General features: G+C 61.3%; 86 protein-coding genes and 7 pseudogenes (2 of these 93 only partly in view). 41 read left to right on the top strand and 52 right to left on the bottom strand.

The genetic code is table 11. From position 1 onward, the window contains the following. The 3 genes from AB5975_23215 to AB5975_23205 all read right to left on the bottom strand — a co-directional run. Positions 1 to 1,161 carry the 5' portion of an aldehyde dehydrogenase gene (locus tag AB5975_23215; GenBank protein ID XDR23017.1) on the bottom strand. The gene continues 330 nt to the left of window position 1, outside the view, so the window shows 1,161 of its 1,491 coding nt (coding positions 1-1,161); the start codon lies at positions 1,159 to 1,161; the stop codon falls past the left edge of the window. 50 nt (positions 1,162 to 1,211) lie between these two features. Beyond that, positions 1,212 to 2,183, bottom strand: a complete 972-nt coding sequence (locus AB5975_23210; GenBank protein ID XDR19406.1) for a flavin reductase family protein — start codon at positions 2,181 to 2,183, stop codon at positions 1,212 to 1,214. A gap of 159 nt (positions 2,184 to 2,342) precedes the next feature. Next, positions 2,343 to 4,136: a helix-turn-helix domain-containing protein gene (locus AB5975_23205; GenBank protein ID XDR19405.1), complete on the bottom strand. Its 1,794-nt coding sequence runs from the start codon at positions 4,134 to 4,136 to the stop codon at positions 2,343 to 2,345. Between the two features lie 142 nt (positions 4,137 to 4,278). Here AB5975_23205 and AB5975_23200 point away from each other — a divergent pair, with 142 nt between their 5' ends. The 3 genes from AB5975_23200 to AB5975_23190 are packed head-to-tail and all read left to right on the top strand — an operon-like array spanning position 4,279 to position 7,774. Next, on the top strand, positions 4,279 to 4,887 hold the full coding sequence (locus tag AB5975_23200) for an amino acid synthesis family protein (protein ID XDR19404.1): 609 nt from the start codon (positions 4,279 to 4,281) through the stop codon (positions 4,885 to 4,887). A 2-nt stretch (positions 4,888 to 4,889) separates the two neighbouring features. Beyond that, on the top strand, positions 4,890 to 6,362 hold the full coding sequence (locus AB5975_23195; protein XDR19403.1) for an NAD-dependent succinate-semialdehyde dehydrogenase: 1,473 nt from the start codon (positions 4,890 to 4,892) through the stop codon (positions 6,360 to 6,362). Between the two features lie 20 nt (positions 6,363 to 6,382). Next, on the top strand, positions 6,383 to 7,774 hold the full coding sequence (locus AB5975_23190) for an aspartate aminotransferase family protein (protein XDR19402.1): 1,392 nt from the start codon (positions 6,383 to 6,385) through the stop codon (positions 7,772 to 7,774). Between the two features lie 202 nt (positions 7,775 to 7,976). Here AB5975_23190 and AB5975_23185 read toward each other — a convergent pair whose 3' ends face one another. The 8 genes from AB5975_23185 to AB5975_23150 form a co-directional block, all read right to left on the bottom strand. Next, positions 7,977 to 8,990 carry a hypothetical protein gene (locus AB5975_23185; protein ID XDR19401.1) on the bottom strand — a complete coding sequence of 338 codons (1,014 nt, stop codon included), beginning with the start codon at positions 8,988 to 8,990 and terminating at the stop codon, positions 7,977 to 7,979. 103 nt (positions 8,991 to 9,093) lie between these two features. Continuing rightward, on the bottom strand, positions 9,094 to 9,420 hold the full coding sequence (locus AB5975_23180; GenBank protein ID XDR19400.1) for a hypothetical protein: 327 nt from the start codon (positions 9,418 to 9,420) through the stop codon (positions 9,094 to 9,096). A 2-nt stretch (positions 9,421 to 9,422) separates the two neighbouring features. Then, positions 9,423 to 10,046: a hypothetical protein gene (locus AB5975_23175; GenBank protein ID XDR19399.1), complete on the bottom strand. Its 624-nt coding sequence runs from the start codon at positions 10,044 to 10,046 to the stop codon at positions 9,423 to 9,425. Positions 10,047 to 10,197: 151 nt separating this feature from the next. Further along, positions 10,198 to 10,839, bottom strand: coding sequence for a TolC family protein (locus tag AB5975_23170; protein ID XDR19398.1), 642 nt, complete (start codon positions 10,837 to 10,839; stop codon positions 10,198 to 10,200). Between the two features lie 137 nt (positions 10,840 to 10,976). Further along, a complete protein-coding gene (locus AB5975_23165; GenBank protein ID XDR19397.1) occupies positions 10,977 to 14,156 on the bottom strand; it encodes an efflux RND transporter permease subunit in 3,180 nt (1,059 codons plus the stop codon). A gap of 18 nt (positions 14,157 to 14,174) precedes the next feature. Further along, positions 14,175 to 15,383 carry an efflux RND transporter periplasmic adaptor subunit gene (locus AB5975_23160; GenBank protein ID XDR19396.1) on the bottom strand — a complete coding sequence of 403 codons (1,209 nt, stop codon included), beginning with the start codon at positions 15,381 to 15,383 and terminating at the stop codon, positions 14,175 to 14,177. Further along, entirely contained in the window at positions 15,373 to 15,600 is a 228-nt protein-coding gene (locus tag AB5975_23155; protein ID XDR19395.1) for a hypothetical protein, read from the bottom strand. Before AB5975_23155 ends, AB5975_23160 begins: the two co-directional genes overlap by 11 nt. A gap of 132 nt (positions 15,601 to 15,732) precedes the next feature. Further along, positions 15,733 to 16,173, bottom strand: coding sequence for a carboxymuconolactone decarboxylase family protein (locus tag AB5975_23150; protein ID XDR19394.1), 441 nt, complete (start codon positions 16,171 to 16,173; stop codon positions 15,733 to 15,735). 111 nt (positions 16,174 to 16,284) lie between these two features. Here AB5975_23150 and AB5975_23145 point away from each other — a divergent pair, with 111 nt between their 5' ends. Next, positions 16,285 to 17,205: a LysR substrate-binding domain-containing protein gene (locus tag AB5975_23145; protein XDR19393.1), complete on the top strand. Its 921-nt coding sequence runs from the start codon at positions 16,285 to 16,287 to the stop codon at positions 17,203 to 17,205. Between the two features lie 40 nt (positions 17,206 to 17,245). Here AB5975_23145 and AB5975_23140 read toward each other — a convergent pair whose 3' ends face one another. From AB5975_23140 to AB5975_23110, 7 genes are all read right to left on the bottom strand, one after another. Next, complete coding sequence (locus tag AB5975_23140; protein XDR19392.1) at positions 17,246 to 22,069, bottom strand: hypothetical protein; 4,824 nt, start codon at positions 22,067 to 22,069, stop codon at positions 17,246 to 17,248. Then, positions 22,042 to 24,618, bottom strand: a complete 2,577-nt coding sequence (locus tag AB5975_23135; GenBank protein XDR19391.1) for a hypothetical protein — start codon at positions 24,616 to 24,618, stop codon at positions 22,042 to 22,044. Before AB5975_23135 ends, AB5975_23140 begins: the two co-directional genes overlap by 28 nt. After that, complete coding sequence (locus tag AB5975_23130) at positions 24,615 to 25,472, bottom strand: hypothetical protein (protein XDR19390.1); 858 nt, start codon at positions 25,470 to 25,472, stop codon at positions 24,615 to 24,617. The genes AB5975_23135 and AB5975_23130 overlap by 4 nt, the downstream gene beginning before the upstream one ends. A gap of 80 nt (positions 25,473 to 25,552) precedes the next feature. Beyond that, positions 25,553 to 29,992, bottom strand: a complete 4,440-nt coding sequence (locus AB5975_23125; GenBank protein XDR19389.1) for a hypothetical protein — start codon at positions 29,990 to 29,992, stop codon at positions 25,553 to 25,555. Between the two features lie 26 nt (positions 29,993 to 30,018). Beyond that, positions 30,019 to 36,345, bottom strand: a complete 6,327-nt coding sequence (locus tag AB5975_23120; protein ID XDR19388.1) for a hypothetical protein — start codon at positions 36,343 to 36,345, stop codon at positions 30,019 to 30,021. 420 nt (positions 36,346 to 36,765) lie between these two features. Further along, positions 36,766 to 37,032, bottom strand: a complete 267-nt coding sequence (locus tag AB5975_23115; protein ID XDR19387.1) for a hypothetical protein — start codon at positions 37,030 to 37,032, stop codon at positions 36,766 to 36,768. A 158-nt stretch (positions 37,033 to 37,190) separates the two neighbouring features. Continuing rightward, on the bottom strand, positions 37,191 to 38,444 hold the full coding sequence (locus tag AB5975_23110; protein ID XDR19386.1) for a DUF2235 domain-containing protein: 1,254 nt from the start codon (positions 38,442 to 38,444) through the stop codon (positions 37,191 to 37,193). Positions 38,445 to 39,765: 1,321 nt separating this feature from the next. Between AB5975_23110 and AB5975_23105 the strand changes: the two genes are divergently transcribed. From AB5975_23105 to AB5975_23085, 5 genes are all read left to right on the top strand, one after another. Next, the gene (locus AB5975_23105) at positions 39,766 to 40,701 is read left to right on the top strand and encodes a hypothetical protein (GenBank protein XDR19385.1); all 936 of its coding nucleotides are present in this window, start codon (positions 39,766 to 39,768) and stop codon (positions 40,699 to 40,701) included. A gap of 8 nt (positions 40,702 to 40,709) precedes the next feature. Further along, the gene (locus AB5975_23100) at positions 40,710 to 42,425 is read left to right on the top strand and encodes an AAA family ATPase (GenBank protein XDR19384.1); all 1,716 of its coding nucleotides are present in this window, start codon (positions 40,710 to 40,712) and stop codon (positions 42,423 to 42,425) included. 1,384 nt (positions 42,426 to 43,809) lie between these two features. Next, a complete protein-coding gene (locus AB5975_23095; GenBank protein ID XDR19383.1) occupies positions 43,810 to 44,655 on the top strand; it encodes a serine protease in 846 nt (281 codons plus the stop codon). A gap of 170 nt (positions 44,656 to 44,825) precedes the next feature. Further along, positions 44,826 to 45,812, top strand: coding sequence for a DNA/RNA non-specific endonuclease (locus AB5975_23090; protein ID XDR23016.1), 987 nt, complete (start codon positions 44,826 to 44,828; stop codon positions 45,810 to 45,812). 318 nt (positions 45,813 to 46,130) lie between these two features. Then, the gene (locus AB5975_23085) at positions 46,131 to 46,709 is read left to right on the top strand and encodes a hypothetical protein (protein ID XDR19382.1); all 579 of its coding nucleotides are present in this window, start codon (positions 46,131 to 46,133) and stop codon (positions 46,707 to 46,709) included. On the opposite strand, the gene AB5975_23080 is transcribed toward AB5975_23085, so the two are convergent. From AB5975_23080 to AB5975_23065, 4 genes are all read right to left on the bottom strand, one after another. Continuing rightward, positions 46,710 to 47,459: an amino acid ABC transporter ATP-binding protein gene (locus AB5975_23080; protein ID XDR23015.1), complete on the bottom strand. Its 750-nt coding sequence runs from the start codon at positions 47,457 to 47,459 to the stop codon at positions 46,710 to 46,712. Between the two features lie 11 nt (positions 47,460 to 47,470). Continuing rightward, positions 47,471 to 48,130 (bottom strand): amino acid ABC transporter permease, encoded by a 660-nt coding sequence (locus tag AB5975_23075; GenBank protein ID XDR19381.1) that lies wholly within the window; start codon positions 48,128 to 48,130, stop codon positions 47,471 to 47,473. 9 nt (positions 48,131 to 48,139) lie between these two features. Beyond that, positions 48,140 to 48,787 (bottom strand): amino acid ABC transporter permease, encoded by a 648-nt coding sequence (locus AB5975_23070; protein ID XDR19380.1) that lies wholly within the window; start codon positions 48,785 to 48,787, stop codon positions 48,140 to 48,142. A gap of 65 nt (positions 48,788 to 48,852) precedes the next feature. Next, the gene (locus AB5975_23065; GenBank protein XDR19379.1) at positions 48,853 to 49,641 is read right to left on the bottom strand and encodes an ABC transporter substrate-binding protein; all 789 of its coding nucleotides are present in this window, start codon (positions 49,639 to 49,641) and stop codon (positions 48,853 to 48,855) included. A gap of 287 nt (positions 49,642 to 49,928) precedes the next feature. On the opposite strand from AB5975_23065, the gene AB5975_23060 reads away from it, so the two are divergent. Continuing rightward, complete coding sequence (locus tag AB5975_23060; GenBank protein XDR19378.1) at positions 49,929 to 50,369, top strand: Lrp/AsnC family transcriptional regulator; 441 nt, start codon at positions 49,929 to 49,931, stop codon at positions 50,367 to 50,369. A 52-nt stretch (positions 50,370 to 50,421) separates the two neighbouring features. On the opposite strand, the gene AB5975_23055 is transcribed toward AB5975_23060, so the two are convergent. Beyond that, positions 50,422 to 53,469, bottom strand: coding sequence for an aminotransferase class III-fold pyridoxal phosphate-dependent enzyme (locus AB5975_23055; protein ID XDR19377.1), 3,048 nt, complete (start codon positions 53,467 to 53,469; stop codon positions 50,422 to 50,424). 143 nt (positions 53,470 to 53,612) lie between these two features. Here AB5975_23055 and AB5975_23050 point away from each other — a divergent pair, with 143 nt between their 5' ends. Next, entirely contained in the window at positions 53,613 to 54,053 is a 441-nt protein-coding gene (locus AB5975_23050) for an Lrp/AsnC family transcriptional regulator (GenBank protein ID XDR19376.1), read from the top strand. A gap of 15 nt (positions 54,054 to 54,068) precedes the next feature. Here AB5975_23050 and AB5975_23045 read toward each other — a convergent pair whose 3' ends face one another. The 5 genes and pseudogenes from AB5975_23045 to dksA all read right to left on the bottom strand — a co-directional run bounded on the left by AB5975_23045 (position 54,069) and on the right by dksA (position 57,818). Further along, positions 54,069 to 55,334 (bottom strand): HAMP domain-containing sensor histidine kinase, encoded by a 1,266-nt coding sequence (locus AB5975_23045; protein XDR19375.1) that lies wholly within the window; start codon positions 55,332 to 55,334, stop codon positions 54,069 to 54,071. A 62-nt stretch (positions 55,335 to 55,396) separates the two neighbouring features. Next, positions 55,397 to 56,062: a response regulator gene (locus AB5975_23040; protein ID XDR19374.1), complete on the bottom strand. Its 666-nt coding sequence runs from the start codon at positions 56,060 to 56,062 to the stop codon at positions 55,397 to 55,399. A gap of 67 nt (positions 56,063 to 56,129) precedes the next feature. Further along, complete coding sequence (locus AB5975_23035) at positions 56,130 to 56,555, bottom strand: hypothetical protein (GenBank protein XDR19373.1); 426 nt, start codon at positions 56,553 to 56,555, stop codon at positions 56,130 to 56,132. Positions 56,556 to 56,573: 18 nt separating this feature from the next. After that, complete coding sequence (locus AB5975_23030; protein XDR19372.1) at positions 56,574 to 57,338, bottom strand: hypothetical protein; 765 nt, start codon at positions 57,336 to 57,338, stop codon at positions 56,574 to 56,576. Between the two features lie 76 nt (positions 57,339 to 57,414). Further along, a pseudogene (gene dksA, locus AB5975_23025) lies at positions 57,415 to 57,818 on the bottom strand (RNA polymerase-binding protein DksA). A 390-nt stretch (positions 57,819 to 58,208) separates the two neighbouring features. Between dksA and AB5975_23020 the strand changes: the two are divergent. Further along, a complete protein-coding gene (locus tag AB5975_23020) occupies positions 58,209 to 58,646 on the top strand; it encodes a DUF4440 domain-containing protein (GenBank protein XDR19371.1) in 438 nt (145 codons plus the stop codon). Here the strand turns inward: AB5975_23020 and AB5975_23015 are convergent. The 3 genes from AB5975_23015 to AB5975_23005 form a co-directional block, all read right to left on the bottom strand. Beyond that, positions 58,625 to 59,266 carry a dTMP kinase gene (locus tag AB5975_23015; GenBank protein ID XDR19370.1) on the bottom strand — a complete coding sequence of 214 codons (642 nt, stop codon included), beginning with the start codon at positions 59,264 to 59,266 and terminating at the stop codon, positions 58,625 to 58,627. The genes AB5975_23020 and AB5975_23015 overlap by 22 nt on opposite strands. A gap of 115 nt (positions 59,267 to 59,381) precedes the next feature. Then, positions 59,382 to 60,485, bottom strand: a complete 1,104-nt coding sequence (locus tag AB5975_23010) for a P1 family peptidase (protein ID XDR23014.1) — start codon at positions 60,483 to 60,485, stop codon at positions 59,382 to 59,384. A gap of 12 nt (positions 60,486 to 60,497) precedes the next feature. After that, entirely contained in the window at positions 60,498 to 61,862 is a 1,365-nt protein-coding gene (locus AB5975_23005) for an APC family permease (protein XDR19369.1), read from the bottom strand. A 195-nt stretch (positions 61,863 to 62,057) separates the two neighbouring features. Here AB5975_23005 and AB5975_23000 point away from each other — a divergent pair, with 195 nt between their 5' ends. Further along, positions 62,058 to 62,849 carry a response regulator transcription factor gene (locus AB5975_23000; protein ID XDR19368.1) on the top strand — a complete coding sequence of 264 codons (792 nt, stop codon included), beginning with the start codon at positions 62,058 to 62,060 and terminating at the stop codon, positions 62,847 to 62,849. Between the two features lies 1 nt (position 62,850). On the opposite strand, the gene AB5975_22995 is transcribed toward AB5975_23000, so the two are convergent. Further along, the gene (locus AB5975_22995) at positions 62,851 to 63,639 is read right to left on the bottom strand and encodes a response regulator transcription factor (protein ID XDR19367.1); all 789 of its coding nucleotides are present in this window, start codon (positions 63,637 to 63,639) and stop codon (positions 62,851 to 62,853) included. Between the two features lie 161 nt (positions 63,640 to 63,800). Here AB5975_22995 and AB5975_22990 point away from each other — a divergent pair, with 161 nt between their 5' ends. The 3 genes from AB5975_22990 to AB5975_22980 all read left to right on the top strand — a co-directional run bounded on the left by AB5975_22990 (position 63,801) and on the right by AB5975_22980 (position 68,745). After that, positions 63,801 to 64,622 (top strand): carbon-nitrogen hydrolase family protein, encoded by an 822-nt coding sequence (locus AB5975_22990; protein ID XDR19366.1) that lies wholly within the window; start codon positions 63,801 to 63,803, stop codon positions 64,620 to 64,622. Positions 64,623 to 64,719: 97 nt separating this feature from the next. Beyond that, positions 64,720 to 66,042, top strand: a complete 1,323-nt coding sequence (locus AB5975_22985; GenBank protein ID XDR19365.1) for an APC family permease — start codon at positions 64,720 to 64,722, stop codon at positions 66,040 to 66,042. A 159-nt stretch (positions 66,043 to 66,201) separates the two neighbouring features. Continuing rightward, a complete protein-coding gene (locus AB5975_22980) occupies positions 66,202 to 68,745 on the top strand; it encodes an HWE histidine kinase domain-containing protein (protein ID XDR19364.1) in 2,544 nt (847 codons plus the stop codon). A 140-nt stretch (positions 68,746 to 68,885) separates the two neighbouring features. Here the strand turns inward: AB5975_22980 and AB5975_22975 are convergent, their stop codons facing one another. After that, complete coding sequence (locus tag AB5975_22975; GenBank protein XDR19363.1) at positions 68,886 to 70,529, bottom strand: acetolactate synthase large subunit; 1,644 nt, start codon at positions 70,527 to 70,529, stop codon at positions 68,886 to 68,888. 185 nt (positions 70,530 to 70,714) lie between these two features. Here AB5975_22975 and AB5975_22970 point away from each other — a divergent pair, with 185 nt between their 5' ends. Continuing rightward, complete coding sequence (locus tag AB5975_22970) at positions 70,715 to 71,596, top strand: LysR family transcriptional regulator (GenBank protein ID XDR19362.1); 882 nt, start codon at positions 70,715 to 70,717, stop codon at positions 71,594 to 71,596. On the opposite strand, the gene AB5975_22965 is transcribed toward AB5975_22970, so the two are convergent. Continuing rightward, entirely contained in the window at positions 71,581 to 72,240 is a 660-nt protein-coding gene (locus AB5975_22965) for an alpha/beta hydrolase (GenBank protein XDR19361.1), read from the bottom strand. The genes AB5975_22970 and AB5975_22965 overlap by 16 nt on opposite strands. Before the next feature lie 249 nt (positions 72,241 to 72,489). Between AB5975_22965 and AB5975_22960 the strand changes: the two genes are divergently transcribed. The 6 genes from AB5975_22960 (at position 72,490) to AB5975_22935 (ending at position 78,312) form a co-directional block, all read left to right on the top strand. Beyond that, positions 72,490 to 73,455 carry an amino acid ABC transporter permease gene (locus tag AB5975_22960; protein ID XDR19360.1) on the top strand — a complete coding sequence of 322 codons (966 nt, stop codon included), beginning with the start codon at positions 72,490 to 72,492 and terminating at the stop codon, positions 73,453 to 73,455. Positions 73,456 to 73,470: 15 nt separating this feature from the next. Then, a complete protein-coding gene (locus AB5975_22955) occupies positions 73,471 to 74,235 on the top strand; it encodes an amino acid ABC transporter ATP-binding protein (GenBank protein XDR19359.1) in 765 nt (254 codons plus the stop codon). A 61-nt stretch (positions 74,236 to 74,296) separates the two neighbouring features. Beyond that, positions 74,297 to 75,136, top strand: a complete 840-nt coding sequence (locus AB5975_22950; protein ID XDR19358.1) for an ABC transporter substrate-binding protein — start codon at positions 74,297 to 74,299, stop codon at positions 75,134 to 75,136. Between the two features lie 97 nt (positions 75,137 to 75,233). Continuing rightward, positions 75,234 to 76,529: an NAD(P)/FAD-dependent oxidoreductase gene (locus tag AB5975_22945; GenBank protein ID XDR19357.1), complete on the top strand. Its 1,296-nt coding sequence runs from the start codon at positions 75,234 to 75,236 to the stop codon at positions 76,527 to 76,529. Positions 76,530 to 76,550: 21 nt separating this feature from the next. Further along, positions 76,551 to 77,021 (top strand): Lrp/AsnC family transcriptional regulator, encoded by a 471-nt coding sequence (locus tag AB5975_22940; protein ID XDR19356.1) that lies wholly within the window; start codon positions 76,551 to 76,553, stop codon positions 77,019 to 77,021. 106 nt (positions 77,022 to 77,127) lie between these two features. Next, positions 77,128 to 78,312: an MFS transporter gene (locus AB5975_22935; protein XDR19355.1), complete on the top strand. Its 1,185-nt coding sequence runs from the start codon at positions 77,128 to 77,130 to the stop codon at positions 78,310 to 78,312. Between the two features lie 12 nt (positions 78,313 to 78,324). On the opposite strand, the gene AB5975_22930 is transcribed toward AB5975_22935, so the two are convergent. Further along, the gene (locus AB5975_22930; protein XDR19354.1) at positions 78,325 to 79,530 is read right to left on the bottom strand and encodes a diaminopropionate ammonia-lyase; all 1,206 of its coding nucleotides are present in this window, start codon (positions 79,528 to 79,530) and stop codon (positions 78,325 to 78,327) included. A gap of 78 nt (positions 79,531 to 79,608) precedes the next feature. Next, entirely contained in the window at positions 79,609 to 80,859 is a 1,251-nt protein-coding gene (locus AB5975_22925; protein XDR19353.1) for a Zn-dependent hydrolase, read from the bottom strand. A gap of 163 nt (positions 80,860 to 81,022) precedes the next feature. Here AB5975_22925 and AB5975_22920 point away from each other — a divergent pair, with 163 nt between their 5' ends. Beyond that, positions 81,023 to 81,490, top strand: a complete 468-nt coding sequence (locus AB5975_22920) for an Lrp/AsnC family transcriptional regulator (protein XDR19352.1) — start codon at positions 81,023 to 81,025, stop codon at positions 81,488 to 81,490. A gap of 31 nt (positions 81,491 to 81,521) precedes the next feature. Here AB5975_22920 and AB5975_22915 read toward each other — a convergent pair whose 3' ends face one another. Beyond that, on the bottom strand, positions 81,522 to 82,787 hold the full coding sequence (locus tag AB5975_22915) for an ATP-binding protein (GenBank protein ID XDR19351.1): 1,266 nt from the start codon (positions 82,785 to 82,787) through the stop codon (positions 81,522 to 81,524). Next, positions 82,784 to 83,475 (bottom strand): annotated as a pseudogene (locus tag AB5975_22910) (response regulator). The gene AB5975_22915 and the pseudogene AB5975_22910 overlap by 4 nt, the downstream one beginning before the upstream one ends. Positions 83,476 to 83,672: 197 nt before the next feature. Between AB5975_22910 and bamA the strand changes: the two are divergent. The 3 genes and pseudogenes from bamA (at position 83,673) to AB5975_22895 (ending at position 87,546) form a co-directional block, all read left to right on the top strand. Beyond that, positions 83,673 to 86,027: pseudogene (gene bamA / locus AB5975_22905) on the top strand (outer membrane protein assembly factor BamA). Positions 86,028 to 86,182: 155 nt separating this feature from the next. Further along, a complete protein-coding gene (locus tag AB5975_22900; protein ID XDR19350.1) occupies positions 86,183 to 86,566 on the top strand; it encodes a hypothetical protein in 384 nt (127 codons plus the stop codon). Positions 86,567 to 86,580: 14 nt separating this feature from the next. Continuing rightward, on the top strand, positions 86,581 to 87,546 hold the full coding sequence (locus tag AB5975_22895; protein ID XDR19349.1) for an endonuclease: 966 nt from the start codon (positions 86,581 to 86,583) through the stop codon (positions 87,544 to 87,546). Between the two features lie 58 nt (positions 87,547 to 87,604). On the opposite strand, the gene AB5975_22890 is transcribed toward AB5975_22895, so the two are convergent. The 8 genes and pseudogenes from AB5975_22890 to AB5975_22855 all read right to left on the bottom strand — a co-directional run bounded on the left by AB5975_22890 (position 87,605) and on the right by AB5975_22855 (position 96,752). Beyond that, positions 87,605 to 88,567 carry a 2-hydroxyacid dehydrogenase gene (locus AB5975_22890; protein XDR19348.1) on the bottom strand — a complete coding sequence of 321 codons (963 nt, stop codon included), beginning with the start codon at positions 88,565 to 88,567 and terminating at the stop codon, positions 87,605 to 87,607. Positions 88,568 to 88,577: 10 nt separating this feature from the next. Further along, positions 88,578 to 89,871: pseudogene (locus AB5975_22885) on the bottom strand (MFS transporter). Positions 89,872 to 89,930: 59 nt separating this feature from the next. Next, positions 89,931 to 90,881: a sugar kinase gene (locus AB5975_22880; protein XDR19347.1), complete on the bottom strand. Its 951-nt coding sequence runs from the start codon at positions 90,879 to 90,881 to the stop codon at positions 89,931 to 89,933. Continuing rightward, positions 90,874 to 91,653, bottom strand: a complete 780-nt coding sequence (locus AB5975_22875) for a sugar phosphate isomerase/epimerase family protein (GenBank protein XDR19346.1) — start codon at positions 91,651 to 91,653, stop codon at positions 90,874 to 90,876. The genes AB5975_22880 and AB5975_22875 overlap by 8 nt, the downstream gene beginning before the upstream one ends. Positions 91,654 to 91,719: 66 nt before the next feature. Beyond that, complete coding sequence (gene ptxS, locus AB5975_22870; GenBank protein ID XDR19345.1) at positions 91,720 to 92,739, bottom strand: transcriptional regulator PtxS; 1,020 nt, start codon at positions 92,737 to 92,739, stop codon at positions 91,720 to 91,722. 219 nt (positions 92,740 to 92,958) lie between these two features. Next, positions 92,959 to 94,205: pseudogene (locus AB5975_22865) on the bottom strand (c-type cytochrome). A gap of 12 nt (positions 94,206 to 94,217) precedes the next feature. After that, entirely contained in the window at positions 94,218 to 96,002 is a 1,785-nt protein-coding gene (locus AB5975_22860; GenBank protein ID XDR19344.1) for a GMC family oxidoreductase, read from the bottom strand. Between the two features lie 3 nt (positions 96,003 to 96,005). Then, the gene (locus AB5975_22855) at positions 96,006 to 96,752 is read right to left on the bottom strand and encodes a gluconate 2-dehydrogenase subunit 3 family protein (GenBank protein ID XDR19343.1); all 747 of its coding nucleotides are present in this window, start codon (positions 96,750 to 96,752) and stop codon (positions 96,006 to 96,008) included. Positions 96,753 to 97,025: 273 nt separating this feature from the next. Here AB5975_22855 and AB5975_22850 point away from each other — a divergent pair, with 273 nt between their 5' ends. From AB5975_22850 to AB5975_22810, 9 genes and pseudogenes are all read left to right on the top strand, one after another. After that, the gene (locus tag AB5975_22850) at positions 97,026 to 97,715 is read left to right on the top strand and encodes a histidine phosphatase family protein (protein XDR19342.1); all 690 of its coding nucleotides are present in this window, start codon (positions 97,026 to 97,028) and stop codon (positions 97,713 to 97,715) included. 2 nt (positions 97,716 to 97,717) lie between these two features. After that, positions 97,718 to 98,536 carry a phosphatase PAP2 family protein gene (locus AB5975_22845; protein ID XDR19341.1) on the top strand — a complete coding sequence of 273 codons (819 nt, stop codon included), beginning with the start codon at positions 97,718 to 97,720 and terminating at the stop codon, positions 98,534 to 98,536. A gap of 310 nt (positions 98,537 to 98,846) precedes the next feature. Continuing rightward, positions 98,847 to 100,175 carry a hypothetical protein gene (locus tag AB5975_22840; protein XDR19340.1) on the top strand — a complete coding sequence of 443 codons (1,329 nt, stop codon included), beginning with the start codon at positions 98,847 to 98,849 and terminating at the stop codon, positions 100,173 to 100,175. Positions 100,176 to 100,207: 32 nt separating this feature from the next. After that, positions 100,208 to 102,439, top strand: a complete 2,232-nt coding sequence (locus AB5975_22835; GenBank protein XDR19339.1) for an Ig-like domain-containing protein — start codon at positions 100,208 to 100,210, stop codon at positions 102,437 to 102,439. Positions 102,440 to 102,455: 16 nt separating this feature from the next. Continuing rightward, the gene (locus AB5975_22830; GenBank protein ID XDR19338.1) at positions 102,456 to 102,929 is read left to right on the top strand and encodes a curlin; all 474 of its coding nucleotides are present in this window, start codon (positions 102,456 to 102,458) and stop codon (positions 102,927 to 102,929) included. A 16-nt stretch (positions 102,930 to 102,945) separates the two neighbouring features. Next, complete coding sequence (locus tag AB5975_22825) at positions 102,946 to 104,391, top strand: curlin (GenBank protein ID XDR19337.1); 1,446 nt, start codon at positions 102,946 to 102,948, stop codon at positions 104,389 to 104,391. Between the two features lie 187 nt (positions 104,392 to 104,578). Continuing rightward, positions 104,579 to 105,225: pseudogene (gene alkB, locus AB5975_22820) on the top strand (DNA oxidative demethylase AlkB). Between the two features lie 167 nt (positions 105,226 to 105,392). Beyond that, on the top strand, positions 105,393 to 105,680 hold the full coding sequence (locus AB5975_22815) for a hypothetical protein (GenBank protein XDR19336.1): 288 nt from the start codon (positions 105,393 to 105,395) through the stop codon (positions 105,678 to 105,680). Positions 105,681 to 105,766: 86 nt separating this feature from the next. Continuing rightward, on the top strand, positions 105,767 to 106,381 hold the full coding sequence (locus AB5975_22810; GenBank protein XDR19335.1) for a Yip1 family protein: 615 nt from the start codon (positions 105,767 to 105,769) through the stop codon (positions 106,379 to 106,381). A 20-nt stretch (positions 106,382 to 106,401) separates the two neighbouring features. Here AB5975_22810 and AB5975_22805 read toward each other — a convergent pair whose 3' ends face one another. From AB5975_22805 to AB5975_22780, 6 genes are all read right to left on the bottom strand, one after another. Continuing rightward, entirely contained in the window at positions 106,402 to 106,662 is a 261-nt protein-coding gene (locus AB5975_22805; GenBank protein ID XDR19334.1) for a DUF1652 domain-containing protein, read from the bottom strand. A 184-nt stretch (positions 106,663 to 106,846) separates the two neighbouring features. Next, positions 106,847 to 107,776, bottom strand: coding sequence for a DNA-3-methyladenine glycosylase (locus AB5975_22800; GenBank protein XDR19333.1), 930 nt, complete (start codon positions 107,774 to 107,776; stop codon positions 106,847 to 106,849). Positions 107,777 to 107,864: 88 nt separating this feature from the next. After that, entirely contained in the window at positions 107,865 to 108,752 is an 888-nt protein-coding gene (locus tag AB5975_22795) for a pirin family protein (protein ID XDR19332.1), read from the bottom strand. Between the two features lie 105 nt (positions 108,753 to 108,857). Next, positions 108,858 to 109,832: a nucleotidyltransferase domain-containing protein gene (locus AB5975_22790; GenBank protein XDR19331.1), complete on the bottom strand. Its 975-nt coding sequence runs from the start codon at positions 109,830 to 109,832 to the stop codon at positions 108,858 to 108,860. Between the two features lie 62 nt (positions 109,833 to 109,894). Further along, entirely contained in the window at positions 109,895 to 110,779 is an 885-nt protein-coding gene (locus AB5975_22785; protein ID XDR19330.1) for an alpha/beta fold hydrolase, read from the bottom strand. 21 nt (positions 110,780 to 110,800) lie between these two features. Continuing rightward, positions 110,801 to 111,430 (bottom strand): LysE family translocator, encoded by a 630-nt coding sequence (locus tag AB5975_22780; GenBank protein XDR19329.1) that lies wholly within the window; start codon positions 111,428 to 111,430, stop codon positions 110,801 to 110,803. A 124-nt stretch (positions 111,431 to 111,554) separates the two neighbouring features. Here AB5975_22780 and AB5975_22775 point away from each other — a divergent pair. From AB5975_22775 to AB5975_22755, 5 genes and pseudogenes are all read left to right on the top strand, one after another. Beyond that, positions 111,555 to 112,033: pseudogene (locus AB5975_22775) on the top strand (N-acetyltransferase family protein). Positions 112,034 to 112,128: 95 nt separating this feature from the next. Further along, positions 112,129 to 113,019 carry a LysR family transcriptional regulator gene (locus tag AB5975_22770; protein XDR19328.1) on the top strand — a complete coding sequence of 297 codons (891 nt, stop codon included), beginning with the start codon at positions 112,129 to 112,131 and terminating at the stop codon, positions 113,017 to 113,019. A gap of 200 nt (positions 113,020 to 113,219) precedes the next feature. Beyond that, positions 113,220 to 114,365 carry an acyl-CoA dehydrogenase family protein gene (locus tag AB5975_22765; GenBank protein ID XDR19327.1) on the top strand — a complete coding sequence of 382 codons (1,146 nt, stop codon included), beginning with the start codon at positions 113,220 to 113,222 and terminating at the stop codon, positions 114,363 to 114,365. Continuing rightward, positions 114,362 to 115,306, top strand: a complete 945-nt coding sequence (locus AB5975_22760) for a D-isomer specific 2-hydroxyacid dehydrogenase family protein (protein XDR19326.1) — start codon at positions 114,362 to 114,364, stop codon at positions 115,304 to 115,306. Before AB5975_22765 ends, AB5975_22760 begins: the two co-directional genes overlap by 4 nt. A gap of 22 nt (positions 115,307 to 115,328) precedes the next feature. Continuing rightward, a protein-coding gene (locus AB5975_22755) for a class II aldolase/adducin family protein (GenBank protein XDR19325.1) crosses the window boundary here: on the top strand, positions 115,329 to 115,343 show its start. Its footprint extends 780 nt past the window's final position; the window shows 15 of its 795 coding nt (coding positions 1-15); it begins with the start codon at positions 115,329 to 115,331; the stop codon falls past the right edge of the window.

Below are 115,343 nucleotides of genomic sequence, written 5' to 3'. Positions count from 1 at the left end.
TTCATCGCGCATGAAGCGCATGTCGTTACGCGCCTCGACAATGACCGTCGGTTCGAAATACCAGCCACCGCCTTGCACCGCTTCAGTCGCGCGCCGACCGCCCACAGCCACGCGGGCCCCTTCTCGGATCGCCGAGTCGACGTAGTGCTCGACTTTTTCCAGCTGCGCGGACAGCGCCAGCGGGCCAATATCGGTGTCCTCCAGGGTGGGGTGGCCGACCTTGATCCGCCGTGTGCGCTCCACCAGCGCATCGATGAACGCAGGGTAGATCGAAGACTCGACGAAGCAGCGCGAGCCTGCCACGCAGGTTTGCCCAGCGGCAGCGAACACACCGGCGACCACGCCGTTGACCGCCTGCTCGATGTTGGCGTCGGCGAACACCACATGGGGCGATTTACCGCCCAGCTCCATTTGGCACGACACCAGGTTCTGTGCCGCATTGGCGGCAATTTTGCGGCCAGTGGCAGTGCTACCGGTAAACACCAGCTTGGCAACGCCGGGGTGGCGACTGAGCGCCTCGCCGGTCGTCGGGCCATCGCCCGTCACCACGTTGATTACGCCCGGCGGAATACCGGCCTGGATGGCCAGTTCCGCCAACGCCAAGGTCGATGCACTGGTGTGCTCGGACGGTTTGATGACGACGGTGTTGCCGATCGCCAGGCACGGCGCCAGGGTGCCGGTGAGCAACATCAACGGCGAGTTCCAAGGCGTGATCATGGCCACCACGCCAATCGGCTCGCGCACGTTGTAATTCAGCGCATCGAGCTTGTTGACCGGGATGGTGTCGCCCTGCAGCTTGTCGGCCATACCGGCGAAGTAGTAGAACGAGTCAGGCAGGCCGCGCATCTGCGCCACCATTTCCTTGAGCAGCTTGCCGTTGTCGCGGCACTCGATGCGCGCCAGCTCGTCGGCATGATCCGCCACCAACTCACCCAGCCGGCGTACCAGCTTGCCGCGCTCGGTCTGCGTCATGCGCCGCCAGGCAGCGCCCTTCAGCGCAACCTGTGCGCTGCGTACCGCTGCATCGACGTCCCGCGCATCGGCCTGGGAGAATTCGTACCAGGGATGCCCGGTGGTCGGATCGAAACTGGGCAGGAACTCGCCGCTCTGGGCGGCGGTGAACTGGCCGTCGATGAACAGTTGCTGCCGGGAGCCTTGCAGGTTTTGCAGTGTGGTTTGCATGTGTTACCAACTCCTGATTTTTTTCTGACTCAGTAGGCTTTGTCCCAGCTCTGCGCGCTGCCGACCATCGCGACACGCCCGCCCTCCTGGGAGTCCATGTAGATACCGAAGCTGCCGCGCTCGGTCTCACGCGCATAGCGCTGCAGCATGGTGCGTATCTCGTGGGAGGTAATGGTTTCGTAGGGCAGCTGATCGAGGGCGAAGAAGTGCAGCGAAGGCGGCAGCGCACCCTCCCCCAGCGACTCGCCCAGTTTGGCGCGATAAATCAGGTAACCCGGGTCGTTATCAGCGGTGTCGAACACCGAATAGAGAAAGGTGTCATCAGGCAACAGGGCCAACTCGCCGCCTGCGGACAGTGGCAGGCGCCCGTCCTTGAGCCGACGCGAGGCAGTCGGCAGTACCCAGCCGCCCTTGCCATCCTCGGCCAGGAGCAAGCGCCCTTCGGATTCGATCAGGTAGCCGGTGATCATGTCGCTGGCCGATAGCCAACCTGGTGGGAGTGGGTCCTTGACCTGGGCATAGCGACCGCGACAGAAGCCTAACGGTGCCTCGGGGCTGGTACCGAACGCCTGGACCTGGCCAAGCAGGAGGATGTGGTCACCTGCGTCGATGCATTGGTGCACCGTGCAGTCGAACCAGGTCAGGCAATCGGTCAGCACCGGTGCCCCCGTGTGCACTGCGACATGGCTAACCTGGTCGAATTTGTCGAGAGCTTTGGAGGCGAAGACGTTGGAAAGTACAACCTGCCCTTCATGCAGCAGATTGACGGCAAAGCTGTCGGCCTGTCGGAACACCGGAAAGCTCGCTGCCCCCTTGCCGATGCACACCAGCAGCAGTGCCGGATCAAGAGAAACGGAGGTGAACGAATTGGCCGTCATGCCTCTGGGGTTGCCCTGCTCATCACGGGTTGTGACCACGGTTACCCCGGTGACGAACGTACCGAAGGCACGGCGCAGGGCCATGGGGTCTATCGTCTTGTATGCGTGTTCAACGGTCTGCATGTCACTCACCTCAAGAATGCCGTTGCATTGATTGAGGTGAACTATAGGGACGGTGACAGGCCAGGGTCCTCCTAGGTATGGAGGAATAATCGGTGATTTATTCTCGGTTTAAGAGCAAAACGGACTACCCCTGTTTCTCACCCCAGGTAGCCCTGCTCTTCATCTTTTTCCCAGCTCTGCGCCGGTAGTCAGTTGGTGCAACTGCAGCGCCAGTTCCAGGGCAAATCGCCGCTCCGGTGTATCGAAGTCCAGACCGAACAGCTCTTGAATCCGTGCCAGCCGGTAGCGCAGCGTAGTCACGTGCAAGCCCATCGCATCAGCGGCCAACTGGCTGCGACACCCCGCACGCAGGTACGCCGCCACTGTCTCGAGGTAGGGTGCGGCGTTACGCTTGTCGTAGTCGATCAGCTTGCCCAGCGTGCCGCTGACGAAATGCCGCACATCAGTAGCGTCGGCGGCACCAATGAGCACTGGCAACGCGCCCAGGTCCGGCATTTCGAGCATGCCGCTGCGCCCGTAATCACGCGCCACGCGAATCATCCGCCAGCAGCGCTCCCACTCGACGGCCAAAGGCTCGAGCCCCTCGAACGTCTCCCCAAGCACCACGATCGGCTCATGGCCCAGCACACGCCCGAGGGCATCGGCGATACGCCGGCCAAACCGCGCTTGCACCGCAACCTGGTCGGCGTCTACCGGCAGCAGACAAACCAGGCCACTCCCCAGGGTGACCATGTGCATGGCAACCTGTAACTGCTTGGCAAGGCCGGAAACCTGCCGGCTGCATTCGAGCATCAAGTTGCTTCGATGGCTGCCATGGCCGGCAAAATCCACCACCAACATGCGCAGCGGCGCGGCCAATGGCAAGCCGAGGCGTCGGGCACGCGCAAGCACATCCTCTGAATCGCGGAAGCGTCGCTCGACGATCTCGGAAAACAACTCCGTCAGGGTGCGGGTCTCGAAGCGGTAGCGGATCACGCTGCGCATCAATTGCACACTCAAGGCGAAGCAGGCGTTTTCCAAGAGCAGCTTGCGCAGGGTGTCGGGTGGCGCATCACCCACGACCAACAGCGCACCGACCTGTTCATCATCCACCGTCAGCGCTTCGATGTGCGCCGCCAGCCGATGCTCCCCCTCGAGCGGCAGCATCACCTGACCGTCACGCTGATGCTGCAAGGTGTCGTGAATGTAGCCCAGCAGCTCGCGCCCGCCGCTGCCAGCCAGCCAGCGTGTCCATTGCGTGTCGTCGTACAGCGCGGGTAAGGCCGAAGCCGATCCGACCACGTGGCCGGCGGAAAAGTCCGCCACCAGTACCGCGCCGCCGAGCAACTCTCCCAGGGTGACGGCCAACGCTTGCAACGAGTCGCCCGCCAGCACGTTGCGCAACAGCGAACGCTGCGAACCGAGAATGCGTTGTAACTGCTCATTGGCTTCCAGTTGCGCACGGCGCCGATGGGCACGGTCCACCGCGATCGCACCCAGGTCGACCACTGCGGCCATGAAGGTCAGGTCCTCCTCGGCAACCTCCCGGACCGAGCGCGAGATGACGGTGAGCACCATCGGACGTCCTTCAGCATCGCTGCTGGGCATCGGTAAGGCCAGTACGGTGCGGTAATTACGTGCCAAGGCGTCACGCCGATAGCCTGGAAAGCGTGTCGTGTGCTGGGCATCGCGGATGTAGACCGGCTCCCCACTCTGCAACGCGATCAGCGAGGGACTGGTCGCCAGCTCCCAGCGGTCCTGCATCTTCTGCGGCAACCGGCTGCTCTCATAGCGCGCCAAGACCACACCGTAACCGTGAGCGAGGTCAATGCACATTACAGACCCAAGGTCCCAGCCGCCTTGCTGGCAGGCTGAGCGGGTCAACTCACCGAGCAACGATTCCAGATCTTCGTCGGAACTAATCTGGCTCGCCACCCGCCGTAACGCCGTGATTTTTTCTTGTTGTTCAGGCATCGGGTACCCCTTGCACCGATGAGAATTAATCGAATCAGAGGAAAAATAACAGAATCTTGCAATGGTTCGACGGAAGATTCACTGCGAATCAGTGACTAGCATGGCCTTCAATTCCACATGGCCCATTGTCCTGGAGGCTTTGATGCCCGCTGATATCCGCAAGATCGTGACGTTTATCGAAACTACCCATCAGGAAGGCGGCAAGGATGCACCCAGGCCGATTACCTCGGTGGTTGTCGCGGCCGTGTTGCGCAACCCTTGGGCCGGCCAAGGGTTCGTCGATGACCTCGGCCCCGAGATCGTTCGCCTGGCACCTGAGTTGGGCCGAATGATGTCTGCGGCGCTGGTGGCCCACCTGCCCAAAGAGCGCATACAGGCCTATGGGAAAGCCGCCGTGGTGGGCACCGGCGGCGAGATCGAGCATGCCGCCGCACTGATCCACACCTTGCGCTTTGGCGACGTGTACCGCGAGGCGGTGGATGGCACGGCGTTTCTCAGCTTCATCAACACTCGGGTTGGCGCGGGCGCATTGTTGAACGTACCGATGATCCACAAGTCCGAGACGGGCAAACGCTCGCACTTCATAACCTCCACCTTCCAGATCGCCGACGCACCTGGCCCCGACGAGATCGTCATCGCCATTGGTGCCAGTGATGGCGGGCGTGTCCACCCACGCATCGGGGATCGCTTCAAGGACCTGGAGGACATTGCCGCAGAACGCAAGCTTGCCGCACATTCGGGAGGGAAATAACAATGAAAAACCGCGCAACGGCAGCGTTACACCAGTTGAGTCGTCCAGACCTCCTGGAGCTGCGTGCCTACATCGCTGGGCAATGGATTCATGGCGAAGGGCGCTTGGCCGTCACCGACCCAGCTACCGATGAGGTTATCGCCCACGTCGCCCATTGCGACGAGCACTGGATCGACCGGGCCGTGGAGGCGGCCAGCGAAGCCTTCGTCAGCTGGCGTGCACTGCTGCCCGCTCAGCGCGGCAATCTGCTGCGCAAATGGGCAGCGCTGACCCGTGAGCATTGCCAGGACCTTGCGACCATCATGTCGGCCGAGCAAGGCAAGCCCTACGCCGAGGCCCTCAGTGAGATCGACTACGGCGCCAACTTCCTGGAGTGGTTCGCAGCAGAAGCCGAGCGCAGCTACGCAGAGTCGATCCCAAGCCATCTGCCGGGTAGCCAGCTCACCACTCGGCTGCAACCCATTGGTGTCACGGCAGCCGTAACGCCATGGAATTTCCCGAACGCCATGATCACCCGCAAAGCCGGCGCAGCCCTTGCCGCCGGTTGCCCGATGATCATCAAGCCGGCACCGGAAACGCCACTGTCAGCCCTTGCCTTGGCGAGGCTGGCCGAGGAAGCCGGCTTCCCGGCCGGGGTATTCCAAGTGGTCACCGGCGACGCGGCGAAACTGTCCAGGCAGTTGCTTCAGCGTACCGAGGTGAGAGCCTTCAGCTTCACGGGCTCCACCGAAGTCGGCCGGATTCTGCTGCGTCAGTCCGCCGACACGGTAAAAAAGGTTTCGCTTGAGTTGGGCGGGCACGCGCCTTTCATCGTCTTCGAAGACGCCGACGTGTATGAAGCGGCCAGCGCCTGTATTGGCGCCAAGTTCGCCACTTCTGGCCAGGACTGCCTGGCCGCCAACCGCATCTACGTGCAGCGCAGTCACTATGACGCCTTCGTGACCGAGTTCACTCGGTTGGCACAGTCACTGCGTGTCGGTCACGGCCTGGCAGAGGGTGTGGATATTGGCCCTATGACACGTGTCAGCGTTGCCAACAAATGCCGTGACCATATCGGCAATGCGATTTCGCTGGGCGCACGACTGATGTGCGGCGGCCTGGATCACAACCTGGGCAGCAGTTTCGTCCTGCCGACCGTGCTGGCGGATGTCACCGATGAGATGGACATCACGTTCGAAGAAACCTTCGGCCCGGTCGCGGCAATCCTGCCGTTCGACAGCGAGCATGAAGTGGTTCGGCGCGCCAATAAAACCGAGTACGGCCTGGCGGCTTATGTTTACACCAATGACCTGAAGCGCGCGGCGCGCGTATCCGAGCAGCTGGAGTACGGCATGGTCGCGCTCAACACGCCGAAATTTACCGGCGCACCGATCCCTTTCGGTGGCTGGAAACAGTCCGGCCTGGGCCGGGAAGGCTCAAAACATGGCCTGGCCGAGTACATGGAACTCAAATACGTCTGCGTCGGCGGCCTTTGACCAATAACAGGAGAACTACCATGGACAAGCAAAAGATCGACCTCATTTCGGCCCAGGATCGTGGCGCGGTACTGCATCCGTTCACCCACCTGAAGGACTTCGCATCCGGCAAACTGGGAGACCCGACAATCGTCGAGACCGGCAAAGGCATCACCATCACCGACGCGACCGGCCGTGAGTACATCGACGGCTTCGCCGGTTTGTATTGCATGAACGTCGGCTATGGCCGCAGCGAGGTAGCCGAGGCCATCTCGCGCCAGGCGCACAAGCTCGCGTATTACCACACCTATGCTGCGCATACCACCGACGAGTTGGCGCGGCTGTCCGATCGCCTGGTAAACATGGCGCCGGGCAAGATGAGCAAGGTGTTCTACGGCCTGTCGGGCTCCGACGCCAACGAAACCCAGGCCAAGCTGGTCTGGTACTACAACAACCTGCGTGGTCTGCCGAAGAAGAAAAAGATCATTTCCCGCGAGCGCGGTTACCACGGCTGTTCGGTCGTTTCGGGGTCCATGACTGGCATGTCGTTCTACCACGACTACATGGACCTGCCGGTCTCCGGCATCTTGCGAACCGGGGCTGCGCACCACTACTGGGGTGCCGAACCAGGTGAGACCGAACAGCAATTCTCCCGGCGTCGAGCCAACGAGTTGGAGGAACTGATCCTGCGCGAAGGCCCCGACACCATCGGTGCATTCATTGCCGAGCCGGTGCTGGGTACCGGCGGCATCACCCCACCACCCGCCGGATACTGGGCAGCCATTCAGCCAGTCCTGAAAAAGTACGACATCCTGCTGATTGCCGATGAAGTCATCACCGGCTTCGGCCGTACCGGCGCCATGTTCGGCTGCGACAAGTATGGTATCGAGCCTGACCTGATCACCGTAGCCAAGGGCCTGACCTCAGCCTATGCGCCGCTCTCCGCCTCGATCGTAGGTGAGAAGGTATACAAGGTCATGGAGGAAGGTGCGGACAAAGTGGGGGCGTTCTCCCACGGCTACACCTATTCCGGTCACCCCATCGGGGTCGCAGCGGCGAATGCGGTGCTGGACATCGTCGAGCAGGAGGACATTCCGGGCAACGCGGCAAGGGTCGGTGAGTACTTCCAGAAGTCCATGCAGGAAGCCTTCGGCGCGGTGCCGATCGTGGGTGAGGTGCGTGGCGTGGGCTTGATGGCGGCCATCGAGTTCGTCGCCGACCCGCTCACCAAGACACGCCTGGACCCGTCGCTGAAAGTTGGTGCACGTATTTCCAAGGCGGCCCGTGATCGCGGCCTGATCGCCCGTGCCATGCCGCATGGGGAAATTCTCGGCTTCGCACCACCACTGATCACCACCCGAGAAGAAGTCGACCGGATAATCGACATTGCTCACGGTGCCGTCTTGAGTGTCATGGGCGAGCTCAAGGTTTGAGCTTGATGGGATCTGCATATTCTGACCTGATATGAGAACTGGCTGACCCACGGATCTGATCGACTGGGCGACGAAGCAAGCACCGAATTTTTTCGTCGCCCTCAGCCGCGCAAACGCTTCGCCGAACCACGCGCCTCGAATGCAAGCGCAAGCCAGACGACGCCATCATTCTTCATCTTGTAAAGCAGCCTGGCTAAACCATTCAAATTAAGGTTCCCCGCCAAATCCGAGCGCTACTTCGTGTGTTCCGCAGCCACTGCTCTCGGTGCCGCAGCTTACGCTGCATCTGTTGCTCGGGTAGATCGTATGCCCTGAGGTGGGCAACCCGAGTTTCAATCCGGTTATCCAGTTCAATGCGAAGCGCGGGCACACCATAGCCGTTTTCGGCATCTCGGATGAAACATACCCGTGCCTCTTCAATTGAAACCACTGTGGTGCGTAACCTGGCAAACTCATAGGCCACGTCGTCCTGTTCACTTTTCAGGGCATTTAAGGTCTTACCGGACGCACTCAAGCCGAAAAACTCAGCCCGATCCTGTTTGGTATCAACGATACGTTGCTTGGTCTGCCCAAATTTCTCACCCATTTGCTCTAGCGCCTTATTCAAGGCGTAGATATCACTGTTGACCGTGTCGATCTCCTCTTTCACCCGCTTGATCTTCTTGATTACGATATCCCGGTCGTTCTTGGCGCGCTGCAAAGAATTTTGGCTAATCCCGAAGATTGAGTACTTGGGAATCTCTCGATCCTTTTTCCCCAGTAAAACCCGACTCCGGTTGGCTTGCGCGTACCAGCTATCAATATCGTCCTTAAGCGCTCGGCTCTTTCTATACAGCTCTTTTTTCTCCTCGTGTAACGCCTCGAGGCTGTCGTATTCGGATGATTTCTCATTCCTTGTCAGGCGCATTTCACCGCGCAACCGATCTTTTTCTGCGTACAGGGCCTCAAGCTCAGCGCGGTAATCGCGCTGAAAGAGGCTTACCAGACGCTTAGCTTCAGTGACTTTGGAGTGCAGCGCTGTGACCGCCCCGTTCAGCCGATCACGATCAGCATTGAACTTCGCAGCGGCCTCATCCTGGACGCGCTTAAGGCGCTCGGCTAGATCTGCCTCCATCGCTTGTGTCGGGAATTGGTCGTAGGCCTGCGTGACATAGCGGTAGCGCTCTGATTCCTCGAAACGCGACCAGTCAAGGTGAATGCGGAAATCGCGACTCATGGAGGCAAGCCATTTGAGCATTGAGGGGAACCCACCTTCACTGAGACGAACGGAGACCAAGAAAAGGGAGAGGATTGCCGCCCACTGCCCGGTGGAGAGAGCGTTAGATGTACCAATCCACAAAGCGTTTGAAGTGCTCGATGTCGCTGAAAGTCCAGTACAGAACTTCCTGTCCAAGCATAAGGCGTGGCGCGTTTTTACGATTCAGGTTCGAGTTGCGTGTTTCCGAGGCTGTATACCTACGCCTTGGCGTGCAGGGCGCTGCCTCCAGAGATGAGAGCTCGGTCCAGCAATAGATTTCATTTCGAACCCGCTCCAACGCCAGCTGGCGCCCGGTACGGGTGGTAAACCCTGCAATTTTTTCGGTGGGTGGGCTCGTTCGTTTCAGCGTTTCAACGCAATAGGCTTCAGCTTGTCTCGTCAGCGCCATGATCAGACCACAACTGTTGGATTGAAGCTTCGGCGACCCGATAACCACCGGAGAGCCTCGGGAGCCTCGACCACTGTTCGGGTGCCTTGCTTTGAGGTAACGAGGCGATCTTGAGCGGTCGGTAGCGTCGCATTCCTTACGGACTTCTCGCTCATTTGAGCCATTATTGCTATCTCCAGCAAGGTCAAGTACCCAGTGTAGAGCCCCTCTAGCACTGCGGGAATGCCATCGATATCAGCTCTATCGGAATCGAGGCCCGCGCGAATCCCTCCCATCACCAGTGTTTTCTCTAACATCTTGGGCGGTGCGGCGCCGTAGTGTTCAACATAGCTTCGACCGGTGGTGACAAAAGCACTCAGATCCAGCCAATCCGCGTCATTGTCATGGCCTTGTAACGGCCATTTACCTTCCACCGCATATTCGTAGCAGACCTGGGCGAGGTACTTAGGACGATGTGAGCCGCCAAGCGTAAGCCGCACCGCCGATTTACTCACACCGTAGAGTGTTGCGAGCGCATTGATTTGAATTTCGAAAATCCCATCGACCTCCTTCAACAGAGCGTGCAGAGAGACGGGTTCTGAAGGTTGGACAAATTCAAGATGCTGGTTCGTTTTCATGGCGCTCATCTCGGCTTCGATGAGCTAGATCGTAGGCAGGCTTGAGTAAGGCGTCAAGCATATTTCCATGCACAAATGGAATATATGTATCCACCCTACTCCCAAACCACTTTTTGCGTGAAGGCTGCTGCTGCGTGCTTCGCCTGGCTGGAAACCTGGTCTATCTGCGCGTTGTAGAGCTCACGCTGGACGTCCATCGCTCGAAGAGCTCGATAGCACCTGCTTGGTACTTTTCACCTGCAAGCGCTGACGCCTTCGCCAGTTCAGCGGCTGCACTGTTCAAGCGGGCCTCCTCATCCGTGGTACGCGTAAAACGCACCAATGCGTTCTCAACGTCTTCAAGCGCAACCAATACCGCCTGCTGATAATTCGCCAGTCGAGCCGCTGCTTCTGCATCAGCAGCCTCGATCCGACTCTTTACCCGACCTGCGTCAAGGAATGACCAGTCAACCCCTAGCGCCGCCATGTTCGATTCTGCGGAGGCTGAGTAGAGCGCACTACCGTTAAACGCATAGGCTCCTATAGCCGCCTCCAGTGTGACCCGAGGGAACAGGTCCGCAGTAGCTATCCCTATCTGCGCAGTCGCTGCGTGCAAGCGGTGTTCAGCCGATGCAACGTCGGGGCGCCTGCGGATAACGTTCGCTGGCGTGTCCGCTTCGATCCTCTGCGGCGCTGCAGGCATAGCGCTAACAGCCAGCAGCTGGGAATCCAGCGATGCAGGAGACAAGCCGGTCAAGACTGCAAGCCGATGCTTGTCGACGGCAACCCTCACTTCAAACTGTGGAATGTGGGCAAGCGTCACGCGACGGGGCGGCCTGGCCGGCGCGTTGATGGGTAAAGGACTGCGGCAGTGATGGCACACCTGGCCGGGTAAAGTCCGGCCCCACCGAGCATCCAGCCAGCAACATGAACAACATTGGTACTGAACAGTTTCTGAAGTTAGCCATGGGTCAGGCTCTCCACCTCATGCGCCGGCACGCTTGAAGGATGGTCGGGGATGGTTGCGCCTAGCTTCCTCATCACCACATAGAACACCGGGGTCAGGAACAGCCCGAAAACGGTCACGCCGAGCATTCCGCCGAAGACGGTAACACCTGTTGCGTGACGGACCTCACTGCCCGCACCGGTGCCAACCAAAAGCGGCACCGCGCCCGCGATGAATGCCACCGATGTCATCACGATGGGGCGTAGACGAAGCCGGCAGGCTTCCAGCGCCGCTTCGACAGTCCCCCGCCCTTGCATCTCCAGCTCCCGCGCAAACTCGACAATCAAGATTGCATTCTTGCACGCCAGCCCCATCAGTACCACCAGGCCAACCTGGACGAAGACGTTGTTGTCACCACCCGCGATCCATACCCCCATCAGTGCGGCAAACATGCAAACCGGCACAATCAGAATGACCGCCAGTGGCAGCGTCCAGCTCTCGTAAAGCGCGGCCAGTACCAAGAAGGCCAGCATGACGGCGATCGGGAATACGATCACGGCTGTGTTGCTCTGGGTGACCTGCTGATAGCTGAGATCTGTCCACTCCAGCGCTATGCCTCGTGGCAGTGTGCGGGCGGCGATTTCCTCCAACTTCTTGAGCACCTCGCCAGAAGACATGACCTTTGGGTCCGCGTCGCCGATCAAGTCCGCAGCGGGGTACCCGTTGAAGCGCATCACGGGGTCAGGTCCAAAGGTCGAGGCGATGTTGACCACGGCACTCAATGGCACCATGTTCCCTTGAGCGTTACGTACGCGAAGGTTACCTACGTCTTCTGCGGCTTGCCTGAAGCTTGAGTCCGCTTGAGCAATGACGCGGTAAACCCGACCGAACAGGTTGAAATCGTTTACGTAAACAGACCCCAAGTACGTTTGCAGCGTGTCGAATATCGCCGGCAGTTCAACCCCCTGAGCCTGCGCCTTCACGCGATCGACCTTGACCTCCAGTTGCGGGATGTTGGATTGATACGAGCTGACGGGGAAGGTCATGCCTGGGGTGCTGGCGACCTCGGCCTGGAATTTTTCCAGTGCCTGCTGCAATGCCGCGTATCCCAAACCACCTCGGTCGGTTAAAAACAGCGAATAGCCGGAGCCGTTACCGAGGCCTTGGATGGGCGGTGGCAGCAAGGCATAGGCTGCGCCGTCCTTGATGGCAGCGAATTTGCTGTTCAGCTCGGCGTTGATGTCCGCGGCACTGCGGGTGCGTTCACCGAAAGGTTTGAGGATGACGTAGGCAGTCACCAGGTTCGGGGTCGCGGTGTTTTGCAGCGCGTTGGAGCCGACATACGAGTTGGTAAAGTCCACACCTTCCACCGTCGAAGCGATCGCAGACATCTCTCGGGCTACCGCGTCAGAGCGGGAAAGCGATGCACCCGGGGGAAGCGTCGCGCCGGCGAAGAGATAGAGCTTGTCCTGGCTGGGAATGAACCCGGTCGGGATGGTGTTGAACAACAGCCCGGTCACCCCCAACAGCGCGGCGTACACCAGAAAAACCAGTCCCTTGCGTGGCAGCAGCCTGGCGATGCTCCGTTCATAACGTTGCGAACTGCGGTTGAAGAACCGGTTGAAGGGGCGCAGCAGCCAACCAAGCGCAAAATCCATGCATCGCGTCAGCCTGTCCTTCGGGCTGTCGTGGTGACGCAGCAGCTTGGCTGCCAGCACCGGCGATAGGGTCAGGGAGTTAACCGTCGAAATCACCGTCGAGATCGCGATGGTGACGGCAAATTGCTTGTAGAACTGCCCTGTCACACCACTCATGAAAGCCATCGGGATGAACACGGCGCACAGCACCAGACCAATCGCCAGGATCGGGCCTGATACCTCCCGCATCGCCTGATGAGCGGCTTGCAGGGGTGTCTGACCTAGCTCGATGTTTCGTTCGACGTTTTCCACGACCACGATCGCGTCGTCGACAACGATGCCGATCGCCAACACCATGCCGAACAAAGTGAGCGTGTTGATGGAGTAGCCGAGCAAATAGAGGAACGCGAACGTTCCCACGATAGAAACTGGCACTGCGATCAGCGCAATGATCGATGCCCGCCAGGTCTGCAGGAAAATCACGACCACCAGAACGATCAGCGCCATCGCCTCGAACAGCGTGTGCTGCACGGCGCTGATCGACTCGCGCACGAAGACTGTGGGGTCCCATACACTGACGTACTTGACCCCTTCCGGGAAGTCTTTGGACAAAGCGTCGAGTTTCGAATACACCTTGTTGGCGACGTCGATTGCGTTGGCCCCGGGGGTTAGGAAGATCCCGACTGCAACCTCCTGACTTTTGCCTCGGAATACACGCATCGTGTAATCCCCCGAGTCCAACTGCACCCGGGCAACGTCGGCGAGCCGGGTGATCTGGCCATCACGCCCGGTTTTCAGGACGATGTCAGAGAACTCCTGCTCGGTCTTGAGCCGACCTTGCACGTTAATGGAGATCAGAAAATCGGTGTTCTGGGGCGAGGGTTCAGCGCCGAGCTGCCCGGCGGATACTTGAACGTTCTGCTGGCGGATGGCATTGATGGCGTCCTGTGCTGTGATACCACGCGCGGCGAGCTTGTCTGGGTCAAGCCAGATCCGCATCGCATAGTCGCCGGAGCCGTAAAGCACCACGTCGCCGATCCCCGGAATACGCGCCAGCTCATCCTTCACGTGCAGGCGAAGGTAGTTGCGCAGGTAGAGGGCATCGAACTTCTCGCTGGTGGAGAACATGTCCACATACATCAGCGGTGTCGGGGATTGTTTCTGCGTGGTGATGCCATACTGGCGCACCGTTTCAGGCAGGCGAGAAAGCGCCTGGCTTACCCTGTTCTGTACGCGAACCGCCGCCGTGTCTGGGTCTACCTTGTCGTTGAAGGTGACTACGACCTGCAACGTGCCATCGGAGCTGGCCACCGACTTCAGATAGACCATGTCTTCAACCCCGTTGATGGCCTCCTCAAGGGGAACAGCAACTGACTCGGCAATCTCTTTAGGGTTCGCGCCCGGATAGGTGGCCTTCACCACCACGGTAGGCGGAACAACTTCTGGGTACTCACCAACGGGCAGCAGCGGGATTGCGATCAACCCTGCTGCAAAAATGACAATCGACAGAACAATCGCAAAGATTGGCCGATCGATAAAAAACTTAGAGAAATCCATGAGACAGGCCTTCGCAGGTTATTTCAAGCTTTTATGCGTACTGGACACGTTCATTTCAGTACTTGCTGGAACGAGAAGATTGGGTGAGACCGCCATGCCGGAGCCATAGATTTGCTGAAGACCGGAAACTATTACGCGTTCGTTATTGTCGAGGCCTGCGGCGACCACACGCTGCTGCCCAACCAACTTGCCGGGCTCGATATACCTTTTTTCAGCCTTGCCATCGCCGCTCAGTACGTAGACATACTTTTTATCTTGATCACTCAAGATGGCGCGTTCAGGCACCAGTGTTTGCACCTGCGATTCACCCACTGACAGTTCTACTTTGGCGAAGAGCCCTGGCACCAGGAACCTGTCTGGGTTCTTCACCGTCGCCCTTGCGCGAATGGTGCCTGTTGCAGCGTCCACCTGGTTGTCAACGAACGAGAGTTCCCCTTCATAGGGAGAGTGTTCATCGTTTGCCAGTCCGACGCGCACCTGTGTACGTTGAGAGGCCTTCAAGCGTTCTTGATAGTTCAGGAAGCTTTGTTCATCCGGGTCGAAGTAAACATAGACCGGGTCCTGCGACACCACCGAGGTGAGTACAGACTGGTCCGCGACGGCCAGGTTGCCGACCGTGAGTTGTGCCCGACTTGTCCGGCCATCGATGGGCGATCGAACCTCGGTGAACGCCAGATTGAGGGCAGCTGTCGTCACCTCGGACTCAGCAGCATGTACCTCAGCAACGCCCTGTTCGTAGGCTGCTCGCTTCTGCTCAGCCTCCTCCATCGATATCGCATGGCTCTTGATAAGCTGCTGCGCTCGCTGATTTTGTTGCTTGGCGAAAGCAAGTGAAGCCCGTGCCTGCTCCAGCCGGGCTTGCGCACTCGCCAAGGTAGCGCGATAGGGGCGCTGGTCAACGACAAACAAGAGGTCGCCTTTGTTGACCTCGCTGCCTTCCTTGTAAGCGACCTTGGTGATGTAACCACCGACTCTTGGCAGCACCGATACCGTTTCCATAGCCCCGATGCGGCCATTGAAGCTGTCCCAGGGTTTCACGGGTTGAACGGTTACACTAACAACATCGACAGCGGGAGGATTGGCTGTCACTTGCGGGGCGGTTTCTTTGTTACATCCAGCGATCAGCGAAATTGTAGCAACGAAGCCAGTTGCAATGAGGGCGGGAGCGCGCACGGATTGATCCTTTTCACTAAATGGCAAATCGATACGCCGTGGTTTATTCAGCAATCATTCCTGCGCTAACAGAATCGCCACCCTCCTGCAGCGTATCTTTACTCGCCTGATGATCCTGTTGTTCGCGCTCCGCTCGCGCCTTTGCTTGTTGAGCAAACATCGCCTTGTTTCGTTCCTGGAAACGCTTCACCGCGTCTGCGCCGTCGGCGGCATGTGCAAAAAAAGGCAGTACTATCATGAGTGCAGCACAGGTTTTGATGATGTTTTTCATATTGACTCCGTCAAAGAGCGCGCACAGACACGCGCAAAACGTTAAAGATTTGATTCGAGTGGGGGTGTTTGAAAGTTCAGGCTGGGAGGAAAGTCGCCGTGTAGTGTCAAACACCCGAATTCGGATGTGGGATTACTTTGGCTGCATGGCGAAACCGACGCCGAAGCGGTTCCAGGCGTTGATGGCGGCAATCACAAAGGTGAGCTCGGACAGCGCTTGCTCAGTGAATTGAGCGGCAACCTCTTGGTAAATCTCATCCGGTGCATGCCTCTCTGCCACCAGGGTGAGGGTTTCAGTCCACAGCAACGCAGCACGTTCCTGGGCATCGAAGAACGGTGTTTCTTTCCAGGCACTGACAGCCATCAGACGGCGTGGGGTTTCACCTGCTTTCAGCGCATCGGCGGTGTGCATGTCGATGCAATAGGCACAACCGTTGATCTGCGATGCACGAATCCGCACCAGCTCTCGCAGCGATGCCGGCAAAATGGATTGAGAAGCGGCCTTTTCCAGCCCCATCATGGCTTTCATGGCTTGTGGGGCTGCTTCGTAATAATTGATACGTTTGGTGCTCATCACGATTCTCCAGTTGGTTCGCCACCGCTCGGTGGGATGAGCAAACTGTAGTGAAACCGTGTTTTCGGATAAACTGGGTGCAATCGTTTTGTTTGTACGGAAATTCGCACAATGGCATTGGACCGTTTGGAGGCGATGCGGGCGTTTTGCCGCATCGTCGAAGTGGGCAGTTTCAGCGGTGCTGCAGACTCCCTGTCGCTGGCAAAAACAACGGTCTCAGGCCAAATCCAGGCACTGGAAAATCTGCTGGGTATCAGGCTGCTGCATCGTACAACGCGTAAAGTTTCACCCACACCCGAAGGGGCCGCCTACTACATCAGAGCGCGTGCCGTGATTGACGATGTGGACGAGCTGGAGGCTTCGACTTCGCAAAGCCGAAATGTCGTGCGTGGGCGTGTTCGCATTGAAATGCCCTCCCCTGTCGGTATCTTGTTCGTGGTCCCCGCCCTTTCCGAGTTTGCCTCGACATTCCCCGAAATCCATCTCGACATCGGCTGCAGCGAGCGTGTCGTTGATCTTGTTCAGGAAGGTGTGGATTGTGCGATTCGTGGTGGAACCATTACCGATCAGGATCTGGTGTGTCGGCCTATTGGCCAAATGCGCTTTTGCTTCTGCGCATCCCCCAGGTACCTGGACAGTGCCGGCATCCCCGACACCCCTTGGGACCTGCCAAACCACAAACATTTAGGGTTCAAGTTTCCGGCAACGGATAGGCGTTTCGTGCCAACCCTCACACGCGGGTCAGACAGTTTCACCTTGGATCATCAGCCGTCCATGTACTTCAACAACGGCAGTGCAACTGCCGCCGCCGCGGTCTCCGGGCTAGGTGTTGCCTTCCTTCCAACGGCCGAGGCCGTGCCGCATTTCAAAACGGGTGCGCTGGTGAGGGTCTTGCCTGATTGGCAGATGGCTAGCATGCCCCTTTCCATCGTCTACCCCTACACCCGCCACTTGTCAGCAAGGGTACGCGCCTTTACCGATTGGGTGACCCTGCTGATGGCCAGCGATCCGCTATGGTCGTTGTCGGACTGATTGCTGGCTCAGACGAGCCACTGTCTCAAGCGCCCTCTCTCTATTGCGCAGGCGGGAAGTCCAGTGTCGGATGCTCAGGAATCTGCCCGCCTCCGGTACGATCGATCTTGACCAAACCCGCTGATGCATGACCAGGCGTAATCGGGTTTCTCGGCACGAATGGCCATACGAACATCGCCTTGCGCCGTACATGCCCACGTACCAGGTCGGCCACCAGCTCCGGAAACTCGACGATGCTGGGCTGCGGTGCGCTGGCGAACAGTTCCGGCGTTGCTCGGCCAGCCTCGTGACTGACCAAACCATAGATGGCCGCTGCCGGCGCGTTCACTGGGAAGTCGACGATGCTCAGATTCAGGTTCAGCGTCAACCCAACGCTCAAGGCGTCGTCATCCTCTAGCACGACTGCAGTGATCGTCAGTTGATCACCCGAAGCCAAGGCCGCGGGCGTGCCGTCCTTTTCCACCAGTGCACTGATCTCGATGGCGTACGCCTGGCCAGCGCTGCCCTGCACCGGCTGCTCGGGCGCCAGCCCGCGAACGCCCAATGCGCGAGGGATACTGCCATGCAGTGCAGGATCCTTTGCGGTGACTTCGATGCCGATAGACCACTTGCCCCCCAGTAACGGCGGCACGGCACGCCTATCCGGCCTAAGGAACGCTTCGTTGATCCTGCCAAAGGAAAAGCACAGTGTCTGCGTCGAGTCGTACTCCGCACGGTCGAAGGCCAGTAGATAGCGCTTTGCGCGCACCGCTTTGGTCACGCCATGCGCCGGGCTTGCCAGTTCGCGGTCATAGGCTGGGTCAGCGAACGCCAGCGTGGCCATTTCCACCGGGCGCCACAGACGATTACCCGGTAACAGCATCAGACGGAAAGTGACGCGCAGGGGCGGCCCAGCGGGCAACTGCTGCGAGGCGCTCGTACGTGTCTTAAGGTCGACCCATTTGCCGGGTGCTGGCGCGGGCGCGTCCTTGATCCAGGGTGCCAGCTCAAGCCTTAGCATCGCCTGGGTGTCCGCATCCGCGCCGCGTACCGCGGCTTGCAACCTGGACCGATCAGTCAGGGACATCGCCAAAGTCAGGTCCAGCTGTTCATTGGCCAACGCACTGACTTTAAAGGCTGCGAAACGCACAACGACATCGCCTACCTCAAGGGTGGCCTGCAGGCCAGGCACCAGCAGTCCCAACTTGGCCAGCGTTTCGACCAGAGGGTTACGCCCACTCAACCCTGGACGTTTTACCCGGATCACCACGTTTTCACTGAGTTCAGGGCTCAGCCAGCCTCTGTCCGGCGACTGCAACGACAACAACAGCGCAATGGCTTCCTGGCCCGCTTCCTCGATCAAGGCCGGCAGATAGCGAAGCACCGCGCCAGGCCCACTGAACAGTACGAAGGGTTGAAGATGGCGAGTGTCGGACGCGCCTTTTTCCACCGCGTACAGGTTCGCTGCCACGAATGTGCGCCGGCTTTCGCTCTCCACGCGCCCGCGCGGCAGCGCGGTATTGCGTGGCGCGCGACCTTGTCGCCAGACCAGCGGTGCCCTGTCGGCCGGTCGGCCGAAACGGGCGTGAGCGCTGTCCAGTGGCAGCTCCTGATCCACGCTTACGAACCCTTCATGCTCCAGAGCCATCACGCCTGGACGAACGCCATTGGAAAAGACCTCGAACTGGCCGGGGGATAGCCCGGTCAGTGCACCGGCCTCTGTGTCCTTCAGCCGGTTCTTGCTTAGCGCTTGGGCAAGCTCCGCTGCCAATGGCACCCGCGCCCGGGGCGTTGCCGGTGTCAAAGCGCGGTCAGGTGGCGAGACGACTTGTGGGGCCTGTTCACCTCCTCGTGAAAACAGGATCCGGCGTCCGATGGCAAGGAAATCGATACGCTCGTCCTTGTCCGAGGCAACAGCCGCCTTGCAAGGCCCCGCGAACGTTCGCGCACGGCCCGCCCATGCATGCCCAGCATCCTGGATCACTGCCTCATCGTGGGTGTTGATCCACGCCAGCTCGGTGATTGCCTTGCGTGGCCAGCTCAGCGCCGGCGAAGGGTAGATCGCACGGTTGGGGTCGCGCAAGCGCCCTTGGGCCTGCAGCGCGAAGGGCGCCCTTAGGGTAATTCTCTGGAGGCTTGCATGATTGCGCTGATCGGCATCGAGCCCTTCAGTGGCGGCATCCATCACGGATGCGGCAAACACTGCCAACGGCTCTTGCACCAGGGTCGATGCGAAGCCGACCAAGTTCTGAAAGCCAGCATCTTGCGCCCTAGGCTCGCCGCCGGGAATCGGCGCCACAGCGATTTCCCAGCGCCCAGCCACAACCAGGTCACAACTGCCAGCAGCGCCCTGCTTGTTTGGAGGGTGCCGAACGACTTGCACTCGAACCGCGTCGCCCTGCCCCGGTCGGGCAAGCAGCGTGTTGACCCTGTGGTTGGTAGAAGCCACTCTCCACCACCGCGCCAACGCCATCAGGCTGCGCCAGAACAAGGGTCGAGCAAAGGGCGCGGTACTGGCGGGGCTGGGGAATAGGTTGGCCGCGAACGCCTGGTCGATGACATCCTGTGCGGTGGTGGCGTCGACACCGATCATTTGTAAAAGGCTCTGCCGCACCTCAACTGCAGAGTTCGATGCCAGGCCAATTGCAAGCGGTGCCAGGCCATTGAGTGGCAAGGCAATTGCACTGGCAAGATCGAACCCCGCCACTTTACCGATCCAGGCCTTTTGCCCCGGCTCCGGGGCTTGGGGGATGTGGGAAAGCGGCTCCGCGGCGCCAGCGAATACGGGTGCAATCCAGGGTAACGGAGCGACAACGCCGCTCACCTGCTCTTCGTCCAGGCTCACCTCGATAAGCGCCCCCGCGAAAATCACCAAGGCCGGTACCGCGCCCCCTTTTGACGCGCCGACGAGCACACGGTCGATATCCCGCCCAAACAACCCGCCTCGGCCGATACCGGCGATGAGCGGCGAAGCATCATCGGTCAGGTCGCCATTAAGCCGGTAGCGAGGTACGAAACCATACTGTCTGTTGAAAGGGTCACGGGGATCAGCGAGCCGTCGTGCAACGTGGGCCAGGTCGACGATCGCCACGTCATCGAGGCTGTCGAAAACCTGGGAGGTCTGCCCCTCCCCTGAAAGCCTGTGGGTGGTCAACACTTTGCTGCGCCACACAGCGGTGAGCAACCAAACATCCTTGACCACGCCAATGACATTGCAATCGAGAGTCAGATCCGCCAAACCGGGCTTGGTGACGTGCGTCAGCACCGTCCCGGTCGTGCTCACCTCGACTGTGTGCAGCGTGCGTTCTTCGCCTGTATAGGGGCCCGCGGAGTCGATGAACTTCGTCGCATCCTGCCCTAGTCGTCCAACCGGCCATTGCACCACGCTAACCAGGCCAACGTCTGGAGTCGGCAATGTGACGCGCATGTCAGTGGTCAGTACAGCCCCGGCATTCTGCAGGCGGGTGAGCTGCGTAACTTGCAGTTGACCATTTTCATTGGAGGCCGTGACGTCAAAGCGCGCGCTGCTGATCTTCCAGGCCATAGGCCGTTTCGCCTCCGGCGCCTGCACGGTAAGCACGACGATACCGTGGGCGCGGGTTGTACCGATATTCAGGCCGCGCAGCCAATCGCCTTTGCAGATCGCCCCGTTCAGTTCGACACTGAGCACCCCACGCGGGTGATCATGCACGGTTATTGCCTCGCTATCGGTCGCGATGCTCGCGCCGTACCAGCCAATTGGGCCGCCCAGCGAAACCCGGATCGCTTCGCGCAAGGACGTTTCGCGCCGGTCGGGCAGCGTCGCCACTCCGTTGACCGTCACCAGGCATTGGCTAGCCGAAAGGTCGAGCGTCAGCGTACTGATCGTCAGGTATTCCGGCATCTGGGCTGAGCCTTTGAAGCTCACGTTCAACTGCGGGCCGTTGATCACGACCGTGCCACCGGTCAGCGTCAGTCGCGCGCCGAACAGGGTGATGTCCAGTTGCGCGCTGCTCGCCACGGCCTCCAGACGTTGGGCATTGATTTGAATGTTGAAACGCAGGGTGACGGGCTGGCGATCCTCGGCGTCCTTCGCACCCGGAAGCACCTTGGCGTCCAGGCGTAAGGTGATCGATGCCTGGTTCGTTGTGGCAACATTGATTTTCTGGTTCTGGACGACCGCGTCATTGATATTGTCGGCCACCAGCGGACCGCCGTTCGTCTTGAACGCGATGCACACCGAATTACCGGTATCGAAGGGCGATTCCGGCCCGAATGGTTCGTCCTGGTTGGCTACCTGCTGGTAGGGTGCATTGATGCCGAACAGCACCGAAACGGCCTTGACGATGCCATCGACATCGACGCTACAGTGCCACAAGCGCAACGGACGAAGGGTCAGTGGGCCGATGACGAGGTCGTGAAACGACGACGCCCCAGCGCTTGCATAGAGTCGCCACTCGTAGATCGAACGAGGCAACTTATCCCTGGCAAACACGGTACTGTCTGGGCCAGGCGCACTTTCCGGTGTGTCGTCGGGGCTAAAGACCCAGCCTCCGGCCGATGGCTGCATGGGTACATCGCGCAGGTACAAGGCAAGTTGGGCCCCATGCAGCGTGAGTGGCACCTCCTCGCGTGTGGTTATCAAGTCGGTGATCTCACCACCGCCTGAGGGCTTGAGGAGTTGAGTGCTGCGCACACTAAGCGTGGTCGGCACCGCTTTGGCCGTGGTTGCCATGACCAAGCCGCGTGTGTCGGCTATTGCAGAAGCTTTGCCGATTGTTTGCCTATAGGGCGCAAGTGCAAAGCCGACGATCTCTAGCCCTTTGCCTGTTGCAGATAATGCCTTGTCCCCCTTGGCGGGCTTGCCGAACGTCCGGTTCAAGCCCGCCAGGGCGTGCTCCCCCATGTCCACTCGCCTGCCAATGCGTAAGCACCATAGGGCAAGGTATTGGCATCCGTCCGGACCGTGAACCCAGTCTCCCAGGTATAGGGTTCGACAAGCCCATCCGCCTTGGTGTCGTACCACCCTGTCATCCTGTCCCTGTCCGTGCGTGTCAGCGACAACCGATGGGAGGACGCAGCCCAGACGCTCTCCAGCGCTTGAAGGTCCAGCGCGGTAACCTGCGGCAAGGCTTGGCCCGTAGCAGGCGGTTGGGACTTGACGAAGGTGGCTTCGGCATACAGCTCGCCCAGGACCGGCAGATCGTAACGCAGCAAGTAAGCCAGGCCTGGTGCGTTACTGGTCGTGGAGGTAAGCGTCACTTCAACGCCAGGCAACGTCAGGACCGACATCGCAATACCGGTTTTCGATTCGATATCCTGACCCTCGGCAAGCGGCCCGTGTGCCCACTGCGCATTGATGCCCGGCCAACCAAAACGTAGCTCGGCATCCTTCGATACGATGCTGGCGGCGCCACTCGAAAAGCCCTGCAAGGTAAGCGTGACGGTGGCGGCCGTGCGTGATTCAGGCACGTGGTAGAACACCGGCACCAGGTCCCGGCTGCATGAAGGCCTCACAGCGCTGGGCGCGCTGCGTGTCATGTTCATGCCCGCGACCAAAGGCATTTGTACCCCGGGAACAGGCGCCCAATGAACCACGGGGGCACCTGGGCTGATCGCTACGTTCAGGTCCAAGCTCACCGCTGGAACGTCATCCGTAGGCTGCAATGCCGCGATCTGACCGTCGGTAGTCCCCGTCTCACCAAAGGACAACACGCCGGAGCGCAGCGTAATGGGACCATTGTCCAGTACCGGCACCACCTCCTGTGCGGTCGGCGACGACTCGTTGAACCAAAGGGCCCCGGAAATTGCACCATGCGCTGCGCTCAGGGTGATATCACAACTGAGCGGAGCCCTGTCGCTGAATGGCACACTGACGCGGACGAACGCCGCGCTGTCAACCGTCAGTTCACCGACAGTTGCATATTCAGCATTCGGCAACCGCCGCGTCAGGCGCGCATGAACCAATCCAACCAGCGCCTGGCCGTCCTTTACCTGGCCGTCCTTCGGCGCCGGATCGACTGCCTTGCGCAAAGCCAGGTCGGGCTCGCGCGCGAGGGGGATCTGCACCACCCCCCGTTCGAGCGCCACAAACCCGTAGAGCGGTCGCGGGTCCCGCGCGGTTCTCAACGCCTGCCGCCGATAGCGTGCCTCCAGGTCACGGGCCAGGCCTAAGCGCTCGACCAGCACTGGCAACGCGCTGGCCGTCGCACTGCCCTTGCGCTGTCCAAAGCCCACTCGCCAACGGCGAGTATCGCTTGGCTGGACCAGGTTGACCGTCGCCACCGCCTCTGACGCGGCGGGCTGCTTACCCGCATCCAGCGTCAGTTGCCTGGCCATAGGTCGGCTACTGTCGATAGTCAGCACAGGGTTGATCAGGGTCGCCGTGGCTTCCAGCGAGGCTCCGGCCATCCGTTCGGTCACAAGGCTCGCACGCACTGCGCCCGGCAAGGTGCTCGGCCGCTTGATGCCATCGCGCAGCCGCAAGTGGTTGCTACCTTGCTCCACTGGCCAAACCAGTGGAGCAAGGCCTGGGCGAATGTCGAACACCAAACCAAGCCGAGCGGTACGCACGCTTTCGGCCAGATCATCGAGCGTCGGGCGCAATTTACTGCGCTGTTGGTCTTCGCGCAGCAGCGCCACCCGTTGCCCCCCTGCCCCATCCGGCTCCAGGCGCAGCCGCACCTTGAGCTGGGTTGCGGAACCGAAAGGATCGTCGATCACGGCGTCGAACTCGATGCCAGCGGGGGTGAGGCAGAGGATGATGCGATCGACCTTGTCGTCTCTATCGGTGAGCGTCTTGCGCACTCGCTTGCCCTTGACGGTGCTGTCCTGGATGGACAGAAATGCCCCATGAACGACTTTGAGGTAGATCCCCCCACCGAAGATCGGCACATACGGCTCGCCATCTATCTCTTGACGGGCACCCACCGACCAGAAGTTCCAGACGTCCCGCACCCCGGCTTCATCGCGGATGGCTATGTCGATGGCGCCGAGGGTCAACGACAAGGGTGACGTTTCGAGCTCGTCCGAGCGTTTAGCCGGCCATTTGCCGTCGCTCGCCAGCATGGCCGCGACACCAATGGAGAAACCCCGTGGGTCGGCAGGGTACGCCGAGACCGAGAGCGAACGAGCAGCGGCATCGCTACCGTCGCAAGTGGACGCCATGCGCAATTCGCCGGCCTTGGTCGGATAGCCGCGTACCGCCAGCTGGAACATCAGCGGGTCACGAAAGTCGACGGTGGCAGCCTTGGCATCGTACTGCGCGCGTGCTTGCGCGCGCTGGGCCAACACCCTCAGCGACGGTGCACGCACCACGCCATCCACCGGTTTTCGGTCACCCTCAAGGTCCGTCGAAAGCTCGGCAACCCAGAGGTAGCTGGCCTCGGAGTCTCGACCCGGTGCGGTGAGCCGAGGGCCGACCAAGCAAACAGTTCTGATCGCAGATGTGGTCATGGTGCGCGCTCCACCCTTGTAACGATCGGATCGGCCAACCCCTTGGACGCCTTGAGGAACGGCCGCCGCGAAGGACCGAACAACTGGTCGGCGGCGAGTTGAGTAATGAAGGATTTCAACGCGGGGTTGGCCCCGGCCGTGTCCAGCTCATTCAGGTCAGCTTGAGTTGGCGGACGCCGCAGAACGAGCTGATCGAGGCTGCCGACCGTCCAGTTAAGGATTGTGTCGAGTGCCTGGCGAACGGGATGACCGGGGTCCAGCGAGGCGCCTGGCAAACGCAATTCGAGGGTGAAATGCTCGGCCAGCCCGGGTTGCTCCAGTTTCGCCAACGCTTCCAGCGCCGGGTAGAACCCCAGCCCCGGTTCGCCTTGTCCTGGTACGGGTTGGGTGGTTTGCAGGGCCGTCACCAATGCCTTGTAGGCTGCCTGATTGAGGTTTGCGTCGTCATTTGCAAGGCGCAGAGTGACTGGCGCGACAAACTCGAAGATTGCCTTGGCCGACATCAGTGCTGGGGTGGCTGCGACCGGCGACAGCTTGCCTGCCACTTGCCCGGCCTGCAGGTCCGGTGTGAGCGTTCGCACCACCGGTGCAAATCCGCCAAAGGCAGCTGAGTTCGCCACACGCAGAGGATGCACATCGTAGGCCCAGGCGGCCGCCAGGTAGTCGCGCAACACCTGGTCGGCCGTGGGGCCAGCGAACGGTGTGGCGGTATCGCCCGGCACAATGCGCCGGCGTGCACCAAGCAGGGCGCTGCGCATGGCCAGGCGAGCGTCGAGCGTGCAGGCTTGCTCCGGTGGCAACTGCCAGGGAGCGGACACCACGCAGCTGAAGAACGTGTTTTCGATTGCAGGCACCAGCCCTTCCACCCGCGACGGATACAAGGGCAAGCCGGCCGGCCAGGCCATATCCGCCTGCGCCGCCACGATGTCCCTGTTTAGGGTGAGTTGGCGCCACGCCTCATCCTCGTGGTTGGCTTGATCGGCCACCGCGAGGAAGCGCCTGATGTACACAAGCGCAGCCCAGAGCGCCTCCTGAGCCCCCCTACCGCAGGCGCTGGGAGATAACCTGCCAGCGCTTGCTCGACCTCTGCAAGCCTGCCCTGCCATTGCTTCCATGCCACCGGGTTTCGCGGTGCCGGTGGCGGTTTGATAGTCACGCGCGCATGTGCCAACGGCCAAGGAGCATTGGCGGTTGCCCACTCGGCAGGGGCAACATGCAGCGTTCCCAGCGCGTTCAACTGCTGGTCCAGCAGTGCTGTGGGCGGCGGTGCGGCCGGCACTGTCCGCGGCCCCCGCAGTTCAGGGCATAACCACCAAGGCAAATTGGGTGTCTGAAGCCGGCTGACCGGGGTCTGCTCGTCGACCTGGAACCCTGTGCCGGCGACGCGGTTGACATAGGCGGGTGCATCCGCGTCAGTCGTCTTCGCCAGGAACTCGATTTCCGGCGAACGCTCACCGCCCAAGCCATTCACGTCACCAGCACCCGCCACGATTCGGGTCGACAATTCGTAGACCACTTGCGGGTCGGGCAGGAGGAACACCTCAGGTGGCTTCTGGGGGTCATTGATCCAGACGCTGCGGTCGGCGTCATGCATGCCGTCGAGGTTGCGCACCAGTGGTATCCTCAGCGTGACCACCGCCGTGACCTTCGTATCATCCCTGACTACCTGCCATGCAGGCCGCTTGTCAGGGTCGTCGCTGGACCAGCCCAACTGATAACCGCCTTCAGGAATCACGGCGGCAATCGGCCTCGACACCACCACACCCGCCGCTGCGAACACCGCCATATGGAGGCGATAGAAGTGCGGGACCGATTGCGTACGCAGTACCGTTATCCCCCGCCAGCCATCGACGAACCGCTCAGGGAGCGTGGTAGCGGCGACCTGCTTACCGCCGGCGTAAGGCTGCTCGATCTCCGCCAGCGTGGGGCCTGTGAGCATAAGCGCACCAGGTTTGACCGGGGTGCTTGCGCCCAGCGCCGGCAAGCAATCGACCAGCCCGAACGCGCGCGCCCAACGGGGCTCGGCGAACTCACGCCAGAAGCCGAACGCCTGGTGCTCGAACTGCAGGGCGTCGGCCAAGTGAATGTTCGCTTCGGCAGCGATTTCCTCTGGGTGCCGCGCAACCACGAACTCCAGCAGCCGCCCAGGTCGACGCTCGGTTCCCGTACCGGCGTCCAACCGCTTGGCGCTCAGCACGACCGGGTCGGCAAGCGGCTCGGTGCGCGGCATGATCACATCCACGGAGCAGTTCGACAACGGGTCGGCGCCCTGTTTCACTTTCATCTGCGGCAAACGCACCGCCGCCGGTGTACGGTCGTCGACCAGCTCGACAAAACTGTCGGCCAACGCAGGTTGGGCCACCCAGGGCAGGCGCACACGTGGCGCACGGTCCGGATCAACACCCACCATCGCGGCATCCCAGGCGGCCAGCAAGGCGTCGTAGCGACCCAGTGGGCGAACCACATAACGCCGTCTGCGGGCAAACCGGTCCTTGTGCAGCAAGAGCAGGTGCATGGTCCCATCGACATCAGGAACCAGACGCAATGGCGCCGTCTGCGTCAACGTGGCCAGTGCGAAGGGAATGCTCGATGCATTCAGTGAATCCGCATGCGCCAGGCCATGAACGAGGTAGCGGTCGATGAACCCTGGCCAGCGTTTGAGCACTGCCGAGCGCTGCGAATCGGGCAATACCTTTTCCGACGTGGTCTTGAACGCACGCCAGGCGTACCAGGCGAAATCAGCAAAGTTGCCCTTCGCCTGCGCATTGGCGGCAATCAAGCCGTTCCCTTGGACAAGTGTGGTGACGGCTTGCGCGTCCAGCGTGGGGAATTGTTCGAACGGATCATCAAAATGCCCCCAACAATTTGGCGTTAGGCCAGTATGGTCGCCGGATACAAAGGGGTTTCTGTGTTCTTTCGGGGCAAAACGCTCGGAGAACAGCTTGAAGGCCTGTTCCTGGCCATCGGCAGTTGGCGAGATCACCCGTAGCAGCAACACCTGCCCGTTACGCTCCACGCTCAATGTGCCACTGACGCTTCGACCGCCCGCGAAACTTTGGGCTGCCGGGCCGTCTGTCTGCTTGGCCAAGGTGATGACCTTACCGCCGTTGACCGTGCCGCTGGGGTCGAGCAAGTCGATCAATACGCTGTCTTCAAGCGCAGCGGTATCCAGTTGCACGGGCGAGTTGTCTTTCTTAGCGTCACTCTCTGGCGTGAGGGTAACCGCGAAATAGCGCACCGGCGCGTTGCCCCACGCATCTGGCCCTGCCGACTGCGCTCGCCGCATGGCCTCAGGTACTGGGCGCAGCGATAGTTGGATCATGCAAACCAACTCGTCGTCCAGCAGGTGCTTGACGTCGACCTGGTCCATGCCGCCATCAAAGCTGCTTGTGCTCATCAACCCATCGGGACGCGCGAACTGGTCGATAAGAGGTACACCACAGTCCATCCCGGCGTAGCGCTTCAGTACTCGGCCACAAGCCTGCTCGACAAGGCTCAGTGTGTCGCGTGGAAGCACATAATCGGCCGTGGTCATGTCGAACAGGCGCAGCCCCTGCGCCAACCCCAGCGTGCGCAGCACCGCCCAACCATAAGGGTCGCGCTCTGCCGGGCGCTCATCCAGCAGCGCTTCTATCTGGGTAACCTTGGTTGCGGGTGCCGCTTCCAGCACGGGACGGTAGCGCCGGTATGGCGCGTTGACGTTGACCCAGTCCCAGCGCAGCGCATCGACCACATCCACCAACAACGGGTGCAGCCGCTGGTCCAGATCCACCACCACGGAGGTCTGCCCAGTAATACCCTTGCCGCGCTTGCCGGTCAGGGTCAGCGAGAGGTTGTTGAAACGATTGGCATCGCTTCCCGTCACGTAGGCTTCGACCCAGCCCTCTTTCGCCCACTGCTGCGCATCCTTGGCCAACACCAGCCCGTTCAGTAGCTTGCGAACCGCCCCTACGGTCCAGCATTTGTCGTTTGTGAAGGTGTCGAATGGGAAAGGTCCAGGGATGGCGTCGGCGGGGATGGTGCCGTCAGCCAGGCTGCCATCGTAATAGAACTCCGGCGCTTTGAGCGCTGGCTCACTATCGCGAGCGCTCCAGGCTACTTCGATCACAGTCGGCCGGCCCTTGTCGAACAGCGCCGCCAGGTCGACCTCGTCCACGGCCAAACCAACCGACCGGCGCAGCGTCGGGCGTGCCCAGGCCAGCAGGCTTTCGGCGCCCGTGTACCAGGCACGCCGACGGGCCATGCCCACCTGCCCGCCGCTCTGCTCCAGCCTGAGCGTCTCGCTTGGATAGAACGCCTCCACGGCGGCAAAATCTTCTATCCCCGCAGGGTCGGCTTTACCCACTCGCGGGTCGAGTAGTCGCGCGCGGGCCACATGGCGGGCAGCAGCGATCTGCTCGTCCTTGTCGATCACGCTGCCCAAATCTATCTCGAATACGTCGTAGCCACCGATGTAACCGGGTGCATCGCAGCGTGGGCAGGTTGCCCACCTGAGCTGGGTGGCGATTCGCCGCTCGCCATCGCGCTGGCGTGAGAGCGCATCTTCACTATGGTGCGTCAGGTCGGCCAGTGTCGCGTGTGCGCCTGGATAATCGATCAGCAGGCGCCCTGCCCGCGCGTCGAGGTCCGCGAACTCCAGCGGCAGATAGCCTGCGATCAGCGGGCACTCGAAGACCTCGACCGGCATGTCCACTGGGTTGGCAATCGGCCGGCCAAGGCGGTCGGCTTGATCGGTCTCCACGCGCAGCGCCATGTCCACGGCAATCCATGGCGACGGGCACGCCACCACGTCAGCCTCGCGTACCGAAGCATTGGGCACCCGTGGCCGATGCGTGCGCTTGACTGCACAGCGAACCGGGAGCGGTGCCGCACGGGTATTGCTATCGTCGATCCCCAACGCCGACAGCAGCAGATTCAGCCATGCTGCCTGGGTGCGCCCTGCGTCGGCAAACCCTAGGCGCAGGTTCGAGGCAGGGCCACCAATGGCAATGAAGTCCAGCCCATGCAGGCGCCGATAGCGCATGCTCGCACTGGCCGAGTCCTCTGTCCCGGCCGGCCATAGCAGCTCCAGTTCGAACGTTTGGTCGCCCTGTTGAGAGCGCTCGAACTCGGCCGGCCCTGGGCGTTGCAGGGCCATGCCCATGCTGTCGGCGGCGAACTCGCCCAGTGGCATTGCCCGCTCAGGGCGGACTTTGAGCAGGAAGCGGGTGCCCCTGGCGGGAAGCCGTTGGGGTTGCTCCTGATCGTCTCGCTCGCGGTCCAGCAGGTCATCGATACGCAGCAGCAACGTTGGCAGGCCAGCACCCGGCAAGCCGGGGAAGGTTACAAAGCGTGCGATCCACTCGACCTTGCCCAATGCGGTTTGCGGCAGCACTGGTCGCGCCAGTTCATGCGTGATTGTCAGCCCCGTGCCGCGGTGCCCGGTGATGTCGACCGGAACCACGGTGTAGACGATACGAACAGGAAGCGGCTTGTCCCCCCTGCGCGCAATTCATTGAAAGCATCCAGGATGGCTTTGTAGCCTTGCAGGTCTGTTTGGCCCTGTTTCCGGAATGCCGGTCGAACGGTTGCCGGCAGATCGGCAAAATCATCGATGAACTGGGCCAGCGGGCGTATGCGCCTCCAACTGACGGTGCGGTCTTGCACCTCAGCGGCAAGTGGTGCGCTGGCCTTTGTCTGCACGCTGATTGGCGCGATCCCCGATGCGACGCTGGCGCCAACCAAAATCAAGCGTTCTATTTCGTAATGCTGCAAGTGGAACTCAGGATCGTTCCATATGCCGCCGGACTCGCCCCAACCGGGCTCCAGGTCCCAGTCCAGGCCAACGCCCTGCGCGTCGAACCAAGTTCTGGGTTGCCTGAGTTGCGGGTTGGCGCGGTCGAAGAACCGTCTGGGCGGGTTGAACAGATACACGCTATTCGGTTGCGCTTCCACATGCAGGTTGGAGGTGCCGACAGCGCAAACCGTGAAGGTGGATTTGGGCGGCAGCTGTGCCGATGCATCTTCTAGGTTGAACAGAGCGCCAAGCGCCGTCTCGTCGACCCAGAACGTCAGGCCAAGATCACGCGCATCGAGTTGCGCCTGGTTGGTAAGAGGCTGCGGCCGTGTTGGCCAAATCATTGCGCCGGTATCGGACAAGCGTGTCTGGCGGGCAATGGCCTGTGCGGAAGCAACCACCGAGGCGATCACCGAGGAACGGCGCTCTTCCGTCGCACGCCACTGCGCGCGTTTGAGCGACAGCTTCATCATGTCGCTGGAGGCCAGGCGCAAGTCCTCGGCGGCCTTTTCCGCAGTGGCATGCGCCCCGCTGTCCTTCGCGTGAATAGCTTCGTAGCCAGGCTGTTTGGGTACCGGGGGATCTGTCAAACGACTTTTGGTAACCTGCCCGGTTTTTTTATCGAACTGCGCTTCATCGGGCACGAAGCACTGCTCAAGTAGGTGATGCAGGAGCAGCGGTTTGCCCTTATCGGACACTGCCAAGGGCCTGCTGTAGCAGGCATCGAGGCTGGAGCCTTGATCCTGCGTACCATCGCTGAGCAGCCGCTGCAGCGCAGTGGTGCTTTTGAGCTCATAGGCTGGAGTCGCGGCGTTCGGATCCTTACCAAAGTTTTCTCCGGGGTGGGCGAAGAACGTGGAGGCTTTTTGCGGGAGTGTGAGGGCTGCGTCGATTTCCGTATGGTCGCGCGGTATCAATTGCATGACATAGTTGCCCGGGCTTGCCGGTATTTCGAACAGCATCGCCCAGAACCGAGGCTGGCCGACCTCATCACCGCCAATCTTGATCCAGACCTGCGGTTGGATCTCAGGCTGCTCGTCCTCGACCTCGCTCAACACCGCATGCTTGTCGGCGTGTTGCTCTAGTTTAGGGTCGTTTTTCGCCGGTGGCTGAGCCGGTGGCGGCGCCAGGCCTTGTTCAGGGTTTGGTATCGCGGCGCTCAACCCCAGTGTCAAGAAACGCGCGACACGCTGGCGGGCCTGCTCAAGCTTGGGCTCGTCGAACGCAAAGCCGATGGACAGGCTCAGCGTTCGCCCGAATGCCGCGAAAGACATGCTTGCCGCGCCTCGGCCGGCGACGCCGTTCGCTTGCACCGCAACCTCCAAGGCCAAGGACAGTGTACGGCTCAGGCGCTGGCCGATCTCGATGCGAATCTCGTCGAAACCCAGGTCGATCTCCATCCACACCCGCACTTCGATGTTCACCGTGCAACTGAACGCCAGCGAGCCGTAAAACAGTGTGTCGCTGGGTTGTTTCAGGGAGATCAATGCGATGAACTTGGCGTCGAGGGCAAAATCCATTTCCGCCACCGCTGAGGCGCCGAGCGAGCGACCGCCGACTTTCCCGCCGATACGCGCGAAGCCCTTGGCGCGGAAGGCAATACCATAAAGGATCGAGGCATCCTCGATACGCATCACCATGCCACCTTCGCAGGTGATGCCAAAGGCATCCTCCGTGAACTCGAACTTCAGCTCGTAGGGCCAACCAAGCTCGTAATGAAACAGCCCCGGTCGGGTATACAGGGTGGCCGACCAAGTCACGGCCCTGAACGCCATTATCATCGGTTCAGGGAGTTTCGGATGCTCTCCGATCAAACCGTTGGGGTCGGACAGCAGGCGAGCCAGAAACTCCTGACGAGGCGCGGACAGGTACAGGTAGCCACGCAGGGTGGGGCGCGATGCAATGGATTGGCGATCGGTGGCATTCGCCCAGTCAGCATAATTCACGCACAGCCAGGCCCTGACCGTCATGAGGAAGGTCAGGTCCGAGCGCAAGGCAGCGGCCACATCCATCAGCAAAAGGTTTGGCAGTTTCGCTTCATCGTCGCTGAGGCTGCCGTCCTGCGATGCCGACTCCAGCGACAGCATGGCCCTTAGTGCCAGGGTCAGCCGATCGCCGGTCGCTTCTGGCTCCCAGGCTTCGAAGCGTGCAAGGTCATTTTGATAGCGCGAGACATCGTCGAGCACTTCGACCAATGCTTGCGGCGTGGTCACCGCGTCTGCGCGCCGCAGGCCCGCGAGGGTATAGCGATATCCGATGCCAAAGCCCATTTCACGCAGATAGATCGGCTTGACCGGTGTGGGTATCTCGGTGGACAGCTTGCCCATTTCCCCGTACAGGAAGAACGCATGGCGCTTATCGCCCTGGGCGTCCTCCAACTCGAGAAAGCCCATGGACGCACTCATCGACGCCCAGCTCTTGAGGTTGAGACGCCCCGAGGCAAGGAAGCCGCGTGCCTTGATACCCGCCGGCAGCACATCAGCGGGATACAACGTCGGCAGGTTACCGTCCACGGCGATCGCGGTAGCTTCCACTGTACCTGCCTGCATCGACAGGGATACCCCCAGGCCATCGAAGCGCACACGTGGCAAGCGGGCGCCTTTGACCTGGGTCGAGATGTACATGTTATGCAAGTCGATTCGGGCGCTGATCGTGTCACTGTTGGGAGTGAGCCTGGCCTGCCCGCAGATCACCAGCGCCGGGTCACCGCCAAAGGCCTCGCACGAGCCGAGGTAGCCGATGCCTCGCAGCTCGAAGGCGAAGACATCGAACAGGTTGAAGGTCACCCTGGGCTCTATGGGAATCTGGAAGCTGATCGCCCGCGCCAGGCGGCTGATGTCCCGGGCCAGGGGCGCCTTGTTGAGGCTAATTTTGAGGCCGCGCAAGTGTTTGAGGAAGGTATCGGCAAACTCATCTTGTACAGGTGCAAAGACCAAGCTGCCGGTCACCTGGAAATAGAACTGGTAGCCGCCCTCCCCAGCCATGTCGACCAGGGCGAACCCCAGCTTGGTGATGGTCAACTCGAAGCGTGTGGCGTGGCAAACGATCGGGCTTTGCGTTTTGTCCAGCTGCGCGTCGCAGGCCAGTACGGCCAGGCGCCCATTGCCAGGCTCTCGGCCCAGGCTCAAGGTCACCTTGCAATTGGCCTGGCCAACCAGTTCCGGTGGCAGCTGCCCACTGCCGTTGATGGAGAAGGCCTGGATTTCGCCGCGTTTCACGACCAATTTGCCGGCATCGAAGCGGAATGGCATGTCGACACCGGGAAGGGTCACCGGCTCGCTGGGGTCGACCTCGGCGACGATATCGAACAACCCCTGGCCGACCACGAACTCCGACACCTTGAACACCAACCCGCGCCCGCCGCCGCCAAGCCTTGAGTAGAACAGGTCGATTTCGGCGTCCTTGTGCAACGCCATTCTTGGGGCGCCAGCAGAGAAATCCAGTGCGAACTGAGCAAACTCGCCTTTCTCGTCGAGCTTTCCGGATTTTGGACGAATAAGGTACGTCAAGCCAAACAGGTCCCCCGGCTCGGGCTTGCCCCTGATTTCGCATGCCTCGTCCGCCTCCAGCCGGGCAGTCAGGGTGTTCAAGTCGAACTTCAGGCGAATGCTCAACGCGGTGGAGAACGCATCGAGATGAATGATCGCCTTTAGCGGCAAGGTCAGCGAGGAACCGCTCAACTGCACCTTGTCGGCGCCTTCCACCTCCACGTACTGGTTCAATTTGTCCATCAGTTTGCCCGCTGGCTTGCCGGGCGTCTTGTCCTGGTTTTCTCCGGCCGTCCCGAAGAATGGCAGCAGGCGTTTGGCTTTATCCAAGTCGTAGCCCAGCGAGCCGTCGAAGTCCTCCGTACGCAGTTCGGTAAAGGTCGGTGTACCGCTGAATTGGCCAATTGTGAGCGTTACACCGCCGTCGACCTTCAAGCTTTCCGAAGCGGGTCTGTGTTCGAGCAGGCTCTGGAAGAACGACAGCTTGCCTTGCTCCAATACGGCCAGGGCAATCACGGTATCTTTCTTCTTCCAACCGCGCAGTTGAAGCAGCCGCGACTTGGGACGTACGCCATCCAGGTCGGTGTCGCGCACCGCTTCCACCGGCGCATCCGCACGCTTGAGCCACAGGTCGGTCGACAGCTCCAGCACGTTCTTGGAATCTGCTTCGCCTTTGGGAGACACCAGCAAGGCCGCTACCAGGCCCCTTGAGAAGTCCAACAGCAGTGTCGGCGCCCACTCAGCCGGTACTATCAACTCCAGCCCGGCGAACGCCAACGCTTCGATCGGGCCCTGGTCAGTGTGGGTTGGGTTTTCAACCGGGGTGATCAGCAGCTGCTTCAGCGCGCAGCTGCGAGCATCGATCCGCACCTCGACCGCTACATGGCTGAAAACCTGTTTCGCCCCCTTGCCGAGCAGTTCGAGCACTCGACCAATCAAGTCCAGGGTGGCTTCGACCAGGCTACCCAGCACCCCGGCAGCGGCGCCCAGCGCTTGGCCGGCGTGGCGTGCCATCCATTTCAGGCTGGCCGCCAACAGCTTGCCCAGGCGATCGACCAGCGCCGAAGCATCTGGCATGGCCGGCAGCCCTGGGTAGATCGGGGTGGAGGGCGCGCCGGGCAGCTGTATCAGGCCGACCAAGCGGACCACCCCTTCGATTACCGTTTCGGCTGCGACGGCGATCAGTTCCAAGGGATAGGGATCGATGATGCTGAGCTCGGTAAGGCGCCCGACAGCGCGGGTGTTGACCAGCGAAACCTGGTACTTCGCCTTGAAGGCCAACAGCAGCCGTGGATCGTCCTTGGCGCGAATCACCACCTTGGGGAACACGATGCTCGCGCTCAGGGTGCCAACTGCTTTACCGGTTGCCAGATCGAGCGTTAGGGGCCCCTTGGTGCCGTCGACGTTCTCCGAATTGAAAACTAAGTGCATGTCGTCCAGATCGACCGTGACCGGTAGCGCCGTCTGGGCCCCAATACCCGTTATCGCGTCGACTACATGGTCCGCACTGCCATTGATCTCAAGGCTTCCACTCAACTGGTAGCGGTCGTTGGCACCCTGGATCTTGAAGTGACTCAACCCCGCGATCCATAGAGGTGGGTTCGCTAATGTCCACTCGATACTGGCCGCGCCTTCCGTGCTGGTGGCAATGCTCAACTCGCCGTCTAGCACTGAGAATTTCAACTCCGGGCTGGTGGCCCAGGTGACTTTGAGCGGTGGCGACGGTAGGTGGAGGTTCGGCAATGGCAAACCGAAATCGAACAACCGCACCGGGTCACCGAGACTCAGTCCGTCGAGCGATAAGTCAGGAAACGGCATGGCCGGCAAGTCGAAGCCCAGCCACGGCATCTGTTCGAACGTTGGCAGGTCCACTTGCGTGATCAACTCGACCAAACGAGATAACGCGTCAGTGGGCACGTCATTAACCTGGCAAGTTAGCTCGACTTGCCCGGCACGGTGCTCGGTCGCGTTGAATTCAAAGCCGATACGCGCGGTCAGCTGCGCTCGCAAGACTGGCTGCCCGGAAGGCGGCTCTCCCTGAGCAGCGCGCAAAAGTGCTTCAAGATCGATGGACAGCCCTGCATTGACCGAGGCCGAACCGAAGATTTGGGTGCAGCCGAAGAACGCGCATTGCTGCGCGCCAGCACCGAGGGTTATCTCAAGTCGTGCCAATGTGCTGGCAAGCGCCGTGCGCGCACTGGCCAAGATCACCGACATCTGCGCGACTTGATCTTTGGCCGCTGCCGTAGTCTTTGCCTGGGCCAACGTGTCAAGGGCCTTGAGGTCGCCAGCCAGGTCATCGGGCTTGCGCAGCACGAGTGCGCCTGAAGGGTCTTCGTCGAGCAGCACGCCCGGTACATCCAGCTTGATGGGGAAGTGCTGTGCACCCGAGAGCGCTGAGCCATGCAAGGTGCCTTCGCAGGTGATGTTCAACTGCGCCACTTCGAAGACTTTGTGCCTCAACGCAGGCCTGCCCACCTTCGCCTCGTCCAAAGCCTGCGCAAGACGTTGCAGATCACCTTGCACTGCTTTAGCGGAGACTTCGAGAGCCAGTTTCAGCTCAACCGAATTGCCACCCTGTGCTGCCGTTCGCAAAAAAAGCCTGATATCCATAAGAGTGCCCTTAGTGTTTATCGAACTTCTGAGCAAAAAACGTGGCATCGCAGCACAGCATTGAGCCCGCGGACAGGCGTGAGTGTAGCAGCGTTGCAACGGCAGGTAGCCAAGGCCAAAGCCGTGAGCAAACACGCGAAGAAAGTTGATACTTAGGCAGGGTCAAGCAACGTGTTTCAGCCCACTTTTTAACACGGGCAGTAACACGGCATAGGCGTTAGCGGTTGCGACGTAACGCGCACCGCGCTTAGCAACTTAGTGCCAGAGCACTTAATGTGTGACTGGAACGCGTCCTGCCAGCGGGTTCCCGTAATAGATGACAGCATCGCTATCAAGCTCAACCGCGTATTTATTAAACTCCGTTTCGTCTATCACTTCGTTGTCTGGTTTCCACGCATAGCGCACCGGCGCGCCGTGCGTGTCAACAACTTCTGGATTTGAACCCACTGCCAGCGTAAAATTTTTCTTGGTCATTCCCCAGCGCAGAGAAACTGCAACCCACTCGTACTCGCCATTTTCGAAAGACACTACGGGCATGACAACCTCCTGCTTGTGTTGTTCATCAACTTAGTCGACAAGCACGTTCAGGCTAGCTCAACGCCGCTTGATCGAAGGTAACGCATTATAATTTTTCAGCATTACGTATAGTGCGCCTCTTCTTTATCATCACGTTCTCGGCCAAGCCCTCAGGGGGCTTAAACTGGCTGTAGACCATGCCGAGAAAGTAAGGGGGAGTCGGAGACCGTATCGATCAGCGTTCGGTCAACATTCTCGGGTTGATAGTTTGGCGCATCCCCCCACGGCTGGTCTTTGATCAATGCGCCATTCAACCTGGCAAGCACGGATTCATGCACGAACACGCGCTGCCCCTGCGCTTCGTGAATGACCCTCCCTCTGGGCTTTCCAAACGGTGGCATCGACCCGTTCAAGAGGGTTCGCGTATGGGTATGGAGATCCCAGACCAACCGCGGTACCCATTCTGCAATCATCCAGGGGCCGGATAGCGACTGGTGGGCTTGGGCAAGCGGGTCTGGTACAGGACAGGCGCTTGGGTACAGCTCGTTTCGACAGGAGGGAACGTCGATATCCAACTGGGCTTCCAGGCTCTCCCCGATCATCCAGCGCAAGGCAATCAGGGCCAACTGCGCTTCTTCTGGCGGGTAGCCGCCGCCAACGTCGCAATGCACGCCAGCGAACCACACCTGTTTCAGATCCACAGGTTTCGGATCAGTCGCCTTGGGCCTCCACAGGTTCTGGCGAAAAAAGCAGCGCCGCTCGTCAATCGATACCGCATGGCGGACGATGTCGACGCCGGGATTTCGTGCGGTATAGGGCACGGACAACGGGTCGTAAACCCAACCCACGGAACTGACGGTGTCGAACAACCCTAGAAAGCGAATCGCTACCGTTTGGGAAAAAGTTGCCTTGAACTGCTTCATCAATTCAAAGTCCGGCTGCTTATGCGCGGTCAGCCACCAGCCGATGTAGCGGAACACCTGATCGAGCGACGGCTCGACACTTCCATTCTTTGCGCGCGGTTGGGTAGTCAGCAATGACCAGGCGAAATCCAGTTGTTGCGCCTGATGGGCGGGAAGTAGCCCAAGGGTGTGGACCATGGCGGCCAGGATTCGAGCCGCATAGGCACCCCGAGAAAAACCGTAGATGAAAATTTGATCGTTGGGCTTATAGTGTTCCATCAAAAACCGGTAAGCATTGAGCACATTGCGCTTGATCCCCCAGCCAAACGCCAGCCCGGCAATACGTGAAGGCAGCTTTTGCCATTCGAACAGGGTTTCACTTAGCCCAAAGGTGCCGACACCCTGATCGTAGTAGGTCAGCACCGTCTCACTGTTCTTGGGCAGTGTTCGAAAAATGCGCAGGACATTAGTGGGTTCATCAGAGAAGCGGTTATTTGTTCCATCAATGCAGAGAACAAGCTGGCGCGCCATGATCGGGTAGCCTCGCGGTTGTGCTGTCCGAATCAGTCAAGCGAGCGCCCTCGCTGCCATTCGACCAGTCAGGACTACGGTGACCCCACATCCGGGACGTGACAACTGTTGGGCAAATCGTGGGAAGCTAATTCAAGGCATAGCAAAGTTAACGCCGCTTTGCCATCAAGTACTTCGCTATAACGTGGTCCACTTTTCGAACCAAGGATGGATAGGGGCGCCTCCTCGCCCAAAACATGCGGCCAGGCCATATAGACCCACGAACTTCTACTATATTGAAAGTGGGTTCCAGGCCCGCGTGCAACGCAATCGGAATTCCGACGTAAGAGCAATCGCCTCATACTAGGGGTCCGGTTTATTGCGGTATCGGACAGTACAGCGTTTCCCCCGGCCGTGATCAACACGGCGGATGGTGCGAGGTCTACCTGATGCCGAATCGTCAACGCAGCCCCCGGCAGACCTTCGACAAGAAGGTCATCGCATCCATTATTCGTGATCCCGATTCACGCGCCCTGGTCATTGAGGCTCTGGCGCAAATACGGGTGGGACGCGAAGCGACTATTCCGAGCGCAGAGGGCCTGGACGCCGGCGCAGAATCGAAGAATCAAGAGCGGGCGCGGTTTTGGGTAAACATGCTCGAATGCATTGGCTGCCTGGCCACCTTTGTAGAGGCGCTGCGTGCACGGGGGCTGTTGAAGGTGGCGTCAAGCACAAACCCGCTGCTTGGTGAGCCGAGCGATCAGATAGACCCCAGGTGGGTGCACATCGACGACATCAATCTGCCTGGTTTCCTTGATCGTGCCAGGGCCTTTCGCTGCAAGGTCCGAGTCGATGGCGTTATCAAAGGCAGTGGCGTGCTTGTCGGGCCTAGCTCGGCGCTGACAGCATGGCATGTAGTTGCCGTGGACGGGCCTCGCACACCGTCAGAAACACAGCCGACTATCGAAGTGGTGCTTTCTGACGGACGCACCATCGGTGCGTTCATGCTGGCGCCAGCCTCCTCCCCTTGTGCTGATGTCGAGTGGTATGAAGGCCGCGCCCCCAAGTCCGACGCTGAGGTCATCGACCGCCACGATGTAGCACTGTTGCGACTGAGGCAACCCGCAGGCATTCACCTGTCCTTTGCCACCCTGGCATCGCCTCCCTACGAATACATCGGCCCGGCAGCTATCATTCTGATCTCCCACCCTAATGGCCAATGGCAGGGTCTGGAATTCACCAGTCTGAAGAGACTGCGCAACCTGACAGCACGGTGGGGCTATCGTGTTCACGGTAACAAGGGGGATCCTCGGGTGGTGGCTGCTTCGACAGCAGTTTTTCCTTGGTCGGCATTCATCAGGGCCGGGCGCCAGGCGGTGGCCGCCTGGTGCCGTTGGTACGTTTCCACAGCCTCGTGCATCAAGCCATCGCCAATGACGAGACGCCCGAAAAGCTCTGGTCTCTCGACGGCACCCCCTACAGCGGGCTGGTCGTCGGCCGCGACGGATTCTTCGTCGGTTACCACGCGGCCATGCGCGGGGCGGCGCGCGTCAGGGGTTTGTGGATTCGACGCGTCAACCTCAAGCATGACGTATCGGGCTTGCCCTTCTCATACGAGCTACTCGACAAGTTGGTGGCGCGTAGTCCCAACGCCCGGGTGATTCGTGTCAGCTTCGACACCTTGGTCCAGGATCTGCCTGCCGAAATCGCCCGTCGTGCCGCGGACGCCAGTCTGCAGGTCGCACCGCCACAGGCCCGGAGCGGCGTCGGGGTGGACCAGACGGAGCCTGAAGCCATGATCGCCGATCGCAGCCGCAACCTGGCGCAAGCGCTCGAAGACAAGGCATTGGCCTTGGGCATCACACTCTGGGTGTTCTTCGATCACCCATCAGTCATGTTCGGCGACGAATCCCGCTGGGCGCTGACCGCCTTTGTGGACCAGGCCCTGCGACTGAAGCACCTGCGCGTTGCCCTTGCGGGCTACGAGGCCATCCAGATGCCGGGGGCCCAGTTCCAGTTTCAGATGGATGCCGAAGGTGAAGGCGCGCCAGGCCTGATGATTGAATACATCGCGGATGTGAGGAAGGAGGATGTGCAAAACCTCATTCGATATGCCTGTGATGCCATGCAGCGCTCCATCAGCCCTGAACGTGTAGAAGAGTGGACCGAGGAGGCGTTGGAGGGCCTGCACCTCGTCAATAATCGCTATGACAGCGTACTTCGGACCGAAATCGCCTCTCGGCTGCAGCCGCGGCTTAAACAGCTCTTTGAGAAATGAGGCCAGATATGAGCGCAAGCGACGATACAGCGAATCCCGCATGGCTATTTGCAGCCCTGTCGGGGCCTTTCGAGCCGAAGCAGGCATTACAGCTGTGTGCATCCACTGTCGAAGCCGACAGCCTTGTCATGGTGGCGACCCGTCTCGCGCAAGTCTGCGATACCAACCCTGCCGGTGCGCGCGACCGCTGGCTGATGCGCACGTCATCGCGGCATGACCTGCTCAAGTCCCTCGCCCCTTCTCAACTGCTCACCGCAGTCGCTGAACGGCGCAAGAGCGCCCAAGACCCGGAAACGGTGGACTTGCTGAATGTCCTGCTCAACGAACCACCATTGCAGCGCAAGGATATCGAGTGGGTCATTGAAAGCCGCAGCGATCAGTCGCAGTTGGAGCGGGTCATCGTTGCACTCGACCGAGCGGGCGAAGTCGCACCGGCCAACGATTTGCTGCAACCCGCACGGTCAGCGCTGGCCGAACTGAGCCGAGCGCAAAATCGGCGTCGGGTCGCGGAACGTGGTTTCTTCGGGCGCGAGGCTGAGTCCAACCTGATCAAGCAGTGGCTTTCACATCCCATCATGGCGGCGCCCGTCACCTGCCTGTTCCTGACTGGCGGGGCTGGCATTGGCAAATCGACATTGCTCGCTGAGTCCGTACGTCGCCACTATGAGCACCATCAACCACTGCTCCTGCGTTTGGACTTCGACCGAGCGGGGCTGGACGTGCTGGACAGGATCGGGCTGACCATGGAGGCGACCCGTCAGTTGGCAGAGCAACTGGGTGCTTCTTGCAGCGAACTGATGGACGCTCGGCTTGACGCCGGCCTGGTTACGGTGAGAGACACCAAGGCGCAGTTGAGTATTCGCCAACAACTGCCCGAGTCGCTAGCAAGCCAGCTCGGCAAGGCGGTGGCGGCATCAGGCCGACCGGTACTGGTCGTGCTGGATACGCTCGAAGTGCTGCGTGGCCGTGGCGAGACCCATCCTGAAGAGTTGTTCAAATGGCTCGACGCACTGGTTACCAAAGGCGTGAAGCCGATGCACGTGCTGGCGGCCGGCCGGGGCGACGCGCTAGACAGCTTGCCCGAGATCGATCTGGCAGGGGCTACGGGCTCGCCCAACGGCCAACCACCGGGGCGCGTGATCCGCCTGGAACTGCCCGGCCTGGAGGACGACGCGGCCCTGGCCCTGCTAGCCAGGCTGGAGGTACCGGAGCATCTGCGGCACGAGTTGCTCGAACTGGCGCAAGGTAATCCGCTGAAGCTGCGGCTTGCCGCCGAAGTCGCCAAGCGTTCGGGCATCGAGAGCCTGCCCAAGCACAAACGCGGCGCGGAGGTCAGCGCCGCCTTCCTCTATCGCTTGCTGCTTTCGCGCATCACAGACCCTGACCTGAAGCGGCTGGCCCACCCCGGGCTGGTAGTGCGGCGGATCAATGCGGAGCTGATCCGCAAGGTGCTTGCCCCAGCGCTCGGGCTGGGGGCGATCACCGAGCAGCGGGCAAATGACTTGCTGACGCAGTTGGCGACCCATCATTGGCTGGTTGAAAATGACCCGGGGGCGCCGGGTTCCTCAAGCACCTCAGCCACATGCGTAAAGTGCTGCTGCCGCTGCTGTACCGATCCGCGCCCAGGCAATCCGCGCGAATCGATGCAGCAGCCATCCATTGGTTTGCCGCGCAGCCTTCGAATTGGGCGCAGGTCGAATCGGTGTATCACCAACTGCAGTTGACCCGCGTCAACCCCGCCACGCCAAGCGTACCGGCCAACATTGCCGCCCAATTCGACGACGACACACTCGAGGAATTGCCGCTTGCCGCGGCCGATCTGGTGCGGGTCAGCCGCGGCGGGCGCAGTAGCCAGTTCCGGCCCTCGCAGGCGGTGGTCAGTGGCTGGGCTGACGACACAGGTGTCGTGCGTGAGCTTCTGGCGGTGGTTCAGCGTCAGGACTGGACCGAAGGCGTGAGCATCGTGCGCAGTGTCATGGACGCGCAAGGTCTGGACATGCGTTCACAGATGGCAGACGCGATCCGCATGTTCTACTGGCGATCAGGCCAATGGGCGAAGGCGCGCCACTGGCTGACCGAGCGTGACCGTTTCGACGATTCGGATGGGGACCTTTCCAACTTACCCGAGCCGCTTGCACTGGCACGGCTGGAAATGCGGGCAGCGTTCAACCCCGAGGGTTTGCGTCGCCATTGGCAGATGTGGAGGCCGATACTGCCATCACTCGAACGCGCCTCCGTCGTGGCCGTCGACAACGCGGCGCGGCGCGGCGCACTCAGCTTGTTGCTGGCTAATCTTCCCGACCCGTTTCATTTCTCCTCAACTGATTCACGAGATTGCGATGTTGCCGCAGCCGCCAACGAGCGCTGGAATGGCGGCCTAGGCAACGAATCCAGGCGCGCTGAAACGCTTGGCCGCGAACGGATGGGGCGCGTGCTCCCGCCCAATTACAGTACCGAACCGCTCCTCCCCGGCAGGCTTCTGGCGACACTCACGCCATACGCCGTGTTCGTCAGTAACTTGTCCGTCCTGGCAGAGCATGCCGACCTGCGAGAGGCGGCAACATTGGCTACGTCGGCAATTTCGCTGGGCGGTGGGCTGATTAGCGAATCGCAAATCGAACCCGTAAAACCCGTGACGGGCGATCCGGTTGTCTGGCTGACCCATTTCGGTTTGTTTGCCGAGTGGGCTGAAGCACGCGCTTTCATCCACCGCGATGCCGATTTGAAGCTCATTAGCCGGGCCGCCGAGCGGTGGCGCCGGACAATAGCGGGAAACTGGTCGATTGGCCAACGTCGAGGTGGCTGGCGCAATCACCCGCCGATTGACGAAACCCTGCGCAAGCGCCTGGAGGTGCTCCTTGGAGGCCCTACGCCCACGGACCAGGCGCATGAAGAGCTCGCCATGTGGGCAAAGGCCCTTGGGACTGACGCACTTCTGCCGCTTCTGCGCCGCCGGCTGGACGGTGCGTTAGCCGAGACCGAGCAGGCACGCAGCACGTCCACGCCTGAACGCATCACACAACGGCTGCTGGCGCGCGGTACGCCGGCGGCCTTCGCACCGGCGCTGACGGTTCTCATCTTGCGCGGCGCATTCTGAAGGAGAGCGACATGACGAATGAAGAGAGGCTCGACAGCCTGAAGAAAAGGCTTACCCCCAAGATGGAAGCGGCAGTGCGAGCTGCGATGGATTCGGGCCGGTTGCCGCACTCGATCATGAGCACGCTGTCCGGCCCCAGCCTTGACTCAATGGCGGCGGGACAACCCCTGGAAGCCGTAGCAAGAAAGTATTCGACAGTCCTCTCCAGCCTGGAGGCGATCGTGATGCTGGTGGGGCGCCCGCCGTTACTGATCCGCAACGACATGGTGGTACTTGAACCGCTGCCAGACTTTCCCGAGGAGACTGGGTCGCTTATTCAGGGTGTGCAGAAGTGGGTTCCGTCCGTTGGACGCCTCGAGTTTCGCAATTACGACATGCCATGGGGAGGCACTGGCTGGGTGGTCGCGCACCAGGGCAACGGTACCGTGGTGGTTACCAACCGGCATGTGGCCAAGCTGGTGGCCAAACGTAAGCAAGACGGCTCTGCCGTTTTCATGCGTTCCCTTGCCGGAGCTCGCTATGGCGCCGCGATCGACTTTGGCGAGGAAGCTAGCAGCCAAAGCGGCGACAACAGTCGCACAGCCGAGCTGGTCCATATCGAATACCTGGCCGACGATACGTCGGCGGACATAGCCCTGCTTAGGATAGAGACGGCGGACTTTACCCTCCCTACCCCTCTGGAGCTGATCAATGACAACGACAGACTGGCCAAAGATGACCTGGTCGCTCTAATCGGTTACCCCGCCTACGACTCGCGCAATGATGCCGACGCGCAAGCGCGCTATTTCCGTGACTTGTACGAGGTCAAGCGCTTTGCGCCGGGCAAAATCCTGCTGCCCCTGAAAACGGCATCCTGACCTACGACTGTACGAGCCTGGGTGGCAACTCCGGCTCGCCGCTGATCCGGCTCGAAGACGGCAAAGTTGTCGGCCTGCATTTCTCCGGTATCTATGGCAAGGCAAACACCGCCGTCAGTGCCAAGACCATCGCGGCTCTGCTCAATGGCGAACGCCCAATTTCGGTTTTGATGCAGGCTGCCCGCGAAGAGGCCAAGGATGGCAGCCACCCGGCCGAACACTTCAACAATAGAGAAGGCTTCAGTACCCAGTTCCTGGAAGGCGAAGTCGGGGCAGCAGTGGTTTCGACACCTTGGCCACGCCTCCCCCAACGACTTTCGGAGGACCTCGCCAAACCAAGCGACAACCCTCCAGAGCCCTTCGAGCTGCGCTACACCCATTTTGGGGTGAAATACTCTGCAATACTCAAGCTCCCGCTGATCACTGCAGTCAACATCGATGGTGGAGCGACGGTAAGAATCAAGCGAGGGGTAGACAAGTGGTTCGTCGATGAGCGCATACCCAGGTCGATCCAGTTAGGCGAAAGCAACTTCAAGGATGCCGAGATCGATCGTGGCCACATGGTGCGACGCGAGGACCCCAATTGGGGTGATGCAGCAGAGGCACAAAAGGCCAACGACGACACCTTCCATTACGTCAACGCGGCCGCCCAGCACTCGCGCTTGAATCAGGGTAAGGCGCTTTGGCAAGGTCTGGAAAACTACATCCTCGACAGTGCACGTACGCACGGTTTCAAGGCCTGTGTTTTCACCGGCCCGATTCTGCGAGGCCCGGACAGCGAAGAGGAAGAGATCGAAATCGACGGTGCAACTGTCCCGGTCGAGTTCTGGAAATTGGTGGCCACGCTGGACAGCGAGAGCAAGGCGCTGCACGCCACCGCCTACGTATTGAGCCAAGGGCAGCTGATCCGCAAGCTGATGGAGGATCGATCACGCCCAGAAGCGTTGGAGGGTATGGTCCTCGGCGCCTACCGTACATTCCAGGTAGCGATTACCGATTTGGTCAAGGCCACCGGTTATGACTTCAGCGATTACCTAGGTGCCGACCCGCTCACCAAGAATCCATTGGGGCAGGAGGCGGTAGGTAGGGGGAGCCGTTGGTTTTACCGATTGAAGAACTCCCTGACATCATCCTGTGACGGGCGAGTAAACCGATAAGGGCGAGCGCAGCTGGGGGAGGCAACAAGTGCCCCCTCCACTGCATGGACTGCAAGATAGCCGGGGACGGATATGAAGACGCAACGCCTACGCCGGGTCTTCATCTTGATCACGACGTTCCTGCTTGTCAGCACCTTCGGGTTGAGTACCCGATCACCCGATACAGACCCCACCTGGAGTGCATACACGCTCTTCGGCAACGTAAAAACCCGGCTCGAACTGGTTTAAGATCCCTTCGCAAGAAGGCGACAGGTAAGTGGCAGTCTAAGTTTGGTCAGTTGCGTCGACACGTCGGCATACAGCAGGAGAACAACGAAGATGAAGGACCTTACTACCTACTTGAGCCCACAAGCTGTCTCGGATTTAGCGGGCCACAATGCAAAAGCTCCTTTCGTGTCAGACTGGCTGACCAGTCGGATCACCGCCTTCAATCGTAGCTCCGATAATCTGGAAGGACCTACGGCAGATGCCCAGGAGCTGAATCGAATGCGTCAGGAGATCACCCTGGCGATCGATAAATTCGAAGCGGCTATCAACGAAATACTGATTGCGAGACGGACCGAGGAAGAACAGGTACGGCGTTGGGTTCTGATCGTTGGCATCGTGTTGATCATTTTAGTGATCGGGTCCGCTGTCGCCCCATTCCTGTCTCCCGCAGCCAATACAGCCTGGATTACCACTCTCATGTCAGGGCTCTCGGTGGCCGGCCTGCTCTATCTTCTGTACTCACCCGTGCATAAATTAATCGACCTGGCTCGCGAACGCTCAGGCCTCATGATTTTGCCGTCAACCTTCAGAATTCGTGTGCTTGCCGCCGGTACCAGAGAAGAACAGGCGCAAATTGCCAAGGAGCTGTTCAATCTGCTGCAAAAGCCAACGTTTACTGAAGGTCAGTAGCTAGCGGTCATGCAGGTGTTTTTTTAGAAAAGCCCGCGTGCGGTCCTGCACTGGGTTGCTGAGGATATCACTCGGTGCGCCCTGCTCCACGACCACGCCGCCGTCCATGAACACAATCTGATCGGCCACCTCACCGGCGAAACGCATCTCGTGTGTGACGATGAGCATGGTCATATGTTCGGCCGCCAATTGCTTCATGACCAGGTTCACTTCTTCGACAAGCTCGGGGTCTAGTGCCGACGTCGCCTCATCGAACAACATCACCTTGGGTTCCATGGCCAGGGCACGGGCGATGGCAACACGCTGTTTTTGCCCACCAGACAAACGTGATGGGTACTCGTCGATCTTGTTAGCCAACCCGACCTTCTGCAAGTACTCCAGGGCCAACGCCCTGGCCGCACTTTTCGAATAGCCTTTTAACTTCACCGGCCCTATCGCGATGTTTTCACAGACGGTGAGGTGCGGGAACAGGTTGAAGTGCTGAAACACCATGCCCATCTGTTGGCGCACCTGGTTGATATGCTGTTCGAAGGCGCGGCCTTTCAAGGGCCGGTTGACCTGATCGCCGTCAAGCCAGACCTCACCACCATTAAGCACTTCGAGATGATTGATCGAGCGCAGCAAGGTACTTTTACCCGAGCCGCTGGGGCCAATGATGGCGACAATCTGCCCACGCGACACCGACAGGTCGATACCCTTGAGCACTTCAAGTGCACCGTAGGCTTTACGAGCGCCCTTCACTTCCACCATAACGTTGTTGTTCATCGTGACATCTCGACCTTTGCTTCAATAAGATGCAACCCAGCCTCGAGCACCAGGTTGGCCACGTAGTAGATCACCGCCACGGCGATGTAGAACTCAAAGGGGCTGTACGTTTCGCTGACTGCCAGTTGGGCGCTGTAGACCAGTTCGGCGATACCAATGATCGATACCAGCGACGTGTCTTTGAGCAAGACAATGAGGTTGTTCCCAAGCGGCGCAATGGTTTTTCTGAGCGCCTGCGGAACGATGATGTAGCGCTGGGTCATTGCCTTGCTCAGGCCAATCGAGCGCGCGCCTTCTATCTGGCCAGGGTCAACTGCCTCGATCCCCGACTTGATCACATCAGCGTTGTACACCGCAAAGTGCAGGCTCAGCCCGATGATTCCGGCAGCCAGCGCCGGAATATCGATTCCCACCTGAACCAACCCGTAGTAGATCAAATACAGTTGCAGCAACAAGGGCGTGCCCATCAACAGCCAGGTGACGAAACGCACAGGCAATGCCATGGCCCTGGGCGCATACAAGTCGATCAGGGCAAACAGCACGCCCACCACCACGCTGATGACACTGGAACAGAGAAACATGACAACCGTCCACCACAGGCCGGTCGCCAGCATTTCATAGTAAGGCGTGATGACACTCAGGTTTAATCCTTCCACGGGTACTCCTCACTTGGTCGCGTATCGCCGGTCCAGTACTTCCACCAAGTACTTGACCGAGTAGACCATGACGATATAAAGCAACGCCGACACCATGAATATCTCGAACGGTTTGTAAGTTGAGCTGATGAAGCGCTGCGCGGTATATGTCAGTTCAACAACCGAAATGGCCGACACCAGGGCAGAGCCCTTTATCAGGCCAATGGCATTGACGCCAAGCGGCCTGATCATGAGTTTCAGTGCTTGTGGAATGATGATGAACAACAGCGTCTGCCTGCGGCTGAAACCAATTGACCGTGCGCCCTCCTCCTGGCCAGGGTCGACGTTGTCGATAGCACCTCTGATGGACTCGGACATATACGCAGCGATATTCATGCCTAAGCCGATCACCGCAGCAGAGAATGGCTCCAGCTCTATGCCTATCTGTGGCCCGCCAAAGTAGATAATGAACAACTGCACGAGGCAGGGCGTACCGCGAAATACGCTGACGTAAATCTTGGCTGCCCATCGCAGGATAATGACTGGCGATAACCTGCCTGCCACGAGAATGATTGCCAGGCCCAAACCCAGTAATAATGAAAGTAATGAAATTTGCACAGTTACCCAAGCGGCTTCCATGAAAAACGGGTAGGTACGGAGGATCAATGACAGGTCCATAAAAACCACTCACAAAGTTCAGCCAACCTGGCCCAACCTGTCGGCCAGGCCACTGCAGGTGTGCATCAGCGGATGTCGCTACCCACCCATCTCATGGAGATTTCTTTATAAGTGCCATCGGCCAGGATCTCGTCCAGGGCCTTCTGCAACTGGGCCTTGAGTTCAGGGTTGTTCCTGCGGATGGCAATGCCGAGGCCTTCACGGCCACCCTGCTCGTCGGGCAGGTTGATGATGCGCACTTTCTGACCGGTTTCCTTTACCGCAACCATGACCGGAATGCTGTCCATCACTACCGCATCGATACGCCCGGCATCCAGGTCGACCAGCATTTCCGGCAACCCTTTATAGGTGCGCACTTTAAGATTGCCGCGAGCACGCGCCCATTTGTCATGCGAGTCGCCCAAGGTAACGCCAACGGTGACGTCCTTGAGGTCATCCAGCCCCTTGATCGGAGAGCCTTCCTTTACACCGATGGTACGGCCTGCATGGTAATAAGGCCCCACGAAATCAACGGCTTTCAGCCGCTCGGGAGTAATGGTCATCGAAGCGATGACGGCGTCATACTTTTTGGCTAACAGCCCGGCAATAATGCCGTCGAAGGGGGTGGTGATGATTTTTATCTTTACACCCAAGCGCTGGGCGAGTGCTTCACCAATGGAGGCGTCGAAACCCACAATTTCATTCTTTTCGTTGGCGAAACTGAAGGGAGCGTACTGGCCGCTCATGGCCACGCGCAGTGTTTTTGATTCTTGAACTGTCTGCAAGTCATCGGCCTGCGCCACGCCCTGAGAGAACAATGCAATTACTGCCACTGCGCTGGATGCAAGTAGCATCCTGGTTTTTCTTACCCACATCGAGGCACTCCTTGGAAGTTTGTATTTCTTATTGTCTGGGGCGCTGATGGCCCCTCCTTCACAAAGAGCTTTGCACACGGACACCTTGAAATCACCCTGCAATGTGCGTGTTCGGGTGGCACATTGCCGGGATCGACCGACATAATGTCGGCGCTACTTCGACCGGTTTCAAAACTGGAGTAGTGTCTTGCAATGCACCAAAAACTAGCAAGTATTCGGCTGGCGTGCCTCCTGCACTTCACTGGGGCATCCGGCCATTTACCGGTGAACAGGCAGGAGTGCCAGCATTGCGCGAATTAGACATCAAAGATCGGGAAATCCTCGAGATACTTTCCAAGGAAGCACGCGTGGCACTCAAAGCGCTGGCGGCAAGAATCGGCCTGTCGCGAAGTGCTACCAGCGAGCGGGTTTTGCAGCTGGAGCGTAGCGGGGTCATTCGCGGCTACCGTGCCGACATTGGTGAAATCGATGCCAATGTAATACGGGCGATTATCCTGGTAGCACTGAAACGTACACCAGCACTCGGGCTGCTGGACCTGCTGGCACAAAACGCCCAGGTGAAACGGGTTTCATCGGTCAGCGGGCAACTCGACCTGGTGGTCGAAGTAGAGGCGAGGACGATCGATGACTTGAACCGGGTACGAGACGCTGTGGCGTGCCATGACTCTGTAGACGACATCACTACGGCGGTGGTGCTACGGCGCGATATTGACCGCCAAAAAGCCTGAGCACACGACAAAGGGCGTGCCCCTCGGCACGCCCTCCTGCCCAGCCGATAGGCTATTTCAGCGCTGCGATGAAGCTGTCTTTCAGCACCTCGAGCAGGAAATCGGCATTGGCCCGGCTGAAAATCATTGAAGGCCGCATTTTCAACACATTGTCATGCGGGCCCTCGGTGCCGATCAACACGCCGCGCTCCCTGGCGCCGTCGGCTACTTTCCTGGCCAAGGCCGTGGCCGGCACCTTCGACTGACGGTCAGTGACCAGCACAATGCCGAGGAACAGGCCCAGGCCGCGCACATCACCAATCACATCAAATTGCTGCTGCAGCTTGCGGAAACCATCGAGCAGGTAATTGCCAACGCTCAAGGCATTTTCCTTCAACTGGTCGCGCTCGATCGCATCGAGCACTGCCAGGCCTACCGCGCACGACACGGGGTTGCCGGCGAAGGTATTGAAATACTCCATGCCGTTGTTGAAGGCATCGGCAACCTCGCGCGTGGTCACGACCGCCGACATCGGGTGGCCGTTACCGATCGGCTTGCCCATGGTGACAGCATCCGGCACTACGCCCTGAGTCTCGAATGCCCACCAGTGGCTGCCCACACGGCCAAACCCGACCTGTACCTCATCGGCCAGGCACAGCCCACCTTCGGCGCGCACCATGGCGTATACCTCCTGCAGGTAGTGTTCGGGCAGGAACACCTGCCCCGCCACGCTGGGAATCGACTCGGCAAGGAAAAAAGCGGGCTTCTTGCCTGCCTTGCGCATGGCATCCAGTTGCTCTGCTACCGACTCGGCAAAGCGCTTGCCGTGCTCTTCCACTGGCCAATGCTCGGGCGCGTAGTAGCTGTCCGGGACCACCGCCTCGTAAACATGCGCCGCCCTGCCTTTGCCGGCCTTGCGCTTGTACTTGTATGGGCTCAGGTCGATGAGCTCCTGGGTGGTGCCGTGGTAGGCCCAGTCCAGCACGATTGCCTGGTCACTGCCTGTGTAGTTGCGCGCCATGCGCAGCATCAAACTGTTGGCTTCACTGCCCGAACAACCAAAGGACGCGACGCAAAGCCCCTCTGGCAAGGTGCCGGTCAGGCGTTCGGCATATTCGACAATGTTGTCATGAAGGTAGCGGGTATTGGTGTTCAGTCGCGCAGCCTGACGGGTCAAGGCTTCGACCACATCGGGATGGCTATGGCCCAGGTGGCAGACGTTATTGAAGCAGTCCAGGTAGGCCCGCCCGAAGTTGTCGATCAGCCATACGCCATCGCCACGCACGAACTTGATCGGGTCAGTGTACGAAATTGACAGGTTCGGTAGCAGCAACTCCTTGCGCTTGGCAATGATCTGGGCCTTGGTCATGCCCTGCTGGTCGTAGGTCTCTGGCGGAATGCCGGCCAACATCGAGGCATCAGGGAACAAGTCAGCCCACACGTCACGGTACTCTGGCTCACCAACGCCAATGACCTCGCTCGCGGTCAGCTGGGTATCGGTGGCCATCTGCAGATGCAGGTGGGGGATCCAGCCGCCATTTTCATGGTCGGTGCCCATGTAACCGACCAGGTCGCCAGCCTCTAGCTTGTCACCGGCTTTCAAGCGGCCGAGCGCCTCATGGGCCATGTGCCCCCACAAGGTCAGAAATGGCGGGCAACCTGCCGGTGCGTGCTCGATCATCACCAGGCCACCATACCCAAGCGGGTCTGGTTCTACCTCGACGCTTCTGACGGTGCCGGTGACCGGTGCGTACAAAGGCGTACCCGCCGGCATCACCAGGTCGACCCCCACATGCAAGGTGCGACGCTGGCCCTTGATGAAACGGGACTCGAAAGCACTGTCGGTATAGATAGTACGCAACTCGCCCCATGGCCCGATGGCCAGCGGCACCTTGTGCGCGGCAGAGAACGCGTCCCACCAGCGGGTCGCATCCGCAGGACGTTGCTCGGCCGAAGCGATGGTCATTTCGTGGCTGGCGTCGCCAAACGGCGCGATCACTTTGTTGAGGATGGCGGCTGAAGGGCGCACCAGGTCGGCGAACGCTTTGTGGTTATCCGCAATCCAGCGGCGGATTTCCCCGGCACCGTCGATGGCATCGAAACCACAGGCCTTGCGCAGGATGCCGGTGGCCAGCCGTGGGTTCATCGCATCAAGCTGTTCCAGCAGGCGCCAGGCAGGTGCTTCACTGATCGCCAGGTAGGGATTGTCGCCTGCCTGATCGTGCCGCGAAGCAGAAAACGTCACGCTGATGACCAGGCGCATGGCAATCAGGTTGAACAGCACATCAAGCTCTTGCGCTTGCAGCGGGTACTTTTCATGGAAGCCGGCCACCAGCGCAGCAGCAGCGCCGATCGGGTCGTCCATGTCGAGAATGGCGTAAGCGCTGGCGATCGCGACTTCGGCAATCAGCACGCTATGCACTGCGTCGCCAAAGTCGATGAAGCCAGTTACGTTGCTGGTGGATTCGGCATCGACCAGAATGTTCCAGTCGTTGGCGTCGTTGTGGATCACCTGGGCGCGAAGTGAAGCCAGCCTGGGCTGGACAGTCTGCTCGAACTGGGTGATGAAACGTTCGGCAATGGCCCGCCGCTCGGGGCTCTTGATGCAGTGCAGGCGTGATCGAGCGCGCGCCGCATGGCACAGGTCCCAGTCCAGTTCACGAACGGCGCCCGGGTGCATGAAGCCCTGCAGGGCGCGGTCAAGCTCACCGAGTGCCTGGCCGAAGTTTCTCATCAGCGCAAAGGAGCGCCTGGCCTCGGCGAGCGGCGTGCCGGCCAACCAGCTGACCAGGCGCACCGCGTGCTGTTCACCTGTGGCGCTGGTCACCGTCGGTAGGTAATCGCCCGCCACGCTGGCCCGCAGGTGAGGCACGCCCAAGTGCGCGCCATGCACGGCCAGGTGATCGAGCAGCGCGGTTTGAAACTCGCTTTCTACCCTGGGCTCGCTGGCATTGACGATTTTCAGGATCCAGCCTGCATCCATGCCCGTCTTCAGCCGGTAGTTGCAATCACGCTCCCCGTCCAGGGGCGTTGCAATGCCGGTGACATTGAAGAAATCTTTTGCAAGGCCCTCTGCATCGCTTGCCGAAAACCGAGGTGCCGGGTGGGAAAGGTCTGTCATATCATCACGTTCCGAGCGAGCAAATTGTTTTTTCAATAGCTTGTCATGCACCACCGAAACCGACACCCTGCATACGGTCGGGATCGACAGGCATTATGCCGGTTCCGGCCGGCATAAAGACGGCGAGCTTATTGGGTGGTGCAATGCGTGACCTGGACGCAAAAGATCGTGAGATTCTTGAAGTACTTTCGAAAGATGCGCGTATTGCGCTGAAGGCGTTGGCCGGCCGCATAGGCCTTTCCAGAAGCGCCACTACCGAGCGCGTCGCCAACCTTGAGCGCAGCGGGATCATCCGTGGCTATCGGGCGGACATCGGCGAAATAGACGCCAACGTGATAAGGGCGATCTTGCTGGTGACGTTGCAGCGCACACCTGCCATGGGGCTGCTCGACCAGCTGGCAACGGACGCGCGCGTGCGGCGGGTTTCATCGGTGAGCGGCCAGCTTGACCTGGTGGTTGAAGTGGAGACACGGACAATCGACGACCTCAACCAGGTACGCGACAATGTGGCACGTCACGAATCAGTGGATGACATTACCACTTCGGTGGTCCTGCGCCGGGATATCGACCGTCAGGGCGCCTGACACCCTGACGGATCGTCAACCGCTGTTTGTCACCCAACGCAAACATACCCGCCAGCCCTGGCGGCGCGCCGCATCGGTGTACCCCACGTCCACCTCGCCTGCGCAACGCTGAACAATGGTCCGTACAATCGACAGCCCCAGGCCGGAGCCTTCCCCCACCGAGCCAGTGCCGCGATAGAACGGGTCGAACACGCGCTCCCACTCTTGCGGGTCAATGCCCGGGCCATCGTCGCTGACACTGAGCGTGACTTGGCCGACGCCCTGCTCCACACGCAGGTCGACATGGCCCGCCACAGGGGCATGGCGAATGGCGTTCTCGACCAGGTTGCTGATCACGGTCCTCAACTCGACTTCGCGTATGGGCAAGCGTGCATCGTCACCTTCCAGGCCAATGTCGAGCTGCTTCTGCTCGGCCAAGGGCATCAGATCTTCCAGCACCCGACGGCAGACTTCATGCAGGGATACCGCAGGTGTCGGCAGCGCGCCGAGCTGGGCGCTCGCCAATGCCAACAGTTGCTCGATGAGCTTGCGGCTTCTGGCGATACCGAGCCGCAGTTGGGCCACTTGGGCCTGGGCGCGGGCCGTCATTGCTTCGGGTTCAAGGCCTTCCACCTGCAGTGAAAGGGCTGTAAGGGGGGTGCGCAGTTCATGGGCTGCATCGGCGACAAAGCGCTTCTGGCTCTCCAGGGTGCGGGCAACACGCGCCAGCAGCCGGTTGATTGCCTGGATGAAAGGGCGTATTTCGATAGCCAGCATACGCTCATCAATCGGCCGCAGGTCCTGATCATCACGGCGGTCGAGCATTGCCGCCAAACTCGCGACAGGCCTGAACAGCTCGCGAATCAGGTTGGCCACCACCACCAGCAAAATGGCAAAGAGGATGGCGAATGGCAGCAATGCACGCCATGCGCTATCGCGGGCATCGCGATTGCGGCTGTCAATTTCCTGCGCAACGGCAAAACGCTTGCCGGAAGAATCGGTGTTCACCAGCACACGGAAAGGTTCGTTTCCGACATTTATGGTAGACAAGCCATTGGCCACGGCGCCCGGAATGGGCAACGGCAACAAGCTGTCATCAGCATGGCTGACGGCCTGTCCATCAGCCAGATACTGGATGACGATGCGGGTTTCTTCATCGTCGCCTGGGACAGAATGCTCGTTGGCTGGGTAATGAAATGCCAAACCTTGGCGCATGTACAACGCCGCAACCTGGCGCAGGCTGTTGTCCTGCAGCTCAAGCGCCTCATCGAAGGCCGAGAGGTAGCTGAATACCCCACTCATTGTCGCAACCAGTAGTATCGCCAGGGACAACCCTAGCGACAGGCGGAGCTGCAGGGACTGGTTCAGGCGCCTTTTGAGACCATCCATCCCAACCCCCTGATATTGCGAATCACATCCTTGCCCAGCTTGCGGCGCAAGGCATGGATGAGAAACTCCACCGCGTTGCTTTCGACCTCGTTCCCCCACCCGTAAAGCCGGTCCTCCAGTTCGGCCCGCGACAAGATCGCCCCCGGGCGGATCAGTAATGCCTGAAGCAAGGCGAACTCTCGGTTGGAAAGCTGAACAGGCGGCTGAGCCATCACCCTGGCGCATTTGCTGACAAGGTCCAGGCTGACCGTGCCGTTGCCCAGTTCAGGGGTCGCGCGCCCGCCTTTGCGCCGCATGACGGCGCGCATCCTGGCAAGCAATTCGGCCATTTCAAAGGGCTTTTGCAAGAAATCATCCGCCCCGCCATCCAGCCCGCGCACGCGGTCATCAAGCTCCGCGCGCGCGGTAATGATCAGCAGGGGAACGGGGTTGTCGGCGGCACGCAGCTGTTGCAGCAATTGCAGCCCATCTTGTCCGGGCAACCCCAGGTCGAGCAGCACCTGGTCGTAGGCCTGCGTGCGCAAGGCCGCCTCTGCGGTCGGGCCATCGGCTACCCAGTCCACCGCGTAACCCGCTGTTGCCAGCGCGTCCTGCAGTGCCTGGGCAATCATGCAGTCATCTTCGACCAGTAACACCCGCATTGCCTTCCCCAAAATGAGCACGTGATGGAACAATAGCCGAGTGCACGGTGACTGATTGTTCCTCGCTTCAACCTTGTCGTGGCCTTTGCAGGTTGTCGAAAGCTTTCAACAGGGCATCCATTGCCGCTTTGCAGTCATCCTGCTGCGGCTGGCCTGCACGCAGTGCATCGAGTGCCCGATCGATAGCCTTGTCCAGTACATGCCAGTCGCTGGCCGCGCGTGGCTTGATCCCGGCCTCGGCGTCGTCCCAGCTTTTTTCCAGGTCTTTGATGCGGGCCTTGGCAGCCGGCAAGTCCTGGGCATCGACCTTGGCCGCCACATCCTCGGCAATGGCCCGGAATGGGCTGAGGTCGCCCAGCTTGGTCGCTGCTTGGGCGCCCGCAGGTGCCTGCTGTGTTTGTTGTTGATCCGGTTTGGAACAACCTTGGGTTAGCAGCACGCCAAACGTGCAGGCGATTGCCAACGTCGCTATGCGTAAACGATGCGAAATCATGGGTAACTACCTTTTTGATCAACGGGCGAGTCGTTTGGACTGTTCGGCGCTGAACTGGGCAACGCCGACCAGGATGAAGATGACGCAAAGAAACAGTGCACTGGTCCAGGTGGCCCCCATGCCGAGGCCGCCATATGCGTGCGATTGAGTCAGCAGGTCGCCCAGGGAAGCACCAAGTGGTCGAGTCAGAATGTAAGCCACCCAGAACACCAGCACCGTACTGGCGCCCAGTCGCCAGGCGAGCACGCAAACGGCGATCAATACGGCAAAGATCACCACGCCGATATCAAAGCCAAGCCCCAACGCTTCGGTAGCCAGGTCACCGCCAGCAGTGCCTAGCGCGAAAGTACAAAGCACGGTGGTCCAATAGAAAAGCTCGCGCCTTGCGGTAACGATCTCGCGTATCGACAGGTTGCGCTCCAGCACGTACCAGATCGCAAAGTTGGCAGCCAGCAACACCGAGAAAAACGCTGTGCTGGCGTAAAGGCTGATGTCCAGCTCGTCGGTCAGGATGTCGGTGATCTGGGTGCCCAGAATGCTCACCAGCACCACGCACAGCCAGTAAATCCAGGGTTCACAGTGGCGCTTGCGCAACTGCAAGGCCAACGCACCCGCCAGCAGCACGGCCATCACCGCACTGGTGATGGCCAGCCCCCAGCCTACGTCGACGGCGAGAAAGTCGGCGAATGTTTCGCCCACCGTGGTGGACATGATCTTGATGATCCAGAAGGACAGCGTCACTTCCGGTACTTTGTTGAGCCAAGTGCTGCTCGGCGCATTCATCGAGTAACCTCCTCAGGTTCCAAAGGGGTATCCGAGTGCGAGGTTACCGTTGAACACTTAGATCAGGCTGAGCGCCTCAGTCATCGCGTATGTGCCGCTCCCTGCGCTCTTGCCGCTCCTTGGCCTCAATGCTCAGCGTCGCTGTTGGCCGCAGCAGCAAGCGTTTCAGGCCGATGGGCTCGCCAGTGTCCTTGCACCACCCGTATTCGCCCCAGCAAGGCGCTGCAGGGCTTCGTCGATCTTGTCCAGCAGCTTCTTTTCCCGCTCGAGCAGGCGCAACTGCCATTGCCGTTGCTCCTCCACAGTGCCCAGGTCGGAAGGGTCACTGCTTGGCTCGAATGTGCGCATGAGTTCGAACTCGCTGGAGATTCGCGCTTGTAACACTGTGCGCTGCGACAGCAGCAGGTCACGGAAGAATGCCTGCTGCGAGGCATCCATGTAGGCCTGTGCAGGCATGCGAAGCAGCTCTTGTTCGTTCATCGCTATCACTCTTGCGTCAGGTTCAAAAGGGTCAGTGCCGCTGTGCATTGAATGCCAGAGGCAACCCTTGACAGTGTTCGTTCAACACAACGCCGAAAGTGTATGCAGCACCAGCGGCAACCCCAGATGCTGCTGGCGATTTTCTCGATGCGTGCGCAGGTAACCCGGACGTCTGCATCGAAAACCTTGCCTTCGTTCACCAAGCGGGCATTCCTGACAAGGATTCGGCTCATGCAGGAGCTTCCTTTTGGTTCCTGCCCACCACGAGGTGTTCGCACTTGAGGGACATGATCTGAAACTTGTCTCGATAATGTTATGTTATAACACATTATCTCATCCCGGCATGAACATGCCACCCATCCCTTTTGAACCTTATGTGAGCAAGCCCCCATGAGCGCTACGCCTACCGCAGCCCAGAACATTGAACCCTATGCCGACACCGAACTGGCCTGCCTGGCGGGTGCCAAGGCGGCGCTTTATCGGTGGGCTGCAACGGTAGCCACGCGTGACGTGGACCAGGTGCTGGCACTGTATGCGCCAGACGCCATTCTGGTGCCGACCTTGTCCAACCAGGTGCGCGATTGTGATGACAGCCGACGCAACTACTTCGACAACTTCCTGGCCAATGATGGGCTGGTGTGTGACGTTCAGGTGTTCAAGAAGCGCGTCAGCCGCAAGCTCGGCACCGTGGTGGTCGGCGGGCTCTACACCTTCGTCTACCGCAATGGCGGTGAGCAGCACGTGGTGCCGGCAAGGTTTTTGTTCACCTTTGAACGCATTGATGGGCAATGGCTGATCACAGGCCATCACTCATCGGTCGAGGCTTGAGTCCATTTCATTCGCAGTACTCGATCAATCTCGCCAACCAGTTGCCGTGTGGCCGCCTCGATCGTCCCTTCATTGCGGCACAGCACCCAGCCGTGCGCTGCAACCGCCCGCTCGAACGCCTCGGTACAGGCCACCTGCTCATCCAGGTTGTGGATCACCGTGCTGCCCAGCCCGCGCGTGCGGGCCGCAGCCCTTGCCCATGAAGTTTCTGGGGCGGTGACAACCCCGACATGCAAATCTGGCACTTGCACGCTTCGTTCAAGGTTCAGGCGCAAGATATGGTCAAACGGCACAGTGCGGCGGAACGCAGCGTCAGAGGGGTACCAGCGATCAATCAGGATGATGCTGTCAGCTGGCTGCCTAGGCAGTACATGTCGGGAAATCCACGCACGGCTTTCAGCAAAGCGTTCGCACACCCTGAACTCCAGGTCCTGGCAAGGGCTTCTGGCGAGCTGGTTGACCAGGGCCATGGTTTCGCGCCGGTAGGGGTCGTTGTTTCTTTCGCAAAGACGAATCACCTTTTTTCCTTCCACCCTCAGGGCCTGGGTAACGGCTTCCAGCAGCGTGGTCTTGCCGGTGCCCTTGGGGCCATCGATGGAAACAAATAGCGGGCGGTTCATCTTTCAATACCTGTTGGCTCAGGCGCGGGATGAGACCACCGATCACCGCCTGCATACAAGCAATTATCGAAAGGAGAACATCTGTACTCCCCAGGTATACGCACTTCCCCAAATATCAACCTTGAGCCTGCCAGCCCACTTGTTCGAGGGCCATCAGTAAGCGTGCCCCCTCAAGGCCAGGCACCTCTCGCCCATCTCCTGCCAGCATCGACCTGCCTGCCAGGATCGCGTTGACAATGGCTTCCTCCACGGCCTCGGCCGCCGCGGCGAACAGCGGCGAAATATGGTCGTTGTTGACCATCGCCACTTGCGCGGTCACCGGCAGATCGCGGCGGTTGTAATCGGCAGGCGCCAGCCCGGTGTTCCCCGTCGAGAAGGCCAGGAAGATGTCGCCACTGGAGTCATCGGTGCCGCCCCCGGTGCGGGCAATGCCCAGCGCAGCACGTTGCGCCAGGCGTTGACATTGATGTGGCAGCAACGGTGCATCGGTGGCCAATACCACCACGATCGAGCCCATGCCAGGGGTGTCCTGCTGGTCAAATGGCGAAGGGAGGCCAAGCAACACCCGGCCCACGGGATAGCCATCCACCCGCAGCTCCCGACGCTGGCCATGATTGGCCTGAACGAAGGCGCCCACCGTCCAGCCACCCTGCTCTGCCAGCAACACCCGTGACGCCGTACCAATCCCGCCTTTGAACTCATGGCAGATCATCCCGGTGCCGCCGCCTACGGCACCCTCGGCCACCGGCCCGCTGCATGCTGCCCCCAGCGCTTGCTGAACCAGGTCCGCGTTGACATGCTGGCCCCAGATGTCGTTCAACACGCCGTCGTAGGTCTCCATCACCACCGGCATGCACCAGTAGGTCGATGCGTCCGCCAGGGTCGCATGCTCGTGGGCGATCAGCGCGTCGCGCACCACCCCAACGCTGTGCGTGTTGGTGGTGGCAATGGCGGTCGTCAACAGGCCCGCTTCACGAATCCACTCCAGGCCTGTGGCATCGCCATTGCCGTTCAATACATGGCAGCCGGCAAAACAAGGCTGATGGCGCGCCGGGCCTTCGCGGGGCTCGATGACACTGACACCGGTACGCACAGGTTTTCCGTCATGGGTCGTGTTCAGGGTGGCGTGGCCAACCCGTACACCCGGTACATCGGTGATTGCGTTGTACGGGCCTGGTTGACCAAGGCCCAGCGTGATACCGAAGTCGCGTGCTCGCATCATGTCTCTCGCTCAAAGTTTCTGAAACGCCGGGCTCAACCTGCCATATGTGCCATACAGCAACATGGAGGTAAGCAGAAGCCCGACAATGATGAAGATGTCCCGGGCCGAAGCCGCACTCAGCAGGGTCGTCAGCAGGTAACCGGCACCGGTCACGGCAGCCAGTGCCGGCAACGGCCACAGCGGCATACGGTACGGGTGCTCGCGATCACGGCGCAGTACCCGGCTGAACAGTGCGCACAACCCCACGACCAGGTACACACAGAGGATCAGCAGTACGGTGAAAGACGTGAGTTCTGCCAGGTTGGAGCTGAAGGTCAGGGCCGTGGAAGGCACGGCAAGGAACAGCGTGGCCAACCACGGCGACTCCCACTTGGGATGAATGCGGGTGAATGTACGGTTCAGGGCCGGCATCCACAACGCATCCCGCCCGCTGCTGTAGATCACCCGCCCACTCTGGATCACCAGGGCGATGATGGCGTTGAACACCGACAGGAAAATCCCGCCACTCACCAGGCGCGACAGCGTTTCGTTGCCATGCGCCGTCAGCAGGTAGCCAATCGGGTCCGGGCTGGCCAGCATCGCCTCCAGCGAGGGCGCGCCGATCAGCAGTGCCAGCAGCGGGATCACTTCGATGGCCACCACCAGCACCAGTGACCACAGCACCGCCTTGGGGATGCCACGCCCGCCGCACTTCATGTCTTCTGCCAGCAACACTGCGCCGCCAAAACCATTGAAGGAAAACAACGCCGTGCCGACCGCACCAATCACCAGCGCCCAGGGTGCCGCATGCAGTATCCCGTTATCGAGCACCAGTGGGCTGACCAGGCTGGTGAGCGGTTGCTGGGCATGGCCGAAGCCCAGCACCACGATCACCATCAGCGCCGCTACCTCAAGCAACAGGCAGATGCCGGTAACCCATGCGTTCAACTTTATATTGAGGATACCCAGCAGATACCCCAGGGCGACAATCACCAGGGCCACCGCCTGCCCATCAAGCTGGGAGCCCAGCGCCGCATTCAAGTACGTGGCAGCCCCGGTTGCCAGTACCGGTGGAATGAACACCAGCATCGCCAGCACGGTAAGAAAGGTGGCGTAACCGGCCATGCCGCCAAATACCCGTTTGGCAAACACGTACTCTCCCCCGGCAGCACTGTGGGCGCGCCCCAGTTCGGCATAGCAAAGTGCAAACATCAGCGCCAGCACGCCACCGAGCATGAAGGCCCAGATCACCCCGGTACCTGCCTGGGCGATGGCAAATGGCGCGATGACGAAGACCGAGCTGGCGGGGGTGACCGAAGATACGGTGATGGCGACGACATCAGCGACGCTCAGCGTCGGTTTCAGTTTCGAGAGGGGTGCACTACAGGACGTCATTTGTTCATCCTCACGTTGTTGTTAGTGTCAGGAGGCAGAACCAGGAAACGAAACATGGCGAGCTCGACGGCCCGCTTGATGGGGATGAAATCTATGCGCCAGCGCCCAGTCGGACAATTCCCACTAAGGGGTACCCCCGGTTGACAGCTGTGGCAAAGCGAGCGCCAATGCCCTACCGCTTTCAAGGACGCCGTCGTGGACATTCTCTTTCATGAAGTTGCCGCTCATACCGCGTTGGCCAGAGCGATCGAGCAGATTGGCAGCCCGCGCTTCTGGCGCCAGCTGATCCTGGTGCTACGCCACTGGGTGCCGTTCGACAACGCACTGGCGATTCACTTCGCGGCCCATGGCGCGCCCCAGGTGCTTGAGGAATACGACGCCGCGCCAGCGCCGGCCGCAGGTGAGCTGTACCTGGACGGCCTGTACCTGCTGGACCCTTTCTACCAGGCCGCCCGCGAAGGCTTGGCCAGTGGTTGCTACCACCTGGAAGAAGTGGCCCCGGACCATTTCTGGCAAACGGACTATTACCAGAACTACTTCCAGGACCATGTGCTGGTGGACGAAATCCAGTTTCTGTTGCAGTTGCCGGACGGGGTGTTGTCACTGTCGCTGGGCATGCGCCGCGCTTTCGATGCAACGGAACTGGGCAAGTTCAACCTGGTCAGTGCCTGGGTGCTGGCCCTGCTTCAGCAGCACTGGGCGCGTAGCGACATCTCGGTGCCCGTGCGGCCACCGGTTGGCGATGCCTTGGCCAGGTTTGCCCAAGGCCTGTTGTCCGAGCGCGAGCTGGAAATTGCCCGCCTGATACTGCGCGGCTACTCGTCGAAGGCGATGGCGCAACGGCTGGGGATCTCGCCGGAGACCATCAAGGTGCACCGGCGCCACCTGTACGCGAAGCTGAACATCTCATCCCACCCGGAACTGTTTTCGATGTTCATCCGTGAGCTGGGGTTCACCGATGAACGCGCGGAGCCTACATCACCTTGAGTCAACCCAGCTGGGCCTGAAGAAACAGCGAAAACAACTCCGATTGCGACTTGATCCCCAGCTTGCTGTACATATGCTTGCGGTGCACCTTTACGGTTTCGACAGAGATTTCCAGCTTGCGCGCAATCTCCTTGCTCGAACAGCCGCTGAGCATCAGCCGGCCCACTTCCAGCTCACGTCCGGTCAGCGGCGACTGCATCTGCTCGACCTTTTCCTCCATGCGGCTTTGCCAGTGCGGCGCAGGCTTGGTGGCCGCCTCCAACAACTCTCGCTCGAAAGCCATGCGCTGGCGCATCAGGCCAGACACCCAAGGCCGCAACAGTTCCAGCAGGGTGACCTGTTCAAGGGTGAAACGGCGTTTGCAGCCAAGTGAAAGGCAAAGCGTACGTTGCGCATCCAGTTGCACGTTGAACTGAATTTCATCCGCTACCACGTTGAGGCGAAAGTAGCGCTGGTAGTAATCGGTCTGCTCGAAGCACTCGGGGGCGACGTCCGCCAGCCGCACCAGGCCAGATGCCGCAGCTTCGCGGCTGGCCACATAGAAGGGGTCCAGCAGGTACAGGCCGTTCAAGTAATCCTGGAACAGCGGATCAGGGTTGCCGTCCTCGCTGGGGCATTCGGCAAACACCTGCGGTTGCCCCGCCGAAAACAGCAGCGCGACCCAACTGTCGCAGGGCACGTATTCGTTCAACAGCCGCACCAGGGCAGGCCAGAAATGCGCTTTATCGAGCGTTTCGATCAGTTGGCCCACCGCTCGGTGCCAGGCAATGTCGTGCAGCGTAAAATTCATCCTCTACCCCTGCAGGGTTACCACGTGGGCGTAATACCCCAAGCGTGATCACCACCCCATAATCCGGGCTAGCTTACGCTGACCGAACCTTTACCGGGGTCGTTTTTTACGCCCCATGCCGCTTGCGCATGGTGGTTGAAGCAGACAGTCGAGGAATCCACATGAAGGTCGAACTTGTGCAACTGGCCGGTCGCGATGGCGACACCGCACACAATTTGCAGCGTACCATCGAGGCAATCAACAACTGCCACGCAGGTACCGACCTGCTGGTGTTTCCCGAAACCCAGCTGACAGGCTTCCCTACCGAAGACAACATTGGCCAGGTCGCCGAAGCGCTCGATGGCCCGAGCATCACGGCCATTCAGCAGGCAGCCTGTGCGCGGGATGTTGCTGTAGTGGTGGGCATGGCCGAAGCCGCCGTCGACGGCAACTTCTACAACACCACCGTGCTGGTCACGCCGGAGGGCGTCGCCCTCAGCTACCGCAAGACCCACCTGTGGGCATCAGACTCCGGCGTGTTCACCCCAGGGGATCGCTATGCCACCACCCTGTTCAAAGGCGTGCGTGTCGGTTTGCTGATCTGCTTCGACATCGAATTCCCCGAATCCGCCCGCGCCCTGGGCCAGCTCGGCGCCGAGCTGATCATCGTCACCAACGGCAACATGGACCCGTATGGCCCAACTCACAAAACCGCCATCAGCGCGCGTGCCATGGAAAACCAGGCCTTCGCGGTCATGGTCAACCGGGTCGGTGACGGTGATGGCGGCCTGGTCTTTGCCGGTGGCAGTGCCGTGGTCGACCCCTACGGCCAGTTGCTATGCGAAGCGGGCCGTGGCGAGTGCCGCATGACCGTCGAGCTGGCCATGGAGCAACTGCAACAAGCACGGCGCGACTACAGCTACATCGCCCAGCGCCGTATTCGCCTGCCAGGTGAACTGCTCGAGCATGAAAACGGCCTGCGCGAATTGATCATCCCCTCCTGATACTCCGCCATTCAAGCCCCCTCACGGGCAAGCAAGGCCGCCAAGGACGGCAGCACGTTCGACTCTGAATAACAATCACAAGCTGGAGCAAGCAGTAATGGCCACACTCAAGCGAACACTTTCGCTGGGTTCGGTGGTGCTTTTCGGCATCGCCTACATGACCCCGATCATCGTCCTTGGTACCTTTGGCATTCTGGCGGATACCACCGCAGGGATGGTGCCCGCAGCCTACCTTGCGGCCGCCATCGCCATGCTGTTCACCGCCTTGAGCTATGGCAACATGGCGCGCGCCTTCCCGGTTGCCGGGTCCGCCTATACCTACGTACGCAAGTCGATCAGCCCGCAACTGGGCTTCATCACCGGTTGGGCGGTGCTGCTCGACTACCTGTTCCTGCCCATGGCGATCTGGCTGATTGGTGCCGCCTACCTGCACTCGGCTTTCCCCAGTGTGCCGCAGGCCATCTGGGTTCTGGCGTTCATCGCTGTGACCACCACCATCAATGTGATTGGCCTGCGCCTGGCGAAAACCGTAAACGGCCTGCTGATGCTCATTCAGCTTCTGGTGCTGGCGGCGTTTGTCGCCCTCGCCGTGCACTACGTGTGGGGTGATCCCACGGTACCGCTATGGACCCTCGAGCCCTTCTACAAGGAAGGTGCCCAGTTGCCGCTGATCATGAGCGGTGCCGCGATCGCCTGTTACTCCTTCCTCGGCTTCGATGCCGTCAGTACCCTGACTGAAGAGACCAAGGAGCCACGCAAGAACATCCCAAGGGCCATCCTGCTGATCACCCTGATTGGCGGCGGTCTGTTCATCGCCTGCAGCTACTTCGTGCAGCTGGCCCACCCGTCTACCGACTTCATCAACGCAGATGCGGCAGCCTATGAAATCGCCCAGAACATCGGCGGCGACCTGTTCGTGAGCGTTTTCCTGCTGGGGCTGATCGTTGGCCAGTTCACCTCTGGCCTGTCGGCTCAAGCCAGCGCCTCCCGGCTGCTGTATGCAATGGGCCGTGACGGTGTGTTGCCCAAGTCGTTCTTTGGCAAGCTGAGCGAGCGCTTCAGCACACCAGTGCCCAGTATCATCCTGTGCGGGGTCGTCGCCCTGCTCGCCTTGCGCATGGATGTGACCACGTCCACTTCGTTCATCAACTTCGGCGCCTTCCTGGCCTTCAGCCTGGTCAACCTGGCGGTCATCTTCCATTACTGGCTGGCCATGGGGCAACGCGGCGGCACAGCCGTACTTCTATACCTGGCATTCCCACTGGTGGGCTTGGTGTCCAACGTGTGGCTGATGGCAAGCCTGGATCACCTGGCAATCTACCTGGGGCTGGGATGGTTGTGCCTGGGCATGCTTTACCTGACCGCAATTACCCGCGGTTTCAGCAAGCAGCCACCCGAGATGCATTTCGAAGAAGCGTAGTGAATCACGTAACAGGTAAGGGGCCGGAGCATGCAAACCTCTCGGCCTTGCTTGCAAGCGCGCTTTCACCTGCCGTGCCCAAATGCGGCAATGCCTGCTAGTCTGACGGACGATGGAGGCCGTGCTGGCTGCCTCCCCTTTAGCCACAGGCACCGGCCAATGACCTTCAACCCCCAAGTAAACCTGACCAACTGCGACCGCGAGCCCATCCAGACGCCCGGCAGCATCCAACCCCACGGCTGCCTGCTGGCCTGTGATGCATCGGCGACCGTGGTCCTGCGCCATTCAGTCAACGCCCCGGATGTGCTTGGCATAACAGGCGATATCAACGGCCAGAAGCTGCAAGCGGTGCTAGGGGACGAGGTAGCCCACACCTTGCGCAACGCGTTGGCCCGTACTCGCGAAGCCTCGCGCCCTGCACTCAGCTTCAGCGTTAGGCTGCCTAACGGCCAGGCTTTCGATGTCGCCGCCCACCTGTTCAAAGGCACTGCGATCCTGGAGTTCGAACCGGCCGGCGCCAGCATCGCCGAGCCTATTGAGCTGGCGCGAACCCTGATTGCCCAGCTGCGCGAAATCGAACAAACCAGCAAATTGTTCCGCGACGCCGCCCGCTTTGTCCGAGCAGTGCTTGGCTATGACCGGGTGATGATCTACCAGCTAGGCACCGACGGTGCCGGCAAGGTGGTCGCAGAGGCCAGGCGCAGCGACCTCGAAAGCTTCATGGGCCAGTACTTTCCCGCGTCCGACATCCCGCAGCAGGCCCGTGCGCTTTATCTGCGCAACCCGATCCGGGTCATTTCCGACGCCCAGTTCAAAACGGTGGCCATCGAGCCTGTCCTCGATCCGTCAGGCGAACCGCTCGACCTGTCCTACGCGCACCTGCGCAGCGTGTCGCCGATCCATTGCGAGTACCTGTGCAACATGGGCGTGGGCGCCTCGATGTCGATATCGGTGATCGTCAACGGCGAACTGTGGGGGATGATCGCCTGCCACCACTATGCACCCCGCACCCTGGCCATGGGGCAGCGGGTAGCCGCAGAGATGTTCGGCGAGTTCTTCTCCCTGCACATCGAGACCTTGCGCAGCCGGCAGAAGCTCGAAGCTGCCGTGCAGGTTCACAAAGCGCTGGACAGCATGCTGCGCGACGCCAACCAGACCGCTGACATCGATTCGTTCTTCCACGCACGCCTGCCACGGTTGATGTCGCTGATCCCCTGCGATGGCATCGGCATGTCGCTACAAGGCCGCTGGTCAACCGTCGGCCTGGTGCCGCCTAAAACGGCCGTCCCCGATTTGCTGCGCCTGGCAGACATGGTCAGCGAAGGCCGGACCTGGGCGTCCAACCGTCTGTCGATGGTATTACCTTCAGCCCAGGCATACTTTACCGAAGTATCGGGCGTCCTGATCATCCCGATGTCGCAGCAGCCGAGGGATTACCTGATCTTCTTCCGCAAGGAGGTGGTCGAGACGCTCGACTGGGCCGGGGACCCGAACAAGACCTACGACAGCGGCTTGCTGGGCGACCGCCTGACACCCCGCAAAAGCTTTGCCATCTGGAAAGAAACCGTTCACCAGCAGTCGCTGCCCTGGACCGAACAGGACCGCCAGTTTGGCGACTCCATCCGTACCGCCATCGTCGAAGTGGTGCTGTACAACAGCGAACTACTGGCCAGCGAGCGCACGAAGGCGGAAGTGCGCCAGCGCATCCTCAACGAAGAACTCAATCATCGGGTCAAGAACATTCTGTCGTTGATCGGCGCTCTGGTTGCCCACCCGACCTCGGAAAGCCAGACACTGCAGGACTACGTGGCGACACTGAAGGGGCGCATCCAGGCGTTGTCTCTCGCTCACGATCAAGTGGTACGTGGTGATGGTGGCGGGCGACTGGCCAAGCTGCTGGAGGCAGAGCTTTCACCCTACCGCACCGCCGCTGGGGTGATCGAGCTGCAGGGCCCGAATGTTACCCTTGATGCCCGCGCCTATTCGGTCATGGCTTTGGTGCTGCACGAGCTGGCAACCAATGCCGCCAAATACGGCGCGCTGTCGCGGGCTGGCGGCAAGCTTGCAGTGAGCTGGGCCATCGACGCTACCAACGCCTGCGCCATCAGTTGGCGTGAAAGCGGCGGGCCAACGGTTCGGCCACCTACCCGCAATGGCTTTGGCTCGGTGCTGATCGACCGCAGTATCCCGTTCGACCTTGGCGGCACGAGCGCGGTGGAGTATCACGCCGAAGGCCTGCAAGGGTTGTTCAAGATTCCTGCAATGCACCTTTCCGTGGCCGAGGCTGCCGAACCCGCGAGCCTGGCTGCGCCCATCGCACGTGCCAAGGATATCTTCGCAGCGCAAACAGGGCTGAGTGTGCTGATCCTCGAAGACCAGCTGGTGATCGCGATTGGCCTGGAACAGATTCTCAACGATGCGCAGATCAAGGACGTGATCACCGCCAGCTCCGAAGATGAAGCCTTGCGCTTGATTGCCAGTCGCACACCGGATGCCGCGATATTGGATGTCAACCTGGGCACTGGCACATCCATTTCTGTGGCCGATGAACTGGTGCGTCGGCAGATTCCGTTCCTGTTCGCCACCGGCTATGGCGACAGCATCAGCATTCCCGAGCACCTGCAGCACGTGCCCGTCACACGCAAGCCCTATGACGCCAATGCCATTCTGGCCAGCGTGAAACGGTTGCTCGATCTGGGCTGAATGGTTGTAGCAGCCTCGTGCTGCGAAAAGGCCCGTACGGCTGACAGTGATGTGTCGGCTATACGGGCCTCTTCGCAGCACAAGGCTGTTACAACAAGGGCACGGCGCCAGCCATGAAGTGGCGCCAGCCCTGTCAGGCGTTATACCGCCAGCGCGCGCTCACGCAACTCGCTGTTGAGGATGCGGTCGTTCTCGCTGTAGTCGACCGGGCAGTCGATCACGTGCACGCCTGGGGTCTTGATGCAGTGTTCCAGCAGCGGCAGCAGGCCTTCGGCGCTTTCCACGCGGTGGCCATTGGCACCATAGGCTTCGGCGTATTTGACGAAGTCCGGGTTGCCGTAGTCCAGGCCGAAATCGGTGAAGCCCATGTTGGCCTGCTTCCAGCGGATCATGCCATAGCCGTCGTCACGCAGGATCACCACGGTGATGTGCATGCCCAGACGTACCGCAGTTTCCAGCTCCTGGCTGTTCATCATGAAGCCACCGTCACCGCACACCGAAATTACCGGGCGGTCCGGGTGCACCAGGTGCGCGGCCATCGCCGATGGCAAGCCGGCGCCCATGGTCGCCAGGGCGTTGTCCAGCAGCACGGTGTTGGGCTTGTGCGCCTTGTAGTTACGGGCGAACCAGATCTTGTAGATGCCGTTGTCCAGGGCAACGATGCCTTCGGACGGCAGTACACGACGGATGTCGGCCACCAGGCGCTGCGGGTAGACCGGGAAGCGGTTATCGTCGGCACCTTCGGCGATCTGTGCTTCGTTGGCTTCACGAATGGCCATCAGGCGGGTGAAGTCCCAGTGCGACGTGTCGTTCAGCGCTTCGCTGATCTGCCACACAGCGTTGGCAATGTCGCCGATCACTTCAACCTGCGGGAAGTACACGGCATCGACTTCAGCGGAGCGGAAGTTGATGTGGATGACCTCGGTGCCGCCACGGACCATGAAGAATGGCGGCTTCTCGATCACGTCGTGGCCGATGTTGATGATCAGGTCGGCCGCTTCGACGGCGCGGTGAACGAAGTCACCCGACGACAGCGCGGCGTTACCCAGGAAGCGCGGGTGGCGCTCGTCGACCACACCTTTACCCATCTGGGTGGTGATGAACGGGATGCCGGTCTTGTCGATCAGTTGCTTGAGGACCTTGGCGGTCATCTTGCGGTTGGCGCCTGCGCCGATCACCAGGATCGGGTTACGGGCGTTCAGCAGTTTCTCGACGGCTGCTTCGATGGCCACGTGCTCGGCCAGCGGGCGGCGGTGCAAGCTGCGCGGGATCGGCAGTGCATCAGTCTGCTCGGCGGCGATGTCTTCCGGCAGCTCCAGGTGTACCGCCCCCGGCTTTTCTTCTTCGGCCAGGCGGAAGGCTTCGCGCATGCGCGACGGGATGTTGTCGGCCGAGGCGAACTGGTGGGTGTACTTGGTGATGGGGTCCATCATGCCGCACACGTCAATGATCTGGAAGCGGCCCTGCTTGGACTTCTTGATCGGCTTCTGCCCGGTGATCATCATCATCGGCATGCCGCCCAGGTAGGCATAGGCGCTGGCGGTGACCAGGTTGGTGGCGCCAGGGCCAAGGGTCGACAGGCTGACGCCGGTCTTGCCGGTCAGGCGGCCGTAGGTGGCAGCCATGAAACCTGCAGACTGCTCGTGACGGGTCAGTACCAGCTTGATCTTCGACTTGCGCAGGGATTCGAGCAGGTCGAGGTTTTCCTCACCAGGAATGCCGAATACATACTCGACACCTTCGTTTTCCAGGCATTGCACAACGACATCGGCGGCCTTGGCCATTTGGGGTACTACCTCAAAATCTTTGTGGGATTGCAGATTTATTAAGCTGCGTGACTGAGATGTTGCAGGATGTCTCAGTGGCGCGCATCGTAGGCCCTCTGGTTAATAATAATAAATATATTGTTATGATGCTTAGCATCACAGTTCGTTATGAATGCAGCTCGCATGAAAGGTAGCACCCCTCAATGAACCTCAAGGCATTGCGTTGCTGTGTCGAAATCGTCCGGCAAGGCAGCTTCACCAAGGCCGCGCAGCACCTGCACATCGCCCAGCCAGCGCTGAGCATGGCCGTTACCCGGCTGGAAGAAGAACTGGGCGTCACCCTGTTCAACCGCACCACGCGCAAAGTGATCCTCACGGCAGAAGGCGAGCAATTTCTGCCACGCATTGCCTCGGCCCTGCGCGAGATGGATGTTGCCCGACAAGAACTGCGCGACATGGCCGACCTGAAGCGCGGCGAAGTGCGCCTGGGTATTCCGCCGATGTTCGGCCTGCACTACGTGCCCGGTTTGATGAACGCCTTCCGCCAGTTGTACCCAGGCATTGCCATGACCGTGTTCGAAGGCAGTGCCGAAGACATTGGCCATCGGCTGGAGCAGCGGGAAATCGACCTCGCACTGCTGGAGTCCCGGCGTGTGCCGCCGGACAAGGAATCGATCCTGCTGGGCAGCGACGAGATGCTGGCGTGCATGCACCCCGATCACCCCTATGCCGGCAAGGCTTTCCTCACCGCCGAAGACCTGCGTAATACCGACATGGTGGTGTTCGACCGCACCTTCGTGCAACGCCATCTGCTGGACGCGTTCTTTGCCGAGCATGGCATCACTTACCAAGTGGCGCTGCAGAGCAACTTCGTCTCGCTTGTGGTGCAGGCCGCATTGGACAACATGGGGGTGGCCACCCTGCTGCGCTCGGTGCAACAGCGCACGCCAGGCATCGTCGGTGTGCCCTTCCGGCCGGCACAGCAGATGAGTTTCCGCTTGTGCTGGCGCTCGGGGGAATACCTTTCGCTCGCCAGCAAACGGTTCATCGACTTTGCCGCGCAAACCCACTACCTGGAGCGATAACCGGCAGTTTTCAGGGCCAGATGCTCGATCACCTGCTCCACTGCGCGTCCCAGGCAGCCCTTGAAGAAGTGGTTGGCACCGGCATACACCGACACCGCCCGTTGGCCAGGGCCTGCCCATTGCAGCAGGTTGGCCAGCGGCGCCATTTCATCCCGTTCGCCATGCAGCAACAGGCAATCCGCAGGCACCGGCAATGGCTCGTAATAACGCCCGCCCGGCACATCACCCACCGGCAGCCCCAGCAATGCCACCGCCTGCAGCTGCCCTTCAAGCTCACAAGCCACACGCGCGAACACGTAGGCACCAAAGGAAAACCCGACCAGGGCCAGCGGCAGCTCTGGCAGTTCCCGGCTGAAGTGACGAATAACCGCAATGCAGTCCTGCGCTTCGCCGATGCCTTCGTCATGCACCCCTTGCGTCTGCCCCACCCCACGAAAGCTCGGCCGCACCACTTGCCAGCCGGCTGCACATAACTGCCGTGCCAAGGTCAGCGGCACGATATGCCGTGGGCTGCCGCCCAGCAGCGGTTGCGGGTGGCTGACCAGCACCAGCCCCTTCGGTGCGCCAGCGGGGTAGTCGATCAACAGCTCGATTTGGCCGAGCGGCCCGTCGATGAGCAGTGGGTTACGCGGGGTGTCCGACATCGCAGTTGTCCTTGTGAACCGAATGTATGGCGCTTATTCACGCCGCTTGCCAAGCCTACATCCGTACTCACCCCTGCAACAGGGCAAACAATCTGACAGGCATCCTGTTGCATTTGTCAGGCTCATGCCCAAGCAAATGTAATTGGAAACAGCAGAATCATTGCAGTTCGCCAGGTTCTTGCCTGCGCTTCGCCTCCCTACAATGACCCCACAACAACAAACGAGCCCAGCTCCGTGAGGCACGCCCCCATGTACAGAGACCATATCGTCAAACCGCGCGCGACCGACAACCCGGCATTCATGGGTATGGCCGCCGCCGTGATCTTCGCCCTCGCCCTGCTCTACGGCGTGGGCGACGGTAGCCTGGCCCGGCTGATGGGCCCGATCGTGCTCGACCTGCAGGCACCGCTGATGCGCAACATCGCCGTGGCCGGCACCCTGGCCGTGACCCTGGTATTGAACGTGTTCATCCTTGGCCGCTTTCCGTTGCGGGCCCAGGTGATTACGGTCTGGTGCGAACTGTTGCTGTTGTTTCTGCTGTTTTTCGACACCTTCGACCTGTCCTACAGCTTCATCGCCACCAAGGTCGGTTTCATGATCACGCAAGGGGTGTTCACCACCGTCTACGTGTCCACCCTCTCGATCGCCATCGCCTTCGTCCTGGCGCTGCTGGGCGCAACCGCACGGCTGTCGTCCAACGGCTTCGCCATCGCCATTGCCAGCTTCTACACCTCGTTCTTTCGCGGCGTGCCGCTGCTGATCCAGATCTACCTGATCTACCTTGGTATCCCCCAGCTCGGCTATGTAGTCGGTGCCGTGCCGGCGGGGATCCTGGCGTTGTCGCTGTGCTACGGCGCCTACATGACGGAAATCTTCCGCGCCGGTATCAGCAGCATCCCGCGCGGGCAATGGGAAGCTTCGCGGGCGATCGGCCTGACCCCCTTCCAGGCCATGACCCGGGTAATCCTGCCGCAGTCGATGCGGTTGATCATCCCGCCCACCGGCAACCAGTTCATCTCCATGCTCAAGGACAGCTCGCTGGTGTCGGTGATCGGTGTGTGGGAGCTGATGTTCCTCGCCCGCACCCAGGGCCGTGCGGAGTTTCGCCACCTGGAAATGTTGATCACCGCCGCCGTCTTGTACTGGGTGCTGTCGATCCTGCTCGAAGCCGTGCAGTCGCGCCTGGAAAAACGTTTCGACCGCGCCCATCGCTGATCGAGGAGCCCCATGATGAACCAACCTTTCACCCCCGGTATCGCCCAGGCCGCCATATCGATTCGTGGCCTGCAGAAATGGTACGGCGAGTTTCACGTGCTCAAGGGCATAGACCTGGAGATCGCCAGTGGCGAAATCGTGGTGGTCTGTGGGCCGTCCGGTTCGGGCAAATCCACATTGATCCGCTGCCTGAACCTGCTCGAAGACTTCCAGAAAGGCCAGGTGCTGATCGCCGGCAACCCGCTGGACCGCGACGCAGCCAGCGTGGCGGCTATCCGCCGCCAGGTGGGTATGGTGTTCCAGCAGTTCAACCTGTTCCCGCACCTGACCGTACTGGAAAACCTGATGCTCGGCCCGCGCCTGGTCAGCAAGCTCAGCGAGGCCCAGGCCCGTGCCCTGGCGCTGGAGTACCTGGACCGGGTGCGCATCGCCAGCCAGGCCGACAAGTTCCCCGGGCAGCTTTCCGGTGGCCAGCAACAACGCGTGGCCATTGCCCGCGCGCTGTGCATGAAACCACGCATCATGCTGTTCGACGAACCCACCTCGGCGCTGGACCCGGAAATGGTCAAGGAAGTGCTCGACGTCATGGGCGAGCTGGCCCAGGACGGCATCACCATGCTGTGCGTTACCCACGAAATGGGCTTCGCCCGCCGGGTGGCCGACCGCATCATCTTCATGGACCAGGGCCAGGTGATCGAACAAGGCCAGCCCAATGCGTTTTTCGACAACCCGCGCCACGCACGTGCCAGGGAGTTCCTCTCGCAGATCCTCAGTCATTGAGGCCTGTGTCTACCGCTGTGCCAACACCACAACAACAATTGCATGCCCGGAGACTTACCGAATGAACCCAGTCGCACGCTTGTTCGCACTCACCGCCGTTGCCGGCAGCCTGACCCTGATGGCCGGCGCCGCCTGGGCCGGTGCCACCCTTGACCGCATCCACCAGAGCAAGGTCATGAACGTGGCCACCGCCGCCAACTGGCCACCGCAGTCGTTCCTTGGCGAGGACAATACCCTCAAGGGCTTCGACATCGATGTAGCCAACGAGATCGGCAAACGCCTGGGCACCCAAGTGGCCTTCGTCACCCCCGAGTACGGCATCATCACGGCAGGGCGCTGGGCCAGCCGCTGGGACCTGTCGGTCGGTTCGATGACCCCCACCACCGAGCGTGGCCGGGTGCTCGACTTCCCGGCCATCTACTACTACACCCCCTACGTCTTCGCCGTGCACAAGGACGCCGCCGGGAGCAACACTGCCGACCTTAACGGCAAGACCATCGGCGTCGAGGCCGGTACCACTTCCGAGGACTACATCAACCGCCGGCTGAAAATCGACGCAGCGGATGTGCCAGCCTTCAGCTACAGCGTAGAGCCAGGCGAAGTGCAGACCTATGGCGACAGCATGGGCCCGCTGGACGACCTGCGCATGGGCAACGGCACCCGCCTGGATGCCACCTTGTCGGCACTGCCAACCGTCATGGGTGCGATCAAGGCTGGATACCCGATCACCCCCGTGCAGGGCAAGCCCGCCTACTACGAGCCACTGGCCATCGCCACCGACAAGGGCGACGACGCCTTCAACGCCGAACTGGCCAAGGCGGTCGAGGGCATGAAGGCCGACGGTACGCTGAAACAGCTGTCCGAGAAGTGGTACGGCGCCGACCTCACGCAAGTGCAGTAACCCCCAGACCCGCAGGCCAGCGCCCTTCCCTTGAAGGGCGTGCGGCACCCTCATGCCCGCAAAACGTACAGCTCCCAGCAAAAGGATGACCCAGCCGATGTCCAGCTACAGCAATAACTACTACACCGGGACCATGCGCGCTGCCCCCCTGCGCCCGGCACTGACAGGTGAAAGCCGCGCCGATGTGTGCGTGATCGGTGGCGGCCTGGCAGGCCTTAGCCTGGCCCGCGAGCTGCTGATGCGCGGGCGCTCGGTGGTGTTGCTGGAGGCGGCACGGGTGGCCTGGGGCGCCTCCGGGCGCAATGGCGGCTTCGTGCTGCAAGGCTGGTCCGAAGGGCTGTCGGCGATCGAGCGGCGCTGCGGCAAGCAGACCGCCGCGGCGCTGTTCCGGCTGTCGCTGGAGGGGGTCGATATCGTCCGCGACACCATCGCCCGCCACCAACTGCCAGGCTGCGCGGCAACCACCGGCAAACTCAGCGTGGTGCGCTACGACGACGCCGACAACCTGCAGCGCACCCGCGACCGCATGGCCCGCGACTTCAATTTCGACATGGAGTACCTCGATACCCAGGCGCTGCGCAGCCGTCTGAACACCGACCGCTACTTCCAGGGGCTGCGTGATAGCCATGGCTTTCACTTCCACCCGCTGAACTACTGCCTGGGCCTGGCCGAGTTGGTCGAGCTGGCCGGTGGCCGCATACACGAACAATCGCCAATGCTGCGGGTGGAACGCAAGGCCGGCCACCATCGGGTGGTCACCGCCCAGGGGGCGGTCAGCTGCAGCGATGTGGTGTACTGCTGCGGCGGCTACGGCGGCCCTGAGTTTGGCCAGTTGCGCCGTGCGTTTCTGCCGATTGCCACGTACGTGGTGCTGACCGAGCACCTGGGTGAGCGCCTGCGCGATGTAGTACGTACTACAGACGCAGTGGGCGACAACCGTCGCGCCTCGGACTACTACCGCATCGTCGAGGGTGACCGCCTGCTGTGGGGTGGCCATATCACCACGCGCAACCTGCAGGACGAACAGCGCCTGGGGCAGTTGCTGACCCGTGACATCCTTAGCGTGTACCCACAACTGCAGGGTTTGAAAATCGCCAAGGCCTGGTCTGGGCTGATGGGTTACGCCCGCCACAAGATGCCGCACATCGGCCCTCTGGGCCCGGGGTTGTGGGCCTGTACTTCATTTGGGGGCCATGGTATGAACACCGCACCCGTGGGTGCACGGGTAATCGCCGAGGCAGTCTGTAACGAAAGTGACCGCTACCGCCTGTTCGACGCCTACGGCCTGGAATGGAACGGCGGGCCGTTCGGGCCAGCGGCGGCGCAAACGGTGTATGCCGGCCTGAAGCTGATGGACAAGTTCCAGGAAGCCCGCGCGCAGTACAACCACTAAGAGCAATCACCAGGAACCACCATGGACGCCCTCCCACCCGGCGCGCTGTTCAAACTGACCGAAAAAGACCGGCAACTGTTGGCCTTGCTGCAGGCCAACGCCCGCGAGCCCACCGCCTCGCTGGCGCGCAAGCTGGGCGTGTCGCGTTCTGCGGTGCAGGAGCGCATCAACCGCTTGGAAAACGCCGGGGTCATCACCGGCTACAGCGTGCGCATCGACCAGGACAAGCTGCAGCAAGTGATCAACTGCTTCACCATGACTTCATGCAGCAACAAGAGCTACACCGACGTGATGACCACTTTGCGCAAGATGGACTCGGTGCAGGCGGTGTATGCGGTGTCGGGTGAAATGGACTTCATCATCCACCTGACCACCCACACGCTGGGGGAGCTGAATGCCGAGCTGACCCGCATCAACATGATCAAGGGCGTGACCCACACTGCTTCGCACATTGTCATGGAGACAAAGTTCAGCAAGAAGCTGACACTGTGATTGCCCCCCGACACGCTGAATAGCCGTCCAGCGTCCTCGACGTTGCAGTCACAGATTGACTATGATCCCGCCTTGAACGTTTCAGCATGTTTCAATAGGGATACAGATGTCAGTCCAGGAACTCCCCCCGCTCGCCAGTAAAAGCACCGTCGCCAAGATGGAAGCCGCCATGGCGCTGGGCAGCTTCGCCATCGGCACCGGCGAATTCGCCATCATGGGCCTGATGCCCGACATAGCCAGCAACCTGCAGTTGAGCGAGCCACAGGTGGGCCATGCCATCAGCGCCTATGCATTGGGGGTGATGGTCGGCGCCCCTACCCTGGCGATTCTCGGTGCCAAACTGCTGCGCAAGCACATGCTGCTGCTGTTGATGCTGCTGTATGCCTTGGGCAACCTGGCCACGGCCTTCGCCCCCTCGTTCGGCGGCCTGGTCGCCTTCCGCTTCATCAGTGGCCTGCCCCACGGCGCCTACTTCGGCATTGCGGCTGTGGTGGCCTCGAGCATGGTGGCCAAAGATCAACGTGCAGGTGCCGTCGCTCGGGTGATGATGGGCCTGACCCTGGCCATGTTGCTCGGCAACCCGGTGGCCACGTTCCTGGGCCAGTATTTCGGCTGGCGTTCGGCCTTCGTGCTGGTCGGCGCGATTGCCCTGTGCACCATCGCCCTGGTCTGGCGTTTCGTGCCCCAGCGTCACGACGAAGTACGCAGCGACCCACGCAAGGAACTGCAGGCCTTTACCCTCCCGCAGGTATGGATGGCGCTGGCCATCGCTTCCATCGGCTTTGCCGGCATGTTCTGCGTGTTCAGCTACCTGGCGCCGACCATGCTGCAAGTGACCCAGGTCTCGCCGCAGTGGATTCCGTTCGGCCTGGCGGCGTTCGGTGTTGGCGGCATCGTCGGCAACATCGCGGGCGGCAAACTGTTCGACCGCCTGCAATTCCGCGCGGTGGGGCTGGTGTTGATGTGGTCGATTGCCGTGCTGCTGTTCTTCACCTTCGCCGCCCAAGCGCTGTGGAGCCTGCTGCTGGGCATCGGCCTGGTGGGTACCATGATCGCCCTGGCCGCACCGCTGCAGATCCGCCTGATGGACATTGCTCATGAAGCGCCAAGCCTGGCCGCCGCGTCGAACCATGCGGCGTTCAACCTGGCCAATGCACTGGGGCCATGGCTGGGCGGCATGGCGATCACTGCCGGTATGGGCTGGACCAGTACCGGGTTCATCGGCGCGGCGACGGCGCTGGTTGGCCTGGGTATCTACCTGTTGGCACGGCGGATGAAAGGCGGCCACTGAAACATCCGGTCGTTAGGCCCAGCACTGCTGGCGCGCCAGCACCGAGGCGGCCGTTTCGCCCAACAGCTCGGCGTAAACGCCGGGGGCGGTGGCACCTTCGGTGTTGATGAAGAGAATGCGGGCATTTCTACCGACCCCCAGGCTGGCGGCTGCGCCCGAGTCCTTGACCAGGCGGGCCAGCCCAGCCAGCCCGGCCACACCTGACTCACCCGCGATCAACGGAATGTCACGAACGCTGCCGGCTGACAGGCGGCGCATGGCGGCCACGGCCTCGTCGTCGCTGATGGTCATGAAACAATCGATGCTCGGCTCCAGGAAGCGCCATGCCAGGGGCGATGTCTCGCCACAGGCCAGGCCGGCCATGACCGAGTCCACCGAGCCAACAGCCCTGGCCGGCTTGCCAAGCATCGCACTTTGGTACAGGCAGTCGGCCTGCTCGGGTTCGACCATGACAAACAGCGGGCGCTGCTCGCCGAAGTGTTCCCACAGGTAGCTGACGATGCCAGCTGCCAAGCCACCTACCCCGCCCTGCAGGAACACATGAGTGAACGGTGGCTGCCCGACGGTGGCTTCGATGATTTCCGCGGCGATGGTTGCGTAGCCTTGCATCACGTCGCGCGGGATCTCCTCATAGCCTTCATACGAGGTATCAGAAACCACGGTCCAGCCATTGCTCGCCGCCAGCACGGCGGCGTGCTCGACCGACTTGTCATAGTTGCCGGCAACCCGCACGATCTGTGCGCCGTAGGCGGCAATCGCCTGCTCACGCTCGATGCTGACATTGGCGTGCAGCACGATCACGCAGCGACAGCCTATGCTGTGTGCTGCTGCCGCCAGGCCTTTGCCATGGTTGCCATCAGTGGCACTGACGACGGTGAAGCCGGCCAGCAGATCAGCATAATGGCCCTCCAGCAACCCATGGGGCGCGAAAGGCTGTTCGGGGAAGGTTCGCAGAATCAACCGAACCAAGGCGATCGGCGCCCCAAGGGCCTTGAAGCTACCGAGCACCGAGCGCACCGATTCATCCTTGACCGACAGCTGGGCTATGCCCAGTTCTGCGGCCAGGTCAGGCAAACCGTACAGCGGCGTGGCCCCAGCATTCAGGCACGACCAACCGGTCAGCCACTGGCGGCTTTCTTCGGCCTTGGCAATGCTCATCACAGTTCGCAACGCTTGTGGGTATGGCTGGCGGCCAGCCTTGGGGTTGGAAACAAACATGCAGCACTCCGTTCTACAAGTATCAGCAAGCCCATGCCGCTGCAGCCAAACTGCCGTGGGCGGTTTTTTCAATGAATATCAGGTGTGGGCCAGGCGATGGCTCACGACATCCAGCAACACCTGCGCCCCCTGAACGAGGTGATCGTCAGCGGTAAACTCGCGCGGGTTGTGGCTGATGCCGCCCTGACTGGGCACGAAGATCATCGCAGCCGGCGCTATGCGGGCGATCATTTGCGCATCGTGCCCGGCACCAGAGGTCATGCGTCGGTGGCTGAAGCCCAAGCGCCGCGCCGAGGCTTCGATCGCATCGACCAGGCCGGCATCGAAGGCAACTGGTTCAAAGCGCACCAGGCGCTCCGTAGCGATGCTCACGCCTTCACGCTTGGCGAGGGAATCCAGGTATTGGCTCAGGCGGTTTTCGGCGTGAGCCAGGCAGGTTTCGTCCGGGTCGCGCAGGTCGACGGTGAAGGTCGCCTTGCGTGCAATGACGTTGATCAGGTTTGGCTCGAACCGCATGCAGCCGACGGTGGCCAGGGTCGTGCCAGAATATACGGCCATGGCGCGCAGTTCGGCAACGATGGCACTGGCCACGAAACCGGCATCATGGCGCAGGTGAGTCGGTGTGGTGCCGGCATGGTTGGCATGGCCCAGCACCTCTACCTGCTGCCAGGAAATGCCTTGCAGGTTCTCGACCACGCCAATCAGGGTGTTCTCGGCCTCAAGGATCGGGCCCTGCTCGATGTGCAGCTCAAGGTATTCGTGCGGCCCCACGGCCCCTGGCTGCATTGTGCCGGCATAGCCAATACGCGCCAATTCGTCGCCCAGCCGCGTGCCGTCGGTGCCAAGCGTATCCAGGGCCTGCTGCAACGATAGGCCACCGGCGTATACCAACGAGCCCATCATGTCTGGCTGGTAGCGCACGCCCTCTTCGTTGGTAAAGGCGCCAACGGTGATCGAACGCTCGGGCTGCCGCCCTGCCTCACGATAAGCACGTATCACTGCCAGCCCCGCCAGCACCCCGTAGCAGCCATCCAGGGCGCCAGCATTGGTGACGGTATCGATGTGCGAACCCATCATCAGTGGGCGCTGGGCACCGCTGTCAGTAGCTGAGCGCAACGTGCCGAAAATGTTGCCGATGCGATCGATCTGCACCTCGAGATCAAGCTCATGCATCCATTCAACCAGCAGATCGCGCCCAGCCTTTTCTGTATCGGTCAGCGCAATCCGAGTGCGTCCGCCGTGAATGGGGTCGACGCCTACTTGCCCCAGCGCACTGATTTGCTGCAATAGCAACGCGCCGTCCAATTGCAACGGGGTACTCGTATTCATCAACCGTTTCTCCTTGGGTGCCATGCCATGGCAGCGCACCCTGTTTGATCATGGGAGAATTCTATTCGGCGAAAGCGTACGAAAAACTTGATTTCCGACCTTTTCATGCACTTTCATTACGCTTTTCCAGCCTTTGGCGCTGCTTAGCAACGGAGATACCTTCATGCCCCTCGATCACTTCGATCTGGCCCTGCTCGAGGCCGTACAGCGCAATGCCGGGACGTCGCAGTTGGACCTGGGCACGCAGGTCAACCTGTCCTCGGCAGCGGTGAACCGGCGCTTGAAGAAAATGGCGGCCGACGGCGTGATCCGTGGCACGGTGGCACAGGTGGATGCCGTGCATCTGGGTTACACGCTGACCGTGATCACCGAGGTCGAAGTGGAGAACGAGCGGCTGGACCTGCTGGACGAGATGAAGCGCACCTTCCTCGCCTGCCCGCAGGTGCAACAGTGCTACTACGTGGCGGGGGAATGCGATTTCGTGCTGATCATGCTGGTGCGGCACATGGAGCAGTACACCCAGCTGACCCGTGAGTTGTTCTTCGAAAACAACAATGTCAAACGCTTCAAGACGTTGGTTTCGATGAGCAATGTGAAGACCGGCATGTTCGTACCGACGCTCACGGCTTGAGCCATTGAGGCCGCTTTACGGCCTCAATGGCTCAAGCCGGGCTTGCCTGTGGCAGTTCGATGCGCACCCGCAGACCACCAGTGGCGGCGGCCTGCGCAGTGATACTACCGCCGTGCAGGGCAATGGCCCGCTGGGCGATAGCCAAGCCCAGGCCGAAACCATCACCATCGCTGTCGGCACCCCGGTCGAACGGCTCGAAGATCCGCGGCAGGCGCGCCGGATCTACGCCCGGCCCATGGTCGCTGACACAGACCTGAAACCATTGCCCACCCGGCGCCATAGCGGCCTCCACCAACACCTCCGTACCAACTGCGGTGTAGCGCACCGCGTTGCGGATGATGTTCTCGAACGCCCGGTACAGCAGTTCTTCATGACCGTGGATGAGAAACGCACCCTGGGCTTGCAAAGACACCTGGCACTGCTTCATGCCGGCCTCGAAGCGGGCGTCTTCGACGATCTGCGCCAGCAGCTCCACCACATCCACGCTGGCAAAGTCGCTATCGCCCTGGCGAGCCTGGGCGCGGGCCAAGGTCAACAACTGCTCGATCAGGTCATCCATGCGCCGCGATTCGCGCTCCACCCGCTCCAGCATGTCGTGCCGGTCGGGCTGCTGGCGCATCAGGCCAATGGCAGCATGCATGCGCGTCAGCGGTGAACGCAGTTCGTGGGAAATATCGTGCAGCAGGTTCTGCTGCGCCTGCACCAGTGCCTTCAGCTGACCGGCCATGCGGTCGCAGTCCTCCGCCAGCTCGACGATCTCGTCGCGGCGCTTGCCCAGCCTGGGCTTTACCCGCACATCGAAGCGGCCCTGGGCTACCTGGCCCATCGCCTCACGTAACCAGGCCAGCGGGCGAGTCAGGTACAAGCTGCACAGGAAGGCGAACAGTGCACTCATCAGCGTGCCGGTAAACAACGGGCCCATACCACGCGGGCGCGGTGGCTCGCCAAGCACCGTGGCCACCGAAGCACGTAGCACCAGCGGGCGACCTTCACGGTCGCTCAACGCCTGCTCGAAACGCGCCACCGGCACCGCTCTGCCGGCCAGCAACTGGCCTTGGCTGTCGTAAAGGCCCACCTGTACATCGGGCGGTTGCGGTGATACCTCAAGCAGCTGTCGGCCTGCCTGCTCGCCGTAACGCTGCAACAGCTGCAGTTCGGTGGCCAGCAGCGAGCGCAGCGCCGGCGTATCGCCACGCCAGTCATTGAGCATGAAAGCGCCCGCCCCCACCAGGAAGGTCAGGCAGTTGGCCAGCCAGAACGCCAGAAACAGCTTCCAGAACAGGCGCCGGCGCATCATTCGACGATCAACATGTAGCCCATGCCACGCACGCTCTGGATCCAGCTGCTGCCGTCGGCGCGCGGGCCAAGTTTTTGCCGAATGCTGCTGACATGCACGTCGATACGCCGGTCGTAACGGGTCAGCGGCCGGCCCAGGGCATTAAGCGAAAGGTCCTGCTTGCTGACCAACTGGCCAGCCTGACGGGCCAATGCCTCCAGCAGGCTGAACTCGGAGCCGGTCAGCTCCAGCGTAGCGTCGCCCCAGTGCGCCTCGCGTCGGCCCGGCCACATTTTCAATGCCCCGGTGCGTAGCTGTTCGGGCGCACTGGCCTCGCCCATCTGCTGTGGCTGTACCCGGCGCAGAATTGCCCGCAGACGTGCCACCAGTTCCCCGGGGAACTGGGCTTGGGCACATAGTCATCGGCCCCCAGTTCAAGGCCGGCAATGCGGTCGATGTTGTCGCCACGGGCGGTCAGCAGCAGCACCGGCACCTGGCTGCGTGCACGCACACGGCGCAGCACTTCGATACCGGAGATACCGGGCAGCATCACGTCCAGCACCACCACCTGGTAGTTACCGGACAGCGCCTGGGCCTCGCCCTCTTCACCGGTGTCCACGGCCGTGGCCTGGAAGCCTTCGCGCGCCAGGTACAGAGAGAGCATTTCAGTCAGTTCGCGGTCGTCGTCGACCAGCAGCACAGGGATCATCAGGGCCAGATATCGCAATTGCAGGGGCCGTAATGATCACCCTGCAGGCGGGCACTGTCACCGCCGGCCGGTCGGACTTTACACATCTTTACCCTCGGCTAACCGCGCCGTACACAGCCCGCCCGTATCCTCATCGCCCGCCGCATGCGGGTTGCCCGCACGTGCTGCACTCCGAATCCGCTTGTCTGGAACCCCCGATGAACTACCCGCGCCTGTTGCTCTCCATCCTGTTGCTGAAAGCCACGCTGGCCCAGGCCTCCCCCTTCAGGATCGCCGACATCCGCGTCAACGGCCTGCAGCGGGTTTCCGCCGGCAGTGTGTTCGGTGCCATGCCGCTGAACGTCGGCGACCAGGCCGATGACCGCCGCCTGGTGGACTCGACCCGTTCCCTGTTCAAGACCGGGTTCTTCCAGGACATCCAGTTGAACCGCGATGGCAATGTGCTGATCATCAACGTGGTCGAGCGCCCGTCGGTGTCGAGCATCGAGATCGAAGGCAACAAGGCGATCAGCACCGAAGACCTGATGAAGGGCCTGAAGCAATCGGGCCTGGCCGAGGGCGAAATCTTCCAGCGTGCCACCCTCGAAGGTGTGCGTAACGAGCTGCAGCGCCAGTACGTGGCCCAGGGCCGCTACTCGGCCGAGGTCGACGCCGAAGTGGTGCCGCAGCCGCGCAACCGTGTGGCGCTGAAGATCAAGATCAACGAAGGCACCGTCGCCGCCATCCAGCACATCAACATCGTTGGCAACAACGTGTTCGATGACGAAACCCTGGGGCAGCTGTCCGAGCTGAAGACCACCAACTGGCTGTCGTTCTTCAAGAACGATGATAAGTACGCTCGTGAAAAACTCTCCGGGGACCTGGAGCGCCTGCGTTCCTACTACCTGGACCGCGGCTACATCAACATGGACATCGCCTCCACCCAGGTGTCCATCACGCCGGACAAGAAGCACGTCTACATCACCGTCAACATCAACGAAGGCGAGAAGTACACCGTTCGCGACGTGAAGCTGTCCGGTGACCTCAAGGTGCCGGAAGACCAGGTCAAGTCGCTGCTGCTGGTGCAGCCAGGCCAGGTGTTCTCGCGCAAGGTGATGACCACCACCTCCGAGCTGATCACCCGCCGCCTGGGTAACGAAGGCTACACCTTCGCCAACGTCAACGGCGTGCCACAGCCGAACGACCAGGACCACACGGTCGACATCATGTTCGTGGTCGACCCGGGCAAGCGTGCCTACGTCAACCGCATCAACTACCGCGGCAACACCAAGACCGAAGACGAAGTGCTGCGCCGCGAAATGCGCCAGATGGAAGGCGGCTGGGCCTCGACCTACCTGATCGACCAGTCCAAGACCCGTCTGGAGCGCCTGGGCTTCTTCAAGGAAGTCAACGTCGAGACCCCGCAGGTAGCTGGCACCGACGACCAGGTCGACGTCAACTACAGCGTCGAAGAGCAGGCCTCCGGCTCGATCACCGCCAGCGTCGGTTTCGCCCAGAGCGCCGGCCTGATCCTCGGTGGTTCGATCAGCCAGAGCAACTTCCTCGGTACCGGTAACAAGGTGGCCATCGGCCTGACGCGCAGCGAATACCAGACCAAGTACAACTTCGGTTTCACCGACCCCTACTTCACCGCCGACGGGGTCAGCCTGGGCTACAACCTGTTCTACAACAGCACCGACTACAGCGATTACTACGACGATGGCGTTTCGTATTATGCGATCAACAGCTACGGCGCCGGGGTCAGCTTTGGCTACCCGATCAGCGAAACCTCGCGCCTGAGCTACGGCCTCACCCTGCAGCACGACGACCTTTCGCCGGGCACCTACAGCGCCGACGAGATCTACGACTTCATTTCCCGCGAGGGCAAGAGTTTCAACAACCTCAAGGCCTCGATCGGCTGGTCGGAATCCACCCTCAATAAAGGCGTACTGGCCACCCGTGGCCACTCGCAGAGCCTGACGCTGATGGCCACCACCCCAGGCAGCGACCTGTCATTCTACAAGCTGGACTACAACGGCCAGGCCTACTTACCGGTGACCAACAACACCGCACTGCGCCTGCACACCAGCCTGGGCTATGGCAATGGCTACGGCTCCACCGACGGCTTGCCGTTCTATGAAAGCTACACCGCAGGTGGCCAGGGTTCGGTGCGTGGGTTCAAGGACGGCACCCTCGGCCCACGCAATACCCCGGCCACCGGTGCTTATGCAAGCTCAGGCCAGGCTTACTACTCCGACCGAGACACCGATGTGCTGGGGGGCAATATCCTGATCACCGGCGGTGCCGAGTACATTTTCCCGTTGCCGTTCGTGAAGGACCAGAGCCAACTGCGCAGCTCATTGTTCGTCGATGCGGGCAATGTGTATGCCGACACCTGCTACCTGTCCACCACCCAAGGCTGTGGCAGCGTCGACCTGGCGCAGATGGCCGTGTCGCTGGGGGTTGGCGTGACCTGGTACAGCCCGATGGGACCGCTGAGCTTCAGCCTGGCGGCGCCGTTGAAAAAGCCGGATAACGCCGAGACCCAGATTTTCCAGTTCTCCCTGGGCAGACATTCTGAAGCCGGCAAGGCAAGCGTCCTGCGCGGTCCTACAGGGACCGCGAAGCGCTTTGGAGCATTACCCGCTTTTACCCCCGCTTAACCCAAGTTGACAGTCACATTGCCTAAGCTGACCTGCACTCGAACCCCGCCCAGCAGGACACACTCATGCCTCCCTTCACCCCTTGCTTCCCCACCACACTGCGGCACGATGAAGTACCGCTGGCACTGCTCGACCTGGTCCAACAGCGCCTGGCCAGCCTGCTCGGCCCACGTTTCACCGTGGTCCTGGGCGGCAGTGGCGACGGTGCCGGGGTGAGCCACTACCACTTGGCAATCCAGCACAACCAAAGCGGTGTTTCCCTGGAAGACTACGGCACCGTCACAGCCGGTTTCATCGAGCGCCTGTTGCGCATGAGCACCCAGGTGCGCGACATGCTCGACTCAGCCACCTTCAGCCTCATGGCCAGCGAACACCCTGGCCGACCACTGGTATGGCTTCGCGAGCTGGCCTGCAACGGGGAAAGCATTACAATGCGCGCCCCAATCTGAAATATGTTTTCTCCATGAAATCACTGCTTTACGCCGTAACCTTATTGTTTTCCTTTACCCTGCCCGCCCTGGCCAACCCGCCGGCAACCTTCACCGAAGCCAAGGTGGTGGCCAAGCAGAAGGTGTACCTGGACCAAGCCAGCAGTGCCATGGGCGACCTGTACTGCGGTTGCAAGTGGACCTGGGTGGGCAAGTCCGGCGGGCGTATCGATGCCGCCTCGTGCGGTTACCAGACGCGCAAGCAGCAGAACCGCGCCGAGCGTACCGAGTGGGAGCACATCGTGCCCGCCTACACCTTCGGCAACCAGCGCCAGTGCTGGAAGAACGGTGGCCGCGAACATTGCGTGGACAACGACCCGGTATTCCGCGCCATGGAGGCCGACCTGTTCAACCTGTACCCGGCCGTGGGCGAGGTCAACGGTGACCGCAGCAACTTCAACTACGGCATGGTGGCTGGCAATGCTGGTGAATACGGCCAATGCAGCACCAAGGTCGATTTCGTCCAGCGCGCCGCCGAACCGCGCGATGAAGTCAAAGGCCTGGTGGCCCGCACCACGTTCTACATGTTCGACCGCTACCAGCTGAGCATGTCGCGCCAGCAGCAACAGCTGCTGATGGCCTGGGACAAGCAACACCCGGTGTCGGCCTGGGAGAAAGAACGCGACCGGCGCATTGCCGCGATCATGGGGCATGCCAACCCGTTTGTAAGCGGGGAACGCAAGTGGACGGCCGACTACAAGCCGGTTGGCAGTGGCGTGGTGCAAGCGGTGCCGGTAAAAGCCGCCAAGGCAGAGGCCAAACCGAGCCTGGCCAGCGCCGAGTCGGTCGGGGCTGTGCTAGGCAACCGCAACAGCCATGTCTATCACCTGTCGGTTGGCTGCCCGGGCTACAACCAGGTGGCGGCGAAAAACCAGGTTACGTTCGCCACCGAAGGTGAAGCGCAGGCAGCGGGCTACCGCAAGGCGGGTAACTGCCGATGACTTGACTTGCGGGGCCTTCACTTGGGTGAGCGGCCTTGTGCAAGTACCAGGGTTCGCGCTAGCCGTTGACCAGGTTCAACGGCCGCTCACCGGCCAGCGCGCTGAGCAGGTTGTCCACCGCGCAACGCGCCATGGCCTGGCGGGTTTCCTCGGTCGCTGAGCCGATATGCGGGGTCGCTACGACGTTATCGAGCTGCAATAGCGGCGAGTCTGTCGCCAGCGGCTCCTGCACGAACACATCAAGCCCCGCGCCGCGAATGCGCCGGTTCCGCAGCGCTTCGATCAGCGCTTGTTCATCCACCACACGCCCACGCGAGATGTTCACCAGGATTGCTTCGGGCTTCATCAACGCCAGTTCCCGTGTGCCAATCAGGCCTTCGGTGCTGGCGTTCAGCGGCACCGTCAGGCAAACGAAATCCGCCTGCTGCAACAAGGCATCCAGGCTGCATTTGCGTGCGCCATAGCGTGTCTCCACCTCGGGCTTGGGGCGCTGGCTGTGGTACAGCACACGCATGCCAAAGCCGGCGGATGCGCGCCGGGCCAAGGCCTCGCCGATGCGACCCATGCCGACGATGCCCAGCGTCTTGCCGTGCACATCACTGCCAAAATGTGCAGGCCCCAGGTTGGCCTGCCAATGGCCATCACGCACCCAGTTCGCCAGCTCCACCACCCGCCTGGCGGTGGCCAGGAGCAGGGCAAAGCCGGTGTCGGCGGTGGTTTCGGTCAACACGTCGGGCGTGTTGGTCAGCTTCACACCACGGCGGCTGAGTTCGGCAACATCGTAGTTGTCCACGCCCACCGAAACGCTGGACACCACTTCCAGCTGTGGCGCCAGGTCAAGCAGGCTGGCATCCAGGCGCACACTGGCCCCGAGCAACCCGTGCGCGCCCGGCAACGCATCGCGCAAGCGGGCCAGGCCATCGGGCTGGGCCGTATCTACCCAGGTCACCTCAACGCGCGCTTGCAGGCGTGCCATCAAGTCAGCGGGCAGGCGTTTATACAGAACAATTCGCTTCTTCATTGCAAGTGTCCTAAGGGTTCACGGCCAGTTGCGCGCTATCGCGCTTTGCCCGGCCAGACATTTGGGAAGTATTGAGTGCAGCGGTAAGCGCCACTGCGCTCAGCAGCGCACCGCACATGAACAGGTAAGAGGCGCCAGGCCCACCTGTTGCACCATTGAGGTAGCCCACCAGCCACGAGCCACCGAACGAGCCCAGCGCGCCCATGCTGTTGATCAGCGCCATGGCACCGCCTGCGACGTTGGCCGGCAGGATCTCGGGCACGATCGCGAAGAACGGGCCATCAGGGTGCGTACATGCAGGCGCCGGCGACCACCAGCAACGTATACGACAGCCAGAAGTGCTCAGTGCCCAAGGCATACGAGCCATAGAACGCCACGGCGGCAATCAGCAGTGGCGGCCAGACGAAACGCTTGCGTTTTTGCAGGCGGTCGGACGCCCAGGACACGCCCACCATCGCCAGCACCGCTGCCAGGTACGGCACCGAGGCCAGCCAGCCGGCCTGCACGATATCGACGTTCGCCGCTTGCTTGAGAATCGACGGCAGCCACAGCACGAAGCCATACACGCCAATACTCCAGCAGAAGTACTGCAGCGCCAGGATGATCACCTGCGGCGAGCGGAACGCCTCGCGGTAGTTTTTCACTGGCTTGATGCCCTGCTGCTCGGCGGCCAGTGCTTGCGCAAGGGCGGCCTTTTCCTGTGCGCTCAGCCAGTTGACCTGGGCCGGGCGGTCATCCACCAGGCGCCACCAGAAGAACGCCCAGATCACAGCTGGCAGGCCTTCGATGATGAACATCCAGCGCCAGTCGTAATGTTTGATCAGGTACCCCGACACCACCGACATCCACAAGATGGTCACCGGGTTGCCGAGCATCAGAAAGGTATTGGCACGCGAGCGCTCAGCACGGGTGAACCAATGGCACAGGTACACCAGCATTGCCGGCATGACCGCCGCCTCCACCACCCCAAGCAGGAAGCGGATTCCGATCAGCATGTAGACGTTGCTGACCATGCCGGTAAGCGTGGCAAGGCCGCCCCAAAGGATCAGGCAGACGAAGATCAGCTTCTTCACACTGCGCTTTTCGGCGTAGATGGCACCGGGTACCTGGAAGAAGAAGTAACCGAGAAAGAACAGCGCACCCAGCAGCGAAGACAGCACGGGAGTGATTTGCAGGTCGTCGGCCATGCCAGAGGCGGCGGCGAAACCGTAATTGGCGCGGTCCAGGTACGCCAGGCTATAAGTGAAGAACACGATTGGGATGATGTACCACCAACGGCGAGGTGCCAGGCTTGGGCTTTGCATGGTTTGTTTCTCCTGAGCTTGTTGTTTTTGTTGCAACAGGTGATTCGGGGTTGGTTGGGTCAAGCGCTTCTGCGCAGGTTGTGGGCCTCCAGCTCGTGGCGCAGCGGCAACCCTTCCATGTCGCCCCGCGATTGCACGGCACGGCTGCCGCACCAGTTACCACGCGCCACGGCCTCAGCCACTGCACGGCCCTCCAGCAGCGCACTGAGCACGCCGACGGCAAAGGCATCGCCGGCACCAACGGTATCCACCACATGGCTGACCGGCACCGCCGCTACCTGCCCTTCTCCCTTGGCGCTGCGAAAGTAGGCGCCGGCCTCGCCCAGTTTGATGACGACCAGCTCAACCCCTTGGTCAAGGTAGAATGCGGCGATGTCCGCCGGTGTTTGCTGGCCAGTCAGCAACCGCCCCTCTTCCAGGCCCGGTAGAACCCAGTCGGCCTTGGTCGCCAGGGCATTGATTTCGCGCACCATGCTGCTTTGATCAGGCCACAGCGAGGGGCGCAGGTTGGGGTCGAACGAAATACTGCGCCCCGCTGCGCGCATGGCGTCCAGCAGCGCGTGGGACAGCGCCCGGCAACTGTCCGACAGCGCCGGCGGAATGCCGGTGGCGTGCAGATGGCGTGCTTGCAGCACGTCTGAATGAATCAGCGCTGGCGACAGCCGACGGGCTGCCGAGCCACGGCGGAAGTACTCCACCGACGGGTCGCTGCCATCATCGCAGCGGGCCTTGAGCTGAAAACCGGTGGGGTAGCTGGCGTCCACCTCCACGCCGGAACAGTCCAGTCCTTCGCGGCGCAAGCTGTCGAGCACGAAACGGCCCAGCGAATCGTCACCTACCCGGCTCAGCCAGCGCACGTTGAAACCCAGCCGCGCCAGGCCGATGGCCACGTTGCTGTCCGCACCGGCGATGCGTTTGCCAAACTGCTCGACACTGGCCAGGTCGCCGGTTTGCTCGGCAACGAACATGGCCATGGTCTCGCCGAAACACAGCACGTCATGCTCATGCATGGGCCACCTCCTGCTCCGCGCCCAGCGCAGACAGGCTACGCACCTGGGCGCGGGTCAGCGCCAGCAGGTCTTCGCCAACCAAGGGGTACTCGACGGCGCGTACCACGCCAGGCGCGAACTCGGCCAGCAGCGTTGCCCACTCGTGTAGGTCCGCCGCCTGGGGCGGTATGGCAACCAGGCGGCCATCGGCCCGGCGCTGCACAGCCTTGCAGTGCACGTACTGCACCCAACGGCCAAGTTGCCGTGCGGCTTGCCCCGCAGCCTCACCCTGCCACTGCCAGTTACCGATATCGAACGTCATCCCCAGGCGCAGCCTTAACTGCTCGGCCCACTGGAAAAACTCCACCAGGGGTTCGATCCTGCCTCCATGGGTGGTCTGATCGTTTTCAACCAGCAGCAGCGGCCCATGTGCCGGCAGCAGTGCCGCCAGGGCCGTCATATCGCAGCGCTCATTGAAATGGCCCAGGGAAACCTTCAGCGCCACCGCGCCAAGCGCTCGGGCGATTTCGAGCTTGTGGACCAGGAGTGGATCGGGCATGCCTTGCGTGGTCCACAGTTCAAGGGGTGTCGAATACAGGCACTCCAGGTGCAATGCGGCAATGACCGCACCCAGGGCGGATGCGTCAGGTGCACTGGCGAACAGTTCTTCGCGCAATTCCACTCGGCTAACGCCAGCGGCTGCCAGCAAGTCCAGGAACTGCTCTTGGCCACGTTGCCGTACAAAGTCGGCACCGTAGCTGGAAAGGCTGATGGAAACGGGGTTCGGGTGCATTGTTCTTATCCTTATGAAACCGGTTTCATTTTTGATCGGCAGCGGCGGACACAGGCCTGCCGTTGCTTACTGGGGTTGGGTTGAGCCGCGGATGATCAGGTCGGCCTTGAAGTCGATGCGCCGCGCTGCCCCGCTGTCGCCGCGAAGGCGGCCGAGCAGGCTTTCGAAAGCCGCCTCACCGATGCGTTCGGTAGGCTGGGCCAGTGCAGTGATGCCTTTGCCAACCAAGGGGTACCAGTCCAGGTCGTCGAGGGCGATCAACCCGACGTCGGCAAACAAGTTGCACCCGGCCTCTTGCAAGGCCCGGGTTACCGCCAAGGTCGCTACGCCGTTGAAGGTGAAGATGGCTTGTGGGCCATGGCTATGGCGGGCGAGAAACGAAGCCAGCTGGCCCTGCAGCCCCGTGCTGGTTTCCAGTACTTGCTGACGCATGCCGGGCCGGCGGCTGACCGACGCGCCGAACGCCTGCACCCGCTCCAGGCGTGAGCTGGTGCCATCGAGGGGTTCACTGACTGCCAGGATATCGCGGTAGCCTTGGGCCTGCAGGTGGTCGAGGGCCTGCTCGACCGCGTCGGCATTGTCCAGGCCGACCAGGTCCACGTTCAGTTCGGGCAACTGGCGGTCGACCAACACCATGGGGATGTCACGCTGCAGGTTGAGCAGTTCACCGGGGTGATGACCCAGGGTGTTCACGATCAACCCTTCGACGTTGTAGCTCTGCAGGGCCTCCAAGTGGTGACGTTCCTGCTCGTCGTCACGGTTGGTGTTGCACACCACCAGGCTGTAACCGTGCTGACGGCAGGCGGTTTCCACACCATGCATCACGGCCACTGAATAGGGGTTGAGAATATCGGCTACCAGCATGCCGATCAGTCGCGTCTGGCCGCGCTTGAGGCCGCGGGCCATCTGGTTGGGGCGGTAGCCGAGGCGTTCGATGACCTCTTCCAGGCGCTTGGCGGTAGCGTCGGCCAGCAATTGACGATCGCCACCGATGTAACGGGAGACGGTGGCTTTGGAAACGCCAGCGACACGCGCTACTTCGCTGATGGTGACCCGTTCGCGGGCATGGGCAGGCGCGTCGGTCATGGGTTGTCCTTGTGATTATTGTGATTGCGATGAAACCGGTTTCAATACAGCAAATCTGTGGCAATTCGTCAACATACCGTTAGTCAGTAATGTTGAAGCCGATATGGTATTCGAGATTATATAAGCTACTTAAGATACTGATATAACAGTAATTTTAAGACGCCGAATAAGGGAGCGGGTTAACCCCACCCCCCCATGCATCAGGATGCACGTAAGAGGTCAGCGAAGCGACTTCACATCACTGGCCGTAACGGCGCCGCCCTGGTTACCCCAGCTGCTGCGAATGAAATTCACCACCTCGGCAACCTCCTGGTCACTCAGGCGCCAGCCGAACGCTGGCATGGTGAAGGTCGACGGCGCGGTATGCGTTGCCGGTACCGTGCCCCCGCCAACACCACATGGATCAACGATGTGGCATCCGTGGTTTGCACCACAGGGTTACCGGCCAGCGCTGGGAACACTCGGGTGTAGCCCCGGCCATCGGTGCGGTGGCAGGCCGCGCAATTGTCGATGTACACCGCCGCCCCAGGCTTGCTGTCATCACCGTTCCACAGCGCCTGCGCCACCTGCTTGTCGTAGACGTGCGGCTGGTCGTCGGGGTTGCTCGGCGGCAAGGTCTTCAGGTAGCGGGCGATCGCGGTCAGGTCGGCATCCGTCATGTGCTGCATGCTGTGCTCGACCACGTCGCTCATGCCGCCGAACACGGCGCTGCGATCGCTGCGCCCAGTCTTGAGGAACTGCACCAGCTGCGCCTCGCTCCAGCTGCCCAGCCCGTCCTGGTGATCGCCACGCAGGTTCTTGGCGATCCAGCCGTCCAGCGGAGCGCTGCCGGCCAGAAACTGCTCGCCATCCGCAGGGCTCAGCGCTTTTTCCTGCATGGTCAGCGCTCGTGGCGTATGGCAGGCGCCACAATGCCCAAGCCCTTCGACCAGGTACGCACCACGGTTGACCACCGGGTCGGCTGCCGCCGAGGCCTGCCAAGGCTTGGCCTCTGGTGCGAACAGGCCACGCCAGATTGCCAGCGGCCAACGCATGCTCAGTGGCCAGGGAATGTCGGTGGCCTTGTTCGGCTGCTCGACCGGCTCCACGCCCTTCATGAAGTAGGCGTACAGCGCCTGCATGTCCTGCTCGCTGACCCGTGCATATGACGGATACGGCATGGCCGGGTACAGGGTGGTGCCGTCCTTGCCGATACCCTTGCGCACCGCCTGGTCGAAGTCCTCGAAGCTGTACTGGCCAATGCCGCTGGCTGCCGGGGTGATGTTGGTGGAATACACCGTGCCGATTGGCGTTTCCATCGGCAAGCCACCGGCAAAAGGCTTGCCGCCCTTGGCGGTGTGGCAGGCCACACAGTCACCGGCGCGGGCCAGGTATGCACCTTGGCGCACCTGCGCATCGTCATGGGTGGCCGCCTGCGCAGCCGTACCGGCACCCAGCAGCAGGGTTGCGATCAACATTGTCTTCATGCTCATCGCTCCTCAGGCCTGAACCAGCGGTCCGGGGGTTTTCAGGTACTGCTCGCGGATGGCGCGGGCCGACCAATAGGTCAGCGCGGCCACCAGCCCGGTCGGGTTGTACCCCAACCCCTGCGGGAACGCCGAAGCGCCCGGGACGAACACGTTGTGCACATCCCAGCTTTGCAGGTAGCGGTTCAGTGCACTGGTTTTCGGGTCGGTGCCCATGATCGCGCCGCCATTCAGGTGGGTGGTCTGGTAACTGGCGGTGTTGAAGTGATCCTTCACCTGCTTGCCCAGCACGGCAATGGCCTTGGGGTTCATCGCCTGGGCGATCTTGCTCAGCTTGCCGACCATGAACTGGTTCATCTTGATGTCGTTCTCCTGCCAGTCGAAGGTCATGCGCAACAGCGGCTGGCCGTAGGCGTCGCGGTACGTGGGGTCGAGGTCCAGGTAGTTGCCACGGTAGGACTGGTGAGCGCCGTGGGCGTCCATCGACACCTGGTGGGTGTAGTAGTCCGCTGTGGCTTTCTTCCAGGCACTGCCCCAGGCCGGCGTGCCCGGCGGGTTGGAGATGCCGGCAATCGGCCGGCTGCCGGCCTGGTTCACCCACATCGGCGAGCCGCCGACAAAGCCGTGCGGGCCATGGTCGAAGTTGTCGGCATTGAAGTCGTCAATGGCAATGCCATTGCCACCCGCGCCGATAAAGTTGTTGGTGTAGGTGCTCTTGTCGAAGAACGCCTTGACCGTCCCCATGTTCTGGTACGCGAAGTTACGCCCGACCACACCTTCGTTCTTCACCGGGTCGTAAGGCTTGCCAATGCCGGAAAGCAGCATCAGGCGAACGTTGTTGAACTGGAACGCCGCCAGGATCACCAGCTCCGCTGGCTGCTCTACCTCGCGCCCCTGGGCATCGATATAGGTCACACCGGTAGCCTTGCGCTTGCTATCGTCCAGGTTCACCCGCAGCACGTGGGCATTGGGCCGCAACTCGAAGTTGGGCACCTGGCGCAGCGCCGGCAGAATGTTCACGTTGGGCGAGGCCTTGGAGTACATGTAGCACACGTAGCCGCTGCAAAAACCACAGAAGTTGCACGGCCCCATTTGCGCACCGTAGGGGTTGGTGTAGGAGCCGGAGGTGTTTGCCGAGGGCAAGTTGTAGGGTTTATAGCCCAGGCCCGTGGCGGCCTTTTCGAACAACCTGGCCGATACAACGTTCTTCTGCGCAGGCAGTGGGAACGGGTTGGAACGGTCCGGTGCATAGGGGTTGCCGCCCTTCCCTTCACCGACCACCTTGCCTTTGACGGTCCACGCCTGGCCTGAAGTGCCGAAAACCTTTTCGGCAAAGTCGAAATACGGCTCCAGTTCTTCGTAACTGACGCCGAAGTCCTGGATGGTCATGCCTTCGGGGATGAACGTGCGCCCGTAGCGCTCTTCGTAGTGGCTGCGCAGGCGCAACTCGACCGGGTCGACCCGAAAGTGCACGCCCGACCAGTGCAGGCCTGCACCGCCAACGCCCTTACCTGGCAGGAAGGCACCGAGCTGGCGGTTGGGCAGCGCCACGTCGTTCACGCTATGGCGGACAGTGACAGTTTCTTTCGATACATCGACGAACAGCTTCTTGCGCACGCTGTAGGTCAGCTCATCGATCACCTGCGGGTAGCTGCCTTCCGGGTAGGTGTCCTGCATCGGCCCACGCTCCAGGGCTACCACGTGCAGACCCGCTTCAGTCAGCTCCTTGGCCATGATCGCGCCGGCCCAGCCGAAGCCGACGATCACGGCATCCACTTTGTTCAACACAGTCGCCATGCTTCAAGCCCTCTTGCCGCGAATCGATACAGCCGGAAACGGGTAAGGCTCGTTGCGCTCGACCCAGTCCATGAAGTCGGCGCGGGCGCCGGGGAAACCAATCTGGGTCCAGCCGACCATGCCTTTGTTGCCACCATGGATCGGGTCGCAGAAGAACCCTTCACGGGTGTTTTGCACCAGCAAGCTGAAGAACACCTTGGCCGGAACGGTATCGAACACCAGCTCACCTGCCTCGACCTTGCTGAGAATACGGTCTCGGGTAGCGCTATCTTGCGCAGCAAAAGGCTGCCCGCCGTTGGTTTTGCACCAGCCGTCCACGGCAGCGATGCCCAGGCGGTAGATCTGTTGTGGGCTGAGCTGTAGCTGATAGCCCAGCTCGGGCGCCGCGTCGGCGTTGAACGGGCCTTGCATGTACCACTGTGCACCCGTCGCATAGGGAGTGTTCATCTGCCGGTCGATGAATTCGGCGGCGCCGGCTTCGAGTGCGCCGGGGCCAAGTTCATCGGCCGGGATGATGCGCGACACGGCAGCTTGGACAAAAGCCCACTCTTCGGCGCTGAAGAACGTCGGCTGATAGTCGCCCGCGGGTGGCGTGGCCGGCACGTTGGGTTGCTGATGCGCTTGCGGGGCCGCAAGCAGCTGGCTGGCGCCCACGCCCAGCCCTGTGCTGGCCACGGTAACGACAGGGATCAGGGTCAAGGTCTTGCGCAGAAAATCCCTGCGCGGGTTGTCTGGGGCATGCTCAGGCATTGGAAGTCCTCATTCGGCTGTGCGGCGGCCTTGGAAAGCGCCATCTGATTTCTTTAGGGGGTGATCTTGATAGGCCATCAAGAAGACAGCCGAATAATCTAGCGCGTTCAGAAATGTTTTGAAACCGGTTTCATACTTGACTTATCACAGCTCAAGCCACCCCCGTACGGCTGTCCGATAAGGCTTTTTTCACACCTGCCTCACTCTCTGCCGACATTCCACCGCCTACAGTGCCGACGCTCTCGTATGGAGCGAGCTGACTGGAGTGGCAATATGCTGCAAGGCGTTATCGACAAATCCCCCGCCTCACGGCTTGCGCAGGTATACCGACTGCCTTGGGGTGCGGCGCAATTGGCAGTCCTGTGCATGCTGTTCGTGCTGGGCGCGGCAGCAGCCTGGGCGCATGCCCACATGGCCATCCCAAACCTGGGCAACCCGCATCACCTGCAACGCAGCGGGCTCGAGGCCGCCTGGGCGAAAGGCTCGGTGATTGTGGTGCTGCGCCATGCTGAACGCTGCGACCGCTCCAGCGGTGCCTGCCTGGGTGACCCCAGCGGTATCACGGTCGCGGGCAGCCAGGTGGCGGCCAATGTAGGCCTCGGCCTGCAACACCTCGGCCTGAGCGCAGCCGATGTCTGGGCCAGCCCGGAGGTGCGCACCCGGCAGACCGCACACGCCATGTTCGGTAAAACCATTGCCACGCAAGACTGGCTTAATCAGTGTGACGGCGACTTTGCCGAAAACGCCCTGGCGCTCAAGCGAAACGGCCACAACCTCGTGCTGGTCAGCCACAGCGGCTGCATGGAGCGGCTGGAACAGGCGCTAGAAGTGCCCTCAAGCGCGATGTCCAACAGCTATGCCAGCGCCCTGTTCATTACCCAGGGCAGCGATGGCAAGGCGAAAATGCTGGGCCAGATAGCAGCCAGTGAATGGCGCAAACTCGTTGAAGCCAAGGAACTCTGAACATGCCCTCCCGCGCCACCTTCTACCGCAACAACCTGCTGCTGCCGCTGTTGCTGGCCGCCATCGTGTTCATGGCATTCGACCTCACGGAGCTCGATCGCTGGATCAGCAACCTGCTGCTCGACCCGGCCACTGGGCAGTTCCCGCTGCTGCACAACCAGTGGTTCGAGAAAGCCACGCACAAATGGCCGCGCATCCTGCCGGACTGGACGGGTGAGCTGGCCGTCATCGGCAGCCTGCTGTCGTTCATCTGGCCGCGCCTGGCCAACCGCCCTCAAGGGGGCCTGACCCGGGTGTTGGAAAAGGCCCGAATCGCCCCGGTGCTGCGTTTTACCACCCAACACCGCCGCGACTTGCTGTTTATTGTGGTGGCGTTTGCGCTGAGCACAACCGTGATTCATTACCTGAAAAGCCACACCAGCGTGTATTGCCCCGTGGAAACCACGCTGTATGGCGGCTCGCACGCCCGGGTCGAATGGTTCGAAAACTTTTCCTTGTGGAGCAAGGCCGGCGATGGCCGTTGCTGGCCGGGTGGCCATGCTTCCAGCGGGTTTACCTTGTTGGCGCTGTATTTCGTTGCACTTCGTCACCGCTGGGCGCATGCACGCAAGTTGCTGGTGGCTATTTTGTTGATCGGGTTCGTGTACGGCACTACCCGGGTGCTGCAGGGTTGGCACTATATGTCCCATACCTTCTGGGCTGGGATCTTTGTCTGGCTGACAACCTGGGCAACGGCATTGTTTTTCTATGGACGCATCGCGTTGCAGGCGCCTGAACACAGTCCTGAAGCCGTTAGTACCCAGACGGCAGACTTCGCGTAGTACCTGTGGCAGCGGCGGGTTTGCACCATCACCCAAGCTAGCCCTGGAGCAGCCTTGTGCTGCTCACACAGGTCCGGTGCTCGCCTTGGCATGGCGGGGGTGCGAAAACTGGGTTGGAATTACTTGCCCCCAATCCCCAACCTTGGGGGAACGCTGCCCACCGCCGGCCGCTTGTGAACCCTCCTGCTGAAAACCTCCACCCCCTGCGCCACAAGGCCTGCAACGCAATATTCAACTGTTGGCACAGCTCTTGCCGATCTCCTCCCAGACGCCCCAAGTCCATGGGCCCGTTTGCAGGAGGAATTGACTCATGCACCGACCGATACCCCACCCGCTGGCAGTGGCGATTTTCGCCGGCATGCTCCAGCTTCCGGCGCAGGCTGCACTGAATGCTGTCGATCCAGGCGCCTACGTCCCCGCCAACGGCGGCTTCCCTGCCTGGTACCAGGACAGCCACGGTCGTACCCTCGACCTGTGTCTGACCAAAGCCGTCAGCTCTCGGGTCGCCGGCGCACCCGGCGCACCGTCGTACATGTGCACGTTGCTGCCTACGCCCGGTGTGTTCGACGATACCCAACCCATCGTCTTCCCCACCAACTTCCCTGACGAGGCATTCTGGTTCACTGCCGACGCCGCCATCGCCGACGCCGCCCGCGGCATCAACCTCAGCTACGGCACGGCAATCGAAGCGGCATTCGCCGCCGAAGAGCCGGTAGAGGGTGACCAAGTCAGCTTCGCCCGGGTGCGTATCCGGGTTGATGTCCCTACCGCCGGCACCTACGTGGTCACCCACCCCTACGGCGTTGAAGTGTTCGATGTCCCCGCCGCAGGGCGCCGTGCGATCAACATGACCCGCGACATCGGCATTGCCGGCGCAGGCGACTTCACCGGTGCGCTGAAGGGCGATGTCGGGCCGTTCCTGCGCAGTGTCAACGGCCCCTACACCGAAGGTAACGAACGCTTCATCGGCGACCCGAACCTGGAAGAACGGGTAACCGGCAGCCCGTTCAACACCAACTTCGTCCGCATCGAAGGCCCTGGCGGCATCGACCTGCGTACCGAACTTTTCGCAATCTCCGGCAAGCTCTCGACTGTCGCCCTGCCTACCCCGCTGATGCCACAGCGCAGCACCTACTCGCGGCATACCGAGAATGGCGACCTGCGTGCCCAGCAGGACATCTTCGTGATGGCCCCGCCGCCGCCTGCCAGCGTAACCCTGACCAGCCAGACCCCCAACCTGAGCCTCACCGAGGCCAACGGCACCGGCGCCTGGTACGCCCAATCGGCGCTGAACCCGGCGGCCGGCACCCTCCTGACACTCACCGCCGACAACAGCGTGGCGATTCCGACCAGCAGCCTGACCACCCATAACGTGCCGCTGACCGACCTGGTCACCATCACCCAGGCCCAGTACCGGCTGTCCACCGGCGAGCTGACCTTGGTGGCCAGCACCAGCGACGAAACCACCCCACCCGTGCTCACCGCCCATACCGGCAACGGTACGTTGATCGGCAACCTTGGCGGCAACGGCGCGGTGAAGACGTTGAGCATGACCGTCTCACCCATCCCGCCGGCCAAGGTGCAGGTCACCAGCGCCAATGGGGGTAGCGATACCGAAGACGTGGTGCTGGTGCCATGAACAGACAAAGGCTCAGCCTTCAAGGAGGCAGCATGAACACTTGGTCGCGCCGTGCGCTGTTCGCCGCCGGTTTTTCCCTCACCGTTACCAGCGCTGCCTTTGCCGCGTTGTCTGAAGTGGACCCAGGGCCCTACACCTTCGCCACCGGTGGCTACCCGATGTGGTACAAGGACGGCCTGAACCAGTCCCTGGAGCTGTGCCAGTCACGTGCCACCAGTACCCGCGTACCCGGCACCCCGGCCGCACCGTCCTACATGTGCACCCTGCTGCCGGAACCCGGCATCTACGACGATGCGCTGCCGCTGGTGTTCCCGGACAACTGGCCGCCTGAGATGTTCTGGTTCCTGGCCGAGGCCACCATCCCTGCCGTGGGTAACAGCGGCTATGAACTGGATGCCTATGTCGCAGGCCTGGAAGCGGCCTTTGCCGCCGAAAACCCGGTGGACGGCGACCAGCAGAGCTTCGCCCGCATCCGTATTCGTGTATCGGTACCCCGCGCAGGTGTGTACACCATTACGCACCCTTACGGTGTCGAAACCGTCAACGTCACCTCGCCCGGTCGGCGAGCGATCAACATTACCCGCGACATCGGTATCGGTGCGCCGGGGAACTTCACCGGGGCGCTCAACGGCGCACTCGGGCCATGGCTGCGAGGGGTTGGCGGGCCTTACACCGAAGTCAACCCGGACACCGGCGCCACCGAAACCTTCATTGGTGACCCGAACCGCCCAGAAGCCGTGGTGGGCAGCCCGTTCAATACCAACTTCATCCGCATCGACGGCCCGCCCGGTCGCATCGAGACTGCGTTGTTCACTGTCTCGGGCAAGGTGCTGGACCAACGCGCGCAAACCCCGGTCACCCTGGAGCGCGCCACCTACTCGCGCAACGGCAGCGGCACCCGCGTGGAAGTGTTCGCCAAGGCCCCGAAAGAGGCCAGCCTGTGCATGCGCAATGGCCTGGCGCTTATCGGCACGCCGCCTTCGCCCTGCCAGTTCAACCTGACGGCGGACAACAATGGCCTGTTCTTCAGCCAGCAGCTCAGCCAGGCCGTGCCGCCGGCGGTAGTGGTGGTCACCGCCAGCAACAGTGCCGCCGGCACCCAGCCGACCGCGCTGTCAAGCAAGCTCACCGACGTGGTCAAGGTCAGCACCGCGCGCTATGACTGGGCCAACAAGCGCCTGCTGATCGAGGCCAGGTCGAGTGACGAGGTCACCATCCCCGACATGCTCGCCCAAGGCTATGGCCGCCTGTCCAAATCGGGCACGCTGCAAAGCCTCACGGTCAACGATGTGGCGCAACCGCCAGCCACCGTTACGGTCAAGTCTGCCCATGGGGGTAGCGACGTGGAGCCGGTGATCGTGGTCGGCAACGCACCGGTCGAGGCGGCCAACCAGCCACCGCTGGCCCAGGCCGACGTTGGCAGCACCAGTGTCGGTGTGCCGATTACCCTGAACCTGCTGCAAAACGACAGCGACCCGGACGGTAACGTTCCGCTGACCATCAGCGACCTGACCCAGCCTGGAACCGGCCTTGGCGGCGTGGTGCTCAACGGTACCACCTCGGTGACCTACACCCCGCCAGCCGGGGCCACGCAACCGCTGGTGGCCACCTTCAGTTACCGGGCGGTGGACGCCAAGGGGCTGAAGTCGGAACCGGCCACGGTCACCATCAACGTCGCGCCTAACCAGGCACCGACTGCCAACCCGGAAACCGTTGCCACCCTGGGCGTGCCATTGACCATCAACGTGCTGGCCAACGACACCGATCCAGAAGGCAACGTACCGCTGGCCGTTGCTGGCGTCACCCAACCGGCTGCCGGCCGAGGCACAGTCAGCACCGACGGCACCACGGTCACCTACACCCCACCGGCCACGGTGACCACGGCCTTCACCACCACCTTCACCTACCAGGCCCGTGACTCTCTGGGGGCGCTGTCTACCCCAGGCACGGTCACCGTCAACGTATCGCCACGGCCTGCCGCCGAAACCTTCGCGGTCACGGCAGCCACCGTCACGGCGCGCTCCAACAACCGGTACAACTGGGATATCAGCGGTACCTCGTCGGTAACCACGGGCAACGTTGTCACCGTCCGGGTCACCACCACCACCGGCGTACAGACGCTGGGTACCGCCACGGTGCCGGTGAACGGCCGCTGGCGTCTGGCAGTGAGCAACAGCACCACGATCATCCCGACCGCCGCGCCGACGGCAACCATCACCACCAGCCCGGGTACCACCCGCACCGTCAACGTGGTTGTGCAGTAAAGGCGGGGGAAACGCCATGAAACGCCTGTATCCACTGCTGTTCAGCCTGGCCCTGGCGGGCCAGGCCAGCTGGGCCGATGACCTGATGGACAATGCCGACCTTGCGCCCGGCAACGACCTAGGTGACCCGGTGATCATCCGCCTGCTACCGGTCGGTGCCGGTCAGGCTGCGGTGATCGAACAGCAAGGGTCGGGCAACCGCGCCGCCCTCGACCAGAACGGTCAGGCCCTGTTGGGCCGCATCGTCCAGGCCGGTGGTGCGCAAGAAGCGTACATCCTGCAAGAAGGTAGTGACCTGATGGCCAGCATCAGCCAACAGGGAAATGGCAACAGCGCGTCGATCCGCCAAAGCGGCAGCAGCAACAGCGCTGCCATCGAGCAGATCGGCAACGACAACAGCGCCAGCATCGTGCAGTCCGGCTCGGGCCTCAACAGCTCCGTGACCCAGGCCGGCAATGGCCAGCATGTTCAGATCACCCAATACCGATAGACCTGGAGGCACCACCATGTACAAGCTCGCTCCGTTAAGTGCCGCTATCGTCCTGGCCCTCGCAGGTCAGGCCATGGCTGCTGACAGCACCTCGTCCCAGACTCAGGACGGCAAGGAAAACATCGCCGAAGTCACCCAGACCCAGGCTTCCTTTGCCTCGGCCACCCAGAACCAGACCGGCAAGGGCCACAACCACCTGGCGGTGCAGACCGAAAGCACCAGCGATATCCAGCAGAGCGCCACTGGCCAGTACAATGCCGGCTACGCCGAGCAGTTGTTCGAAAATGGCAGCCAGATCAAACAGCAGGCTTCAGGCAGCTACAACGACGCCTTCGCCAGCCAGTCGGTTGGGCTGAACAACGAGTCGCTGCAAACCCAGCAAGGCGTAGGCAACAAATCCACGGTGTGGCAGGACAGCCAGGAAGGCAGCAAAGCTACCACCTGGCAATCTGGCCAGCGCAACGAGGCCTTCATCGAGCAAACCTTCGGTGGCCTCAACAACCGCAGCACCGTCAACCAGACCGGCCAGGACAACTACGCCGCCGCCGAGCACCTGAACCATGTCGATGGCGACATTCAGGTCTACCAGGATGGCCACGACAACTGGGCCTATGGCGACCAGCGTGAAGGCACCGGTGGCACCATCGGCATTGGCCAGTACGGTGGCGGCAACTCGGTGGAGGTGTGGCAGGACAACCAGATCGGTAGCCAGGCCTCCGTGACCCAGACCGGCCAGGCGAACGAAGGCTATATCGACCAGAGCTTCGGTACCGGCAACAAGGTCAGCCTGTCGCAGCAAGGCAATGCCAACGCCAGCTGGTCGGATCAGTTCGAGACCAACAACGCGACCGCCACCATCACCCAGACCGGCAACAACAACCTGCACTTCACCTACCAAAATGGTGAAAACCTCAACCTGACCATCAACACCAAAGGCAATGGCAACAGCATCACCGCCAGCAACTGGAAAGGCGCCAAGATGGGCGGCCAGTTCGGCACCAACCAGAACGCCACCATCAACCAGACGGGCAATGGCAACGGCGTCAACCTGACCCAGAAGGGCGCTGACCAAATGGCCACGCTGACCCAGACGGGTAAAGGCAACCAGATGCAGACCAAGCAGGATGACGTCAACAACGAGCTGTACTTCGAGCAGAACGGCACCGACAACATCCTGATCGCCGACCAACGCGGTACCGACAACTATGCCTACGGCAACAGCCAGGGCACCGGCAACTCCATCACCCTCGACCAGTCCGGCTACGCCAACCAAAGCTACACCAACCAGCTGTACGGTAGCGGCAACGAAGCCACCATCAAACAGACTGACAGCATCAACGTCGCCTACGTGACCCAGGGAGGCCAGGGCAACAAGGCGTTCGTCGACCAGAGCGGTATCGCCCAAACCGCCACCATCACCCAGCTGGGCAGCGCGAACCTGGCCACTGTGACCCAGAAGTAAACCTCTCCCCCTTGAACCGCGGTGCTCCTCTCCCTGGTGCCGCGGTTCCTTTTTGATACCCCAACCCTTGGCATACTTTCGCTCCGCCTGGGGAGCTATGCCGGCCTCTTCGCAGCACAAGGCCGGTCCTACAGCAATTGCATCCATCGGGATACACTGGCTACACATCACACATATGCAGCCCCTCATGATCCAGTCCGACCTCGACCTGTTCGGCCCCCAGCCACAACGCCTGGCCAGCCACACCGTGCTGCTGCCTGGCTTCGCCCTGGCCGAAACCGAGGCGCTGCTCGACGCCCTGCGCCCAGTGCTGCGTGCCGCGCCGTTCCGGCACATGCACACCCCGGGGGGCCTGCGCATGGCGGTAGGCCTGACCAATTGCGGCTCGCTGGGCTGGGTGAGTGACGAAGGCGGCTACCGCTACAGCCCCAGCGACCCACTCAGCGGCAAGCCCTGGCCCGCCCTGCCCCGGTTTTGCTCGCCCTGGCTGCCCGTGCTGCAGCCTTGGCTGGGTTCGAGGGTTTCGTGCCAGATGCCTGCCTGGTCAACCACTACTTGCCGGGCACCCGCCTGAGCCTGCACCAAGACCGCGATGAGCAGGATTTCGGCCAACCGATCGTGTCGGTGTCACTGGGCTTGCCGGCGGTGTTCCTGTTCGGCGGTCTGCAGCGCGCCGACAAAACCCAGCGCATCCCGCTGAGCCACGGCGATGTGTTGGTGTGGGGGGGCATAGACCGCTTGCGCTTCCATGGTGTGCTACCGATCAAGCCCGGCACGCACCCGCGTCTGGGTGAGCGGCGTATCAACCTGACTTTGCGCAAGGCGGGTGCCTGAAGGGTCTGCCCTCTCTCATCGACGTCGAACAAGATGAACGTACATGAAACACATTGAACATCTTGGCCAGGCAAGCTTCAAACGTTAAGCCGCTCTCTCTTCAGTCTGGAGCTCGCCATGCCCTACCCGCTCAATCCTTCAAGCCTGTGCAACGGAGCCACGCACCCATGAAGATGCCTGGCCGTGCACCCAATGCCTCGCTGCAGCTCGACTACGTACGCGACACCCTGTTCGGCCCGGTGGCGCAGAGCGTGGAATGCCAATGCCAGCTCGCCGCCCTCAACCTGCAAGGCCGCCCTGGGCTGCGCCTGCACATTTGCCCACCGCTGCCTGACAAGGTGGACCGTGCGCATAGCGTGGCCTTCGTCTGGGATGGGCGAAGTTACCGTGGTGTGGTCCGCGACCAGGGCAAATGCGGTGACGGCGGCCTGAACTTGCTGCTGGAATTGCAGTAAGCCGATCAACGGCGGCCAACCCGGCTGAACCGCCTGGCCGCAGCGTGTCTCCATAGCTAAAAGGCCCGTGCCTGCTGGAGAACGCCATGAACAGCCCGTTGCTCAAGCTATTCACCCACCCCGCCGACGCCTGGCTGGATATCCGCCGTGCCGAGGAGGACCACCCACAGCAATACCTGCCGCGCCTGTTGGCCCTGGCACTGGTCCCTGCAGTGTGCCTGTTTGTCGGCACCACCACCTTCGGCTGGAGCCTGGCGGCTGAGGAGCGAGTACGCCTGAGCATGGGCAGCGCCGCGCAACTGGCGGGGCTGCTGTATGCCACCACCGTCGTGGGGGTGATGCTGATGGGGGTGATGATCCGCTGGATGTCGCGCGGGTTCGATGCACAGCCCAGCCTGAACCAGTGCATTGGTTTTGCCGCCTACTGCGCCACGCCGTGGTTCTTTGCCGGGGTGGTCGGCCTGGTGCCTATTCGCTGGCTGGCTTTCGCCGCGCTGCTGGCTGCCTCTGCCTATGCCAGCGTGTTGCTCTATGGCGGGTTGCAGACATTCCTGCGGCTGAAGAAGGAACAGGCGATGCTGTTTGCAACCTGTGTCTGGGGTGTAGGGTTGTTGCTGCTGGTGAGCATGCTGGTGGCGATGATCCTGTTCTGGTTCAACGGCCTGATGCCAGAGTACGTACGCCCGGCCAGCTTGGGCTGACCGGGGCACGGCGGGCGCCCTCAGGCCATCGACCTGAGAGGTGCCGGGTGGTTGTCACGTAGCGCATGAAGCTGCCCCACCAGGTTGACCAGGTCACGGCAACTGTTCAGGTTGTGCAGCGAGACCCCGCTAAGGGTCACACTTTGATCGAGACTCTGGCCCTGACCCAGGCGGATGGTCAGGTGGGCGCCATCCAGGCAGCTGACTTCACAGCGATCCGGCAGGCACGCCTGCTCGATCATCTGCCGCATCTCTAGCATCGAAACTCCTATCAACGACATGGTACGACCCTCTCTGTGCGATGGCCTGTTGTGTGGAATTACGCCTTTGTCGGGCGGGCGCCAATTGATATTGCGCATGCCCGGGCAGGCGTCCATGCGCCGGGGCAATGATGATGCGGGGAATCCTCAGCACCTTAGTGGAAGATCCTGCGCATAGGCCGTGCGTTCGAATGCAATGACCGACTTAACGACGAGTGGTCCCTGCCGGCCCCAGCGAGGCCCACAAGTGCTGCGCCGCATAAGCCCGCCACGGGCGCCAGTCCAGTGCCCTTTCGGCCAGTTGCACCTCGTCGCCCTCAAGCAACCGCAACGCCTTGATCAAGGCTACGTCACCCAGCGGCAAGGCATCAGCGGCGCCGGCCTGACGCAGCGCCAGGTAGTGGGCGCTCCACGGCCCGATACCCTTTAGCCGGCACAGGTTGCGCAATAGCTCATCCAGCACTTGCCCGCGACGCAGCAAGCCGGGGTCGGCCAGCAAGGCGTTGGCCAGGGTGGCGAGGGTGGTGGCGCGCGCGCTCGGCATGCCCATGTTTTCGAACTGTGCATTTGCCAATGTCGCTAGAGCCGGGAACAGGTGGCTCAAGCCCGGTGCCGACAGACGCAGCGGGGCGCCGTGGCGTTGCACCAGCCGGCCCGCCAGGGTCATGGCGCCGGCCACGCTGATTTGCTGGCCAAGTACGGTACGCATGGCTTGCTCGCAGGCGTCCCAGCCTTGCGGCACACGCAGCCCCGGGCGCGCCTTGAGCAGGCTTGCCATCAAAGGGTCGCAAGACAGCTCGGCGCTGATGCGTGCAGGGTCGGCGTCAAGGTCGAAAACCCGCCTCAGCCTGGCGATCAGGCCGGGCAGCGCGTGTGAAGGCGCGCCTTCAAGGCGAACGCGCAGGTGTTGGTTGGTCATTGGCGTCGCGTGCAGGACGGCGTGGTGGCCAGCAACGATCAGGGTGCGGCTGTAGGTGCCGTCGTGGCAGGTTTCGATGCCGGGGATACAGCGGGCGGCTAGGAAGCCCAGGGTCGAGGGCCAATGATAGGGGGCACGGTAGCGCAGCCACAGGGTGTGGTGGCCGGGGGTGGGCAATGATCGGCGCACGGCGTGCTGTCGAGTGAGGGTGGGCATGGGTGGATCATGCCAGAAAACCTTGAGGGTCAAGCCATGTACAAGCATGCCGGGGCTGCTTTGCAACCCCGGCTTTTTCAGGCAAGGCTCAGTGCCGAGCCCCTTCCCGCTCATCCTGCATCTGCCCAAACCGCCCGGCATGGAAGTCATCGAAAGATTCGGCGATCTCCGCCTGGCTGTTCATCACGAACGGGCCATAGCCGACGATCGGCTCATCGATCGGCTCACCGCTGAGCAGTAGCACACTGGCACCTTCCAACGCCTCGACACTGACATCCTCACCCTCCCGGTCAAGCAACACCAGGCTGGCCGGGCCTGCCTCGCGCTCGCCGTTGATTCGCACGTTACCACGCAGCACCACCAGCGCCGCGTTGCGGCCGGCAGCGACCGGCAGTTGCAAGGCCGCGCCAGCATTCAACCGCAGGTCCCACACATCCATCGCGGTAAAGGTCCGAGCTGGCCCCAGGTGCCCACGGTAGTCGCCCGCAACCACCCGCAAGCTGCCAGCGTCACCGTCCAGCGTGACCACCGGGATGTCGCTGGCCAGCAGGGTCTGGTACCCAGCCGCCGCGCGTTTGTCCCGCGCCGGCAGGTTGACCCACAGCTGGACCATTTCCAGCGTGCCGCCACTGTGGGCGAAGGCCGGAGAATGGAACTCTTCATGGATGATGCCATTGGCAGCCGTCATCCACTGTACGTCACCTGGGCCGATCAAGCCGCCAGCACCGGTGGAATCACGGTGCTCCAGTTCACCCTGGTAGACGATGGTCACGGTCTCGAAACCACGGTGCGGGTGCTGGCCCACCCCACGCCGTGCAGTGGTGGGGATGAAATCATGCGGGCCGGCGTAGTCCAGCAGCAGGAACGGGCTGATCCGGCTGGCCAGGTTGTCGTAGGTGAACAGGCTGCGCACCGGAAAACCATCACCCACCCAATGGGCGTGGGGGCTGCGGTGGATACCCAGAATCTTTTTCATGAGAAGGCTCCTCTCTTGGCTGGGATAACCTTATCAATGATGCCAATGCGGCGGTAGCTGGCTCATATGGCATACATCGTTCCACCAATAGGACACTGAGCCTGTTCAGAAAAGCATTGCGTGCAGGATTGGATGGCCTGGATACTGGGCTGCGAGCCATTGCTCAAGCCCCTCGGAAAATGCCTTGCCTACGATGGAAATTTCTCGGTAGAGAGGATCTGTCCGTGCGTATTCTGGGCTCAGTGAGTCCAAGCGACGACGATTTTCCAGTGAAGATATCAAGTCCAGGAACAAGGCATACTGCTCTAGCAACTGCCCAGTATGGGGGTTTGACTGTCCCAGCATCGCAACGCGTTGTAGCGGTGTGAATGAAAGCCAATGGTCGAGGCGTTTAATCTTTTCACTGGCCGGTAGACCATGGACCTCGGCAATCACCACGATCCCTCCCAGGTAAAGCAGCTTGCGAGAGAACTTCAGCTTGATGTTGCGCACGCCCCAAGCCTTGCCTTCAGCCCGCTTTTCCTCGAAGTTCGCCATCATGCTGCGGTAATACCGAACCACATCATTAAGCATGAACCTGGGCAACCCTGTTCCTTGGTCGCTTGCCACATACCGGCACAGCAACTCGGTTCGCCACCGAGTGAAACTCTCATCGCCAAACAGTGGGCGGCCTTCCAGCAGGAGCAGCATTCGTCGGGTGAGCGCCGTATTGCTTTCCTGCTTCCATCCAATGTGGTTGCTCAACTCCGAATAGAGTGAAAGCGCGCCCTGACCAAACTTGGACTCATCGCTCTCACCCGGCCAGCTGAGCGGTCGAACCAGGTTTTTGACTTGATGCAGTACGTCGAGCAGCCGGGCCTCAGACATGCTGCCGTCATGCACGATGAAAAAATCGATGTCCGAAATACGCGAGACCTCGCACCGCCCGTAAGACCCCACGACAACAACAGAAACGGGGGCTTGCCTGACCAGCGGAGCGAGGGCGTACTGCATGGCCTGGCGCAGCGAATTGTTTGCCTGCCAAGAATGATCGAAGTGCTTTTGCAAACAAGGGTGTTGTGAAAAGGTCGTGGTAATCATCGTTGCAGGCTCAAAAAAGCATCACCTTACTGATGACATTTCTCCGCTACTGCGTGGAAAAGTTATCCTGCAAACCCCTCCAGTAGGAACCTTTTCACTTCGCTGGAACAAAGCTCGGGGTCCTCTTGCATGAAGCAGTGCCCACCGGGTACCTGGTGGCCGGTCACCTGCGGGTTGATTGCCAGCAGCCGCTGTACCGAGTGCGGTACGAAGGGGTAGGTACGTTCGCCATACATCACCCGCGTGGGGGTATTGATCGCCGCCAGGCTTGCCCACATGCGCTTGGGGAACGAACTGAAAATTTCCACTTCACGGCTGGGCCGGCACTTGAGCACCACTGCCTCGCCACAATCGCCGATGGCATGCTCGACATAGGCCTGCAACGCCGCATCGGTCCAGCCTTTGAAAATGCCACGCCCCTGCAGCGAAGCCAGCGCGGCTTCGCGATCGGGCCAGTGGCTGCGGCGGCTGGCAGCCTTGCGCGCAAGCGCATGGCGCTGATGCAGACCAACCAGGGCTGCCGCCCCCATCACGCCAATCATGCGTCGGCTGAACAGCACCGGGTCGAGCAGCACGGCACGTGCAAACAGTTGCGGCTCGCTGGCCAGGATCAGCCCGGTAAGTACGCCACCGAAGCTGTGCCCTACAGCAAATCGAGGTACGTCGCCGTACTCGCCACGCCCTTCCTCAAACGCTTCAACGGCTAGCGCAGCGGTACGGTTCCAACCACGAAACACCCCTCCGTGGTCACTGTCACCATGCCCTTGGACATCGCAAAGCCACAGGTCGAAATGCTCACTCAAGCGCATCAACAACGGCTGGTAGGCCAGGCAACAGAAGCCATTGCCGTGCAGGAAATGCAGCAACGGCTTGCCGCTGGCCGGGGTACGCCAGCCACGCAGGGTGAAGCCTTCGGCACATTCGTGGGACCAGGGGATCAACTCCATCAGTTGGCTGTACTCGCGAGGCTAGGAAAACGCTGATTCTACAAACAGCAGTGGGTACAGTGAAATCACCAGCAACACGGCCATCAGGACATTGAACAGCATCAGCCAGCGCGGGTTCTGCAACAAGTTGCGCAACGCGCTGCCGAACATCACCCACACACCGACGCTGGGCAGGTTGACCAATGCAAACAAGGCGGCGATGACGATCACGTTGGTCACATAGCCTTGCGCCGGCGTGTAGGTGGTAATCGCCCCTACCGCCATCACCCAGGCCTTGGGATTGACCCACTGGAACGCCGCCGCGCCCCAGAAGCCCAGCGGTTTGCGGGCACTGGAAGAGGCCGTCCCGACCGGCCCGGAGGTGGCAATCTTCCAGGCCAGGAACAGCAAGTAGGCCGCGCCTGTATAGCGCAGCACCGTGTACAACGGCGGCCAGGCCTTGAACACCTCGCCCAGGCCCAGGCCTACGGCCAGCACCATGACCATGAACCCGACGCTGATGCCCAGGGCATGGGGGATCGAGCGGCGCACGCCGAAGTTCACCCCCGACGCCAGCAACATCGTGTTGTTGGGCCCAGGGGTGATGGAAGACACGAAAGCAAATAGCACGAAGGCAGTCAGCAGGTCGGCAGAGGCAAGCATGGCGGGCATTCCACTTTCTTCTTAGGTACTGTCACACTACCGGAGTCGCCCTACCCTGCGACCGATACAGTTACATTAAATTATTTAGATACACACCACTGTACCTCTAACCCGGATCAAGGAAGCCGTCACCATGAGCCTCATCATTCGCCCTGCCGTTCGCACCGATGCCGAGCAGATCCTGGCCTTCATCACTGAACTTGCCGATTACGAGCGCGCACGCCACGAGGTGGTCGCCACCTTGGCGGATATCGAGCACAGCCTGTTCGATGAGGGCAGCACAGTGCACAGCCTGATCTGCGAGCGTGATGGCCGGGCGATTGGTTTTGCCGTGTATTTCTACAGCTACTCGACCTGGCTCGGGCGCAATGGCATTTACCTGGAAGACTTGTATGTGACACCCGAGCAACGTGGCGATGGCGCCGGGCGGCAACTGCTGCAGCACATTGCCCGCGAGGCGGTGGCGAACCAGTGCGGGCGCCTGGAATGGAGCGTGCTGGACTGGAACGAGCCTGCGATCGGTTTCTATCAGAAGCTGGGGGCCGAGGCGCAGGATGAGTGGGTGCGCTACCGCTTGGACGGGAGAAGCTGGCGGCATTCGCCCAAGGTTGATCACGCGGGTTACCCGGACGGTGCTGTGACAATCCTGCCAATGAGGATTATTCTTCCAAGGTATGTCCCACCGCCCCAATATGTGAGCGCCGAATATGAAAATCGATGACATGGACGCCTTCGTGGCGGTCATCCGTTGCCAGTCGACCAACCTCGCCGCCGAGGCCCTGCAGCTGACTCAACCGGCCATCACCCGCCGCGTACAGAACTTCGAAGAAGACCTGGGCGCCACCCTGCTCGACCGCAACACCAAGCCTCTCAAACCGACCCCCATGGGGCTGCGCGTGTACGAACAGTGCAAAGCCATTTTGCGCGAGATCGACTCGCTGCGCGAGCTGGTGGCCAACGACGGAGCGCCTTCCGGGACCCTGCGGCTGGGCGTGCCGCAAACCCTGGGTGATGTGGTGCTGCTCGATGCCCTGGCGCAAATCCGCGAAACCTACCCGGACCTGCGCACCCAGGTCACCAGCGGCTGGGGCAGCAGCCTGATCGCGCGCATGGAAAATGGCGAACTCGACGCTGCCGCTGCGCTGTTCCCGCCGGGCAAGATCTTCCCCGAGGGCATCGCCAGCCAGTCGATCGCACGCATGCCACTGCGGGTAGTTGCAGCCAAAGGCAGCACCGGCAAGCGCAGCCTCAAGCTCAAGGACTGCTACACCCGTGGCTGGGTGCTCAACCCCGATGGCTGCGGCTTCCGCGCGGGGCTGCAGCGCGCCCTGAGTGAACAGGGGCTGAGCTTGTCGATCAACCTGGAGACCTTTGGTACCGAGTTGCAATTGGGGCTGGTGGCCAATGGGCAGGGGCTTGGCCTCGTGCCTGAGCCGTTGTTGCAGAACAGCCGCCATCGGGACGCGCTGGATGTGGTCAATGTAACGGACTTCAAGCCCCAGGTGGATTTGTGGCTGTTCCACCCGCGCTACCTGGGCAACCTGCAGGAGCCGGTGGAGCTGTTTGGCCGGGTGGCCGGGCAACAGTTGTGTGGGTGAGCGTAAAAACGTGGCGCAGTTCACTGCCTAGGAGACGCCTCATGTTCCCGATGGGCTGCAATGCAGCCCCATTAAATACCAGTCTTGCATAACAACTAACAACTTTAATTCAGACAACTGATAATTAGCATAGAACAAAAAAGACTTTTACAGCCTTCACCCATACGAATACGGTCTTAGAAACCCACCGTGTTCCAGGGATGAATACCCATGAGTCCCCCCCTTCCGCCAGCGCACTAGCCGAACTCACCCAGGCCCTGGCCAGCAATGCCGAGCGCTACGACCGCAGCGGCCAGTTCCCCGTCGACAACTTCACCCTGCTGCACCGCCACGGCCTGCTGAGTTTCACCGTGCCGCGCGCCCTGGGCGGTGGCGGGGCCGACCTGGCCAGCGCACGCCTGGTGATCACCGCCGTCGGCAAAGGCTGCCCGTCCACCGCATTGATCCTGGTGATGCAGTACCTGCAGCACTTGCGCCTACAGGACGAAGATCGCTGGCCCGAGCACCTGCGCCTGCAAGTGGCACGCGACGCGGTGGCCAACGGCGCGCTGATCAACGCCTTTCGCGTCGAGCCGGAACTGGGCACACCGGCACGCGGTGGCTTGCCGGCGACCACCGCTCGGCGCACCGCCGAGGGCTGGCGGTTGTCCGGGCGCAAAATCTACTCCACCGGCAGCCATGGCCTGAGCTGGTACCTGGTGTGGGCCCGCAGCGACGACCAGGACCCCCTCGTAGGCGGCTTCCTGGTACACAAGGACACCCCTGGCATCCGTATCGTCGAAGACTGGGACCACCTGGGCATGCGTGCCACCTGCAGCCATGAAGTGCAGTTCGACGAGGTGCTGATCCCGTTGGAGCATGCCGTCAGCGTCAGCCCGGCCAGCGCACCACGCCCCGAACTCGACAGCACCGGCCTGCTGTGGATGGCAGTGTTGCTGCCTGCACTGTACGACGGTGTGGCCCAGGCCGCACGTGACTGGCTGGTGCAGTTCCTGAACCAGCGGGCGCCGTCCAACCTGGGGGCACCGCTGGCCAGCCTGGCGCGTTTCCAGGACGTGGTCGGACGCATCGACACGCTGCTGTTCGCCAACCAGAGCCTGCTGAACGCCGCCGTCAGCGGGCAGACCGAGCCGCGCCATGCCGGGCAACTCAAGCACCTGGTCAGCCGCAATGCCATCCAGGCTGTGGAGCTGGCCATCGAGGCTGCCGGTAACCCTGGCCTGTCACGGCGCAACCCGTTGGAGCGGCACTATCGCGATGTGCTGTGCAGCCGCATCCACACCCCCCAGGATGACGTAGTACTTGGCCAGGTCGGCCGTGCAGCCTTGGCGGAGGTGGCAGCATGAGCCACTCGATCATCGCCAGCCAGCTGGACGCCCAGGCTAACCAGTACCTGCGCGATCAGTTGCCTGACCACGAGGTGGTCGATATCGCACCCACCCAGTTGCAGCTGGACATCCCTGCCGACGTCTTCATCCTGCGCCCGGTCAATGTACGCGGTAACCGAGTGGATTCCCCGCCCGCCGGCTGGCCGTGGCAATTGCGCTGGGTGCAGGTGGTGTCCTCGGGCATCGACTTCTACCCCGACTGGGTGTTCCAGGGCCCGCCGGTCACCAGTGGACGCGGCGCCAATGCCGAGCAGGTGGCCGAGTTTGCCTTGGCTCTGGTGCTCGCTGCCGCCAAGCAGCTACCGGGCCTGTGGGTCAAAGACGCCGACTGGCGCCTGACCCCGCTGGCCCCGGTACGTGGCCGTACCCTGGGCATATTCGGCTTCGGCAGCATCGGCCAGAGCCTGGCGCGCAAGGCAAATGCCCTGGGCATGCAGGTACTGGCGCTGAATCGCCCAGGCCAACCCATTGCCGAGGTGCCGGGCGTACAGCGCGTCGACAACCTGCAGCAGCTGTTTGCCGGCAGCGATCACCTGGTCATCGCCGCCCCGCTCACCCCTGCCACCCGTGGCCTGATCGACCACCAGGTACTGGCCCAGGCCAAGCCCGGCCTGCACCTGATCAACATCGCCCGTGGCGGGCTGCTGAACCAGCAAGCCCTGCTCGATGCCCTGGACAGTGGCCTGATCGCCCGCGCCAGCCTGGATGTCACCGAACCGGAGCCGCTACCGACGGGGCACCCGCTGTACCAGCACCCGCGAGTATTCCTGTCGCCGCATACCTCGGCGATTTCCGAGGACGGCTACCCGGCCTTGCTCGACGCATTTCTCGACAACTTCGCCCGCTACCGCGAACAGGCACCGCTGCACAACCTGGTCGATACCCAGCGCGGCTACTGAACCGACACTTTTGGAGAACACCATGACTGCATTGTCT

The organism is Pseudomonas putida (assembly GCA_041071465.1).
Classification (GTDB): Bacteria; Pseudomonadota; Gammaproteobacteria; order Pseudomonadales; family Pseudomonadaceae; genus Aquipseudomonas; species Aquipseudomonas putida_P.
The sequence above is the reverse complement of the archived record's forward strand: the minus strand, read 5'-3'. Positions and strand labels throughout refer to the sequence as shown.

Bases quoted from the DNA above. Each gene is read 5' to 3' on its own strand.
- AB5975_23210 (XDR19406.1), bottom strand. From the start codon at position 2,183: ATGCAGACCGTTGAACACGCATACAAGACGATAGACCCCATGGCCCTG.
- AB5975_23205 (XDR19405.1), bottom strand. From the start codon at position 4,136: ATGCCTGAACAACAAGAAAAAATCACGGCGTTACGGCGGGTGGCGAGC.
- AB5975_23200 (XDR19404.1), top strand. From the start codon at position 4,279: ATGCCCGCTGATATCCGCAAGATCGTGACGTTTATCGAAACTACCCAT.
- AB5975_23195 (XDR19403.1), top strand. From the start codon at position 4,890: ATGAAAAACCGCGCAACGGCAGCGTTACACCAGTTGAGTCGTCCAGAC.
- AB5975_23190 (XDR19402.1), top strand. From the start codon at position 6,383: ATGGACAAGCAAAAGATCGACCTCATTTCGGCCCAGGATCGTGGCGCG.
- AB5975_23185 (XDR19401.1), bottom strand. From the start codon at position 8,990: ATGAGTCGCGATTTCCGCATTCACCTTGACTGGTCGCGTTTCGAGGAA.
- AB5975_23180 (XDR19400.1), bottom strand. From the start codon at position 9,420: ATGGCGCTGACGAGACAAGCTGAAGCCTATTGCGTTGAAACGCTGAAA.
- AB5975_23175 (XDR19399.1), bottom strand. From the start codon at position 10,046: ATGAGCGCCATGAAAACGAACCAGCATCTTGAATTTGTCCAACCTTCA.
- AB5975_23165 (XDR19397.1), bottom strand. From the start codon at position 14,156: ATGGATTTCTCTAAGTTTTTTATCGATCGGCCAATCTTTGCGATTGTT.
- AB5975_23155 (XDR19395.1), bottom strand. From the start codon at position 15,600: ATGAAAAACATCATCAAAACCTGTGCTGCACTCATGATAGTACTGCCT.
- AB5975_23150 (XDR19394.1), bottom strand. From the start codon at position 16,173: ATGAGCACCAAACGTATCAATTATTACGAAGCAGCCCCACAAGCCATG.
- AB5975_23145 (XDR19393.1), top strand. From the start codon at position 16,285: ATGGCATTGGACCGTTTGGAGGCGATGCGGGCGTTTTGCCGCATCGTC.
- AB5975_23140 (XDR19392.1), bottom strand. From the start codon at position 22,069: ATGGGGGAGCACGCCCTGGCGGGCTTGAACCGGACGTTCGGCAAGCCC.
- AB5975_23135 (XDR19391.1), bottom strand. From the start codon at position 24,618: ATGACCACATCTGCGATCAGAACTGTTTGCTTGGTCGGCCCTCGGCTC.
- AB5975_23115 (XDR19387.1), bottom strand. From the start codon at position 37,032: ATGCCCGTAGTGTCTTTCGAAAATGGCGAGTACGAGTGGGTTGCAGTT.
- AB5975_23110 (XDR19386.1), bottom strand. From the start codon at position 38,444: ATGGCGCGCCAGCTTGTTCTCTGCATTGATGGAACAAATAACCGCTTC.
- AB5975_23100 (XDR19384.1), top strand. From the start codon at position 40,710: ATGAGCGCAAGCGACGATACAGCGAATCCCGCATGGCTATTTGCAGCC.
- AB5975_23095 (XDR19383.1), top strand. From the start codon at position 43,810: ATGACGAATGAAGAGAGGCTCGACAGCCTGAAGAAAAGGCTTACCCCC.
- AB5975_23090 (XDR23016.1), top strand. From the start codon at position 44,826: ATGCAGGCTGCCCGCGAAGAGGCCAAGGATGGCAGCCACCCGGCCGAA.
- AB5975_23085 (XDR19382.1), top strand. From the start codon at position 46,131: ATGAAGGACCTTACTACCTACTTGAGCCCACAAGCTGTCTCGGATTTA.
- AB5975_23080 (XDR23015.1), bottom strand. From the start codon at position 47,459: ATGGTGGAAGTGAAGGGCGCTCGTAAAGCCTACGGTGCACTTGAAGTG.
- AB5975_23070 (XDR19380.1), bottom strand. From the start codon at position 48,787: ATGGACCTGTCATTGATCCTCCGTACCTACCCGTTTTTCATGGAAGCC.
- AB5975_23065 (XDR19379.1), bottom strand. From the start codon at position 49,641: ATGTGGGTAAGAAAAACCAGGATGCTACTTGCATCCAGCGCAGTGGCA.
- AB5975_23055 (XDR19377.1), bottom strand. From the start codon at position 53,469: ATGACAGACCTTTCCCACCCGGCACCTCGGTTTTCGGCAAGCGATGCA.
- AB5975_23050 (XDR19376.1), top strand. From the start codon at position 53,613: ATGCGTGACCTGGACGCAAAAGATCGTGAGATTCTTGAAGTACTTTCG.
- AB5975_23045 (XDR19375.1), bottom strand. From the start codon at position 55,334: ATGAGTGGGGTATTCAGCTACCTCTCGGCCTTCGATGAGGCGCTTGAG.
- AB5975_23040 (XDR19374.1), bottom strand. From the start codon at position 56,062: ATGCGGGTGTTACTGGTCGAAGATGACTGCATGATTGCCCAGGCACTG.
- AB5975_23035 (XDR19373.1), bottom strand. From the start codon at position 56,555: ATGATTTCGCATCGTTTACGCATAGCGACGTTGGCAATCGCCTGCACG.
- AB5975_23030 (XDR19372.1), bottom strand. From the start codon at position 57,338: ATGAATGCGCCGAGCAGCACTTGGCTCAACAAAGTACCGGAAGTGACG.
- AB5975_23020 (XDR19371.1), top strand. From the start codon at position 58,209: ATGAGCGCTACGCCTACCGCAGCCCAGAACATTGAACCCTATGCCGAC.
- AB5975_23015 (XDR19370.1), bottom strand. From the start codon at position 59,266: ATGAACCGCCCGCTATTTGTTTCCATCGATGGCCCCAAGGGCACCGGC.
- AB5975_23010 (XDR23014.1), bottom strand. From the start codon at position 60,485: ATGCGAGCACGCGACTTCGGTATCACGCTGGGCCTTGGTCAACCAGGC.
- AB5975_23005 (XDR19369.1), bottom strand. From the start codon at position 61,862: ATGACGTCCTGTAGTGCACCCCTCTCGAAACTGAAACCGACGCTGAGC.
- AB5975_22995 (XDR19367.1), bottom strand. From the start codon at position 63,639: ATGAATTTTACGCTGCACGACATTGCCTGGCACCGAGCGGTGGGCCAA.
- AB5975_22990 (XDR19366.1), top strand. From the start codon at position 63,801: ATGAAGGTCGAACTTGTGCAACTGGCCGGTCGCGATGGCGACACCGCA.
- AB5975_22985 (XDR19365.1), top strand. From the start codon at position 64,720: ATGGCCACACTCAAGCGAACACTTTCGCTGGGTTCGGTGGTGCTTTTC.
- AB5975_22980 (XDR19364.1), top strand. From the start codon at position 66,202: ATGACCTTCAACCCCCAAGTAAACCTGACCAACTGCGACCGCGAGCCC.
- AB5975_22975 (XDR19363.1), bottom strand. From the start codon at position 70,529: ATGGCCAAGGCCGCCGATGTCGTTGTGCAATGCCTGGAAAACGAAGGT.
- AB5975_22970 (XDR19362.1), top strand. From the start codon at position 70,715: ATGAACCTCAAGGCATTGCGTTGCTGTGTCGAAATCGTCCGGCAAGGC.
- AB5975_22965 (XDR19361.1), bottom strand. From the start codon at position 72,240: ATGTCGGACACCCCGCGTAACCCACTGCTCATCGACGGGCCGCTCGGC.
- AB5975_22960 (XDR19360.1), top strand. From the start codon at position 72,490: ATGTACAGAGACCATATCGTCAAACCGCGCGCGACCGACAACCCGGCA.
- AB5975_22955 (XDR19359.1), top strand. From the start codon at position 73,471: ATGAACCAACCTTTCACCCCCGGTATCGCCCAGGCCGCCATATCGATT.
- AB5975_22950 (XDR19358.1), top strand. From the start codon at position 74,297: ATGAACCCAGTCGCACGCTTGTTCGCACTCACCGCCGTTGCCGGCAGC.
- AB5975_22945 (XDR19357.1), top strand. From the start codon at position 75,234: ATGTCCAGCTACAGCAATAACTACTACACCGGGACCATGCGCGCTGCC.
- AB5975_22940 (XDR19356.1), top strand. From the start codon at position 76,551: ATGGACGCCCTCCCACCCGGCGCGCTGTTCAAACTGACCGAAAAAGAC.
- AB5975_22935 (XDR19355.1), top strand. From the start codon at position 77,128: ATGTCAGTCCAGGAACTCCCCCCGCTCGCCAGTAAAAGCACCGTCGCC.
- AB5975_22930 (XDR19354.1), bottom strand. From the start codon at position 79,530: ATGTTTGTTTCCAACCCCAAGGCTGGCCGCCAGCCATACCCACAAGCG.
- AB5975_22925 (XDR19353.1), bottom strand. From the start codon at position 80,859: ATGAATACGAGTACCCCGTTGCAATTGGACGGCGCGTTGCTATTGCAG.
- AB5975_22920 (XDR19352.1), top strand. From the start codon at position 81,023: ATGCCCCTCGATCACTTCGATCTGGCCCTGCTCGAGGCCGTACAGCGC.
- AB5975_22915 (XDR19351.1), bottom strand. From the start codon at position 82,787: ATGATGCGCCGGCGCCTGTTCTGGAAGCTGTTTCTGGCGTTCTGGCTG.
- AB5975_22900 (XDR19350.1), top strand. From the start codon at position 86,183: ATGCCTCCCTTCACCCCTTGCTTCCCCACCACACTGCGGCACGATGAA.
- AB5975_22895 (XDR19349.1), top strand. From the start codon at position 86,581: ATGAAATCACTGCTTTACGCCGTAACCTTATTGTTTTCCTTTACCCTG.
- AB5975_22890 (XDR19348.1), bottom strand. From the start codon at position 88,567: ATGAAGAAGCGAATTGTTCTGTATAAACGCCTGCCCGCTGACTTGATG.
- AB5975_22880 (XDR19347.1), bottom strand. From the start codon at position 90,881: ATGCATGAGCATGACGTGCTGTGTTTCGGCGAGACCATGGCCATGTTC.
- AB5975_22875 (XDR19346.1), bottom strand. From the start codon at position 91,653: ATGCACCCGAACCCCGTTTCCATCAGCCTTTCCAGCTACGGTGCCGAC.
- ptxS (XDR19345.1), bottom strand. From the start codon at position 92,739: ATGACCGACGCGCCTGCCCATGCCCGCGAACGGGTCACCATCAGCGAA.
- AB5975_22860 (XDR19344.1), bottom strand. From the start codon at position 96,002: ATGGCGACTGTGTTGAACAAAGTGGATGCCGTGATCGTCGGCTTCGGC.
- AB5975_22855 (XDR19343.1), bottom strand. From the start codon at position 96,752: ATGCCTGAGCATGCCCCAGACAACCCGCGCAGGGATTTTCTGCGCAAG.
- AB5975_22850 (XDR19342.1), top strand. From the start codon at position 97,026: ATGCTGCAAGGCGTTATCGACAAATCCCCCGCCTCACGGCTTGCGCAG.
- AB5975_22845 (XDR19341.1), top strand. From the start codon at position 97,718: ATGCCCTCCCGCGCCACCTTCTACCGCAACAACCTGCTGCTGCCGCTG.
- AB5975_22840 (XDR19340.1), top strand. From the start codon at position 98,847: ATGCACCGACCGATACCCCACCCGCTGGCAGTGGCGATTTTCGCCGGC.
- AB5975_22835 (XDR19339.1), top strand. From the start codon at position 100,208: ATGAACACTTGGTCGCGCCGTGCGCTGTTCGCCGCCGGTTTTTCCCTC.
- AB5975_22830 (XDR19338.1), top strand. From the start codon at position 102,456: ATGAAACGCCTGTATCCACTGCTGTTCAGCCTGGCCCTGGCGGGCCAG.
- AB5975_22825 (XDR19337.1), top strand. From the start codon at position 102,946: ATGTACAAGCTCGCTCCGTTAAGTGCCGCTATCGTCCTGGCCCTCGCA.
- AB5975_22815 (XDR19336.1), top strand. From the start codon at position 105,393: ATGAAGATGCCTGGCCGTGCACCCAATGCCTCGCTGCAGCTCGACTAC.
- AB5975_22810 (XDR19335.1), top strand. From the start codon at position 105,767: ATGAACAGCCCGTTGCTCAAGCTATTCACCCACCCCGCCGACGCCTGG.
- AB5975_22805 (XDR19334.1), bottom strand. From the start codon at position 106,662: ATGTCGTTGATAGGAGTTTCGATGCTAGAGATGCGGCAGATGATCGAG.
- AB5975_22800 (XDR19333.1), bottom strand. From the start codon at position 107,776: ATGCCCACCCTCACTCGACAGCACGCCGTGCGCCGATCATTGCCCACC.
- AB5975_22795 (XDR19332.1), bottom strand. From the start codon at position 108,752: ATGAAAAAGATTCTGGGTATCCACCGCAGCCCCCACGCCCATTGGGTG.
- AB5975_22790 (XDR19331.1), bottom strand. From the start codon at position 109,832: ATGATTACCACGACCTTTTCACAACACCCTTGTTTGCAAAAGCACTTC.
- AB5975_22785 (XDR19330.1), bottom strand. From the start codon at position 110,779: ATGGAGTTGATCCCCTGGTCCCACGAATGTGCCGAAGGCTTCACCCTG.
- AB5975_22780 (XDR19329.1), bottom strand. From the start codon at position 111,430: ATGCCCGCCATGCTTGCCTCTGCCGACCTGCTGACTGCCTTCGTGCTA.
- AB5975_22770 (XDR19328.1), top strand. From the start codon at position 112,129: ATGAAAATCGATGACATGGACGCCTTCGTGGCGGTCATCCGTTGCCAG.
- AB5975_22765 (XDR19327.1), top strand. From the start codon at position 113,220: ATGAATACCCATGAGTCCCCCCCTTCCGCCAGCGCACTAGCCGAACTC.
- AB5975_22760 (XDR19326.1), top strand. From the start codon at position 114,362: ATGAGCCACTCGATCATCGCCAGCCAGCTGGACGCCCAGGCTAACCAG.